The sequence below is a fragment of the Lysobacter sp. Root604 genome (genome assembly GCF_001427505.1).
Taxonomy (GTDB): domain Bacteria; phylum Pseudomonadota; class Gammaproteobacteria; order Xanthomonadales; family Xanthomonadaceae; genus Lysobacter.
Window position 1 is genome coordinate 61130 of sequence record NZ_LMGS01000001.1, and the last position, 115028, is coordinate 176157.

Here is a 115028-nt window from a genome sequence, read left to right on the forward strand (position 1 = left end):
GGCGTGAACAACTGCGACGACAAGTGCCCCGGTTCGCAGGCTGGCCAGACCATCGGTCCGGACGGCTGCCCGGTGCCGGTCTCGATCGACCTGAAGGGCGTGAACTTCGACTTCGACAAGGCCACGCTGCGTCCGGATTCGACCGCCATCCTCAACGAGGCCGTCGAGATCCTGAAGCGCAATCCGTCGCTGCGCGTCGAAGTCGCCGGTCACACCGACCAGTGCGGTAAGGACGCCTACAACCAGAAGCTGTCCGAGCGTCGCGCTCAGACCGTGTACGACTACCTGACCAGCAACGGCGTGGAAGCGTCGCGTCTGGGCGGTCCGAACGGCTACGGCGAAAGCCGTCCGCTGGAAGACAAGGGTCAGGCGTTCCCGGGCTGCAAGAGCGAGACCAACCGTCGCACCGAGCTGAACTCCCAGAACTAAGGGATGCCAGCCGGTTCTTCGGAACCCGCCGCAACACACGAAGCCCGGCCCAGTGCCGGGCTTCGTTTTTTCGCGCGCGGCGGCGGGGAATGTGATCGCAACGGCGAAACCGCGGCTTGCGCACGCATGCGCGGTTGTCCGATCCGCCCCCCGCGCCTACACTGCCCAGGTCGTGTCCGGACCCCGTCGGGACATCGCGACGGCCAGACCGGAGGAAGTTCGCCATGCATCGTGTCCTAGCTGCAGCGCCGCTGCTGTTCATCGCTACGATCGCCCAAGCCGAAGTCGGCAACTGCGGTTCGATCACCGCGCCCGCGCTGGCGGTGCAGCCGACCGTGATCGCGCCGATCGCGCCGGAACTGGTCGCCCCCAGCTATCAGCTCGGCTCGCCCACCGGCGTGCTCTCGCAGGCCCTGGACGAATCCCTGTCGGTGGACCGCGTGCTGCTGCGCATGCGCATCGAAGGCTGCAACCTGGCCAACGCCAAACCGGCCGCGGGCGGCATGCCGACCTCGAACGACCCGGCCGCGTACAAGCCCAAGACCCAGTTCGACAACACGCCCTGGCGCTTCGACATGAGCCAGGGCGGCAAGCGCATGACCGCCGACGAGTTCAGCGCCTGGATGAAGGCCAAGGGCGTGCGCGTGGCCAAGGGCGCCCCGGGCGCCGCCGCGCCCGCCCCGGCGCCGGCCCCCGTGGTCGAGGCGCCCAAGGACGAGAAGAAGGGCAAGAAGAAGTAAGCCCCGCGTCCGCGCGCGGTTCGCTCTCCCTCGCCGTCGAGGCCGCGCCACGCGCGCGGCCGTGCCCATGACCACCTCGCCCCGTCACGGCCTCGCCCGCGTGCTGTCCAAGCAAGGCCTGTGCTCGCGCAGCGAAGCCGCGCGCTGGATCGCCGCCGGCCGGGTCGCGGTCGACGGCCGCGTGGTGCGCGATCCCGAGTTCCCGATCGCCAGCGCCCCGCGCGCCCGCCCGCGCATCGCCGTGGACGGGCGCGATATCGATCAGGCCGCGCGCCTGTACCTGATGCTCAACAAACCGCGCGGCCTGGTCACCAGCGCCCGCGACGAGCGCGGCCGCGACACCGTCTACCGGTGTTTCGACGGCGCGCTATGGCAGGGCGCGCCCTTGCCCTGGCTGGCGCCGGTGGGGCGCCTGGATCAGGCCAGCGAAGGCCTGCTGCTGTTCTGCAACGACCCCGAATGGGCCGCGCGCATCACCGATCCCGAGCACGGGCCGGACAAGACCTATCACGTCCAGATCGACACGATTCCCGACGACGAGACGCTCGCGGCCCTGGTTGCCGGCGTGATCGAGGAGGGCGTGGCGCTGCGCGCCAAGTCCGCGCGTCTGCTGCGCAGCGGCGAGAAGAACGCCTGGTTGGAAATCGTGCTCGACGAAGGCCGCAACCGCCAGATCCGCCGTCTGCTGGCCGCGTTCGACATCGGCGTGTTGCGCCTGCTGCGGGTGGCGATCGGCGAGTTGGTGCTGGGCGAACTCGGCAAGGGCCAGTGGCGCATGCTCGGCGCATCCGAGATCGCGCAACTCTCGCGCTGATGCGCATTCGCGCCGGCCGAATCGCCGCGAAGACTTAACCGACGCGTCGCCTGCCCGAAAAAAACGTGCGCTGCTGCGGCATCGCTACGTGCGCGCGCGCCGCGATCGCGACATCGCCGAGCGCGCATGCGCGGGATTGTGGCGGAGCGCACCGTTTACCACCTTTGAGTTGCGATCAGCGCACCTAGACTCCCCCGGGACCGATACCTGGAATTGGGGAGTGAGCGACATGCGCAAGATCGTGATGGCTCTGCCGCTGCTGCTGTGCGCGAACTGGCTGGGCGCGCAGGAGCTGCCGTGCCGCGGCGCCGATGCTCCGGCCGCGCAGGCCGAAGTTGCGTTGCTGCTGGAAACGGCCGCGGCCTCGCCCAAGCTCGCGCGCCGCTCGAGCGCGCACGCCGACGGCCCGCTCGCGCAGGCTTTCGGCCGGGTCGAACCGCTGTCGCCCTCGCTCGCGCCTTCGCCGTTGGGCGCCTGCACGCAGCTGAGCGCGCGCCGCGACAAGCGCAAGCGCGGCGGCAGCGCCGCCGCCGCCGCACCGACGGCTTACAAGCCCAAGACCCGCTACGACAACACGCCCTGGCGCTTCAACATGGAGCAGAACGGCAAGCGCATGACCGCCGACGAGTTCGACGCCTGGATGAAGGCCAAGGGCGTGCGCGTGGCCACGGGCGCGCCGGCGCCGGTGCGCAAGGAAGACAAGCGCCGCCGCATCGCGCGCGAGCGCTGATGGCGGCGCTCGCGTCGAGGACGCGCAGAAGGCGCCGCGTGCTCGAACACCGAGTGGCCGCGTTCGCTCGCCGTAGGCCAGGGCGGATGTGTCTACGCGTCGCGGCGACGCGGGTGGCCGAAGCATGCCCTGCGCGATCGCTATCCCTCGACTGGCGCGACTAGATCCGCGCCGCATCGGCGTGAGCACGATCCATTCGCGCATTCGCGGCGTCAGACACTGGTCGCGCGCCACGCGCTTCGGCTAGGCTGCCGTCGCCGCCCCGGTCGCGCCTCCGCGCCGCCGCGCCGGCCGCGTCCATGACGGGCGCGCTATCCGCACAAGGAGGTGGCCGCCGGCCCGGATCGCCCGATCCGCAATCAGACCGGCATCGACGACTCATGCAGCACCCGGCCCGCCCGTTGCGGCGCCGGCGTCTTACCGCGCGCACGATTGCGCGCTTCCCCCAATCTCATGGAGAGCATTCATGCGTCATACCCCCAAGTCCGCCCTGCAAGCCCTGCTGATGCTGCTGATGTTGGCGTTGGCTCCGCTGGTCTCGGCCGATCCGGTCGTCGCCAACCAGAAGCTGCAATTGGCCAAGCTGAACTTCGCCCAGGTCCAACTGCAGCACCAGATCGGCCAGATGCATGCCAGCGCCGGCCGCATCAACGAGGCCCGCGCGGCCTTCGCCGCGGCCAACGTCAATGGCCAGATGCTGACCGTGTCGCTGCTGCAACTGAAGCAGGAAAACCAGCTGACCTACAACAACGGTCAGTACGTCAACGGCCCGGCCCAGCAGCGTGCGGTGATGCAGACCGAGCTGGCCAGCATCAACTCGCAGCAGTTGAGCATCGATTTCGCCGTGCTGCAGCAGCAGCCGACCTCGCAGGTCTATCTGTCGCGCGCGCAAATCGATCTGCTGATGCTCACCCAGAGCATGTTGCGGGTCGAGCAGGAAATGATCGCGGCGCAGCAGTAAGCGCCCGATGCGACGGGCCGCCCTGGCGGCGGCCCGTCGTTACGCGTTTATGGCGTCGCCATGGCCGCTTCAGGCCGCGATCACGCCCAGCTCGCGGCCGATCTTCACGAACGCCGCGATCGCGCGGTCCAGATGCTCGCGGGTGTGCGCGGCCGACATCTGGGTGCGGATGCGCGCCTGGCCCTGCGGCACGACGGGGAAGAAGAAGCCGATCGCGTAGATGCCCTCTTCGAGCAGGCGCGCGGCGAACTTCTGCGCCAGCGGTGCGTCGTACAGCATCACCGGGGCGATCGGGTGCACGCCGGGCTTGATGTCGAAGCCGGCCTGGGTCATTCGCTCGCGGAAGTAAGCGGTGTTCTCGGCCAGGCGCTCGCGCAGCTCGCCGGCGGCCGACAGCATCTCGAAGGCCTTGATCCCGGCCGCGACCACGTGCGGCGGCAGCGAATTGGAGAACAGGTAGGGGCGCGAGCGCTGGCGCAGCAGTTCGATCACTTCCTTGCGCGCGGTGGTGAAGCCGCCGAGCGCGCCGCCCATGGCCTTGCCCAGGGTGCCGGTGTAGATATCGATGCCGTCCATCGCGCCCTTGACCTCGGCCGAACCGCGGCCGCTGGCGCCGAGGAAGCCGGTGGCATGGCATTCGTCGATGTGAACCAGGGCGTTGTACTTGCGCGCCAGGGCGACGATCTCGTCCAGCGGCGCGATGAAGCCGTCCATCGAGAACACGCCGTCGCTGGTAATCAGCTTGGTCTTGCAGCCGGCCGCGTCGGCCGCCTGCAGCTGCTTCTCCAGGTCGGCCATGTCGCAATTGGCGTAGCGGAAGCGCTTGGCCTTGCACAGGCGCACGCCGTCGATGATCGAGGCGTGGTTGAGCGCGTCGGAGATGATCGCGTCGTGCTCGTCCAGCAGCGGCTCGAACAGGCCGCCGTTGGCGTCGAAGCAGGCCGCGTACAGGATCGTGTCTTCGGTGCCGAAGAAGTCCGCGATGGTCTTCTCGAGCTGCTTGTGCAGGTCCTGGGTGCCGCAGATGAAACGCACCGAAGCCATGCCGAAGCCGTGGGTATCCAGCGCGTCCTTGGCCGCCTGGATCACGTCGGGATGGTCGGCCAGGCCCAGGTAGTTGTTGGCGCAGAAGTTCAGCACCGTGCGGCCGTCGGCGAGTGTGATCTCGGCCGACTGCGGGCTGGTGATCACGCGCTCGGACTTGAACAGCCCGGCGGCGCGGATTTCGTCGAGGGTGTCGGCGTAACGCTGGGTCAGGGACATAGAGGCCGGGATTCGAGATTGGGGATTAGGGATGGGTAAAGCGAAGCGGGAGGGTTCGGCGAAGTTCGCTTTTGCGAATCTCCAATCCCGAATCCCAAATCCCGGCCTGCATCAGTTCCAGCTCAACACGACCTTGCCGGCCTTGCCGGCTTCCATCAGGTCGAAACCCTTTTGGAAATCGTCGATCGGCAACTGGTGGGTGAGCACCTTGCCGAGCGGGAAACCGCCCAGCACCAGCTGGGTCATCTTGTACCAGGTCTCGTACATCTTGCGGCCGTACATACCGTGCAAGGTCAAGCCCTTGAAGATGATCTTGTCCCAGTCCGCGCCCGCGCCCTTGGGCATGATGCCGAGCATGGCGATCTTGCCGCCGTGGTACATGCAGTCGAGCATGTCGTTGAAGGCGCGTGGGTTGCCGCTCATTTCCAGGCCGACGTCGAAGCCTTCCATGTGCAGGTCGGCCATCACGTCCTTCAGCGACTGATTGGCGACGTTGACCACGCGGGTGGCGCCCATGTCGGCGGCCAGCTTGAGGCGGAAATCGTTGACGTCGGTGACCACCACGTTGCGCGCGCCGATGTGCTTGCAGATGCCGGCGGCGATGATGCCGATCGGGCCCGCGCCGGTGATCAGCACGTCCTCGCCGACCACGTCGAATTCCAGCGCGCAGTGCGCGGCGTTGCCGTAGGGGTCGAAGAAGGCGGCCAGCTCGCTCGGGATCTGGTCCGGGATCGGCCACAGATTGCTGGCCGGCATCACGATGTACTCGGCGAACGCGCCGTTGCGGTTCACGCCGATGCCGACTGTGTTCGGGCACAGGTGCTGGCGTCCGCCGCGGCAGTTGCGGCAGTGGCCGCAGACGATGTGGCCTTCGGCCGAGACGCGCTGACCGATCGTGTAGCCGGACACGCCGGCGCCCAGCTCGACCACGCGGCCGACGAACTCGTGGCCGATCACCAGGCCGGGCTGGATGGTGCGCTGGCTCCACTCGTCCCACAGATAGATGTGCAGGTCGGTGCCGCAGATCGCGGTCTTCTCGAGCTTGATCAGGACCTCGTTCGGGCCCGGCGCGGGCACCGGCACCTGTTCCATCCAGATGCCCTTGCCGGCTTCGCGCTTGACCAATGCCTTCATCGTTTGCGTCATGGGGTGCTTGCCTTCGAGTGCCGCGCGGAGGCGCGGAAAGAGGCCGAAATTATACGCCCCGGACCCGCGCCGGGGCCCGCCCGGGTTTGCCCGGTCCGGTCCGCATCGCCTATCGTCGCCGCTTCCCTGCGATCCGGATCGACCATGCGCCCCCGTCTGTTAGCCCTGTCCCTGGCCCTGTGCGCCGCACCCGCCCACTCCGACGAAGGCATGTGGATGCCCTCGCAACTGCCGGAGATCGCCGGACAACTGCGCGCGGCCGGCTTCCAGGGCCAGCCGGGCGACCTGGCCGAACTGGCCAAGCCGCCGATGAACGCCGTGGTCAAGGTGGGCGGCGCCACCGGCGCCTTCGTCTCCGCCGACGGCCTGGTGCTGACTAACCACCACGTCGCCTTCGGCGTGATCCAGTACAACGCCAAGCCCGAGCGCGACCTGATCGGCCAGGGCTACATCGCCGCCGACCGCGCCGCCGAGTTGCCGGCCAATCCCGACTACCGCGTGCTGGTCACCACCGGCTTCGACAAGATCACCGACCGCATCCTCGCCGACGCGCGCGGCAAGCGCGGCCGCGCCTACTACGATGCGGTCGACGCCGCGACCAAGGCCGCGGTGGCCGACTGCGAACGCGAGCCGGGCGTGCGCTGCAGCGTCGCCAACATGTACTACGGCACCGACTTCTACCTGATCCGCCAGCTTGAGCTGCGCGACATCCGTCTGGTCTACGCGCCGCCCAACAGCATCGGCAACTATGGCGACGAGATCGACAACTTCGTGTGGCCGCGCCACAGCGGCGACTTCACCCTGCTGCGCGCCTACGTCGGCCGCGACGGCAAGCCGGCCGACTACTCGCCCGACAATGTGCCCTACCAGCCGCCGGGCCATCTGCAGGTGTCCACCGATCCGGTGCGCGAAGGCGATTACGCGATGCTGGCCGGCTATCCGGGCGTGACCTTCCGCCATCGCATGGCCTCCGAGTTCAAGCAACAGATCGAATGGCAGCTGCCCTCGCGGGTGGCGCTGTTCGATCGCTTGATCGGCGTGGTCGAGCGTGCGACCGCGAACGATCCCGCCGCCAAGGTGCTGTACGCGGCCCAGGTCGCCAGCGCCAAGAACACCCTCAAGCGCGCCCAGGGCGAACTCGACGGCCTGCGCCGCAGCGACGCGGTGCGCGTGCGCGCGCAGGACGAAGCCGCGATGCTGGCCTGGCTGGGCCAGCAGCGCGATGCCAAGGCGATCCGCGCCGACATCGACGCCGCGCAGAAGGTGCTGGATGCGGCCGCCAAGACCGCCGAGCGCGACCAGCTGCTGACCGCGATCCGCAGCCAGAGCCAGCTGCTGCGCGCCGCGATCACCTTGCAGCGACTGGCGGCCGAGCGCGCCAAGCCCGACGCGCAGCGCGAGTCCGGCTATCAGCAGCGCGACGAAACCCTGATCGCCGGCCAGCTCAAGCAGGTCCAGCGCCGTTACGCGCCGAGCGTCGAAAAGCAACTGCTGCGCGACCTGCTGATCCAGTACCAAGGCCTGCCCAAGGACCAGCGCGTCGCCGAGTTCGATGCGGTGTTCGCGGGTGGCGATGCGGACGGACTGCAAGCCGCGCTCGACACCTTGTACGCCGGCAGCAAACTCGGCGACGAAGCCGAACGCCTGCGCCTGATGAACGCACCGGCCGCCGAATTGCAGGCCTCAGACGACAGCCTGCTCAAGGCCGCCGCCGCGCTGATGCCGGCGCTGCTGCGCCTGGAACAGGACAGCAAGAGCCGCGAAGGCGAACTGCTGCGCCTGCGTCCCGCCTACATGCGCGCGCTGATCGGCTACCGCAAATCGCAGGGCCGCGCGGTCTATCCGGACGCCAACTCCACCTTGCGCGTGAGCTACGGCAAGGTCAGCGCGATGGACCCGCGCGACGGCGTGCGTTATCGCCCGCTGACCACCGTCCAAGGCATCCTCGAGAAGCACACCGGCGCGGAGCCGTTCGACGCACCGCAGACCTTGCGCGCAGCGATCGCCAAGGGCGATTTCGGCAGCACGGCCGACCCCGAACTCAAGACCCAGACCGTCGATTTCCTGACCAACCTGGACACCACCGGCGGCAATTCCGGCTCGCCGGTGTTGGATGCGCATGGCAAGTTGATCGGCCTGAACTTCGACAGCAACTGGGAAGCGGTGAGCGCCAGCTGGATGTTCGATCCGCGCTACAAGCGCGCGATCCACGTCGACATGCGCTACCTGCGCTGGCTGCTGGCCAAGGTCTATCCGGCCCCGCACCTGCTCAAGGAAATGCAGTTGCCGGCCGAATAAGCCGCATCGGCAAAACCTGAACAGCCCGGGCAGGACTTTCGTCATGCCCGGGCCCACCCCCGGCGGGCTAGACTCGCCGGTCGATTAGCGCAAGGAGTGTTGCATGCGATATACGGCGTTGGCTGCGGCCATGGCGATGACGGGAACGTTCGCGGTCGGGGCTGGCCTCGCGCACGCGGGCGAGGGCATGTGGGTGCCGCAGCAGCTGCCGGAGATCGCCGGCCCGCTGAAGAAGGCCGGGCTGAAGTTGAACGCCAAGCAGCTGGCCGACCTCACCGGCGACCCGATGGGCGCGGTGGTCTCGCTGGGCGGCTGCACCGCCAGCTTCGTGTCGCCGCAGGGCCTGGTGGTGACCAACCACCACTGCGCTTACGGCGCGATCCAGCTCAACTCCACGCCAGAGAAGAACCTGATGCGCGACGGCTTCAATGCCGCCACGCCGGGCCAGGAAGTCTCCGCCGGCCCGAACGCGCGCATCTACGCGCTGGACTCGATCCAGGACGTGACCAAGCAGGTCAAGGACGCGATCGCCGCCGCCCCGGACGCGATCGGCCGCACCCGCGCGCTGGAAAGCGTGGAGAAAAGCCTGGTCGCCGCCTGCGAGGCCGACGCCGGTTTCCGCTGCCGCCTCTACAGCTTCTCCGGCGGCAACGTCTATCGTTTGTTCCGCAATCTCGAGATCAAGGACGTGCGCCTGGTCTACGCGCCGCCCGGCAGCGTCGGCAACTACGGCGGCGAAGTCGACAACTGGATGTGGCCGCGCCACACCGGCGACTTCTCGTTCTACCGCGCCTACGTCGGCAAGGACGGCAAGCCCGCCGCCTATGCCGCCGACAACGTGCCCTACCAGCCCAAGCATTGGCTGAAGATCGCGACCCAGCCGCTGGGCGCGGGCGACTTCGTGATGGTCGCCGGCTACCCGGGTTCGACCAGCCGCTACGCCCTGGCCGAGGACTTCGACAACACCGCGCAGTGGACCTATCCCACCGTCGGCGGCCACTACAAGAAACTGGTCGCGATGGTCCAGGCCGAAGGCGCCAAGAACCCCGACATCGCGGTCAAGTACGCCAGCACCGTGCGCGGCTGGCAGAACGCGATGAAGAACTACGACGGCCAGCTCGACGGCTTCCAGCGCATCGGCGCCAGCGAGAAGAAGCACGCCGAGGACGCTGCGGTGCTGGAGTGGCTGCGCAAGCAGGGCGCCAAGGGCGAGCCGGCACTGGCCGCGCACGAAACCCTGGTGCAGATCGGCGACCAGGCCCGCGCCAATCGCGAACGCGACCTGGTGTTCAGCCAGTTCCGCAACACCGGCGCGATCGGCGCCGCGCTGCAGCTCTATCGTCTGTCGATCGAACGCGCCAAGCCCGATCCCGAGCGCGAGCAGGGCTATCAGCAGCGCGATCTGCCGTCGTTCGAAGGCGCGATGAAGCAGATGGAGCGCCGCTACGATCCCAAGATGGACCGCCAGCTGCAGGCCTACTGGCTGGCCGAGTACCTCAAGCTGCCCGCCGCGCAGCGCATTCCCGCGCTCGACAAGTGGCTGGGCGGCAACGACGACAAGGCGGTCAAGCGCGCGCTCGACAAGCTGGCCAAGACCAAGCTGGGCGGCACCGAGCAGCGCATGAGCCTGATGCAGGCCGACCGCGCCGCGTTCGACAAGAGCAAGGACCCGGCGATCCAGCTGGCGGTGGCGATCATGCCGACCGTGCTCAAGCTGGAGGAAGAGGGCAAGACCCGCGCCGGCGACACCCTGGTCGCGCGTCCGATCTACCTGCAGGCGGTCGCCGACTACAAGAAGAGCAAAGGCCAGTTCGTGTACCCGGACGCGAACTCCTCGCTGCGCATCACCTTCGGCAACGTGATGGGCTACACCAAGACCGACGGCAGCAAGCAGGTGCCGTTCACCAAGTTGGAGGAGGTTGCGGCCAAGGCCACCGGCACCGATCCCTTCGACGCGCCCAAGAGTTTGCTCGACGCGATCGCGGCCAAGCGTTACGGCGGCCTGACCGACAAGCGCCTGGGCACGGTGCCGGTGAACTTCCTGTCCAACCTCGACATCACCGGCGGCAACTCCGGTTCGCCGGTGCTGGACGGCAGCGGCAAGCTGGTCGGCCTGGCCTTCGACGGCAACTGGGAATCGGTGAGCTCGAACTGGGTGTTCGACCCGACCATGACCCGCATGATCGCGGTCGATCAGCGCTACATGCGCTGGATCATGCAAGAAGTTTATCCGGCGCCGCAGTTGCTGAAGGAACTCAACGTCGCGCCGAAGTAGTCGGCTGCAATTGATTCGCACCAGGGGCCGGGCATTGCCCGGCCTTTTTTATTGTCCTTCGCGAAACAGGTGAACGATGAATCGAGCGCTATCGGCGGCGTTCCTGGCCACGGCGATGACCGGATGCGCGAATATGCCGTCGGGCAACATCGATTTCGAGACGGCATAGGCGCGGCTGTACGTGGCCGGCGCGGACGGCAAACCGATTGCGCCATTCGCCGGCGAGCTCGTCGATGTCGACGGCATAGGCTTGGGACGCGAGGCGATCCGGCTGCTGCCTGGGAACCACCTCATCCGTCGCCAATGCCCGAACTTGCCGGAAGGCGTGGTGATCAGTCACCAGGTCTCGTACATCGAACATCGCTTCGAAGCCGGAAAACGCTATCTGCTGCTGTGCAACGATGACACCGGCTTGTCGATCGTGCCGTACCCGCATTGACAGCGGCCGATCGCGCATCGGGTGGCGGAGTCGCGAATGGGCCCGCCGCGGAGCGGAAACGAAAAGGCCGGGCATCGCCCGGCCTCCTTTCATCGCAACGGTTGGGCCTCAATCGCCCGGGCAGAACGCATGCCCCGAGCTATACCGCGAAGTCAGCACGCCGGACTGGTAGTAGGTGCCGTCGCAGTCCATCGAGGACTCGCCGACCACCTGGCCGTTGGCGTCGAAATAGACGTAGAACTCGCCGATCTCGTCGGCGATCGGCGGGCGGGCGAGGGCGGCGGTGGCGTAGACGGCCAGGGCGAGGCCCAGACCGATGACGAGGCGCTTACGCATGGGTGTTTCTCCTTGGATGCGGCGCGGACGACGCGGTTGCGCGACGGGGCGCCGGTAGGGCGGTGGTGGGCTGGGCGCAGGCGCGTCGTGGCGCGTGCGCGGTGGCGGGTCGGCGGATCGGCTTAGCGCGGATCCGGGTCGCAGATGAAGTAGCCGTCGGCGTAGTTCTTGGTGAACTTGCCCCAGGAGGCATGGCTGCCATCGCAGTTGATGGCCTGGTAGCCGACCACCGCGCCATTGGCGTCGTAGTAGTAATAGAACTGGCCGGGGCCGGTCGGCCCGACCGCGGCGATCGCCGCGCCCATGGTCGCCGCGGCCAGCAAGCCGAGGGTCCAGGCGGTCTTCTTTCGCATCTTCCACTCCCTGTCGTCGAATGCGCCGGCGTCGTTGCCGGCGCTGCGACCGTAGGCAGAAAATTGTTTGCGCGCAGTGAGGCCGAAACTAAGATTTCGTGACTTTGTGACCGCGGTCCGCATGAGTATCGCGAATTGATTAGCCAGGCACATCGGCAGGGTGACGCCGGTGCGGCGCTTGCAACCGCGCCCGGCTTTGCTACTCTGCGCCTTCAGTCGCGGATTCCCATGCCAGCCGGCCCCGTCTCCCGACCCGTGTCAGATGCCGCTTTACCGCGGCCGCGTCGCCCAAGGTCCGTGCCTCTCAGGACCCGCTGGTAGCCGCATCCTGTTCCCGCAGTGCCGGCTCATAGGCTTTCCGCGCTCCCATCCCACGAATGGAGCTTGCGATGAAAGTACTGGCCTGCGATGGCATCCACGAAGACGGTTTGGCCCTGTTCCGCGAGGCGGGCTGGGACGTCGTCGTCGCCCCCGCCCCGATCAAAGATCCCGACGTGCTGGCCCTGGCGCTGGCCGATGTCGACGCCGTGCTGGTGCGTTCGGCCACCGCGGTGCCGGCCCAGGCCCTGCGCGAGGCCAAGCAGCTGCGCGTGATCGGCCGCGCCGGCGCCGGCGTGGACACCATCGACGTCGACGCCGCCACCGCGCGCGGTATCGCGGTGATGAACGCGCCCGACGGCAACACCCTGGCCGCGGCCGAGCACGCGATCTCGCTGCTGTTCGCCCTGGCCCGCCACATTCCGCGCGCCGACGCCGGCATGAAGGCCGGCGAGTGGCCCAAGGCCGGCCTGACCGGCTTCGAGCTGGAAGGCAAGAAGCTGGGCGTGATCGGCCTGGGCCGGATCGGCGGCACGGTCGCGCGCAAGGCCCAGGGCATCGGCATGGAAGTGGCCGCCTACGATCCCTTCCTGCCCGCGTCCGCCGCCGGCAAGGGCAGCGTGCCGCTCAAGACCCTGGACGAGCTGCTGGCCTGGGCCGACGTGGTCACCCTGCATATCCCGCGCACCAAGGAAACCACCAACCTGCTGTCGGAAGCGCGCATGCGCGCGATGAAGAAGGGCGCCTACCTGATCAACGCCGCGCGCGGCGGGCTGGTCGACGAGGCCGCGCTGCTGACCCTGCTGGATGAGGGCCACATCGCCGGCGCCGCGCTCGACACCTTCGCCACCGAGCCGCTGCAGGCCGACTCGCCGCTGCGCGCGAACGCCAAGCTGATCCTGACCCCGCACCTGGGCGCGTCCACCAGCGAAGCGCAGCAAGCGGTGAGCACGATCCTGGCCCGCCAGATCATCGACTTCGTCGCCACCGGCGCGGTCGCCGGCTGCGTCAACCTGCCGCCGCTGACCGCCGAGGCCGCGCGCGAGGTCGGGCCGTGGATGCCGCTGATGTCCTCGCTAGGCCGCCTGGCCGCGCGCCTGGTGCCGGCGCCGACGCGTCTGGAGATCACCTACGCCGGCCGCACCGATGCGCTCGACACGCGGCCGCTGTCGCGCCTGCTGGTGGCGGCCTTGCTCGGCACCGCCTCCGGCCGCGTCACCCCGGTCAACGCCCTGCAGGAAGCCGCCGCGCGCGGCCTGACCGTGGCCGAAACCTTGGGCGGCGACGGCGACGGTTTCGACCGCCTGCTCAAGCTGCGCGTGGTCGGCGAAAACCGCACCCGCGAGATCGAGGCGACCCTGCACCGCGGCCCGCGCGTGGTGCGCCTGGACGGCGTCGAGATCGAGTTCGACCCGCAGGCGCACGTGCTGCTGCTGCGCAACGAGGACCGCCCCGGCATGATCGGCCTGGTCGGCAGCCAGCTCGGCGCCGCCGGCGTCAACATCGTGAACTTCGCGCTGGGCGCGGCCGGCGACGGCCAGGCGCGCGCCGCGATCACGGTCGACAAGCCGGTCACCGAGGAGCAGCTGGCCACGCTGCGCGCGACCCCCGGCATCCTCTCGCTGGCGCAGGTCTGACATGCGCATCCTGCTGGCACGTCACGGAGAAACCCCCTGGAACGCCGAAGGCCGTTACCAGGGCCAGGAAGACATTCCGCTGTCGCCGATCGGCGAGGCGCAGGCGATCGCCCTGGGCGAACGCCTGCGCGAGGTCGAGATCGCACGCGCGGTGGCCTCGCCGCTGGTGCGCGCGCGCCGCACCGCCGAGCTCGCGCTGGGCGAGGCACGCGCGGCCACGCTGCAGTTGGATCCCGGCCTGATGGAGATCGCCCACGGTACTTGGGAAGGCCTGCTCGCCAGCGAAATCCGCGAGCGCGACGGCGAACGCCTGCAAGCCTGGCGCGATGCCCCGCATGAGGTGTTGATGCCCGGCGGCGAATCGATCCAGCATGTGCTCGATCGCGCCTGGCCCGCGTTCGCGCGCGCGACCGAGGGCCTGGGCGAGCACGACACCCTGCTGGTGGTCGCCCACGATGCGGTCAATCGCGTGCTGCTGTGCAAGGTGCTCGGCATTCCCTTGGTCAAGCTGTGGACCTTCCGCCAGGCGCCGACCACGCTCAACCTGCTCGAAGGCAACGACGTCGATCATCTGGACGTGGTCCGGCTCAACGATTGCAGCCATCACACCCTGTTGTTCGGCGAAGCGGTGCACCGCGCGTTGTAAGCTCGGGCCCGATGCCGCGTCCGCTCGGGCGCGGCATCGTTCCGCATCCGGGCCGACATAGGGAGCGTCATGAAATCAGGATCGCTGTTGGTCGCCTTGTTGCCGCTGGCCATGACGGCCGCGGCGCAATCGCCGGCCGCATCATCGGTCTCGCAATCGCCAGGCGAGACCGGGACCATGCCGGACGATTGCCCGGCCTACGATCCGGCATCGGCGCCGTCGCGGCAGCCGCCGACCTATCCGCCGGCGATGGCGGAGCAGGGTCTGTCCGGCGTCGCGATGCTGGTGCTGGCGATCGATCGCTGCGGACGGATCGCGGAAGCCCGCGTGGAACGCAGTTCCGGCTATCCCGAGTTCGACCAGGCCGCGCTGGAGGCGGCGATGCGCTGGCGGATGACGCCCGCCTATCGCGACGGCGAGGCCGTGACCAGCCGCGTGCGCCGGCCGGTGCGCTTCGAACTGCTGGAAGACTTGCCCTAGTCGCGGGATGCTGCGATTCCCGGCGGGGTCGTCGGACCGGCCCGGCTACGGCGCCAGGCAACGCAGATTCGTCGGCGGGTTGCCGCATATCGCATGGTTCGGCTCAACCATGGCGGGCGCCACGCCCCGCAGTACGACCAAGCGGTGCGTCGTGTCTCGTAGGCACACCCGAGGCCGCATGCTTCAATTAGGCCTCGCCGCGAGCGTGCGGCCAGACTTCGTCCAGGGGGATTCATGCGGGCTTTGTTCGCGGCGCTGTGCATTGCAGGTTCGGCGCTCGCGCCGGGTTCGGTTTTGGCCGATGAGGGCGCGCCGGCGATACCGACGGACTGCCCGCCGCCATCGCAACGGCCGCGGCCGCCGGCTCAGCCCCGCCCCGATATCAAAGAGCCCAAGACCGTGGTGCTGGTGATCGCTCTGGACCGTTGCGGCCAGGCCGGCGAGATCGTGGTCGAGCAAGGTTCGGGCATCGCCGCCCTGGACGAGGCGGCCAGCGAGGCCGCCAGGAGTTGGCGATTCAATCCGTCCCCCGAGGGGCCGAGCCGGGTGCGGGTGCCGGTAGAGTTTTTGCCCAGACAGGAGTCGACCGTGCCCGGCGCTGCCGAGCCGTCGCTCGACAAGCTGCGTGCGCAATACCAGGCGATGCAGGTTGCGCGCGTGGCCGCGCGCGCCGATCGCACGGTCGAGGGATTCATCCCCGATCCGCAGCCGCTGGCGCACGAGACCATTGCCGCCAGCCTGGCGATGCTGGAGCGCGAAGCCAAACTGCAGCCCGATTCGCCGCCGGGCACGCGGGTGTACGTGCGCGCCGACGGGCTGGACATCACCCAGTGGACGCTGTTCGACGAGGGCTGGGCGTTCGTGCCGGCCTTGATCCGGCAGCGCTTGGTCAGCGATGGCGGCAACGCCTTCATGCTCAGCCGCGGCCTGTGCGAAGCCAAGCGCGCGGGCGAATGCGCGCGCTTCGAGGACTTCATGCGCAGCATGCCGCGTCAGGAAACCCGGCCGCCGCCGCCGCCGCTTCCGCCCGAGTCCTGAGCGTTCGGGGGCGGCGTTGCCGCGTGCGTCGCGGTGGGCCGCGGCCGCCGCCGCGATCCCCCCGAGGCGGGTTCTGGGCGACAATAGCGCCATGCAACGCACGCTCGCCGACTGGCTGTCCCATATCGAACGCATCCACCCCAAGTCCATCGACATGGGGCTGGAACGCATCCGCGCCGTGGCCGCGCGCCTGGGCTTGAAACGCCCGGCGCGCAAGGTGATCACGGTCGGCGGCACCAACGGCAAGGGCTCCACGGTGGCTTTCATCGAGGCGATCGCGCGCGCCGCCGGCAAGCGCGTCGGCGCCTACACCTCGCCGCACCTGCTGGCCTACAACGAGCGCGTGCGTATCGACGGCCGCGACGCCGACGACGCGGCGCTGATCGCGGCCTTCGAGGCGATCGAGGCCGCGCGCCTGGACGGCGACGAGATCGCGCTGACCTATTTCGAGTACGGCACCCTGGCCGCGTTGTGGCTGTTCGAGCGCGCCAAGCTCGACCTGGCCATCCTCGAGGTCGGCCTGGGCGGGCGCCTGGACGCGACCAACCTGGTCGATCCCGACGTGGCGGTGATCACCACCGTCGATCTGGACCACCAGGACTATCTGGGCGACGACCGCGAGAGCATCGGCTACGAGAAGGCCGGCATCGCGCGCGGTTGGAAGCCGCTGGTGCTGGGCGACGACGATCCGCCGTCCAGCGTGCTGCGCCACGCCTACGCGATCGGCGCCTCGGCCGTGCGCGCGAACTGCGATTTCTTCTTCGAACCGCTGCCGGCCCAGATCGACGCCGAGCCGCAATGGCGTTGGCGCGAAGTCGGCTACCGCGCCGATCTGCCGATGCCGCGGCTGTCGGCGCCGGCGCAGTTGCGCAACGCCGCGGTCGCGATCGCCGCGCTGCGCGCGCTGGGCGGCGCGCCGAGCAAGGCCCAGATCGCCGAGGGCGTAGCGCGTGCGCACGTGCCGGGCCGCCTGCAGCGGTTCGAGCGCGACGGCGTGGACGTGCTGGTGGATGTCGGCCACAACCCGCAGGCTGCGCGCGAGCTCGCGGCCTGGCTGGCGGCCGCACCCGCCGCGGGCCGCGTGCGCGCGGTGTTCGCCGCGCTCGCCGACAAGGACGCCGCCGGCGTGGTCGCGGCGCTGGCCGATCGCGTGGACGAATGGCATCTGGCCGGTCTGGCCGACAACGGCCCGCGCGGCCTCGACGTGGACGCGTTCGCGCAGCGTCTGCAAGGCGGCGCGGCGGGCGAGGGCGAGCGTCATCCGGACGTCGCCGCCGCATTGAGCGCCGCACTCGCGCGCGCCGAAAGCGGCGATCGCATCCTGGTGTTCGGCTCCTTCCACACCGCCGCCGCCGCGCTGGAATTTCTGAGCGCTCGCTGAGGTCGGCTGCGGCGGTGTAGCCGAGTCGGCTGGTGCGGTCTTCGCAGCCGCACATCGATGCTGTGCTGCGTCATGGCGGACGGTTCTTGCAGGCGAAATTCGCCGAAAATGGCTCAAATCACGTGCGAATTGCATAATTTCTGTGCCCTAAACAAGCGCCCAAACACCGCCGTCGCATTCGCTGGATTTCGCGACCGCACTGTGGGGTAATCGGGCCGTAGCGTGCGTCTGGCCCATCGGGAGTGCGGCCAGGGATCTGGAATCGATCCGTTATCGACGCGAAGGGGCTAGTGACCATCGGTCGTGTTCCGCACGGAAGCATCACGAGGGCAGGCGCCTAGTCGGCCCGCGATCGCACGCGACTGAGGGAACAGTTATGGCCTGCAGAATGTGGTTGGCGTTCGTGTCCACGGTCTTGTTGTTCGCCGTGTCGTCGCCGGCGATCGCGCAGCCGCGCACAGGCGGTCCCGTGGCGACCTCGCCGACCAAGCCCGGCGCGTCGACGCAGATCGGTTGCAGCGACAAGACCCTGACCGCGCACGTGGTCGCGATAGATCACCCCATGGTGTTCAACCGGATCGGCGCCCAGAACGTCAACTGGATGATGTACGCGCTGCGCCACGACGTGATCGAGCGCTCTTCGGCCTACCCCTTGGACTACACCAAGCAGGGCGAAACCCTGTTCGCGTCGGTGAAGGAGAAAAGCAACAGCCGCGGCATCGCCTTGCGTCCCGACCTGCGGCCGCGACCGCTGGTGCTGCGGGTGGCGGCCGGCGAGTACCTGCTAGTGCGGTTCACCAACCTGCTCGAGCTCAAGAATCTGCAGCCGGGCGGTTCGGGCTCGACCAACAGCGGGCCGTTCAATTCCGAGCCCGATCCCTTGCCCGGCGTGGATCATCCGCTCGAGCACGCGGCCAAGGACGCGCCCGGCGGCGACGTGATCTACAACATCGACGACCAGGTCGCCAGCCGCAGCGTCGGCTTCCATCCGCAGGGCCTGGAGCCCGCGCCGTTCATCGACAGCGACAGTTCCTACGTCGGCGGCAACGCCGATAGCCTGGTCAAGCCCGGCGAAAGCCGCGACTACTGTTTCCATGCCCCCGCCGAGGGCGCGTTTCTGGTGTCCAACCCCGGCGCGGCCTTCGGCGGCGAAGGCTCGGCCGGCAACAGCGGCGTCGGCCTGTTCGGCACGATCGCGGTGCAGCCGCGCGGCGCCAGCTTCTATCGCGCCCAGGTCACGGAAGAGGAAATGCGGCTGGCGACCAAGGGCACGACGCCGACCGGGCAGCCCATCATCGACTACGAGGCGCTTTACCCCAACGATTGCGCTCAAAACGGCATCTGGTGCCGCGAAGGCAAGGCCGGTCAGCCGATCCTCAACATGGTCGCGCAGGGCGACCGCATCGCCACGTTCGAGGAAATCTACTACCCGCGTCGCCTGGCTCACGCCGACACCAACGCCATCGTGATGGGCACCGGTAGCGACGGCCGTTTCAGCGCCGATACCTATCCCTTGGAAAAGGCCGGGCGCCGCAATCCTTCGCTGCCCAACCGGCTGGAGCCGTTCCGCGAGTTCGTTTCCGTCTACCACGACGAAAACGCCGCAACCCAGGCCTTTCCGTACTTCTTCGAGCACCCGGAGCTGGGGCATACCCTGCACGGCGTTCGCGACGCCTTCATGATCAACTACGGTTCGGGCGGCATCGGCGCGGAGATCATCGCCAACCGCCTGCAGGCCGGGCCGATGCAGGATTGCATCGACTGCGCCTACGAGGAGTTCTTCCTGTCCTCGTTCGCGGTGGGCGATCCGGCGATGCTGGTCGACAGGCCGGTCAATCTGGCGATCGGCCGTTGCCAGCCCGAGTTCGTCGAGGCGCGCAAGCGCAAGGAACTGGGCCAGTCCTACGACCAGAGCCATGAAGATGGCTTTCAGAAGCACTGCGACTGGAAGGGCATGGGCGCTGCGGCGATCGCGCAGAAGGCCTATTACCCGCACGATCCGGCCAATGTGCATCACAGCTACATCGGCGATTTCGTCAAGTTCCGCAACGTGCATGCGGGCAAGGAACAGCACGTGTTCCACCTGCACAACCACCAGTGGCTGTTCAACCCCAACGACGACAACTCCAACTACATCGACGCGCAGGGCGTGGGTCCGGGGTCGGGCTATACCTACGAAATCGCATTCGGCGGTTCCGGCAACCGCAACAAGACTGTCGGCGATGCGGTGTTCCACTGCCACTTCTATCCGCATTTCGCCCAGGGCATGTGGTACATGTGGCGCAACCACGACGTCATGGAAACCGGCACGCCGCTCGCGGTCAGTCAGACCGGCAGCCTGTACCACGACAAGCCCTATGCCTTGATGGACGGCGAGCCGGCGAGTAAGGCGCGCGCGCTGCCCGACGGCGAGATCGTCGCCGGCACGCCGATCCCGGCCGTGGTGCCGCTGCCGGGCAAGGCGCTGCCGCCGATGCCCGCCGCCGTCAGCGTGGCGCCCAAGCAGACCGGCCTGGGGTCCAAGGCGGTGCTCGACGGCGTGTTCGACAGCAAGACCACCAATCCCGGCTATCCGTTCTGGATCGCCGGCGTGACCGAGCACTCGCGCTGGTCGTCTTCGATCGGCCATCGCCCAACCACGCCGCCGCTGGACATGAGCGCCAGCGCCGGCGGTTTCGACGGCGGCCTGCCGCGGCATGCCCTGGCCGGCTACGCCGAGGGCGGCAAGGACGAGTCCAAGCTGACCCGGCTGACCGCGGAAAAGCATCTCAAGCAGACCAAGCCGATCTACTTCGACGAGACCGGCACCGATCTGGAAAAAGTGGCGATGAAGTTCCATGCCACTCGCGAGCACCCGAGCCATCGCTACGACCGCAACGGCGTGACCTCCGCCGCCGCGTTCGTGGTCAACGGCGCCCCGGCGGTGCCGGGCGCGCCCTACAACGAACCCTGCATCGACGATCGCGGCAAACTGCTGACCGCCGGCGACGCCAGCGGCGAGTTCTTCGGCGGCGCCACGTTCGACGCGATGATCAAAGTCGGCGACGCGCTGCCCGGCGGGATCCAGTACGGCGCCAAGAATCCGCGCGTGTACAAGGGCGCCAACATCCAGCTCGACGTGGTGTTCAACAAGGTCGGCTATCACTACCCGCAGCAGCGCATCCTGACCCTGTGGGACGACGTGGTGCCGACGCTGGACAACAAGCGGCCGCCGGAGCCGCTGGTGCTGCGAATGAACACGTTCGATTGCGCCATGTATCAGCACACCAACCTGGTGCCCAAGGATTTCTACGCCGACGACTATCAGATCACCACGCCCACCGATGTGATCGGGCAGCACATCCATTTGCCGAAATGGGACCTGACCTCGGCCGACGGCAGCGCGAACGGCTGGAACTACGAGGACGGTACTTTCTCGCCCGGCGCCGTGCGCGAGCGCGTCTACGCGATCAATCAATGGAACGCGGCCCAGGCCAAGGCCGGCAAGCCGGTGGTGCCGAAGCCGGACGGCAGTACCACGCCGCTGGTGCCGGAGCCTCATCCGTATTTCGGCGCGCTCAGCGGCCATCAATTGGCCGATTGCCGCGCCAAATGGCTCAGCGTGGGCGGCGACTTCGAATCCTTCGAAAAGAACTGGGGCGCCTACCCGAAGGCTTGCGACTGGTTGGGCGCGCGCACCACCTTGCAGCGCTGGTTCTCCGACCCGCTGATCAACGCCGCCGGCGTGCATCGCGGGCTGGGCATCACTTTCACCCACGATCACCTCGGCCCGTCCACGCACCAGCAATTGGGCCTGTACGCGACCATGCTGACCGAGCCGCCGGGGTCGGAGTGGCGCCACAACGAGACCGGCGTGCTGTTGGGTTCGCGTAAGGCCGGCGCCCTGTTCGGCGCCAACAGCGACGGCGGCCCGACCAGCTGGCAGGCGACGATCACCGGGCCCAAGAGCGGCCGCATCGACGTCGACAAGGACGGTCGCGACGACGCCCACCGCGAATTCTTCCTGCAATTCGGCGATTTCCAGCACGCCTACCAGAAGGGCGTCTACGTCGGCGTCACCGCCAAGGGGGTGCCGTACAAGTACGACGCCAGCGCCACGGTCGGCCCGCAGCACTATCGTCAGGCGATCCACCCGTCGGTGCGCAAACCGGCCAGTACCGTGCGCGACATCGTCAAATACGATTCGCATTGCCCGGGTGGCGAGGGCTCGCAGACCCTGCCCGGCGCGGTGTACTCGGCCCAGGGCAAGGTGCCGCGCCCGTGTCCGGAAGCCATCTCGGCCGACGACGTCGGCATGATGGTGGTCAACTACCGCAACGAGCCGGTCGGCGCGCGCGTGTACGACCCCAACAGCAAGAGTCAGGCCGCCGGCTACGCGGGCGATCTGTCCTATGCCTTCCAGACCCGCACCGATCGCAGATGGAGCGACCTCAACAGCCAACTGGGCAGCACGCCGTATCCGGCGCTGACCAACCACGTGCTCAAGGGCGACCCGTTCACGCCGATCATGCGCGCGTATTCGGGCGACCTGATCCGGGTCAAGGTCCAGGCCGGTTCGCACGAGCACGAACACAACGCGACCATCAACGGACTGACCTGGTTGCAGGGCGGCTCCGGTTTCGGTCAGGCGCCGCACTCGGGCTGGCGCGGTTCGCAAAACGCCGGATTGTCGGAGCAGTTCACCTTCGCGACGCGGATCACCGACTACGCGACGATCAACAACCTCACCGACCGCCTGTACGCCATCGACAGCAGTCAGGACGGCTTGTGGAGCGGCGTGTGGGGGGTGCTGCGCAGCGGCAACCGCCGCGACTCGCGCAGCGACGTCCTGCATACCCTGCCCAGCAATCCGCGCCCGACGCTGTTGCGGCCCGGGCTGGGGCTGGTGCGGTACAACGACTGTCCGTCCGACGCCCCGCTGCGCATCTACCGGGTCGCGGCGGTGTTGGCCAATCAGGCCCTGGACAAGCCCAGCGGCACCAGCTTCCCGTCCGGCGGCGCCAGTGGCCTGAACGGCAGCGGCGGCACCTTGGTCTACAACCCGCGCACCACCGCGATCACGATCGCGGCGGTCGACGAAAAGGGCAATCCGACCGGTCTCAGGCATAGCTACGGCACCGGTCCGCTGCACGATCCGACCGCGGTGATGTTCGTGCGCGAAGAGGATCTGGATGCGCGCGGCAAACTGCGCGCGGGCGTGCCGGTGGAGCCGTTGGTGTTGCGTGCGGGCGCGGGCGAATGCGTGCAGGTGGTGTTGAGCAACCGTCTGCCGCGCAACCGCTTGCTGCGTTCGACCAGCCCGATGCCGGACCTGGACGGTTACAGCTCGCTGTCGGGCATCGTGCCGCGGGACCCGGGCTCGGCGACGTCCGACATGACCACCTTCAACAACAACCATTTGCGCCCGTCGAACCGCATCGGCCTGCATCCGCAGATGGTCCATTACGACGTCCAGGCCTACGACGGCAGCGCGGTCGGTGTGAACAAGACTTCGCTGGCCGAGCCGGGCACGTCCTATGTCTACCAGTGGTACGCCGGCCAGCTCGAGACGGTGGCTTCGGCCGAGCAATGCCCGGCCGAAGCGCTGAGCGCGGACTATGCCGAGCTGAGCGTGTTCCCGGAAAATCCGACCTTGCGGCCGCTCAATCAGATCTACGACGCACCCGCCTTCGACCGTATCGCCAGCAGCCTGATCGCCGACACCGTCAGCAGCGAAAGCCGCAGCATTTCGCCCGAAGCGCCCGAGGTGAGCAAGGTCAGCGCCGAGCTGCGGGCCTTGCCGAGCGTCGCGGCCTGTCTCGAAACCGTGCCCAGCGCGGAGACGGCGGCCAAGATGGGCGCGTCCCGCGATGACGAGCAACTGGCGTCGATCGAGTCGCTGCGCGATCCCAGCGGCAGCGCCGCCGTCGCCGACGACCCGATCGACGAAGCGCCGTTGATCGTGGATCCGCAAGCCAAGGCGCAACTGGTCTACGACCGTTCCGCGCGCTTGCAGGCGCGTCAGACCTGCGTCGGCGCGCAGGTCGGGCGCGATATGCAGGCTTCGATCTACGACCATCTGGTCAAGGACTCCGACGCCGCCGAACTGCTGCAACCGCCGCCGGCCGAACGGCAGAGCCTCGGCACCGCGCAGGCCCAGGCGACGGCGCCGGAAACCCTGGAGTCGCGCGCGCAGGCGCTGTCGCAAAAATTGACCGCGAGTTTCCTATACCAATTGCCCGAAGCCGACGACGACGGCGATTTCGCCGCCGCCTTCGCCTGGCGCGACGAGGTCTACCCGGCGTTGAGCGCGGATACCACCCGCCTGGCGGCCTTGGGCGGGCGCTGCCGATTCGTTCCGGTCGAGTTCGGCGGCAGCAACCTCTCGCCGCCCGACCGCATCAAGCAGGGCCAGAAGGCCGCGGTCGGCGCTCTGATCGTCGAGCCGCAGGGTTCGCGCTGGTCCGAGTACCGGGACGACGCCGCGATCGACCGCCAGAACCCCGGCGCCACCCAGCAGAACCGGCGCGCCACGCGCGCGTCGGCGACGGTGACCTATCCGGTGACCGGCGGCCTTCGACCGATCTATCGCGGCATGCGCGACATGGCGATCGTGCATCAGAAGGGGCTCAACTTCCGCTATGCGAAGGGCGATGCGGTCGCCAACCTGGCGGCCGAGCGCGAGGACCTGCAATCGCCCAATCTGACCGCGCCGGAGGACGCGCACGATTCCGGTCACATGGCGATCAACTACGGCAGCGAGCCGCTGTGGTTCCGCTTCGGTCTGGCGCCGGATGCGCCATTCGGGCGCCTGGGCTTCGGCGGCGTGGACCATGCCTGGCAGGCATTCTCGAATCAGTGCTGCGACAACGGCGGCAGCGCGGCCACCGCGCAAACTTCCGTGGGCGAGCCCTACGTGCCGATCATGCTCACCAGTCCGGGCGCGGAGACGCGCTTGCGGGTGCTGATGCCGACCGGCGTCGGCCGCGCGACCACCTTCAGCCAGCACGGACATGCGTGGCCGCGCGACCCCTACCTGGCCGAGAACGTCGACGCCGCGCGACTGCCCGTGGGCGGTTCGGCCAATACCTGGGGAATCGCGGCGAAATGCATCGGCGACAATCCGCTGCAGATGGCGCTGGGCGGGCAGGAGAGCGTGAGTCCGATGGCGCATTTCGACGTCGTGCTGGCGTCGGCGGGCGGCAAGGATAGAACCACCGGCGATTTCCTGTGGCGCGACATGGGCGGGTTCGGCATCAGCAACGGCTTGTGGGGCGTGCTGCGAGTTTCAGAAAAATCCAAGCTGCAGTCCGCCTTGCCCCTGCGCGAAAGTTGCTTATGACGAGAGTCCGCGGAAGGGGCTGGCGGTGCGCGCTGGCCCTGTTGTTGTGCTCCTCGGCGCAGGCGGCCGAGCCTTACCTCGACCGCAGCCTGGAGAGCGAGGGCCTGTCGTTGCGGGTGCGGATCGAACCCGAGCCGACGGAGGGATCGCAGACCGGCGTGGGCCCGCGTCGCGGCATCGCGGCCGCGGCCGCGCCCAAGGCCGGCGACACCGTGCGCCTGAGCATCGACATCGAACGCCTCGCCGACGGCGAGGCGTTGTCCAATCTGGGCATCGGCGCCTGGCTGGACCGGGAGACCTCGGTGATGTCCGGCGCGGTACCCGCCTGCGGTCAGCGGGTCTCGGCGATTCTCGGCGGCGGCCTGATGCAGCGCCCGCTGGTGGATCTCACCGGTTACTACGTGCTCACGCTGGATGCCGAGGGCAGCGTCTCGGCGCTCGATCCGGCGGTCCAGTTCGCCGGCCGAACCAGCCTGTACGCCGCGGTACAACTGGGCGGGGTGCCGTTCGATTGGGTCAAGAGCGGCGACGACCGCTGGCTGTTCGTGGCGTTGCCCGAACGCCGGCAGGTGGCGGTGGTTGATCTGCAAACCTTCAAGATCCGCCAACGCATCGATCTGTCTGGTAAGCCCACGCGCCTGGCGCTGCAGCCCGACGGCCAGGTGCTGTGGGTAGCGCAGCGCGGCGAGGCCGGCGGCGAAGGCGAGCGCATCGATCTTATCGCGGTCGGCGACGGCCGCCGCGTCGGCGGCATGGCGCTCGCGCCCGGACATCACGAAATCGCCTTCAGCGACGAAGGGCGCTACGGCTATGTCAGCAGCCGCGATACAGGCGCCGTGGCAGTCATCGACAACGCGTCCGGCCAGCGCCTGCGCGAGGTCGAGCTGGGCGGCCAGTTGCTGTCGCTGGCGTATCTGCCCGGGCAGTCGAGCCTGTGGGCGATCGACGGCGAGCGCGGCGTGGTGCATCGCCTGAACGCGCAAGGCGCGCAGATCGACCGCATCGCGCTCGAGCCCGGCCTGGGGCCGGCGCGTGCGACGCCGGACGGCCGTTACGTGCTGATCGTCAATCCTTCGCAGCATCGTCTGCACGTACTCGACGCCGCCGATGGCGCGGTGCTGCATTCGCCGACGATCTCCGGGCGGCCCTACGATCTGTTCTTCAGCCGCAACTACGTCTATGTGCGCTCGCTCGACATCGAGCAGTTGGCGATGATCGGCTTGTCCAGCCTGGGCGATGCGCCGGTGCTGCAGTACATCCCGGTCGGCGCCAAGGGGATCGGCGCCACCCCCGCGTTGCCGGTCGCTTCCAGCATGAGCGAGAACATGGAAGGCGCGGGCGCCTTCATCGCCGCGCCCGGCGAGCGCACCGTCTACCACTACATGGAAGGCATGAACGCGCCCGACAGCGGTATCCGCACCTACGGCCATACGCCGTTGGCGGTGGCGATCAGTCGGCGCGGCCTGCGCGAAACCGGGCGCGGTCGTTACACCACGAGCTTCAAAGTGCCTTCGCAAGGGCGCATGGTGCTGGCGCTGGCGACCGAATCGCCGCGCGTGCGCGAATGCCTGGCCTGGACGGTCGCCGCTGGCGCGCCGGCGAAGGAGGCCGCGTGGTCGCTGCAATGGCTGGAGCAACCGGCAGGCGGGGTGCGCCGCGGCCAAGCGGTCGAATTCCTGGTGCGACTGAGCGCGGCGCGCGGCGCGCAGGTGCCGGATCCTGCCCGGTTCTCGGCCTGGGTCGTGTCCGGCGGCGGCGGTATCGCCCAGCAATGGCCCTTGTTGCCGACCGCGCGCGCCGGCGAGTACCGGATTTCCGGCCGGGTCGACGCGCCCGGCGGTTACTACGTGCACGTGCGCGACGCCGCGGGGTCGGCGACGCGTCTGTCGGCGTTGCCGGCATCGTTGATCGTGGAGTGAGCGATATGCGAGGAAACACCGAATGAACCCGACCACGAGAGCGCCGGCCCGTGCGCGGCGGCGCGGCGCGCGCGTGGCGCGATGGGCGCTGGCCTGCTGGATGGTGGTCTGCCTGCCGGTGCCCGCGCAGGACGATCCGCATGCCGCGCATCGCGCGGCGCTGGCTCGCGCGCAGGGGGCGTCGCCGACCCGCGTGGCCTTGCCCGGAACGCGACTGAGCATGCGCGACGGCAGCGCCGTGCGCCTGCAAGCGGACAGCTTCGACGACCGCATCGTCGTGATCGATTTCGTCTTCACCCAATGCACCACGATCTGCCCGGCGCTGACCGCGGTGATGGCGTCGGTGCAGCGCGGCCTGGAGCCCGGCGCCGACGATTGGCTGCTGGTGTCGGTCTCGGTCGACCCGGCGCACGACACGCCGGCGCGCATGGATGCCTACGCGCGCAATGTCGGCGCCGGGCGCAACTGGTGGTGGTTGACCGGCGCTGGCGGCGAGGTCGACCGCAGCCTGCGCGCATTCGGCTTGCCGCCCGGCAGGCCGCAGGACCATGCGCCGATGGTGCTGGTCGGGCACCCCGCGAGCGGCCAGTGGCTGCGCTGGGTCGGCATGCCGTCGCCGAAGCAATTGCTGGCCGCGGTCGCATCCTTGCGCGCCTCCGCAACTCGGCCCGGGCCGCAGAGGACCGCGCATGCGCAGCCTTGAGCGCTATCTGGCCTCGGCCGCCGTTTGCATCGCCTTGGCGTGGCCGCTGTACGCCCACAGCGCCGACACGGGCGCGGACGCGGCCAAGGCGGAACGCGCGCGCGCCTACTTCAGCGATGCCGTGCTGGTGGACCAGGACGGCAAACGGCAGCGCTTCTACAGCGACTTGCTCGGCGATCGCGTGGTGCTGATCAACGTAGTGTTCACGCGTTGTCCCAGCGCCTGCCCGCTCATGACCCAGCGCCTGAAGCAGGTGCGCGCCGAACTCGGCGACCGCTTCGGCAGGGACATACGGTTCCTGTCGCTGTCGGTCGATCCGGCCTACGACACTCCGGCGGCGATGAAGGCCTTCGCCGCCAAGCAGGGTGCGGACGAGCCGGGCTGGCGCTTTCTGGTCGCCGATCCGGACACCATGAAGCAGGTTCTGGGCAAGCTCGGTCAATGGTCCGACAACGCCGAAGACCATTCGACCCTGCTGATCGCCGGCAATGCCGCGCGCGCGCACTGGACCAAACTGCGTCCGGACGCGTCGCCGCAACGGATCGCGGCCGATCTGGAACGCCTGCGCGCGGGCCCCTGAAGCATGCGTCGATTCCTGCCGCTCGCAGTGTTGGCGGGCCTGAGCGCATGGTTCGGCATCGCCTGGTGCGTCGAGAGCGACCTGGGCCGTGCGATCTATTCGATCGGCGCGGGCCGCGACGGTCGCGAAATCGGCGGCCGTATCGGCGCGGACGGCGGCCTGCGCATGCAGGGCGGCGCGGTCGCGTGCGGCAACTGCCACGGCCAGGACGGCCGTGGCGGCGGCGAAGGCTGGCTGCAGGCGCCCGATCTGCGCTGGTTCGCGCTGAGCAAACCGCACGGCCGGCTGCGCAGCGACGGCAGCACCCGGCCCGCCTACGATCGCGCGTCGCTCGCGCGCGCGCTGCGCGGCGGGATCGCGCCGGACGACGTCGCCTTGGACAGCGCCATGCCGCGCTACGACCTGGCCGAGGACGAAATCGATGCGCTGATCGCGCACCTGCGCACGCTGGACGGCGCGGGATCGGCGCCGGTGCCGCCGGCGCTGGTCGTGTTGGCGCCGGAGCGCGGGCAGGGTGCGGCGACGCGCCTGCTGGACGGGTTGCGGCGTTGCACGGTCGCAGGCGAGCGGATGCCGGCCCTGACCGTGTTGCGCTACGCGAGCTTCGACGACGCGCTCGCGCAGCTGCAGGCGATGGAGCAGGCCGGTACCGTGGCGGCGGTGTTCGCACCGTACTTGCCGGCGGTGGAGTCCGCCTATGCGCGTGCGCCGTTCCAGCGCAGCTTGCCGACGTTGCTGCCGATCGCCCTGGACGGTCTGGAGGCGGCGCCCGACGCGTCCTTGTTGTTCCGTCTGCCGTCGTTGCGCGCGCAAGCGCACGCCTTGCTGCGCGCCTTGCCCGCGCGTAGCGGCGGAACGCTGATCATCCAGGCCGGCGCCGGCCAGGCCCTGGCCGAAGAGCTGGGCGATGCCGCGCAGGCGCGCGGTTGGCGGGTCGGCCTGACGACGGACGCGCAAGCCGCGTCGGCGGCCGATGCGGTGCTGGTCTTGATGCCGTTGACGGCGCCCGCACCCGTGCCGGTACCCGCTATCGACCGCGCGACGACCCTGTTGGTGCCGGCTTTGTTCATGGATCCATCCGCGGCGGAAGCCTGGCGGGCGCGCGGCGCGCGCGTACGCCTCGCGTTCCCGTATCCGCCGCGCAGCCAGGCCCTTGCGGGCCGCTGGATCGGTCCCGAACAGGCTTGGACGGCCTTGGCCTGCGAACTGCTGACCCGCCTGCCGCCGATGCCGCGCTCGCGCGAGGCCTTGCCCGCGTGGCGCGCGCAGCTCCCGGCGATGGCGCCGCTGCGGCTGGACGCCTGGTTCGAGCTGCCGGCACGTTCCGATTTCGACGACGAAGTCGGCCGCGTCGCGTTGATGGAGTGGCCCGAGCGCGCCGATCCTGAGGAACCGCGGTAGCGCTGCGGGGGTAGGCGAGGCCGCGGCCGTCGCTGCGTGGCGGCAGGCGTCTGCCGCGCCCAGTCGTTCGGTATGCGCCGAACCGGTCGGTTTCGGCTTGTCGCTACGCGCGCGCAGCGGCGACACTAGCGCCGAGGGCGTGGGGACGCCCGCTCATGGGGAATTCGAATGTGGAAGTGGATGCTGGTCGGCCTGATGGCCGTCGCGGCGGGCGCGCATGCCCAGGAAACGACGGACGCCGAGCGTAAGGCGGCCGAGCAGCAGATCGCGCAGGTCGTGCAATCGCTGCAGTATCACGACGGCCAGATCGCCGTGGCCAAGGCGCAGGCGCATCTGAACCTGGGCAAGGAGTTCCGCTATCTGGACTCGGCCGACGCGCGCAAGGTGCTGGAGCAGTTGTGGGGCAATCCGCCCGATGCCGATGTGCTGGGCATGGTCGTGCCGCGCGACGGCGATCTGCTCGGCGATCAGGGCTGGGCGGTGGTGGTGACCTATGCCGACGAGGGCTACGTGTCCGACGAGGACGCGGCCAAGATCGACTATGCGCAGATGCTGCAGGACATGAAGGACGAGGCCAAAGAAGGCAGCAAGGAGCGGCGCGAAGCCGGCTACGGCGGCATCGAGCTGGTCGGCTGGGCCGAACCGCCGCATTACGATGCCGGCGCCAAGAAGCTGTACTGGGCCAAGGAACTCGCGTTCGAAGGCAGCCAGAACCACACCCTCAATTACGACATCCGTGTGCTCGGCCGTCGCGGCTATCTCAGCCTCAACGCCGTGGCCGGCATGGGCGAGCTCGGTCAGGTCCGCACCGGCATGCAGCAGTTGCTGCCCGCGGTCGAATTCGACCAGGGCGCGCGCTACGCCGATTACGACGCCAGCACCGACAAGACCGCGGCCTACGGGCTGGCGGCGCTGGTCGGCGGCGGCATCGCCGCCAAGGCCGGCCTGTTCGGCAAGATCGGCGCCTTGCTGCTGGGCCTGAAGAAGCTGTTGATCCCGCTGGTGCTGGTGATCGGCGCCTTCTTCGGCAAGATCCTGAGCTTCTTCCGTCGCGGCAAGAAGGACGGCGACAGCGGCGTGGTCAGCTGACCCCACGCCTGCGCATGCGCGGGCCGACCGGTCCGCGCATGCGCATAGCCCGTCGCTACGGGCTTGGCGACGCAATCGGGCAGGTCGCGCGGGCCGCGCGCGGGCGCTACCTGAATGCCATGCGTGCCGTAAACGCCGGCTCGACTGCCAAGCGGCGCTATAATTCGCGCCGGCACCCGACTCAGCGAGCGATCGAGTAGCGATGGAACCTGCCCTGAAACAGCGACTGATCGGTGCGGCGGTATTGGTCGCGCTGGCGGTGATCTTCCTGCCCATGCTGATCAAGGGACCGGCGCCGGAAAGCAGCGCCTCCGACGTCCCGCTCAATTTGCCCGAACAGCCCGAAGGCCAGTTCGAGACCCGCGAACTGCCCTTGGTGACGCCGGGCGATGCGCCCAACGGCGGCGCCCTCGGCCTGTCGCCGGCCGCCTCCGGCGCCCAGGGCGAGACCCTGCCGACCGTGGACACCGCGGCCGAAGCCGCCAAGACCGCCGCTAGCGGCGCGATGCCGGCCGCCACCGCGGGCGGCGATTTCGCCGTCAGCTTCGGCAGCTACGCCAGCAGCGGCGACGCCGACCGGGTGGTCGCGGCCCTGCAAGGCGCGCAGCTGCCGGGCTATCAGGAAGCCGTGCCGGGCAACGGCCGCACCCTCTATCGCGTGCGCATCGGGCCCTACGGCTCGCGCGCGGACGCTGAAACCGCGCGCCTGGCCTCGACCAAGGTGCGCAACGACATCAGCGCCAAGGTGGTGACCCTGGACGCCGACGCGACGCCGGCCGCCAGCGCCTCGGCCTCGCAGCCGGTCGCGACCGCGGCGCCGACGGTGTCGGCCGCGGTACCGCTGAGCGACAGCCGCACCGCCGCCAAGCCGGCCGCGTTGCCGCCCGAGCCGGCCAAACCCGCCGCGAGCAAGCCCGAGCCGGCCAAGCCGGTCGTTGCGCCGGCCAAGCCGCCGGTCGCGGCCGCCAAACCCGCCGTAGAACCGACCAAGCCCGCGGTGGCCCCGCCGGCGCCGACCAAGCCGGCCGCCAGCAACACCGGCTTCGCGGTCCAGTTGGGCGCGTTCGGCAGCGCCGACGAGGCCAACAAGCTGCGCGATCGCGCGCGCGCGGCCGGGTTCAGCGCCTTCGTGGAACAGGTCCGTACCGACAAGGGCACGCTCAGCCGCGTGCGCCTGGGTCCGGTCGCCAACCGTGCCGACGCCGACAAGCTGAAAAGCCAGGCCGCGGCCAAGATCGGCGTCGACGGCATCGTCCGTCCGCATCCCTGAGCGAGGTCGCGATGGGCGCCGCCGACTTGATTCTGCTGGCGGTGGTCGCGATATCGGCGCTGTTGGGGCTGATGCGCGGTTTCATCGGCGTGGTCGCTTCGCTGGCGGCCTGGGTGCTGGCCGGCTGGGCCGCGTTCGGTTTCGGCGGCAGCGCCGCCTTGATGCTGTCGGACAACGGCGCGCCGGGACTGGGCGAGATGTTCGGCGGCTACGCGCTGTGTTTCCTCGGCGTGTTGGTCACGGTCTGGGTCGTCGGCTACGTGGCCAAGCGCATGGTCCACGAGTCCGGTTTGTCGGGCGTCGATCGGGCGATGGGCTTCGTGGTCGGCGTCGCGCGCGGCGCCCTGATCGCCAGCATGCTGGTGATGCTGGTCGGTTTCACCCCGCTCGCGCACCGGCGCGAGTGGCGCTCGGCAACGCTGGTGCCCTTGTTCGTGCCCGGCGCGCACATGGTGCGCAGCTGGATGCCCGACTGGGCCGGCCGGGCCATGGATTTCAGCGGCGGCGCGCCGGCCTGGATGCCGTCGTTGCCCAAGCTGGATTTGAACATGCAGGGCCTGCCGGGCCTGGGCAGCGGCAACGGCCAGTCTTATGGCCAGGACGTGCTGCCCATTCTCAACGCCGGCGTACTGCCCTTGCTCAAGGGCGCGGGCCTGAAGGACCCGCTGCCAGGAGGCACGCCATCGCAGGATGCGCCGCAGGGCGATCCGCTCGAAGTCGCGCCTCGCTCGAAGCGCGACGAAACCCTGCCCGTGCCGGTCGAGCAGGACGAAGCCTTCGTGATGTAACTCCACGCAACAGCCTTAGGACTCAGAATCATGTGCGGCATACTTGGCATCGTCGGCCATAACGACGTCGCGGCCCAGCTTTACGACGGCCTTACCGTGCTCCAGCATCGCGGCCAGGACGCGGCGGGCATCGCCACCGCCGACGGCGCCAAGCTGCGCGTGCACAAGGGCAACGGCCTGGTCAGCGACGTGTTCGACGAGAAGGCGATGCGCCTGCTCGATGGCCGGGTCGGCATCGGCCATTGCCGCTATCCCACCGCCGGCAGCGAGGGCTCCGACGAAGCCCAGCCGTTCTACGTGAATTCGCCGTTCGGCATCGCGCTGGCCCACAACGGCAACCTGATCAACACCGACGCGCTGCGCCGCGACGTGTTCGAACAGGACCGCCGCAACGTCAACACCGAATCCGATTCCGAAGTGCTGCTCAACGTGTTCGCGCACGAGCTGGACATGCAGCGCGGGCTGACCCCGGAAGCCGCGTTCAAGGCCATCGAGGGCGTGCACCGGCGTTGCGTCGGCGGTTACGCCGTGGTCGCGATCGTGCTCGGCCTGGGCCTGGTCGCGTTCCGCGATCCCAACGGCATCCGTCCGCTGGTGCTGGGCAAGCGCCACAGCGGCGGCCAGGACGAGTACGCGATCGCGTCGGAGTCGGTGGCGCTGGACCTGCTGGGCTTCGAGCGCGTGCGCGACGTGCGCCCGGGCGAGGGCATCGTGGTCACGCCGCGCGGCGAGCTGTACACCCAGATGTGCGCCGAGCCGCGCCAGCACGCGCCGTGCATCTTCGAGTTCGTCTACTTCGCGCGTCCGGATTCGATGATGGACGATGTCTCGGTGCACAAGGCGCGCATGCGTATGGGTCAGACCCTGGGCGAGAAGATCCTGCGCCTGCGTCCGGACCACGACATCGACGTGGTGATCCCGATCCCCGACACCTCGCGCGACGCCGCCCTGGAAATCTCCAACGTGCTGGGCGTGAAGTACCGCGAGGGCTTCATCAAGAACCGCTACGTCGGCCGTACCTTCATCATGCCGGGCCAGGGCGAGCGCGCGAAATCGGTGCGCCGCAAGCTCAATCCGATTCCGCTGGAGTTCCGCAACCGGGTGGTGCTGCTGGTCGACGACTCGATCGTGCGCGGTACCACCTCCAAGCAGATCGTGCAGATGGCGCGCGACGCCGGCGCGCGCAAGGTCTATCTGGCCTCGGCCGCGCCCGCGGTGCGCTACCCGAACATCTACGGCATCGATATGCCCTCGGCCGACGAATTGGTCGCGCACGATCGCACCGACGACGAAGTGCAGACCCTGCTCGGCTGCGACTGGTTGATCTACCAGGATCTGGACGCGCTGGAGCAGGCGGTGTCGGGCCCGAAGCACCGCATCGATCATTTCGACTCGTCCTGCTTCAACGGCGAGTACGTGACCGGTATCGAGCCGGGCTACTTCGAGCGTCTGCAGCAGCTGCGCTCCGACGACGCCAAGAAGACCCGCCGGGTCTCGTGAGCCCCCCGCTTTTCGCTCCGGCTTTTCCCCCCTTTGCAAAAGGGGGGCAGGGGGGATTTGCTGTTGCTCGTACCGCCGCCCCGGCCGGCTGACCCGTGCCCAGCCTGTACGACGCCGCGCGCGCCTGCCTGGACGCCGCCACGCCCGAGGACAAGGTCGCCGCGACCTTCGCCGCCGCCGACGCCTACGCGCGCGGCGAGCTGACCACGCCGGACGACGCGCCGGCGCCGGATCCGATCCGCATGCCCGGCCGCCCCGAGCGGCCCTGGCTGGTGCATCCGCGCGACCTGCCCAAGCGCGGTTTCGGTACCCAGGAGGGGCGCGCGGCGTTCGTGCACGCGATCGCGCATATCGAATTCAACGCCATCGACCTGGCCTGGGACGCGGTCTACCGTTTCCGCGGCCTGCCGGCGCGGTTCTACGCCGACTGGGTGAGCGTGGCCAGGGACGAGGCGCGCCACTTCGCGCTGTTGCGCGCGCGCCTGCGCGAGCTGGGCTACGACTACGGCGATTTCGACGCCCACAACGGCCTGTGGGAAATGGCCGAGAAGACCGCCCACGACGGACTGTCGCGCATGGCCCTGGTGCCGCGCGTGCTGGAGGCGCGCGGCCTGGACGTGACGCCGGGCATGATCGTCAAGCTGCGCTCGCTGGGCGATACCGCCACGGTCGCGATCCTGGAAACGATCCTGCGCGAGGAAGTCGCGCACGTCGCCGCCGGCTCGCATTGGTTCCGCTGGTACTGCGAACGCGAGGGCATCGAACCCGGCCCGCGCTTCCGCGAACTGCTGGCCGAGTACGCGCGCGCCGTGCTCTACGGCCCGTTCAATTTCGAAGCGCGCAGCGCGGCCGGCTTCGACGACGAGGAGCTGCGCATGCTCGAGGCCTTCGTCCAGCGTTGAGCATGCCCTGATCCGCGTCGCGGGCCCTCCAGGGGCTCGCTGCTGCAACAGGGGCGCGCGCGGGGCCGCCTGTCAGGACGGAGGCCACCCGGGCACGCCTCAACCCACCCGCACCAGCACCCAGCGTTGCGCGTAGGCGTTGTTGATCGAGAGGCTGTCGTAGTGGTGGTAGAGCTTGACCGGGCTGCCGTTCTCCTGGCGAGCGCCGAACACGTCCAGCACCGAGTGCGGCGCGTGCTTGGGACTGATCCGGAGCAGGCCGACGTCCAGGCGCCGGCTGTCCGGGTCCTCGCCCATGCGCTCGAACTTCCACAGCTGATCGTTGCGGCCGTTCACGGCTTCGATCGCGATCGCGCTGCCGTCGGCGGTGCCGCCGTCAACCACGGTCAGCGCCTTTTCCGGAGCGCTCAGCGCATGCAGGCGATAGTAGCCGCCGCCGACGTTGTGCACGCGCCAGCGCTGCCCGCTTTCGGTCGGCATCGGCGCCATGCCGGGCAGGGTGGGCATGCCGGGCCAAAGCGGGGGCAGGTCGGTCAGGGCTTGGCAGATGCCGACATCGCGCCCGCCGACCAGCACGGTCAGGCGGCTGTTCAGGGCCAGTCGCGGCCGCAGTTCGTAGATGGCATCGTCGCGCAGGCTTTCGCTGGGATTGGCGCTGACGATGGCGGCGATCAAGTCGTGGTACATGCCGCCGGTGAACTGCTCCGGATAGTCCATGGGCACGATGCCATAGCGTCCCGGCGCGGCGGCGCGAAAGAACCGGTAGAGCTTGGGGTTGGTGGTTTCGGCCAGGGTGATCGGCCAGACCGTGCCGGTGCCGCTGGCGAAGTTGATGAACAGCTTGCGTTTGTCTGGGTCGCGCACCGCGTCCGACAAGGCCCGCTCGATGTAGACGTCGAACTTGCTGGCGCGGTTGAAGTGCGAGTAGATCTTGTATTCGTCCTGCACGTCGAAGAGGACGCCGTCGGCGTTGAGGTGTCGGAACGGGCAGTTGTCCGGCCAGTAGGTGGCGTCGATGCCGATCGCGCCGGGTTGGTAGCGGCGCAGCAACACGATCTTGCGCCTGACCTCGCCCAGCTTGGGCACCGTCTTGCCGGTGTGCCAGAACTCGCGGCTGCCGGAATGGGCGATGCTGGCCGCGAACAGGTCGGCGAAGGCCTGGTCGTGATGGCCCGGCTGCTCGTTCTTGACCGACATCACGATGCATTCGAAGTTGTGCGCGGCCAGGAAGCGCTCGCAGACGCCCAGCACATAGTCGAACGTGCGCTCCATGTCGGACGAGCCGTGGCACAGCCGCAGCACCGGCGGCGACACCGCGTTGTCGTAGCGCAAGCGTATGTCGAGAAAGCGGATGCCTTGCCGCAGCTGGGTTTCGATATCCAGGTCCTGGCAGCGGGTCCAGCCCTCTTTCATGCCGATGTCGCTGCGGTACAGCGCGGTTACGCTGTCGTGGGTGCCGGGGATGCTGAGCTCGGACAGGTAGCGGCTGTCGTCGACGTATCGCATCCAATCGGTGACGACGGCGCGCGAGGCATTGGGCATGGCGGACTCCGGGGCTGTCGGATGCTGCGATGGTTCCGCGCGCGATCGGGCGCGGCAATCGCCGAAATCAGGTAGGCCGCAGGCGTATCGCCGCGCCGCGCGTGCGCCCGCTGTCTGTGGGAGCGGCGTAAGCCGCGATGGAACCCACTTGCGACGCGAGCCGGAAGCACGTCGGCATTCGATCGCGGCTTACGCCGCTCCCACAGACAGCGCGTGGACGATTCATGGTGCTGGCGCGCGAATCGGGCTGGGGAGCGTGCGCTGCGCAACGTTGTCGGGCGAACTGCCTTCTGACTGCAATCTCGCGTACACACGATATCGACAGACTTCCGCGGCTTCGCTCTGCATGCCGCCCGGAGTGATACGTGCCAACGCGCGGCGGCCTCCCCGATGGAAATCCCCGACATGACGACGAAGACGACGATCCTCGCCGCCTCGATCCTGCTGTGCCTGTACACCGCCGCCGCACGCGCCGAGACGCCCACCGCGCAGCCCGATGCCGACGCCGCGTCCGCCGCGGCCATGGACGACGCCACCACGCTGGATGCGGTCTCGGTGGTGGGTACCGGCCAGACCCGTCAGGTCCAGTCGCTGGGCCGCGCCGACCTGCAGCGCGAAGCCGCCGGCACCAGCCCGCTCAAGGTCATGGCCAAGCTGCCGGGCGTGCATTTCCAGAGCTCCGATCCCTGGGGCAACTACGAATGGTCGAGCAAGCTCAGCATCCGCGGCTTCTCGCAGCAGCAGTTGGGCTTCACCCTCGACGGGGTGCCGCTGGGCGACATGAGCTACGGCAACCACAACGGCCTGCACATCAGCCGCGCGATCATCAGCGAGAACCTGTCCGGCGCCGAGCTGTCGCAGGGCAGCGGCGCGATCGACACCGCGTCCAGCGGCAACCTCGGCGGCACCCTGCGTTTCTTCAGCAGCGACCCGTCCGCCGACTACGGCGTGCGCCTGGCCCAGACCTTCGGCAGCGACGCCACCCGCCGCAGCTACGCGCGCGTCGACACCGGCGACCACAACGGCTTCAGCGCCTACCTCAGCGGCGCCTTCCACACCACCGACAAGTGGAAAGGCGAGGGCCCGCAGCGCAACGCTCAGTTCAACGCCAAGCTGGTCTATGCGACCGAGGACCTCAAGCTCACCGGCTATGCCGCGACCTCGCGCCGGCGCGAGACCGACTACGCCGACCTGTCGCTGGATTCGGCGCGCCGCCTGGGCATGGATTGGGACAACTACGCAGGCGACTGGCAGCGCGCCATCGACGCCGCCGGCGGCATCTTCCGCGGCGGCGTGAACAGCCTCGACGATGCCTACTACATCGCCCGCGGCCTGCGCGACGACGACCTGCTGTACGTCTCGGCCGACTGGTCGGCCAGCGAAGACCTGAGCTTCGCCGCCACCGCCTATTACCACCGCAACGAAGGCCAGGGCCATTGGGCCACGCCGTACGCGTCCTCGCCGACCGTGCCGATCGCGATGCGCACCACCGAGTACGACATCGAGCGCACCGGCATCACCCCCAGCCTGACCTGGCAGATCGGCAACCATCGTCTGCAGGCCGGCCTGTGGCTGGAGCGCAACGCCCACGGCGTGCAGCGCAACTTCTACAACCTGCGCCGCGACACCGCGCCGGACGGGATCTACTTCCTGCGCGATCCCGACGCGCGCGTGTTCCGTCAGCGCTTCGACACCGACACCCGCCAGTTCTACGTCACCGACCACATGGAGTTCATCGACGGCCGCCTGGCGATCGATGCCGGCTTCAAGGGCACGCGCGTGGAGACCGACGGCAAGAACCTGATCGGCAGCCGCGCCGGCGGCAAGCTGGAGGCCGAGGACAACTTCCTGCCCCAGGTCGGCGCGCGCTGGCAGTTCAGCGAACACGAGGAGATCTTCGGCTCCTACAGCGAGAACATGGCCGCGTTCCGCACCGGCGTGAACGGCCCGCATTCGACCTCGCAGGCTGCGTTCAATGCAGCCGTGGCGACGCTGGAACCGGAAACCTCGCGCACCATCGAGGCCGGCCTGCGCACCAGCCGCGACGGCCTGGAAGCGTCGGTGGCGCTGTACCGCGTCGACTTCGAGAACCGCCTGCTCGCGATCGCGCGCTGCGCCGGCATCGTCGGCTGCGCGTCCAGCTTCGCCAACGTCGGCGACGTCGAGACCCGCGGCGCCGAACTGACCGTGCTGTGGACGCCGATCGAGGGCCTGAGCTGGTACAACTCGCTGGCCTTCAACAAGTCCGAATACGCCTCGGACTACTTGGACGGCACCACCTTGATTCCGGCCAAGGGCAAGGACGTGGTCGACGCGCCCAAGCGCCTGTACGCGACCGAGCTGCGCTGGAGCCGCGACGGTTTCTCGGCCCAGATCGGCGCCAAGTACACCGACAAGCGTTACCTGACCTATCTCAACGATTCCAAGGTCGGTTCGTTCTGGGTCGCCGACGCCGCCGTGTCCTACGAGTGGACCGAACTGAGCTGGGCGGATGCGTTCAAGCTGCAGTTCAACGTCACCAACCTGTTCGACGAAGACTACTTCGGCAGCATCGGCACCAACGGCTTCGTGACCTCCGACCCGAACGGTCTGAACTACACGCTGCAATCGGGCGCGCCGCGGCAGATGTTCCTGACCGTGGAAGTGAAGTTCTGATGAGGTGGCATCTCTCCTAGGGGGAGATGCTTGCTTCGACTTGCCGCAGCGACGAAATCGTAGGGTGCGGTGAGCCCTAGGCGAACCGCACCTTCGCGCCGAAGCGGGCGCCCGCGATGGTGCGGTTGCCACCGCACCCTAGGTCGCTCCGAGATGACGCTGCGAAGTTCAGCTCAGCGCCTGCAGTTGCAGACCATCGCGGTTCACCCGCAGCACCGAGCCCTGGTCGTACCAGTCGCCCAGCACCACGCGCTGGCGCGCGCTGCCCGCCACGTCCAGCTCGTGCACCGCGGGGCGGTGGGTGTGGCCGTGGATCATGCGGACCAGGCCGTAGCGCGCGAACACGCTGTCGACGGTGGCCGGAGAGACGTCGGTGATGGTTTCCATGGTGCCGGCGTCGCGCAGGCCGGACTGGTGGGCCTTGCTGGCCGCGCGCGCTTGCTGCGCGAACGCCAATCGCGCGGCCAACGGCTGGGCCAGGAACTGCGCCTGCCAGGCCGGGTCGCGGGTCTGGGCGCGGAACTGCTGATAGGCGACATCGTCGGTGCACAGCAGGTCGCCGTGCTGGATCAGGGTCGGCTGGCCGTACAGCACCACCACCGCCGGGTCGGGCAGGATGCGCATGCCGGCGCGGCGCGCATAGTCATCGCCGAGCAGGAAATCGCGATTGCCGCGGATGAACGACACCGGCACGCCGCTGTCGGCCAGCGCGCGCAGCTCGGCGGCCACGTAGGCGCCGGTCTCGGAGGGGTCGTCGTCGCCGACCCAGGCTTCGAACAGGTCGCCCAGGATGTACAGGGCGTCGGCGCCGCGGGCCTCCGAGCGCAGGAATTGGCCGAACAGGGCGGTGGTCTGCGGGCGTTCCGCGTCCAGGTGCAGGTCGGAAATGAAAAGGGTCGTCATCGGCCTAGTTTAGGGCACCGGCGCCGAGCGGCAGGCCGGGCGCGGCGCGCGGGGGCGGCCCAGGCCCGGATTCGCGCCGGTTCGCGCCTCGAAGCGCTGCGCTGGCGGCGCGGCCGGCAGCGCCACGGCCACTCCGTTAAAATGCCCGATTCCCCGATCCATCCGAGCCCCGCATGACCTGCCGCACCCGCTTCGCTCCCAGTCCCACCGGCTACCTGCACATCGGCGGCGCGCGCACCGCGCTGTACTGCTGGCTGGAAGCGCGCCGCGCGGGCGGCCAGTTCATCCTGCGCATCGAGGACACCGACCAGGAGCGCAGCACCCAGGCCGCGATCGACGCGATCCTGGAGGCGATGGACTGGCTGGGCCTGGGCTACGACGAGGGCCCGATCTATCAGACCCAGCGCCTGGCGCGCTATCGCGAGGTCGCCGAGCAGATGGTCGCGGCCGGCACCGCCTATTACGCCTACGAGACCCGCGAAGAGCTCGCGGCCGCGCGCGACGCCGCGATGGCGGCCAAGGAGAAGCCGCGCTACAACGGCGCCTACCGCGACCGCAACGCGCCCTACCGCGACGATCCGAACCGGGTGATCCGCTTCAAGAATCCGCTCGAGGGCACCGTCGCGTTCGACGACAAGGTCAAGGGCACCATCGAGATCGCCAACAGCGAGCTCGACGATCTGGTGATCTTCCGCGCCGACGGCTACCCGACCTACAACTTCGCGGTCGTGGTCGACGACCTGGACATGGGCATCACCGATGTCGTGCGCGGCGACGACCACGTCAACAACACCCCGCGCCAGATCAACATCTACCGCGCGCTAGGCGCGCCGGTGCCGCATTTCTCGCACCTGCCGATGATCCTGGACGAGGACGGCAACAAGCTGTCCAAGCGCACCGGCGCGGCCGACGTGATGCAGTACCGCGACGAGGGCTATCTGCCGCACGCGCTGCTGAACTACCTGGTGCGCCTGGGCTGGTCGCACGGCGATCAGGAAATCTTCTCGATCGAGGAGATGACCCGCCTGTTCAAGCTAGAGGACGTGAACTCCAAGGCCTCGCGCCTGGATTCGGCCAAGCTGGGCTGGCTGAACCAGCAATACCTCAAGAACGACGATCCGGTCGAGGTCGGCAAGCACCTGGAGTGGCACCTGCTGAACAACGGTTACGACCTCGCCGCCGGCCCGGCGCCGGCCGACGTGGTGATCGCGCTGCGCGACCGCGTGCAGACCCTCAAGGACATGGCCGAGCGCGCCGGAGTCTGGTATCGCCCGCTGCAGCAGTACGACGAGGCCGCGGTCGCCAAGCATCTCAACGCCGCCGCCCAGGCCCCGTTGGCCGAGGCGCGCACGCGCCTGGCCGGGCTGGAGGCCTGGACCGCCGAGGCCGTGGCCGCGGCCCTGCATGCCGCCGCCGAGGCCCTGGGCATCGGCATGGGCAAGGTCGCCCAGCCGCTGCGCGTGGCCATCACCGGCACCCAGGTCAGCCCGGACATCTCGCACACGGTCTATCTGGCCGGTCAGGCCCAGGCCTTGCAGCGCATCGACGCCGCCCTCATTAAGATCCCAGCCTAGGACGCGTCAGCGCCGCGCCACCGGAGCCCGCCATGAGCAGCCACACCGCCTGCACCGACCCCAAGCACCACGTCCACGACGGCGACGCCTTCGTGCACGAGGTGGAGCGGGCCTGCGAGCAGCGCGGGCTGCGGCTCACGCCGATCCGCGCCCACGCCCTGCGCCTGATCGCCGACGCCGGCAAGCCGATGAAGGCCTACGATCTGCTCGATCGCATGAAGGCCACCCACGACGCGGCCGCGCCGCCGACGGTGTATCGCGCGCTGGACTTCCTGCTCGAGCACGGCTTCATCCACAAGCTGGCCTCGATCAACGCCTTCGTGGGCTGCCATCACCCGGGCGGCGCCCAGCACGCGGTGCCGTTCCTGATCTGCGACAGCTGCCAGTCGGCGACCGAGCTGGAAGACGAGCGCATCGTCGATCTGCTGGAAGCGCGCGCCCGCGCGCTGGGTTTCGCGCCGCAGGCGCAGACCCTGGAAGTGCACGGCATGTGCGCGGACTGCGTGGCCAAGCAGGCGGCTTGAGCGCGTAATTCGCCTCCTGTCCTGTGGGAGCGGCGTAAGCCGCGATGGCCTTACCCGGTACGGTGGCGCTAATCGCGGCTTACGCCGCTCCCACAGAAAGCGCACGTCCCCCAGGGGCAAGTAGAACCGCGACGACTCAGGCCGTCGCCAGCGCGCGCTGCACGCGCGCCTCGCGGATCGGCAGGTTCGCGGCGGCGGCCAGCAGGGCCAGCACGATGTCGGCGTACCACATCCAGGTGTAGTCGCCGAACTTCGCCATCGCCAAACCGCCGAACCAGGCGCCGAAGAAACCGCCGATCTGGTGCGACAGCAGGGTCAGGCCGAACAAGGTGCCCAGGTAGCGCGGCCCGAACAGTTTGCCGACCAGGCCCGCGGTCGGCGGCACCGTGGCCAGCCAGGTCAGGCCCAGGCCCGCGGCGAAGATGAAGAAGGTGGTCGGCGTGGGCGGCGACACCAGATAGAGGCCGATCATCGCCGCGCGGCTCGCGTACATCGCCGCCAGCAGGTACTTCATGCGATAGCGCTGGCCCAGCGCGCCCGCGGCCAGGCTGCCGGCGACGTTGAACAGGCCGATCAAGGCCAGGGCCACCGCCGACACGCTGTCGGGCAGGCCGCACAGCGCGATCTCGCCGGGCAGGTGGGTGACCAGGAAGGCGATGTGGAAGCCGCAGGTGAAGAAGCCGATGTGCAGGCACCAGTAACTGCGGTCGCGTAGCGCGATGCGCACCTGCTCGCGCAGGCCGATGCCGGGTGCGGCCGTCGCGGCCGCCGCGCTGGCGGGCGCTGCGCGCCGGCGCAGCGGCCAGGCCAGGGGCAGCGTCGCCAGGGCCGCCACCGCCAATGCCCACATGCCCGCGGCCCAGCCCGCGGCGCTGATCACCGCCTGCGCAAACGGCGCGAACAGGAACTGCCCGAACGAGCCACCGGCGTTGATCACGCCCGCGGCCATGGAACGGTTCTGCGCCGGCACCCGCGCCGCGGTCGCGCCGATCAGGATCGAAAAACTGCCCGCGCCCGCGCCGGCCGCGGCCAACACGCCCAGGGTCAGCAGCAGGCCCCATTCGGACGCGAACATCGGCGTCAGCGCCATGCCCGCGACCAGCAGCACGCTGCCGAACACCAGCACCCGGCCGGGGCCGCGTTGATCGGCGATGGCGCCGAACACCGGCTGCACCGCGCCCCACACGAATTGGCCGATCGCCAGCGCGAAGCTGATCTGGGCGATGCCCAGGCCGGTGCTGGCGCCGAGCGGCTTCACGAACAGGCCCAGCGACTGGCGCACGCCCATGGTGATCATCAGCATCGCGGTGGCGGCCAGCACCAGCGGCCAATAGCGGATCGTAGGCGCGGCGGCGGACGGAACGGCGGCATCGGCGCTCATGCGCGGGGTCCTTGCAGTTGGGCGATCGCAAGATCGAGGTGCGCATGCAGCGCGAGCAGGGCTTCGCGACCGAGTTCGCGTTCGATGGCGTCCTGCGCGGCCTGCCACAGCGGGATCGCGCGCGCGATCGCGCGCTTGCCGGCGGCGGTGACCTGGACCCGGCGCTGGCGCGCATCCTCACCGGCCGCGCTGGCGAGCCAGCCGGCGGCGAGCAGCGGCTTGAGATCGCGGCTGAGCGTGCTGCGGTCCATGCCGAGCTCGCGCGCGAACTCGCCGATGCTGCGCGGCTCGCCACCGACGCGGCGCAAGATCGAATACTGATTGAGGTTGAGCGCGGCCGGCGCCAGCGCCTGGTCGTAGCGCTGGCTCATCAGCCGGGTCAGCTTGCGCACGCGGAAGCAGGTGCAGGGCGACATCGCGCTGTCGCGCGCGCGCGGATCATCGCCGGCGGCGGGCTTGCTGCGGACTTTCGAAGCGGGGGAGGCCGGCATTGAGTGCATATGCATGTGATTAACGTGCATATACCCATATTTCGGGCGTCGACGCAAGCGTCTGCCGCTGGATGGACGCCAAACGCGGTGCGCGGGCCCGGGAGGTCAGCGAGTGGGGCGCCCGCGCGCATCGGCATGGCTTGGCCGATCCGCAACGCGCGTTGCGTTCACCTTCGCACAGGGAGTTATGCGGCCATGAGGCCGCTGCACCGGCGACGCGCACAGCGCGCTTACAGTCGACACGACAAGGAGCAGTTCATGCCCGGCGATATCTTCATCCACGGCAATCCGTACATCGATATCCTCTACAAGTTCCCCTGTCCGCAACGCATCCTGATGGTCGCCGACAGCTCGCTCGACTTCGGCACTGCCGGTTTCGGGCTGTCCGAGTTCGTGCAGGTGGTGCGCAACGCCGGCCACACCGTGACCACCGCGCATCGCTCCGGCTCCGGTCCCGGCCTCAGCATCGCCGGCAGCTACGACTTCGCGACCGCCGCCACCGCGGTGACCGTCGCCAACTACGACCAGATCTGGCTGTTCGCCTTCAGCACCTCGGCCTTGCAGCCCGCCGAGCAGCAGCGTATCGCCCAGTTCATGCGCGACGGCGGCGGCATGTTCGCCACCGGCGACCACGACACTATCGGCGCGGGCATGGGCGCCAACCTGCCGCGGATCCGCTCGATGCGCGATTGGGCCAGCATTCCGATGGCGACCGTGGACCGCCACGACACCGTGCTGGAACCGGGCGCCGACGGCATCAAGCAGTTCAACGATCAGGCCGACGCGATTCCGCAGCGCATGTTCCCGGTGTTCTTCTCCAACGGCGGCGATCCCTTCGTGGCCTCGACCTGGGCGGTGCATCCGGTGCTGCGCCACAGTTCCGGCGCGGTGGACTATCTGCCCGACCATCCGCACGAAAGCCGCTGCCTGGCGCCGACGCCGGTCGCCGGCAACTTCGCGGGCATCGAGGAATGGCCCGCGCCCAGCGCCGGTGGCGCGCGGATCGCGCCGGTGGTGGTGGCGGTCTCGATGTCGGCCGGACGCTTCATCGTCAGCGGCGCGCCGACCTCCAGCGGCACCAAGCCGCCGGTCTATCCGCGCAGCTTCGGCGCGATCTCGGCCTACGACGGCGATCCGGCCGGCGCCGGCCGCATCGTGTGCGACGCGACCTGGCACCACTTCGTGAACATCAACCTCAACGGTTCCGGCGCGGGCAACGACCCGAGCACCGGGCTGCCACGGACCGGGCTGTACGCCGGCGGCATGCCGACGCCGGAATACCAGAAGATCCGTAGCTACTACCTCAACACCGTGCGTTGGTTGGCGCCGATCGGCCGCCGTTACTGCTGGCCGTTCCTGACCGCCGCGGCGATCCGCTACGACTACGAGATCGCCGAGCTGCGCCTGCCGCTGCCGCATCCCTGTCCCTGGGATCCGCTGTTGAAGCTGGGCCGGGTGGTGGAGGAAGTGTTGCTGGCGCGTGCGGGCCCGGGCGCGTTGGCGGACCTGGTGGACGGCATGTTGGCCACCGCCGGTCGCGGTTCTGGCCTGGCCGAGTTGCTCGACAGTGCGCGCGTGCGCGGCGAGGCCAAGGAGGGCGGCGCGCCCTCGCTGCTGCCCTTGCAGGACCTGCGTCGGGCGGTGGCGGGCACTCTGGTCAATCTGTTGGCCGCGAAGCTGCCCGAGGACGAGCAGAAGCTGGCATCGCTCATGCGCGATCACGACGGCCTGGCGATCGACGCCATCGCCGAGAGTCTGCAGGCGGTGGAGGGCGTTATCGTCGAGTACCTGGGCAAGGCATTGGAAGCCAGCGCGGCGCAGCTGCAGTCGCTGCGCGCTCAGTCGGTGAAGGCCGGCAAGCCGGTGCAGCGGCCCACGCGCCCCGGCGCCAAGCCCGGCAAGGCGCTCAAGCAGACCAAACCGGCGAAGCCCGCGGCCAAGGCTGGGAAGACCTCGCGCTAAGGACGTACATGTCCGCCAGCGTCGCCGTCCGCGGAGCGGGACGGCGACGCTGCGGGCACGCTGCCTAAACGTCCGAGTTCATGCGCGGGCCGCGATGCCGCGCGTCGATCCGTGCGGCGAAGGCCATCGCGAACTCGCGATCAGAAGAACATGCGCACGCCGAAGGCCACGCCGCGGCCCGGCAACACCACCGTGTCCTTGAGGAAGGAGGTGTGCACGCGCGCTTCCTGATCGGTCAGGTTGGTGCCGTCCAGGAACAGCTCCCAGCCCAGTTGATCGGTGTCCCAGTGGTAGGCGAGGTGGGCGTCGACCAGGGTATAGCCGTCGGTCGGGGTTTCGCCCACGGCCACGTCGTCCTGCTTCATGTAGCGCGTGGCGCCCAGCGAGGCGCGCCACGAGGACGCGTTCCAGCGCAGCTCGCCGCCGAAACGCGCCGGCGCGATGCGCGGCAGGTTGCCGCCTTCGTCCAGGGTCGCGCGCACGCGATCGCCGAACACGCGCACGTCGAACTTGCCGGCGTCGCCGTCGAACACGTGCGCGATCGCCTCGGCTTCGAAGCCGCGGAAGCGCGCATCGGCCTGGCTCCACTGGCGCACCGGCAGGTCGTCCTCGATCAGGCCGGTGTCGCTGAGGTAGATGAAGCCGTCGAAGTTGGTTTGGTAGGCCGAGAGCTTGGCCTCGAAACGCGCGCCGTGGTAATGCAGGCCGAGTTCGAACTGGTTGGCGCGCTCCTTGCGCAGATCGGCGTCGCCGATCTCGAACGAAGCGGTGGCCACGTGCGGGCCGTCGGCGAACAGCTCCTCTTCGGCCGGCGCGCGTTCGGCGCGGTCCAGGTTGAGGCTCAGGCGCCAGGCCTCGTTGAACTTCCAGATCGCGCCGGCCGACAGGCTGAGCGGGGTGAACGAGCGATCGAAACCGGTGGCCGGATTGCTCTCGATGCGGTCGACGCGCGCGCCCAATTCGACTTGCAGCGCATCCCATTCGTTCTGCTCGGTCACGAAGGCGCCGTAACCCTTGGTGCGGGTGCGCGGTACGAAGGCCTCTTCGCCGATCGCCTCGAAGGTGCGGTCGTAGCCCTGCAGGCCGAACGCGCCGATCCAGCCGCCGAACGGCTTGTGGGTCAGCTCCAGTCGGCCTTCGGTGGCTTCGTTGGTGAAGCGGGTGCCGACTTCCTCGCCCTCGAATTCGACGTGCTCGTAATCGGTGTGGGCGACGCTGGCGCGCAGGCCGCTGAAGATGCCGAACTCCTGGTTGATGCCGGCCTTGCTCTCGAAGCGGCTCTGCTTCATTTCCAGGTGTACGCCGGCTTCGCCCGCGGCGATATCGCCGGGCTCGCCCGGGTTGCCGTAGCTGTCCTCGTAGCGCGAGGCCGAGAAGCCGAGGAAGCCCAGGTCGCCGACCAGCGACGCGCCCAGCGCGCCGGTCTTGGTGTCGACGAAGCTGTTGCGCTGCCGGCCCAGCGGGGTCTGGTAATCCTTGTTGTTGCGGTACACGCCGTCGGCGTGCAGCACCAGCGCGCCGTCGGCGCCCATGGCGTCGACGCGGGCCATACCGGTGAAACCGTCGTTGACCGTATCGTGGCGCACCTCGGCGCGACCGGACACGGTTTCGTCCAGCGGTTTTTCGGCGATGCGGCCATCGACCACGTTGACCACGCCGCCGATCGCGCCGCTGCCGTAGAGCAGGGTGGCCGGGCCTTTCAGGACTTCGATCTGATCGGCCAGGAAGGGCTCGACGCTGACGTTGTGGTCCTGGCTGACGGTCGACACGTCCTGGGTGGCCATGCCGCCGGACAGCACGCCCACGCGCGGGCCTTCGAGGCCGCGGATGATCGGGCGGCCGACGCCGGCGCCGAAGTTGGAACTCTGTACGCCGGGCAGCTTGCCGATGGTTTCGCCCAGGGTCGCGCCGCGGGCTTCGTCCAGCTTCTCGCCGGACAGCACCTCGACCGGCTGGGCCAGATCCTCGGCGCTGGCGCGCAGCGGCGAGGCGGTCACCACCACCGAGTCCAGGTCGGTGGGCTGATCGTGGCGTTTGTCGCTGGCGGTGTCGCTGCCGGAGGCCTGGTCGGGCGCTTGCTGGGCGAGGGCGGGGCCGGCGAGCGGCAGGGCGAGGGTGAGGGCGATCGCAAGCAGGCTGCGGCGCGGGCGACGGGCTAGCATGGGGGGCATGATCCGGGCAGGTGACGGGAGGATGTGGAATGTTATATAGTAACGAAATGCGATTTGCACCCTCCCAGAAGTCACCCCGCCCTTGCTCGCGTTGCTGATGCCTCCCCTACGTCCCCGCAGTTTCCTCGACCGCCTTGGCGCCTTCGGCTCCTTGTTGTGCGCGGTCCATTGCGCCTTGCTGCCGCTGCTGATCGCGGTCCTGCCCACCCTGGGCGTGGCCGGCTGGTTCGACGACAGCTTCGAGCTGGCCTTCGTGGTATTCGCGACCCTGCTGGGTCTGTTCAGCGTGGTCTGGGGCTATCGCCGCCACCACGCCGTGCGCGCCCTGTCGTTGCTGGCGCCGGGCCTGCTGGTGCTGTGGCTGGGCGTGCTGTACGCGCCGCTGCACCATTCGGTGGTGCCGCACGCGATCGTGATGACCCTGGGCGGTACCCTGGTCGGGCTGGCCCATCTGGCTAATCTGCGGCTCAATCACGGCCACGTGCACGACGCCAGCTGCGCCCACTGAGGGCCGGCCGGGACCGCGAAAGCCGCTTGTGCTAGGCTTCGCAGCCTCGCGCGCGACGCGTGGGCCGGATCCTTACGTCGACCGCGCCCGTCCGGCGCGCGACCGCATACCGCACTAACGAATAATTCAGGAGCACGACCATGGGTAAAGGCGACCGCAAGACCGCCAAGGGCAAGCGCTACAACTCCAGCTACGGCAACGCCCGCAAGGCCGTGACCAAGGCCGCCGGCACGGCCGCCGCGCCGGCCGCGAAGAAGACCGCGAAGGCCCCGGCTGCGAAGGCGCCGGTAGCCAAGAAGGTCGTGGCCAAGAAGGCCGCTGCCAAGGAGTAAGCGTCGGTTCCGACGCTGCGCTGAAAACCCCGCTTCGGCGGGGTTTTTTGTTTTGTGGTGTGGGATGGGGTGATGGGGATGCCGGGCCTTCGTGGCTCTGCTCGCTTGTGACTACGCAGGAGGGCTTTCGCGCTTGTTCGTCATTAGCAAGCTCTTGCTCTTAGCTCCCTCCTTTGGAAAAGGGTGAAGCCGTGCGGCTTACGAACCGCAGGTTCGTGCACGGGTGAACGCCAGCGCGCTGTGCCTGCTGGCCGGGCGGGTTGGGGAGGATTTGCTGTTGCTTCGCTTTCGTCTTTTCTGACCGAAGGTCAACGGCTTCCGCCTGCTGCGCATGCGGGTCACTTTCTCTCGCTACTGGCTCCCTCCTTTGGAAAAGGGTGAAGCCGTGCGGCTTACGAACCGCAGGTTCGTGCACGGGTGAACGCCTGCAGGCTGTGCCTGCTGGCCGGGCGGGTTGGGGAGGATTTGCTGTTGCTTTGCTGTCGCCTCTTCTGACCGAAGGTCAACGGCTTCCGCCTGCTGCGCATGCGGGTCACTTTCTCTTGCTAGCCCAAGAGAAAGTAACCAAAGAGAAGGGCTCGAAGGTCAACGGCTTCCGCCTGCTGCGCATGCGGGTCACTTTCTCTTGCTAGCCCAAGAGAAAGTAACCAAAGAGAAGGGCTAGCGTGACCAACCCTACCCTGCGAGTTCGGGGCTTTCGCCGGGATTTTTCGAATGGACATCCCTGTCCATTCGAAAAACGGCGCGCGTCCTGCGCGCCGCCCTACGGGTCTACGAGTGGTCGTGTGAGTGCATTGCTTTTGGACTTCAATGCCGCGGCAACTGCAACTGCAACTGCAACTGCAACTGCAACTGCAACTGCAACTGCAACTGCAACTGCAACTGCAACTGCAACGGCAACGGCAACTGCAACGGCAACTGCAACTGCAACTGCAGTCGCAACCCTAGCCGCAGCCGCAGCCGCAACGGCGCGGCGCTATGGGTTCGTTATCGGCGGCGATGCAGCGTCGCTTCCGGCGTTACGTCGACTGTCGCGAATGTGCCCCCTCTCCCGCGCGGCGGGAGAGGGTTGGGGTGAGGGCCGCTAGCTACGGGATCGGAGCGCAGCGCGCTGACTGGCCTTACTTGCCCGCGGCCGCGACCTTCTCGACTTCGCGCCACACCCGCAGCAGGTTCTCGCCCAGGATCTTGCGGATGTCCTCGTCCTTGTGTCCGCGCGCCTGCAGACCGGCGATCAAGTTCGGGTAGTCGCCGACGCTGCGCAGGCCTTCTGGCAACGCGCCGCTGACGCCGTCGAAGTCGGAGCCGATGCCGACGTGGTCGGCACCCAGCAGCTTCACCGCATAGTCGATCTGGTCCAGCACCGCGTCGATCTTGACCTGCTGCGCCGGGTGCGTGCGCTCCCATTCCTTATCGAATTCCTCGGCGCTGGGCGGCGTTTCGCCGCGCGCGACCGCGTCGGTGCGGGCGCGGTCGAACTCGGGCCGCGCGCGGAAATAGGCGGTGGTGTCGGCGGCGGTCTTGGGGTCGACGAAGGCGTTGCCGAAGGTGATCTGGACCACGCCGCCTTGCTTGGCGATCGCCAGCGCGAGTTCGTCGCTGAGGTTGCGCTCGAAGTCGGGGGTGAAATGGCGCAGGCCGGAATGGCTGGCGATCACCGGCGCGCGGCTGGCGGCCAGCGCGGCGCGGGTGGCGTCGTCGGACAGGTGCGAGACGTCGACCATGATGCCCAGGCGGTTCATTTCTGCGATCACCTGCAGGCCGAACGGGCTCACGCCCTTCCACGGCCGCTCCAGGCTGTAGGAGCCGTCGGCGATGCGGTTGCTGTGGCTATGGGCCAGGGTGATGTAGCGCACGCCACGCGTGTGGAACTGCTTCAGGCGCGCCAGGTCGTCGCCGATCGGCGCGCCGTTCTCCATGCCCAGCGCCAGCAGTACCCGGCCGCCGTCGATCAGGCGCGTGTAATCCTGCGGCGAACGCAGGATCGCGAACTTGTCCGGATGCCGGCCGACCATGGCCTCGACCGCGTCGATCTGGGTGCTGGCGACCTGCCAGGCGCTGCCGTCCTTGTCCTGCTCGGGCGAGGTGTAGATCGACATGAAGGCCACGTCCAGGCCGCCCTGACGCGCGCGCGGATAGTCGAACTCGACCTTGGGCGAATCCAGGCCGAGATCGTTCCAATGCTTGAGCAGTTCGGTCGGCGCGTCGATATGGGTGTCGACGATGGTCGCGGCGCGCGCGAGTTTCTGCGCCGGGCTCAGGGCCTCGTCGGCGCGGGCGTGGCCGGCGAACAGGGCGAGGGTACAGGCGGCGACGAGCAGAGAGCGCATGCGGAAACCTCGGGGTTTGGGAAAGGAGACGCTTTACTCGGTCGTACTGCCGGCGATACGGCGCCCGTTGGCGTAGACCTCGCCCGCGAGCGCGCCGCCCAGCCAATAGCACAACTCGGAGGGGTGACCGATGCGCCAGCGCACGAAGTCGGCGCGCGCGCCCACGCGCAACGCGCCGCGGTCGTCGCAGCCCAGCGCGCGCGCGGCATGCACGGTGGCGCCACGCAGCGCCTCCAACGGGGTCAGGCGGAAATGCGTGCAGGCCAGCTGCATGGCCTGGCGCAGCGACTGCAGCGGCGAGGTGCCGGGGTTGCAGTCGGTGGCCACGGCCATGGCCACGCCGTGTTCGCGGAACGCGTCCAGCGGCGGCAGTCGGGTCTCGCGTAGCACATGGAACGCGCCCGGCAGCAGCACCGCGACCGTGCCGTGCTCGGCCATCGCGCGCACGCTGGCTTGCGAGGTGTACTCGACATGGTCGGCTGACAGGCCGGAGAACTCGGCCGCCAGCGCGGCGCCGCCGAGGTCGCTGAGCTGATCGGCGTGCAGCTTGACCGGCAGGCCCAGCGCGCGCGCGGTCTCGAACACGCGCCGGGTCTGGGCTGGGCTGAAGCCGATGCCTTCGCAGAAGGCGTCGACCGCGTCGACCAGGCCTTCCTCGTGCAGCGGGCGCATCCAGCCGCACGCCGCGGCCACGTAGTCGTCGGCGCGGCCGGCGAACTCGGGCGGCAGCGCGTGCGCGCCCAAATAGGTGGTGCGCACGCTCACGCCCAGCACCTCACCGATGCGGTGCGCGACGCGCAGCATCTTGCGTTCGTGTTCGTAGTCCAGGCCGTAGCCGGACTTGATCTCCAGGGTGGTCGCGCCGTCGGCGATCAGCGCCTGCGCGCGCGGCAGCGATTGCCGCAGCAGCTCGTCCTCGTCGGCGGCGCGGGTGGCGCGCACGGTGGACACGATGCCGCCGCCGTTGCGCGCGATCTCCTCGTAGCTGGCGCCCTGCAGGCGCAGTTCGAACTCGCGCGCACGGTCGCCGGCGAACACCAGGTGGGTGTGGCAGTCGACCAGGCCGGGGGTGATCCAGCCGTCGGCGACGATCACCTGCGCGGCCAGCGTGGCCGGGTCGCCGGGTAGGCCGGCGCGTGGGCCGGCGTAGCGCAGGATGCCGTCGCGCCAGCCCAGGGCGGCGTCGGCGATCTCGCCGTAGCCTTCATCCGCATCCAAGGTGGCCAGCGAGGCGCCGACGATCAGTCCATCCAGGGGCAGGTCCTGCGGCGGCAGGGCGTCGCCGGCGGAGGCGGCGTGGGGGCTGGGGCGGTTCATGGCTCGATTCTAACGGAGCGGGTGTCTGGCGGAGCGCGTGCGATCGGGCGCCTGCGGCGCGTCGCGACGCTGCGCGCAGCGCGTACGTAGGGCGGGTCTGTAGAATCCGGCGCATGGAAAATCTCGACGCGACCACGCTGTGGACCCCCGCCGGTTGGCGCCACGACACCGGGCTGCGCCTGGACGACGACGGCCGCATCCTCGCCGTGGACGGCGTCGCGCCGGTCGCCGACGCGGCGCGCCTGGTGCCCGGCATCGCCAACCTGCATTCGCACGCGTTCCAGCGCGCGATGGCCGGCATGGCCGAGCGCCAGACCGATCCGCGCGACAGCTTCTGGACCTGGCGCGAGACCATGTACCGCTTCGCCGCCGGCTTCTCGCCCGATACCTTGTATGCGGTGGCTTCGCAGCTCTATGTCGAGATGCTGGAGGCCGGCTACACCACGGTCTGCGAGTTCCATTACCTGCATCACGCGCCCGACGGCCGCCGTTACGACGATCCGGCCGCGATGTCGCGCGCCTTGATCGCGGCCGCGCGCGACACCGGCATCCGCCTGACCCTGTTGCCGGTGCTGTACATGACCGGCGGTTTCGACGAGCGCCCGCTGAGCGAACGCCAGCGCCGCTTCGGCCACCAGGTCGAGGACTATCTGGACCTGCTGCAGCGCCTGCGTGGCGATGTCGGTCACGGCCTGCGCGTGGGCTGTTCGCTGCACAGCCTGCGTGCGGTGCCGCCGCAGGCGATGGCCGAGACGCTGGCCGCGCTGCCGGCCGACAGCCGTGTGCACATCCACATCGCCGAACAGGTCGCCGAGGTCGAGGACTGCCTGGCCATCCGCAAGGCGCGGCCGGTGCGCTGGCTGTTCGATCACGCCCCGGTCGACGAGCGCTGGACCCTGGTCCACGCCACCCACCTGGACGAGGACGAGACGCAGGCGATCGCGCGCAGCGGCGCGACGGTGGCGATCTGCACCACCACCGAGGGCAATCTCGGCGACGGCCTGTTCCCCTTGCGCGACTATCTGGATGCGGGCGGGCGCTGGGGCGTGGGTTCGGACTCGCATATCTCGGTGTCGCCGATCGAGGAGCTGCGTTGGCTGGAATACGGCCAGCGCCTGATCACGCGCCGGCGCAATATCGCCGTGGACGCGGCGGTGCCCAGTGTCGGCGAGACCCTGATGCGCGGGGTCGCCGCGAGCGCAGCGGATTCGACCGGGCACGCGATCGGCAGCCTTGCGGTCGGCGAGTACGCCGATGCGCTGGTGCTGGATGCGCAGGCGCCGATCTTCGCCGGCGCGCAGGACGAGGATGCGCTGGACCGCTGGTTGTTCGCCGGCAACCGCCCGGCGGTGCGCGAGACCTGGGTCGGCGGCCGTCGCGTCGTCGCCGATGGGCGCCATCGCGATCGCGACGCGGTCGCGGCCGCGTACCAGCGCGCGATGCGGGTGTTGTTGGAAACCGCCTGATCGCGACCGCGACCCGCTTGCTGTGGGAGCGGCGTGAGCCGCGATCGTGCAACCGCAACGCGCGACGAAACCGACGATCCGCAACGCACTGCAAGCGAGAACGCCCCGTAAGGAGGCGTTCGTCACGTGGCGCGACATTCGTCGACAGTGCGGTCTCGCTATCGCGGCTTACGCCGCTCCCACAGGGGGCGGGAGCCGGAGACGCGCGGTGACTAGCCGAACAAATCGTTCGCCGGGGCGAGCGCGCCTTCCAGTTCCAGCAGGAAACGCTTGGTCGGCAGGCCGCCACCGAAGCCGGTGAGGCTGCCGTCGGCGCCGATCACGCGGTGGCAGGGCAGCACGATGGGCAGCGGGTTGCGGCCGTTGGCGGCGCCGACCGCGCGCATCGCGCTGGCCTGGCCCAGGTGCCGCGCCATCTGGCCGTAGCTCCAGGTCTGGCCCCAGGGAATTAGCGCCAGGGTACGCCAGCATTGCAGCTGGAACGCGGTGCCGTGCGGCGCCAACGGCAAGTCGAACGCGCGCCGCGTGCCGGCGAAGTATTCGTCGAGCTGCTTCTGCGTTTCGCTGAGCACAGCGTTGTCGCCTTGCTGCCAACGCGCGTCGATCGCGGCCGGATGCCAGGGCGCTTCGAACTCGATCAGGCGCAGGCCGTCGTCGCCGCTGGCGAGCAGCAGCGGGCCCACCGGGCTGTCGATGTGGCGATACGTGATGGGGCCGTCCTTGAGGCGGATCTGGCTCATGCGCGCGGCCTCGCGGTTGCGGCGAGGGCGCGGCGCGACGGGCGCTCGCGGCGTTGCGGGATCATTCGGCATCGCTCCTCGCTTCGACGGCGGCCTGCGCGCGGCTGCGCGTGCGCGGCGCTATCGGCTTGGCGACCGGCTTGGGCGCGCCCATGGAATCGCGCCACAGATGGATCACCGCATAGGCGCGCCACGGTCGCCAAGCCTCGGCGCGCGCGATCAGCGCCTTCGCGCTCATGCGGCTGCCGTCCTCGGGCACGGCTTTCTGCAGCACCAGGTCGTCGGCAGGGAAGGCGTCGGGGTGGCCTAGCGCGCGCATCGCGATGTAGTTGGCGGTCCAGGGACCGATGCCGGGCAGCGCGACCCAGCGCGCGGCGAAATCGTCCAGGGTGCGCTCGGCGCCGAAACCCACGCCGCTGTCGACGCGGCCGTCGAGCAGGGCGCGCGCGACCGTGCGCACGGTGTCGGCGCGCGCGCGGGTCAGGCCGATCTGGCTGAGGTCGGCGTCGACTAGCGCGTCCGGGGTCGGGAACAGATGCTCCAGGCCCGGCGCGAACGGATGCGGCAGGGCCTGGCCGAAACGCTGGGCCAGGCGCGCGGCGAGGGTGCGCGCGGCGGCCACGCTGACCTGCTGGCCGAGGATCGCGCGCACCGCGATTTCGAAACCGTCCCAGCCGCTGGGCAGGCGCAGCCCAGGGCGCTTCTTCAACAATGGGCGCAGGCGCGGGTCCACCGACAGCGCGTCGGCGATCGCGTTCGGATCGGCGTCCAGATCGAACATGCGACGCAGGCGGTTGATGATCTCCAACAACCGCGAGGGCGCCGGCCCGTGCAGTTCCAGTTTCAGCGCGTGTTCGCCGCCGGGCCAGGCGCTCACCCGCAGCCAGCCCGGCCGTTCGATCGGGCCGATCACGCGCGCGTAGCTGTACTCGTCGACGCTTTCCACGCCGGGCAGGGCGCGACCGCGCAGGAAATCCAGCATGGTCGCGAAGTCGTAGGGCGGGCGGTAACCCAGGCGCAGGGTCAGCACGTCGTCGCCGGCGCCGGCGTTCTCGTTCGGGCGCCGGCGCAGATCGCGCGGGGCCATGCGGTAGGCCTCGAGAAACGTGGCATTGAAGCGGCGCAGGCTGCCGAAGCCGGCGGCCATTGCGACTTCGGTGATCGGCAGCGCGGTCTCGGTCAACAACTGCTTGGCGAACAGCAGACGGCGCGTGCCGTGCACGCCGATCGGCGCCGCGCCCAGACGCTCCACGAACAAGCGCCGCAGTTGCCGCTCGCCCAGGCCGACGCGTTCGGCCAGCGCCGACAGCGGATGTTCGGCGAGCAGGCCCTGGTCGATCAGTTTGAGCGCGCGCGCGACCGCGGCGTCGCCGCGGCGCCAGGCGCCGTCGCTGGGCGACAGCTCGGGACGGCAGCGCAGGCAGGGGCGGAAACCGGCGGCTTCGGCGGCCGCGGCGTTGCCGTAATAGAGGACGTTCTCGCGCTTGGCCGCAGGCGCCGGGCACACCGGCCGGCAATAGATGCGGGTGCTGGTGACGGCGGTGAAGAACAGGCCGTCGAAGCGCGGGTCGCGGCTCAGACGCGCCTGTTCGCAGACGCGCCAGTGCGGCAGGCTGTCCTGGGCGACGGGGGCGGGGAAGGTCGGCATGGAACCCAGGCTAGCACCGTCGCGGGGCTAGGACTCGCCGGATTCGGACATGGACGTGGAGGCCGCGTCACGGCGGTTTCGGCGACCGCGATGCATACTCCGCGGCACCGTCCGAGCAGGGAGCTCCGCCATGAATTCTCGTCATCTGTTTGTCGGCTGCGCGCTCGCGCTGAGCCTGGCGGCCTGCGCCAGTGGTAACGGCGCCGGCTCCGCGCCGGCGTCCTCCGCCGAGCGCGTGCTCAGCGCCGCCGAGAGCGCCGCGCCGGTGGTGTTGAGCGTGGGCGAAACCGTCGTGGTCCAGGTCGAGGCGAATCCCAGCACCGGCTACGGCTGGATCGTCGATCAGGCCGCCGCGGCGGGCACGCTGGAACGGGTCGGCGAGCCCGCGATGGCCTTGTCGAATCCCGGCGCGGTCGGCGGTGGCGGCACCCAGACCTGGCGCTTCCGCGCCGTCGCCAAGGGCCAGGGCGAGCTGCGCATGGATTACCGCCGGGCCTGGGAAAAGGACGTGCCGCCCGTGCGCAACGTGGCCTGGACGATCGAGGTCCGTTAAGGCCGCTGCTGGTCGTCGCGCAGGGCCGGCAGCAGCGGCGCGATGTCGCCGTCGTTGCGCGCCGGACGAATGCCGACCAGGCGCGCCAGCAGCGGATAGACGTCGACGTTGTCGAACGCGGGCAGGGTCGCGCCACGCCGGAACGCGGGGCCGCGGGCGAGGAAGATCGCGCGCATCGACGGCAGCGCCGGGTCGTAGCCATGCGAGCCGCGGTTCGCGTTCGGACGTTTCGCCAGCGCCGAGCGCTGGATCGCGTCCCAGCCTTCGTGCATCTGGCATACGATCGCCGGCACGCGCGGATGGCGGCCGTAGTGCCAGCGCGCGGGCAGGTCCTGCTTGCGCCAGCAGTCGTATTGTTCGTGGCGGCCGACCAGCTTCGCCGCCACCGTCGCTTCCTGGCCGGGCTTGGGCACGATGCCGATCGACTGTCCGATCGACACCACGGTCGCCTCCTGCATCGACACCATGTCCTCGACCGCGATCGCGTGGCCCAGCGCGACCGTGGCCATGCCATGGTCCGAGACCACGATCAGGTTCACCCGTTCGAGCTGGTCGCGCGCAGCCAGGCCGTCGAGCAGGCGGCCGATCGCGGCATCGATCGTGCGGATGGCGTCGCGCGCCTCGTCCGAATCCGGACCGTGCTCGTGTCCGGCTTTGTCCAGGGCATCGAAGTACAGCGTGATCACGCGTGGCCGCGTCGCCGCCGGTTCGCCCAGCCAGCCCAGCACTTCGTCCACGCGCGCATCGGCCGAGACGGTTTCGTCGAACGGCCGCCAGCGCGTCGGCCTACGGCCCTGCACCGGCGCCTCGCTGCCGGGCCAGAACAAGGTCGCGCTGCGTAGGCCCGCTTTCTCGGCGCCGACCCAGATCGGCTCGCCGCCCCACCAGCGGGTGTCGCCCACGGCCTTGCGGTCGGCGACCCGGAAATCGCCCAGGCCGTCTTCCCACATGCTGTTGTGGACGATGCCGTGGTGGTCCGGGCGCAGGCCGGTGACGATGGTGTAGTGATTCGGGAAGGTCAGCGAGGGATAGGAGGGATTCATCCACGCCGCGCGCACGCCGTCGCGCGCGATGCGTTCGAGATTGGGCGAAATGCCGCGCTCGAAATAGTCGTTGCGGAAGCCGTCGATCGAGATCAACAGCACCGGTGCGGGTTCGGCCGCGGCCGGTTGCGGCGCGCGGGTGGCGCAGGCGGCGAGGAAAAGGGCGAGCAGGGCGGTCGCGGCCGCCGGCAGATAGGAGCGCATGGCCGGATCATAACGGGCGCAGATTGCGTCCAGACGTCGGCATGACTTCCGTCGCTGGCGGCGCCGGGCGCCTGTGCCGATAGTGGCCTGGCCCTTTGCCCGGAGAGTCGCCATGCGCCGTACCGCCGTTCGCTGCGCCGTCGCGGCGCTATTCCTGGCCGTGGGGGCGCCGGTTTGGGCGCAGACCGGGCCCGCGCCGGTGGTAATGGAGAACCCGCCGCCGCCGCCGAGCACGCTGCCCGAGCTCAGTGCCAAGGAATGCGAGGTTTGGGCGCGCGAGCTCAGCTTCGCCAAGTCGGTCGCCGACCACGATGCGGCCGCATTCGCGGAGCACCTGCAGTCCGGGGCCGCGTTCGGCGCCAGCCGCAGCGCACCGACACGCGGCCGCAAGGCCATCGCCGAGCGTTGGGCCGGCATCATCGAAGGCAAGGCGGTGCGGCTGGAGTGGTACCCCACGCGCGTGACCATCGGCGGGGCCGCGGACGTGGCCTGGTCCAGTGGGCCGTCCTTGTTCGAGGACCGCGCACCCGACGCCAAGCAGCGCTTTTCGATCGGCAGCTTCCACTCGGTCTGGCACCGCGATCGCGACGGCGTCTGGCGGGTCCTGTTCGACGACGGCATCGAAGGCCGGCCGGTGACCTCGGCCGAAGCGATGGCGTTCCGCGACGCCCGGCGTACGACCTGTCCGCGAGGCTGACGAACGCCTAAACGCGGGCGGGGATAGCACGCACCCAGCGTGCCCGGAGGCGTATGGTGGCTTTACGACGGCTACGGCCGTCGATCTCCCCAGCGCGTTCGAGGTGTCGTATGAAACGTGTATTGCTCGCCAGCCTGCTCGCGGCCTGCGCCTTCGCGGCCTCGGCGCAGACCACCGCTCCGACCCAGACCACGTCCGGCCACACGACGGCGGGCGTAACGACTTCGGCCCAGACGACCTCGGGCCAAACGACTTCGGCACGGACCGACGTGTCGACGCAGGTCCGTACCGACGGTACCTCCGGTACCCAGGCCGACACCCAGTCCAAGGCCGAAGTCGATCGCAACTGCCTGCGCCAGACCGGCACGCATATCCGCGACCGTTCGGCGAGCAACGGCAAGGGACGCAAGGGCTGCGTCGCCGCCAACGGCCGCGTCTACACCCGTGAGGACATCGATCGCACCGGTCAGACCGACATCGCCGAGGCACTGCGCCAGTTGGATCCGTCGATCCACTGATACGCGCCTGCCGCTTTCCGCGACGCCCGGCTCCGGCCGGGCGTTTTCGTATCTGGTTCACGCAGTATCGATCAGGCTTCGGACCGAACTTGGTTTTGGGGTAGGAGCGGCGTGAGCCGCGACCGTGATCTCACAGTGGCCGGCGCAATGCAGTTAGCTGATCCTCCCTGTCTCGATAAGTGGGCAGTTTCGCCGAAGGCGCAGCAGCGCGGTCGCGGCTTACGCCGCTCCTACCCCACGGCCGCGCAACGGCGTCTGCGTGGGCGAGGCCCGTAGGGACTTCTGCCAACGCTCAAGCCCTGAGCCCATCCAGCACTCGTCCCAGCGAAGCCTCGTAGAAGGTGCGGAACTGACGGTCGTCGTAGTTGAAACGGCCGCCGCGGTAGAGCGAGATCAGGCCGTGCGACTGCGCCCACAGCGTCATCGCGATGTCCCAGGGGTCGCCGGCTTTCAGCAGGCCGGCCTGCTGCGCCTCGATCACCACGTCGGCGGCCACGTTCAAGGTGGGCGAGCGGCGCGCGCGGAAATCGTCGGGGTAGCGGCGCGCGTCCTCGCGCCGGATCGAAAAGGCGTGGTCGAACAAATGCGGATGGGCGAGCGCGTAGTCGAGGTAGATGCGCTGGATCGCCATCAGGCGCGCGATCACGTCGCCGCCTTCCTTGCGCGCGCTCCAGTGGTGCGCGATCTCCTGGAAGCTGTCGTCGCTGATGCGCTTGAGCAGGGCTTCGCGATTGGGGAAGTGGCGGTAGATCGCCATCGGCGTGATTCCGACCGCCTCGGCGACCCGACGCATGCTGACCGCGGCGGCGCCGTCGCGCTCGAACAGGGCGCGGGCGGCGCGCAGGATCCGGTCGGCGGTGGCGGGCGCGCTCATGTATACAGCGTATACATTTTCCTTCTGGCGTGGCAAATCGGGGCGAAATCGGCGGGCGCGGGCGCGCATTCGCGTCGCCCGCGCTGGCGGGCGCTCGGAACGCGGCGCGATAATTTCCTACACCCTCGAATGCCGGAAACCGCCATGTCCGCAGCCAGCCGCAACGACCCCACCCGCGTCATCCGCGCCCCGCGTGGCAGCGACAAGACCTGCAAGTCGTGGTTGAGCGAGGCGGCCTACCGCATGATCCAGAACAACCTGGATCCGGAAGTGGCCGAGAACCCGGCCGAGCTGGTGGTCTACGGCGGCATCGGCCGCGCCGCGCGCGACTGGCCCTCGTTCGACGCGATCCTGAAATCGCTGCGCGAGCTGGAGGACAACGAAACCCTGCTGATCCAGTCGGGCAAGCCGGTCGGCGTGTTCCCCACCCACGCCGACGCGCCGCGCGTGCTGCTGGCCAACTCCAACCTGGTCCCGCACTGGGCGACCTGGGAGCACTTCAACGAGCTCGATAAGAAGGGCTTGATGATGTACGGCCAGATGACCGCCGGCAGCTGGATCTACATCGGCTCGCAGGGCATCGTCCAGGGCACCTACGAAACCTTCGTCGAAATGGGCCGCCAGCACTACGGCGGCGACCTGAAGGGCAAGTGGATCCTGACCGCGGGTCTGGGCGGCATGGGCGGCGCGCAGCCGCTGGCGGCATCGCTGGCCGGCACCTGTTCGCTGAACATCGAATGCAAGCAGAGCAGCATCGACATGCGCCTGCGCACCCGTTACGTCGACGAGCAGGCCAGCGACCTGGACGACGCGCTGGCGCGCATCGCCAAGTACACCGCCGCCGGCGAGGCGCGCTCGATCGCGCTGCTGGGCAATGCCGCCGAGGTGCTGCCCGAGCTGGTGCGCCGCGGCGTGCGGCCGGACGCGGTCACCGACCAGACCAGCGCCCACGATCCGGTCCACGGTTACCTGCCGATCGGCTGGACCGTCGAGCAGTGGCTGGCCGCGCAGAAGACCGATCCCGAGGGCGTGCGCGATGCGGCCAAGCAATCGATGCGCGTGCACGTGGAGGCGATGCTCGCGTTCCAACGCCAAGGCATCCCGACCTTCGACTACGGCAACAACATCCGCCAGATGGCCCAGGACGTGGGCTGCGAGAACGCGTTCGATTTCCCGGGCTTCGTGCCGGCCTATGTGCGCCCGCTGTTCTGCCGCGGCGTCGGCCCGTTCCGCTGGGTCGCGCTCAGCGGCGATCCCGAGGACATCTACAAGACCGACGCCAAGGTCAAGGAGATCATCGCCGACGACGCCCACCTGCACCGTTGGCTGGATATGGCCAAGGAGCGCATCAGCTTCCAGGGCCTGCCGGCGCGCATCTGCTGGGTCGGTCTGGGCCTGCGCCACAAGCTAGGCCTGGCCTTCAACGAGATGGTCCGCAACGGCGAGCTCAAGGCGCCGGTGGTGATCGGCCGCGATCACCTCGACAGCGGCAGCGTGGCCTCGCCCAACCGCGAGACCGAGGCGATGAAGGACGGCAGCGATGCGGTCAGCGATTGGCCGCTGCTCAACGCCATGCTCAACGTGGCCGGCGGCGCGACCTGGGTCTCGCTGCACCACGGCGGCGGCGTCGGCATGGGTTATTCGCAGCACTCCGGCGTGGTCATCGTCTGCGACGGCAGCGTCGAGGCCGATAAGCGCATCGCGCGCGTGCTGTGGAACGACCCCGGCACCGGCGTGATGCGCCATGCCGATGCGGGTTACGAGATCGCCCAGGCCTGCGCCAAGGAGCAGGGCCTGAAGCTGCCGATGCTGTGAGCCGACGGCGGTCGCGGATGCCGCGGTCGCCTCCTGTAAGAGCGGCGCCAGCCGCGCCGCGCCCCTGCAAGCGCGGCGAAACCGGCGGCCTGCGCGGCTACCCCGTGGTCGCGACTTGCACCGCTCCTTGGGGCTTCGGTGAGCATCGAGCGAATGGACGGCCCGGCGATCGGGCCGTCTTCGCTTGCGTGGTGCGGCCGCGATCAGCCCGGTATCGTCGGTTCCACCAGGCGTTCCAGCAGGGTCAGCGATTCCTGCCAGCCCAGATAGCACTGCTCCGGCGGGATCGCATCGGGGATGCCTTCCTGGACCACCTGCAGCTCGGTGCCGCAGGACACGGGGCGCAGGCTGATGGTGGTGACCATGGTGCCGGGCAGCTCGGGGGCGTCGAAACGATCGTCGTGGACGATGCGCTCGTTCGGCACCAACTCCAGATAGGTGCCGCCGAAGCTGTGGCCCTGATCGGTCGAGAAATTGCTGAAACTCATGCGGTACTTGCCGCCGACGCGCGCGTCCAGCTCGTGCACGGTGCAGGTGAAGCCGTCGGGCGGCAGCCACTTGGACAGGGCCGCGGCATCGAGGAAGGCGCGATAGACGCGCTCGGCCGGGGCGGTGAAAACGCGGTGCAAACGGACGGTGCCGGTCATGGGTAGTCTCCTAGGCGAGGTGTAGCCCTCACTGTGTCCGACGAACGAGCGGGGCCGGGATCGACATCGCGTCTATACCTTTTTCGGCGTGGGGCCGGTGTATGCGTTCTGGTTCCGGTAGCCGTGCGGATCGCGAGAGGGTGAGAACGGCGCGGTTGTCGTATCGGTGCTGCGTGCTCTCGTGACGCACCAGCCGCCGATGCGTGTGGTCGGACGACCTGGAGAGCACGATGAGCGGGCGTTGGGTGTGCTCCGATCGTCGGTGCGCGCATTGATCGACGCCTTGCGACGCAACTTTTCGAACTTTTCGACAGTTTCCGTATTCGTCGCGGCATGGCTGAATAGGGGCGCCGTCCCAGCCTTTGAGACGACCGCGCGCCAGGATGCGCGGGGCGATGGGTCGGCTGCGGGGGCGAGCGACGATGAATCGTTCGCCGCATGTCGAATTCGCCGCTCCTGGTTCGTCGTACCCGTAAGCAGGTACGACGGCCTCCGCCGTACTCCCGTCCCTCCAGCGCATGGATAGGTCCCGATGAGTCAGCAAACCCCAACCGTTCCAGAATCCGATCCGGCCGCCGCGCCGCACGTGCCCACCGGCTCGCTGTGGAGCGAGATCCGCGAGGCCGTGCGCGGCACCAACGCCGATTACACCAAGATCCCGCTGCGGCGCGCGGTGTTCCTGCTGGCGGTGCCGATGGTGCTGGAGCTGGTGCTGGAGTCGACCTTCGCGGTGGTCGACATCTTCTTCGTCGCCAAGCTCGGCCCGTCCGCGGTGGCGACGGTGGGCCTGACCGAAAGCTATCTGTTCCTGCTGTATGCGGTCGCGATGGGCCTGGCGATGGCGGTGACCGCGCTGGTCGCGCGCCGCATCGGCGAGGGCAAGCGCGAGGACGCGGCGGTAACCGCGGTGCAGGCGATCTTCGTCGCCGTGCTGGTGTCGGTGCTGCCGGCCGTACTCGGCATCGTCTATGCCCAGGATCTGCTGCGGCTGATGGGTGCCGACGCCTGGAGCATCGAGCACGGCTACCGCTACACCCAATGGATGCTGGGCGGCAACGCGGTGATCATGCTGTTGTTCGTCATCAACGCGATCTTCCGCGGCGCCGGCGACGCGGCCATCGCGATGCGCGTGCTGTGGCTGTCCAACGGCCTGAACATCCTGCTGTGCCCCTTGCTGATCTTCGGCCTGGGGCCGGTGCCGGCGCTGGGCATCGAGGGCGCGGCCATCGCCACCAACATCGGCCGCGGCGCGGGCGTGGCGTTCCAGTTGTGGGTGCTGTTCCACGGCGGCAAGCACATCCGCGTCGTGGCCGCGCAACTGGTCTGGCGGGGCGCGCTGCTGTGGCATGTGGTGCGCACCTCGCTGGGCGGCATCGGCCAGATGATCGTGGCGATGACCTCGTGGATCTTCCTGATGCGCATCCTGGCCAGCGTCGGCAGCGAGGCGGTGGCCGGCGCCACCATCGCGATCCGACTGATGATGTTCACGATGATGCCGGCCTGGGGCATGTCCAACGCGGCGGCGACGCTGGTGGGACAGAACCTGGGCGCCGAACAACCCGAGCGCGCCGAGGCCGCGGTGTGGCGCATCGGCTGGTACAACATGGCCTACCTGGTGATCGTGTCGGTGCTGTTCTTCGTGTTCCCGCAGCAGCTGATCGGCTTGTTCACCGAAGACGCCAAAGTGATCGCGGTCGGCGCCGAATGGCTGCGCATCCTGTCCTATTCGTTCTTCGTCTACGGCTGGTGGATGGTCACCGTGCAGGCCTTCAACGGCGCCGGCGACACCATGACCCCGACCAAGATCAATGTGGTGTTCTTCTGGCTGATCCAGATCCCGCTGTCGTATTTCCTGGCGATCAGCTTGAACTGGCAGCAGTCGGGCGTGTTCTGGGCGGTATTCGTATCGGAGACCTCGGTGGGTCTGTTCACGCTGTGGTTGTTCGCGCGCGGGCGTTGGAAGACGGTGCAGGTCTGATCCAAGCGCAAACGCGAACGGCCCGCGCTCGCGGGCCGTTCGCGCTTACGACGCCGGGCTTTCAGTCGCCGGATTTACTGCGCAACTGCTGCAGCACCTGCGTCTCAAACGCCTTACCCGCGCGCTCGGCCTCGGCCGGGTCGCCCGGCGTGAGCAGCTTCTGCCGCAGCGCCGCGTCGATCGCGGCGCGCGGTCCGCCGACCACGATCAGGGTGTGGTCGCCGGTATCCAGCGCCAGATAACGGTCCTGGGACTTGCGCGCCCGCAGCAGCGCGTCCAGCAGGCGCAGCACGGCGTCGACGTCGTACCAATCGCCCTGGTTCTCGGCGCGGGTGCGGTAGATCATGCCGTCGGCGTAGGCGACCAGCTGGTAGGGGCCCTCGTCGTCCTCGGGCGCGATCTCCTCGAACACGACGCCGCTCAGCGAAGGCCGCACCAGCGCGGCGAGTTCGCGCAGCAGGCTGTCGTGCGCGTTCGGGAACTGGCCGGTCTCGACATCGAACCAGTGCGCGTAGCCGGCCGCTTGCAGCACCGCCTCGGTGTCCGCGCCTTCGACCTGGGTCGGATCGACCTCGCCGACGCGCACGAAGCCCAGCGCCTGCAACTGGTCGATGCGCGCGCGCACCTGGGCCAGGGCGGCGGGCTTGGGCGTCGCGGCCTCCTTCGGAGTTGGCGGTTTGCCCAGCCCGGTGCAGATCGGATCGTCGACGCGGCGCGCACAGGCCGCCTGCAATTGTGGCTGGCCGCTGCCCTGGTCGGTGCGCGCGAACGCCATCGCGACCTCGTCGGCGCGTTGCGGGTCGCGGATCTGCGCGTGCAGGCGTTCCAGCGCGGCCGTGGCCTCAGGCTGGTGCAGTTCCGCGAGCACGAACGCGGCCTCGCGCGCGATCGTTTCGTCCTCGCCCATCATGGCCGCGCGCGCGGTGCGCTCCAGACGCGGGCTGAAGAGTGGCCGTGGGCCGATGCCGCCGTTGTGGCTGTCGTAGTAGGCCAGCACCGCCGCGTCCGGCGTGTCGGCGCGCAGCACCGCGGCGCTGTCGGCGGGGCCGGCGCAGCGCTCGGCGAAGCTCGGCATCAGCGCGCGCCGCAAGGTGGAATCGACTTCGCCAGCGATCGCGCGCGTGGCCGTACAGAACGCCGGCGTGGCTTCGCCATAGCGCAGCTGCTGCTGCCATTGCGCGGTCCAGGCGGCGACGTCCGCGGCCGGCACCTCGTCGGCGCTGCGGCGCAGGCGCGCGATCCAGCCCGCATCGCCGCTGGCGATGCCGTCGCTGGCATGCATGATCGGCGGGAAGCGGCCGCGGTCCTCCCACCAGCCTTGCAGGTCGGCGGCCGTGGACGGCAGCGCGGCGGCGTAGCGCGGCGGCAACGGTCCGCGCTCCACGCTGACGCGGCTGGCGGCGGGATCGGCGAACGCGACGCGTGCGCCCGTGCCGTCGGCCGCGGGCGCGCCCGCCGGAGGTTCGCCGCAAGAGGACAGGCCGGGCGTCGCCAACAACGCCAGCCACCAGCTGAGATTCGAGCGCATCCGTCCTCCCCGACGGTAGTGCGGATGCGCCCGATTGTTTCAGCACGGACGCGCAGGGTAAAGCCGCGGCCGCGCGCGCTCAGTCGCCGGCTTCGGTGCTGACGACGCGGCCGTTCAGCGGCTGCACCGGCCGGCGGTTGCCTTCCGGGAATTCGGGTCCGCTGAAGCGCGCCGAGAACGCGGCGAGCTGGCTCAGGCTGGCGGTGCGAACCCTGCCCATCACGTGCCAGGCGAGGTTCTCGCGACAGTCCGGCGTGGTCAGGGAGCCGCTGAACCGATAGCTGCGTCCGCTCGGGATCAGCGCGCGCAGGTTCAGGGCCTGGGCCGGTGCCGACTGGCCTTCGTGCGCGGGCATCGCCGCGATGATCTTGTCCAGCTGCGGATCGCGAGCGCCCTCGTCGAACAGCACGCCCACCACCGCGATCGCGCCTGAACCGTCGGTGGCGGTATGCACGAAATGCAGTTCCAGCGGGTACTGCTCGCCGTCGATGTAGTTCTCGCTGGGCGTGTGGACGTGGAACTGGACCAGCGTGTAGCTCTTGCCCGCGATGGTCAGCGTGTTGCCGGCTGGCGCCCCGGTGCGGATGGTGTGGCCGTCGTTGTGGACCGTGACGTTAGCGGAGGTCGAGTAGTTGAAGTTCAGGCTGGGCAGGCTCATGACGCGCGCATTGGAACGGATCACATCGATCGGCGATTGGCGCGTGCCCGACGAGCACAGGGCGTAGCTCGGATGCAGGCTGCCCCAGTCGACGGTGCCGTGCTCGTAGCCCCAAGGCGTGGACCCGGCAGCGCTAGCGCCCGCGGATGTGAGTAAAAAAGACGCACAAATGGTGGACAAGAACATCAGACGATGTGTCATTTCGGGCTCCGAATGGGTTGGATGGGCACCGCGACGCACACCAAATTCCCATCGCGGCCGCCGCAAACTAGCCGCCGCCCGCCGGGCCTACGCCCGCTGAACAGCGGAGCGCGGCTCTGCCGATCGGCGTATGCCGGGCCATGTCCTCGACCGTAGTGTGATTCGTGTGGCTGTTCTCGCCGATCGCGCGGCCGGAAGATCGGCTGCAGACGGGGTTTCGCGCGATGCTGGCGTGGATGGCCGCTGCGGACCGCCGCGACCCGGGGACGTCGGAGGCCGTGCGCTCGTCGCGGCGTAACGCCGGACGGGGCGCGCGTCCGCACGCCGAGGTTGCCGGAGGGAAGCCGCATGCCGATCGTTTTGAACCTGCCCTTGCGTGTGTTGATCGTGGACGATCACGAGATCGTGCGCGCCGGCCTGCGCACGCTGTTGGGCGGCTTGCGCTGGTTGCAGGTGATCGCCGAAGCCGGCGACGGCGGCGCCGCGATCGAACTGGCCGAGCGCCTGCGCCCGGATCTGATCCTGCTGGACGTGCGCATGGCCGGTATCGACGGCTGCCAGGTGCTGCGCCATCTGGCCTGGCAGCCGCTCACGCGCGATATCGTGGTGATCAGCCTGCACGACAGCCTCGAGCACGTACGCGAAGCGCGCAGCGCGGGGGCACAGGCCTATGTCTTCAAGGACACCACGCGCACCGAACTGCTGGGCGCGATCCAGCGCGCGTGGCGCGAGCGTCCGCAGCGCAAGGGACCGCGCGGCGATGTCGAGGCCGCGCATTTTCCGATCGACGAGCGCCTCACCGAGCGCGAGGGCCAGGTGCTGGCGTTGCTGGCGCAAGGGCTGACCAACCGCCAGATCGGCGACCGCCTGGGCATCGCCTGCGGCACCGCCAAGACCCATGTCGAGCACATCCTCGCCAAGCTGGGCGTGCGCCACCGCACCCAGGCCGCGGTGCGTTCGGCCGCGCTGGGACTGGCGCCTCCGCCGCGCAATCCCGACACGCCGGGTGCGGGGCTGCAGGCGCGCGCGTTCACAGCTCCAGGATCGGTTTGAACCCGCCCCAGAACATGCGCATGCCGTCGAAGGGCAGCTTCTTCGGGTCCATGGTGTCGCCCAGGCGCGGGTCCTTCATGACCTTTTCCACCACCTTGTCGCGCTGGGCGCGCGATTTGTAGACCACCCAGGAGAACACCACCACCTCGTCGGTCTTGAGCTTCACCGCCTGCGGGAAGGAGGTGACCTTGCCCGGCTTGACGTCGTCGGCGACGCATTCGACGTAGGCGAGCGCGCCGTGCTCGCGCCAGACCTTGCCGGATTTGCGCGCGAGGCGCTTGTAGGCGGTGAGATTCTTGCGCGGTACCGCCAGGACGAAACCGTCGACGTAGCTCATACATCCTCCGTGTCTGGGGACAGGTGCGCAGCCGTGGCGACTGGCCTGCCGATCATGCCTGCGACCCGCTCAAGGCTGGATGAAACATGCTCGAGCGGGCCGCGGTCGCAGGGCCTGAGATGCGGCCGGGCTCCAATGCGCGCGGCCTCCCGCCGATTCGATACCCTGCGCCCATGCTGAGCACGCTCGCGATCGCCCACTACCGTTCCCTGCACGACCTGGTCGTGCCGATGGGGCGACTGAACCTGGTCACCGGCGCCAACGGCAGCGGCAAGTCCAACCTGTACCGTGCATTGCGCCTGCTCGCCGAGACCGCGCAGGGCGGGGTGGTGCCGGCGCTGGCGCGCGAAGGCGGCCTGCGCTCCACGCTCTGGGCCGGGCCCGAAGAATTGTCGGCGCGCATGCAGCGCGGCGAAGTGCCGGTGCAGGGCGCGGCGCGCCAGAAAGCGGTGTCGCTGCGCCTGGGCTTCGCCGGCGACGAATTCGGTTACGCGATCGATCTGGGCTTGCCGCCGCCGTCGCTGTCGGCGTTTTCGCTGGATCCCGAAATCAAGCGCGAGGCGATCTGGAGCGGGCCGTTCCTGCGCGCATCCAATCTGCTGGTCGATCGTCGCGGCGCGACCGCGCGCGTGCGCGACGGCCGCGGCTGGCGGGTGGTCGCCGAACACCTCAATGCCTTCGAGAGCCTGTACGGCCAGATCGCCGACCCGGTCGGCGCGCCGGAGGTGCTGAGCCTGCGCGAGACCATCCGCGGCTGGCGCTTCTACGATCACTTCCGCGCCGACGGCGACTCGCCGGCGCGCCTGCCGCAGCTGGGCACGCGCACGCCGGTGCTCAGTCACGACGGCCGCGACCTCGCCGCGGCCTGGCAGACCATCGTCGAGATCGGCGATCCGCAGGCGCTGCACGCCGCGGTGGCCGACGCGTTCCCGGGCGCGCATGTGAACGTGGTCGGCGCCGACGGCCGCTTCAGTCTGGAGTTCAGCCAGCACGGCCTGCTGCGGCCGCTGTCGGCGGCCGAGCTGTCAGACGGCACCTTGCGCTATCTGTTGTGGATCGCGGCCCTGCATACGCCGCGGCCGCCGCCGCTGATGGTGCTCAACGAACCCGAGACCAGCCTGCATCCGGATCTGCTGCCGGCGCTGGCGCGTCTGATCGCGCACGCCGCGCGCCGCACTCAGGTCTGGGTGGTCTCGCACGCGACCCGTTTGATCGCGGCGCTGGAGCAGGAACCCGGCTGCAACACCCTGCGGCTGGAGAAGGCGATGAGCCGCACGACCCTGGCCGGGCAGGGCCTGCTGGACGCGCCGGCCTGGCATTGGCCGGAACGCTGAGCCGCAAAGCAAAGGGCCGCCTCGCGGCGGCCCCTGCTTCATCGCGACGGCGATGGACTTACTTGGACAGTTCGAGCGCCAGCGAGGTCACCCAACCCTTGTTGCCCATCTCGTCCTCGACTTCCCACATCGCGCCCTGCTTGTTGCCGGTGGGGTAGAGCATCATGCCGACGTCGAGCGAACGCACCACCTTGCCCTTGCCGCTGGCATCGGTGTACAGACGGCCGGGCTTGACCACGGTCACGGCCTGCTGGGCGTTGGACGCCGACGCATTGCCGGACACGCCGCCGAGTTCGCCGACCAGGTCGGTGTAGGCCTGCAGATACGCCAGGGTGATGACCTGGCCCAGCTCGGTGTTGGCGTAACCCGACACGCCCGCGCCACCCAGGCCGCTGCTGCCGAACAGCGCGCCGCTGGCGCCGAAGCCGATATCGGTCTTCTTGGCGTGGCCTTCGGCCATCGCGACCTGCTCGGAGGAACGCACGTCGGTCAGGGTCAGCACCACGTCCGCGGTCTTCTTGCGGAAGTTGAGGTTGCCCGCGACCGCGCCGGCCTTGCCGCCGATCAAGCCGCCGAGCAGGCCACCGATGGCATTGCCGCCGGCGTCGTTGTTCTGCGCGATCAGGTCGGGGACCAGCACGTAGTCGGCGGCCTTGATCTGGCCCTTGCCGACGTTGGAGCGGCCGCGCAGCTGGCCGCTGGCGGCGAGTTCGCGTTCGCGCATGGCCATGTCCATGCCGGCGCCGCGATCGACCAGGGTGAAGCAGCGCGACTTGTTCACGAACACCTTGATCAGCTTGCTCGGTGCGGGCAGCTGCTGGCCGGTCCACCAATTGACCGAGTCCTCCGGTTCGATGACCGAGATCGTGCCCAGGCTCTTGCTGCAGGTCGGAATCTGCGCGGTCTTCTCGGCGCGCTGTTCCTGTGCGCTCTTGCGCTGTGCCGAAGCGGGGGTGGCGGTCAGCGTCAGGCCCAGGCCCAGCGCGCATGCCAGCAGCGAGGCGCTGCCGAGCGAGATTCCCCTGTGTGCGGTCTTCATTGTGCGGTTATTCCTTCAACGACTACGAAAAAGCCGGCGTGTGCCGGCACCCAGTGGAGTCCGTTCGTCCTGTCCGGCCGTCGCCGCGATGGCGGGCCATCGGGCGGAGGGTCGATCCCCAAGCGAGCGTGCCGACGGCGGACCGTCGGGCGTGGCGACTCACTAGCCCATGATAACGTGACCGGCGTCGGATTCAGGACGCGTCCGTGGGGCGAATGCATCGATTCGGGGCGCAGCCCGGGCCTTGTGGCGTGTTCGTGCAAAGTCTGTGCCATCCGATGCAGGTTCGGGCGTGGCCACGGTGACCGCGCCCGTCGAGGCTAGAATCGGCGAACGAACCGGGGACCGCGAGTACGAATGATCGTTCCAGCCTATTGGGCGGAGGCGCGCCTGCAGCAGCGCACGCACCGCCGCCAGTTCACCGTGCGCCGCTTCGGCTGGTCGGACATCGGCCCGGCCGAGGCCCAGGCGCATGCCGATGCGCGCGTGCGCGAGGCCTTCGACCGCATCGTCGCCGGCGAACCCCTGCCGCGCCTGGAGCGCAAGGTCGGCTACGGCGGCGCCCAAGGCCTGCCGATCCGCGAAGAGATCGTCGACCGCCACGGCGACGCGGTGATCACCCGCAACAGCTACGGCGCCTTGTGCCTCAACACCCCGGACGTGCTGTTCGCGGACGTCGATTTCGACGAGCCGGCCAACGACGGACTGTCGAGGACGACGATGGCGGTGGTGGCCGCGGTCGCGCTGGCGCTGGGGCTGTGGACGCGGTCCATCGGCTACGGCATCGGCGCCTTGTTCGCCGGCTTCATCGTCGCCAGGGTCATCGTCGGGTGGTTGCGCAAGCGCGCTCACGCGGCCAACGGCGGGCCGGAGGCGCGCGCCCGTCATCGCATCGATGCCTTCGTCGCGGCGCGCCCGGACTGGCTGCTGCGCCTGTATCGGACTCCGGCGGGTTTTCGTCTGCTGGCCTTGCACCGCACGTTCGGACCGCGCGAGCCGGAAGTCGTCGAAAGTTTCCGCGCGCTCGGCGCCGACCCGGTGTACGCGACCATGTGCGCGGTGCAGAACTGTTTCCGCGCCCGCGTCAGCCCCAAGCCCTGGCGCGTGGGCCTGAAGCGCAAGATCGTGCCGCCCAAGGCGGTGTGGACGTCCGAGCACGCGCAACTGCGCGAACGCCAGGCGTGGTTGTCCGAGTACGCGCAGGCCGCCTTGAATTACGGCGCCTGCCGCTACGTGGCGACGTTCGGCTCCGGCGTCGCCGATCCCAAGGCCGACGACATACGCCAGCTGCACGATGCCCTGTGCCGCGCGGACGAAGATCTGCCGATCGCCTGAGCCCGCCACGCCTCAGGCGGCACCGGTCCACTCGCGGATGAAAGGCGCCAGCTGCGGGATCAGGTCGACCATGCCGTGCAGCGGCACGATCAGCCACAGCGAGCGCGTGCGCGCCCACAGCACGCCGAAGGCGATGCCGGCCGGCGCGATCATCACGATCGAATAGGCGATGGCCCAGCCCGGCGTCGGCGCGGCGACGCCTTCGAGCAGGCTGGCGCCGCGCAGGTACAAGCCGGGCGCATGGGCCAGGCCGAACAGCAACGAGGCCCAGGCGATCGCCGCGACCTGCGAGCCGGTCGCGAGCGCGAAATGCTCCTGCAGCACGCGCCGGAACAGCAGTTCCTCGCACAGTCCCGCTTCCACGGTCTGCCAGACGAAGCACAGCGGGATCGCCCACGCCAAGGTGGTCGCGGCCGGCGCGAGCTGCGACAGCGACATCAGGCCGCGCCCGAACACCGCCTGCATCGCCAGATAGGCCAGCGACATCAGCACGAACGCCAGCCACAGCCGGCGTGCGCCGAACGGCGCCTGGCCGCGCTCGCGCAGACGCAGGAACAGCCAGGCCGGCAGCACCACCATGGTCAGCAGCTTCAAGGCGAGCTTGGCGATCGACTGCGCCGGATCCTCGGGCACCGCCTCGTTGAGCGCGCTGAAACCCCAGCCCAGGATCAGCAGCGAGAACATCGCCAGATAGACCAGCACGCCCGGCAGGCGCGCGCGGCCCTGCGGACGCGGCGGGTGGCGCGGCTTGCGGGTCAAGGCCCAGGCCAGCGCGGGGAACGCGATTCCGATCACGGCGAACAGGAACAGCGGATCGGCCAGGCTCGCGCCCGGCAATCGCTGCAACACGTACAGCGAAGCCAGATAGGCGAGGGCGGCGACCGCGAGGGCGATCGTGGCGTGGCGGCGGCGGGCGCCGGGCGTGGGCGGGCTGTGCATCGGCGCATGGTGCGCGATGGCCGTCGCCGGGTCCGCTGCCGTTCGTCGCCCAACCAAAGTCAGGGGGCGATCGGCGTGCCGAATCGGCGCCTCAGCGCGGCGCGATCACCCGGATTTCCACGCCCTGCAGGCGTACGACCTGGCCGGCGTGGATCTTGCAGGTCTTGCGCAGCTCGACCTGGCCGTCGACGCTGACCGCGCCGCTGGCGACGATGGCCTTGCCGGTGCCGCCGCTGTGGGCCAGGCCGACCAGCTTCAGCAACTGGTTGAGTTCGACGTGATCGCGGTCGAGTTCGAATTCGATCGGGGACATGGCACCGGTGCTTGGAGAACGACGGGCAGGGTCGCAGCGCCGGCGTCCGCGCGCAAGCCGCACGAGCGCGGTAACGTGAGCGTTCCGGCCCTCGACGGGCGATCACTGGGAGAGGCGGCCATGAAACAGGCCAGGTATGCGACGCGCGGTCCGGTGCCGCAGGACGTGATCGAAGCGGTGGATAGCGAGCTGCCGGCGCTGGCGCCGGGGCAGGCCCTGGTCGAGGTGTTGGCCGCGCCGATCAATCCCTCCGATCTGCTCACCCTGACCGGCCAGTACGGGCTGCTGCCGCCCTTGCCGGCGGTCGGCGGCAACGAAGGCGTGGGCCGGGTGCTGGCCCTGGCCGACGACGTGAGCGCGCCCGCGGTCGGGCGCACCGTGTTGTTGCCGCCCAGCGGCGGCACCTGGGCCACCCACATGGTCGTCAATGCGCGCGCGCTGCTGCCCTTGCCGGACGATGCCGATCCGGTGCAGCTGTCGATGATCACGGTCAATCCGCCGACCGCGAGCCTGTTGCTGTCCGAGTTCGTCGATCTGGCGCCGGGCGAGTGGGTGATCCAGAACGCGGCCAATTCGGCGGTCGGCGGTTATCTGGTGCAGTTGGCGGCGCTGCGCGGTCTGAAGACGGTCAACGTGGTGCGGCGCGAGTCGGCGCGCGAGGACGTGCTGGCGCTGGGCGCCGACGCGGTGCTGGTCGACGGCGACGATCTGGCCAAGCGCGTGCGCGAGGTCACCGGCGGGGCGACGATCCGGCTGGGCGTGGACGCGGTGGGCGGCGTCGCGACCGAGCGTTTGGCGCAGTCGCTGGGCGAGGGTGGGGTGTTGGTCAACTACGGGGCCATGAGCGGGGAGGCCTGTGCGCTGTCGCCGGCTTCGCTGGTATTCCGCGATGTCGCGCTGCGCGGGTTCTGGTTGGCGCGTTGGTATCGCACCGCGCCGCCGGAGCGGCGTGCGGCGGTGTTCGCGGAGTTGGCGGGGCTGATCGCGCAGGGCAAGTTGCATGCGCGGGTGCAGGCGACCTACGGGATCGATCAGATCAAGCAGGCGGTTGCGGCGGCGGCCGCGGGGGAGCGGGCGGGGAAGATCGTGTTGATTCCTAATGCGTCCTACCGCGAGTAAGTTCGCTTTCGTCTTTGATCCGCTCGTTTGCTTTTGACTCCCTCCTTTGGAAAAGGAGGGTTGGGGAGGATTTGCTGTTGCTTTGCTTTGCGTGGGTTCGTCACGGAAGTCAAAGGCTTCCGCCTGCTGCGCATGCGGGTTACTTTCTCTTGCTAGCCCAAGAGAAAGTAACCAAAGAGAAGGGCTAGCGTGACCAACCCTCCCTTGCGAGTTCGAGGCTTTCGCCGGGATTTTTCGAATGGACGTCCCTGTCCATTGGAAAAACGGCGCGCGTCCTGCGCGCCGCCCTTCGGGTCTACGGTTGGTCGAGTGAGTGCGTGGCTTTTGGATTTGAATGCAACGGCAACGGCAACGGCAACCGCAACCGCAACTGCAACCGCAACGGCAGCAGGGGGCTTTTTGCTGTCATCTCGGTGTAGGCGGGGATCGACTTCAGGGCGTAGTGGAGCAGGGTGTCGGTGGTTTCGGTGGTAGAGCGTCGCCGCGTTGTCTGAGTGACCGACCCCGTTCGGTTCAGGTCCAGGTTCAGCCCGGCGGCGCCTGAGCGCCGGCGCCCAGGGCGCGTTTGCGCTCGGGGCTGAGCTGCTTGATCGCGTATTCCGCGCGCAAGGCGGTCGAGCGGTCGGGGTAGGCGAAGCTGTTCAGCAGTCGCAGGGGCGGGTGCGAGCGTGTGTAGCGGGCGCCTTTGCCGGCCGCGTGCTGGGCGTAACGGCGGTCCACGTCCACCGCGATCCCGGTGTAGACGCTGCCGTCGCGGCATTCGATGAGGTAGACGTGCCAGACGGCCATGCCGATAGGGTAGCGGCGATCGCGCCGGCGCCGCGAATCTGAATGGCCATCACAACCATACGCCAACGAACGTCATTGCTAGGACACGTAGCGACGCCGACAATGGGTCTTCCTCTGGAGAATCCGCTTGAGCGCCGCAGACGAATCGCACGCCGCCGTAACCAACCTGCGCCAACTGTGCGCGCGCTTCGCCAAACCGCACCTGGGACGGGCGGTCTGGCAACTGATCAACACCCTGATTCCGTTCGCCGCACTGTGGACCCTGATGGCCTGGAGCGTGGTGGCGCAATGGGGCTACGGCTGGACGCTGCTGCTGGCGCTGCCCTCCGCCGGCCTGTACGTGCGCATCTTCATCATCCAGCACGACTGCGGGCACGGCTCCTTCTTCGCCAGCAGCCGCGCCAACGACATCGTCGGCCGCTGCCTGGGTCTGGTGACCCTGTTCCCCTACGGCTACTGGAAGAAGACCCATGCCGTGCACCACGGCACCTCGGGCAACCTCGACCGCCGCGAGATGGGCGACATCGAGACCCTGACCGTCGCCGAGTACCGCGCGCGTTCCTGGCTGGGCCGCATGAGCTACCGCTTCTACCGCAGCACGCCGGTGCTGCTGGGCATCGGCCCGCTGTACCAGTTCGTGCTCAAGCACCGCTTCCCGTTCGATCTGCCCTTCACCTGGAAGAAGGAATGGGCGAGCGTGCTGCTCAACAACCTGATGCTGATCGTGGCCTTCGTCGCGATGGGCTTCACCATCGGCTGGCACACCGTGCTGCTGGTGCACCTGCCGATCGTGCTGCTGGCCGGCGCGATGGGCGTGTGGCTGTTCTATGTGCAGCACACCTTCGAGGATGCCTACTGGACCCGTAAGGACGACTGGAACTCGCACGAGGCCGCGATCGCCGGCAGCTCGTTCTACGACCTGCCGCGGGTGATGCATTGGTTCACCGGCAACATCGGTTACCACCACATCCACCACCTCGCCAGCCGCATCCCCAACTACCGTCTGCGCGAGGCCTACGAGTCCAGCCCGCTGCTGCAGGCCGCGCCCAAGCTGACCCTGTGGTCCAGCCTGAAGTGCGCGCGATTGAAGCTGTGGGACGAAGACCTCAAGCGCATGGTCGGTTTCCCCAAGCGCGCGCGGGCCTGATCCGCGTCTAGCAAGCACCGGGCAGGGCGTCCGCAGCGCGCGACGTCCTGCCCTCAGCGCCCCGCCGTGACCGATCCGGCGGGCGTCGCCGCCCGCAAGCGGGCGCCCCGGCGTCTCAGCGCCGCCCCTCACGTACCGCCCCACGCTCCCGGCCTCGTCCGGCGCTTCGCTTCCACGATGCCCGCGGCCCGGCCGCTCGGCCCGGCGCACGCCGACGAACGGCGCTTGACTTTGTCATCGATTGATTTAGCATTTTAGTTAAATAAGCAAATGACTAAACAATAGAGGTGTACCGCCATGATCGATGAAGCCCTAGTCACCCAAGTCGGCCTGCTCGCCTACCTGGCCATCTCCGTCGCCATGACGATCTGGGTGGCCCGCACCCTGTCGCGCAACGGCGAGGTGTTCCTGGTGATGTGCTTCGGCCAGAACGAAGTGCTGGCCAAGTCCACCAACCATCTGCTCGTGGTGGGCTTCTACCTGATCAACATCGGCGTGATCGCGATCCGCCTGGACGGCTGGAACGCCGACGCCCTGCTCAGCAACCCGATCGCCCATATCGGCAGCAAGATCGGCGTGTCGGTGCTGATGCTGGGCGCCATGCACTTCTTCAACATGATGATGATTTCGCGCTACGGCCGGGTGGTGTCGGGCTGGATGAACGAGCAGCGCTACGAAGAGCGCGTCGCCGAAGCCGCCGCGCGCGGCGCGCCGCCGCCGCTGCCGGGCCGCGGTTGAGGCCGGCTTGCGACGCGCGACCGCGCCGCAAGTCCAGGCCGCGACGGGTGCACGCACCCGCCGCGGCTTGCGCGCGTGCGGCGCCGCGCGGGGCCGGTTTCGCCCGCGCTCATACCCGCGCGGTGCGGAAGGCTATGATGTTCCCGCACCGCATCGACCGTGCGCGCCGGCCCTCGCGGGCCGACCATGAAAGCCCAGCCATGAGCGCTCAGTTATGAAACAGGACAAGATCTTCGAGGCGCTGGCGTCCACGCCGCGGCGGCAGATTCTGGCCTATCTGTCCGAGCAGGAACTGCCGGCCGGCGACATCGCCGCGCGTTTCAACATGAGCGCGCCGGCGGTCTCGCGCCACCTGTCGGTGCTGGTCAACGCCGGCCTGATTTCCAGCGAGCGGCGCGGGCAGTTCGTGGTCTACAAGCTGGTGCCCGACAACCTGGTCAATACCCTGACCCAGTTCGCGTTCGAGATCTGCCCGGTCGGCGGCCCGCTCAAGCGCGAGAGCCGGCGCGCGAAAAAAGCGGCCGGTTGAGCCGGCCGCTGGGGGAATGGCGCCGCCGTAGCGGCGCGGTATCGCATGCGATTGCGGCCGGCGCGTAGCGCGGGCCTGATGCGCGTCAGTCGCGCTCGAAGCGTGCGATCTCGTCGGCGATCGCTTGGGCACGGCGCAGGCTGCGGCCGGTGATGCTGTCTTCCATGGCCTTGGCCAGGCGCGGCCGGCTGGGGTGGCGCGACCAGCGGTGCAACCACCAGGTCGCGAGCAGGCCGACCACACCGATCGCCCCGCCGATCGCGAACACCGAGGGCGCATTGACGTATATGTCCACGCCGAACAGCGCCATGAAGACCACGGTCATGAACGGCATCCAGATCAGCCACCAGGCCAGGCCCACGACCATGCCGGTGCGCACGTAGAACTTGCGCAGCCGCGCCAGGCGTTTCTGGATGTCCAGCACCGGCGCCGAGTAGTCCACCGCCGCGATCATGGCCTGCACCATGCCGCCGCAGGCGATCAGCGCCACGCCGTAGACGTGCAGGATCAGGCCGCACACGAACAGGTGGGGGACCTCGCGGTGGCTGGTCCAGAAATCGACGCCCAGCAGCAGCACCGCCAGCCCCATCAGCATCTGCAGCCCCTGGCCCACGACCAGCGGCCACAGGCCGGATTTCAGGCGCTTGCCGCGTTCTTCGCGGAAGCGCAGCAGGTCCATGGCGTGTTGGCGCTCGAGCTTGCGGTCGAGGTCCTGCCAGGCTTGTTTGAGATCGTCCAGTTCCATCGTCGTTGCGCTCATCGTGTCGTGTATCGCGTGGTGGAAAGAAGTGCGCGCGTCGCCGTCAGTCCGGCATTTCGCTGCGTATGCGTTGTTTGAGACGGCTGATCTTGGTGGCCACGTTGGTCTCGCTGATGCCGAGCACCTCGGCGATCTCGCGGTAACTGCGGTCTTCCAGGTAGAGCAGCAGCAAGGCGCGGTTGAGCGGTTCCAGCTGGCCGATGAAGCGATGCAGGGCGCGCACGCGCTGCGCGCTCTCGTGGTCGCCGGCGGATTCGTCGGCGAGTTCGTGCAGGTCTTCGTCCAGCGGCACCGCATTGCGTTGGCGCGGGCCGTCGCTGCGCACGAACGAAATCGCCACGTTCAGCGCGATCCGGTACATCCAGGTCGAGAACGGCCGCGACGGGTCGTAGCCGGGATAGGCGCGCCACAGCTGGGTCGCGATCTCCTGGGCCAGGTCGGCGCGATCGTCGGGGTGCCGGCAATAGGTATTGCCGACCTTGAAGACGATCTTGCGATGCGCATCCAGCAGTTCGCCGAAGCGTTGCCGTGCGTTGTCCATGCCGACCGCCCCCTCCAAACCCTTCATGCCGATGCCGCCGTTTCCGCCCTAGTCGAACACATGATTCGCGGGGAGGGGCGAAACATCACAGCCGGGCGCGGCCGAGGGCAGGGCGGTCAGCCGGGCGGCGGCGCGCCCGGGCGGTGGCCGGCTTCGGCGCGGCGCCGATAGAACGACAGCAGGGTCTCGCTCTGGCCGCCCAGCAGCCAGCGCCCCAACGGCGCGGCATACCAATCGAAGGCGGTGCTGACGCGGTAGTCCAAGCTCATCGCCAGTTCGGTGCCGCCGTCGCGCGGGGTCAGGGTGTAGCGCGTGTCGAGCAGGTCGAAGTACTCGCCGCCGATGCGCACGTGATCGTCCAGCGCGCCGGCGGGCACGGAATCGGCGTCGAAATGGTATCGCCAGTTCACGTAGCGCTGCGGCTGCCAGTCGGTCGACATCTGCTGGAAGTGGATGCCTTTGCCCATGCGCACATCGCGAACCAGGCCGGTCGGCGTCTGGCGCACGATGCCTGCCAGGGGCTTGGGCACGCCGATGCGGTAGGTCCAGGCGGCATCGACTTCATCGGGTCGGATCGCGTCGGCGGTCATCAGCTGGCGCCAGACTTCCGCTGGCGGCGCGGCCACGAAAACCTCCCGCTCGATACGTTCGATGCGGCCTTGGGGATGCGGGTTCTCCACGGCGCCCAGCACCAGCGGCAGCAAGGCGGCCCCGTACAGCGAGGTGCCCGGCCATTTGGTCAGGCGGCAGATCAGGCCCATGCACAAGCCGCCGAGCGCGCCGATGATCGCGAAGATAGGGGCTGCGAGGACGACGCAGATCGCGCCTTCCAGGCCCACGGCCATGGTTCCGATCACGAAGAACACATTGGCGAGCGCGCCCATGCCCAAGTGGAAACCCAAGTCCTTGCGGGTTTGCCGCTCGACCACATAGACGGCCACCATGCCGACCACAAACGGCGCGAGCAGCAGGAACGAAATCAGCATGGTCGCGTAGGGCTCTCCGGCGTCCGCGCTGAAGATCAAGCGTAAGCCCAGACCGACCAGCACACCGCATAGCAGCGGCCATAACCAATTGCCGTACAGCCAACGAACTTTCCCGATCGGCGGCGCCGCGCTCATGACAGCCCCCGCGCGCGCAGACCCTGGCAGAACGCGCAGGGCGTGGCTGCGGGCTCGGGCAGCCGGTGCAGCTCCGGACGCGGCGGCAGGTCCGCGGGCTCGCGCAAACGACCGACCAGGCCGACACGCGCCAACGCGCGCAGCGTCCACCAGCCCGGATCCCATTCGCCCGGATACAGCCCCAAACGCGCCGAGCCCGGGAACGCATGATGGTTGTTGTGCCAGCTCTCGCCCATGGTCAGCAGCGAGGCGAAGCGCACGTTGTGGCCCTGTACCGCGGCGCCGCGCACTTCGTGGTGCATGCCGCCATGGTTGTGGGCGAAGTAGCCGATCAGCCAGTGCCCGAACACGCCCGCGCTCACGCGTGCGCACACGCCCCAGAACACCCAGCCCCAACCGCCCAGGGCGAAGAACAGCAGCGCCCAGGGCAGGTGCTGAGCCATCCAACTGCGCTGCAGGAAGCGATAGAACCGGTCGTCGGCGATGCGCGCTTCGATCGCGATCGGCGGCGGATCGGCCAGCCGCAGTTCGCAGTGCAGCTGCCACCAGGCGTCGATCAGGAACGGTTGCCGGTGGGCGAGGTAGTCGTGGCAGTGCGGCAGGCGTTGGGCGTAGTCGCGCAGGTCGTGGGTGCGCACCAGGCCTAAAGGCCCGGCCAGGCCGACCTGCACGCCGCAGTAGACCAGCAGGTACTCCAGCCACTTCGGGCAGTCGTAGCTGTCGTGGATCAGTTTGCGGTGCATGCCCAGCGAGTGGCCGAGCAGCAGCACGGTGGCGGTGCTGAGCACGAACAGGGCCAGGGCCGACCAGCTGAAGTACCAGGCACCGCCGACGGTCGCACCCAGCACCATGGTGCTGAACCACACCGAGCGCACCGGTTCCCAGACCACCGCCCCTACGCTGACCGCGCGCACCGCGGCTTCGGCATCGGGGTGAGCGCGCACGCGATGGGTACTCAGGCTGTCGGGCAGTGCGTTCATGGCGATCCCCTGGTCTGGGCGCGGACCGCTCCCAGGCTGGGGCGGCGCCGGCTGTATTCAGCATTTAACTAATTTGCTAAATGTTTATTTGCGGGCGCCGCGCTTGTCAAGCGGCCGCCGACAGGCGGCGATGCGGCGCTCGCGGGCCCGCGGGCGTCAGGCCCGCGGCGGCGCGCCGCGCTCGGAGGCGAGGTCCGGCGCGACCCAGGCGTCCACGCCCCAGGAGCGGGCCAGAGAGGCGCGGCAGGCGGCCGCCAGTTCCAGCGCGCGATGGCGCAGCTCCGAGCGGTTCTCGGGCATGTACTGCAACGCTTGGCCGAACAGCACCATGCCGGCCTCGACCTCGCGGTTCTCGACCAGCGCCAGCTCGCCCCAATAGAGCTCCCAGAAGCGCGCGACCGCGTCGCCGTGGTCGTGCGCGGACGCGATGCGCGCGCACACCCGCGCCGCTTCCGCGTACAGCTCGAGCTGTTTCTCCAGGAACGGCCGGGTCGCCTCGATGCGCCGGGCCTCGGCTTTGCGCTCGCCTTCTTCGCGCATGGCCTGCAGCTGATCGCGCCGAGCGGTGCGCCAGGTCCACACGCCCCAGCAGAACGAGGCGCTGGCGCCGACCACCGCGATCAGCACCTTGAGGGTTTCTGCATCCATGCCTTGCGCTCCGATGCTTCAGTCGACGAAGTCGTACAGACGGTAGATCCAGGACAGCTCGTAGAGAATGCCCGCGACCACGAACGCACGGTGGAACCACTCCGAACGCGTGCGCATCGCGATCAGGCACATCAGCACGAAGCCCAGATTGCGCAGCGGGTATTCGGGGCCGCGGCTTTCGAAGTAGATGCTGCCCTTGATCGCGGTGTCGATGAAATCGATCAGATAGCTCAGCGCCATGATCCCGAAGAACCACTTGCGCCGCGACTGGAAGTAATCCTGCCAGCCGCCGTAGTCGCCGATGTCGTCGGGAAACAGCAGGGTGCACAGCAGGAACAGCACGACCACGTAGACGATCAGGAACGCGTAGGCGGTGATGGTCCAGGCATGCACGTGGATCAGGCGGAACTCCCACCACCAGAAATGGGTGAGCAGGATGAACATCGACACCGCCCAGCCCAGGTGCACCCAGTAGATGCGATCGCGGCCGGGGTGCTGGACGAAGCGCGCCAGGCCCTTGAGCAGGGTAGTGATCGCCAGGCCCAGGATGATGCCCAGCAGGACCCGGATATGGAGGAATTGCGGTTCCATGCGCGCGCTCCGTGTGGCGGCAGATCTTGCGGCCGGTCTCCCGGCGGCGGCCTTCCCTGGGCCGTGCCGGCGCCGGCAGCATACGGCGCACCGGGGCCGCGCGGCGAGGTTGGAGCGCAGGCTCGGGCCAATGCTGCGATCATGGCGCATGAGCCAGAACGACGATTTCGCCTCCCTCCCGCTGTCGCCCGCCTTATTGCAGGGCGTGGCCGCGCTCGGTTACGAGCGCATGACCCCCATCCAGGCTCAGGGCCTGCCGGCCCTGTTGGAGGGCCGCGACCTGATCGCGCAGGCCCCGACCGGCAGCGGCAAGACCGCCGCCTTCGGCCTGGGCCTGCTGCACCGACTGGACCCCGCCGACGGCCGCACCCAGGCATTGGTGCTGTGCCCCACGCGCGAGCTGGCCGACCAGGTCGGTCGCCAGCTGCGCAAGCTCGCCTTCGCGATTCCCAACCTCAAGGTCTCGGTGCTCTGCGGCGGCATGCCGCTGGGCCCGCAGTTGGCCTCGCTGGAGCACGCACCGCACGTGGTGGTCGGTACGCCGGGCCGCCTGCAGGAGCTGGTGCGCAAGCAGGCCCTGCGCCTGGATGCGGTGTCGGTGCTGGTGCTGGACGAAGCCGACCGCATGCTCGACATGGGCTTCGAGGAGCCGATCCGCGAGCTGGTCGGCAAGACCCCGCGCAAGCGCCAGACCCTGCTGTTCTCGGCCACCTTCCCTGACGCGATCCGCACCCTGGCCGCGAAGATGATGCGCGAGCCGGTCGAGGTCACGGTCGAAGGCGCCGCCGGGCAGCCGGTGGTCGAACAGCATTTCTACGAAGTCGAGCCGGCCAGGAAGACCCCGCTGCTGGCCGCGCTGCTGCTGGAGTTCCGCCCGGATTCCTGCGTGGTGTTCTGCAACATGCGCCGCGACACCGAGGAAGTGGTCGGCTCGCTGAGCCACTACGGCTTCACCGCGCTGGCCCTGCACGGCGATATGGAGCAGCGCGACCGCGACGAAGTGCTGGTGCGCTTCGCCAACCGCAGCTGCAACGTGCTGGTCGCCAGCGACGTGGCCGCGCGCGGCCTGGACGTGCAGGACTTGGCCGCGGTGGTGAACTACGAACTGCCGACCGATCCGGACGTCTACATCCATCGCATCGGCCGCACCGGTCGCGCCGGCCGCGGCGGCGTGGCCCTGAGCCTGTGCAGTCCGCGCGAGATCGCGCGCGCGCAGCCGATCGAAGAACGCCAGGGCCGGCCGTTGCGTTGGGAACGCGCCGCACCGCTGGCCGGCCGCGCCAGCAACGTGCCGGTGGCGCCGATGGCGACCCTGCGCATCGACGCCGGCCGCACCGACAAGCTGCGCCCCGGCGACGTGCTCGGCGCGCTCACTGGCGATGCCGGGCTCAAGGCCGACCAGGTCGGCAAGATCGACGTGTTCCCGACCCGATCCTATGTCGCCGTCGCGCGCGCGCAGGCCGCGCAGGCGCTGGCGCGTCTGCGTGAAGGCAAGATCAAGGGGCGCAAGTTCCGCGTGCATAAACTGTAGGAAACCGATACGGGAAACGGCGGAGACTGGCGGGGCACGCGCGTTTGCGCGAAGCTGCGGCGGTCGCCGCGTCACGGCCGCGACGCCGCCACTGGCTACGAGAGTGACGATGATCAAGCCGCAAAAGCCCGCCAACGAAGCCGAGCGCCTGGCCGCGCTGCAGCGTTACGCGATCCTGGACACGCCGCCGGACTCGGCCTTCGACGACCTGACCGCGATCGCCGGCGCGATCTGCGCCACGCCGATGAGCACGGTGTCGCTGATCGACGCCGACCGCCAATGGTTCAAGGGCCGGCGTGGCCTGGAGACCGAGGAGACCTCGCGCGATTACGCCTTCTGCGCGCACGCGATCCTGGAGCCGTCGAACGTGATGGTGGTGCCCGACGCGCGCGACGACGCGCGCTTCCAGGGCAACCCGCTGGTTACCGGCGACCCCAATATCCGTTTTTACGCCGGCGCGCCGCTGGTCAGTTCCGACGGTTACGCGCTGGGCACCCTGTGCGTGCTCGACGACCAGCCGCGCCAGTTGGCGCCGTTCCAGATCGCCGCGCTGCAGGCGCTGTCGCGCCAGGTCACCCACCTGATGGAACTGCGCCGGGTCAGTCGCGAACTCAGCCATCAGCTCAATGAGCGCGCCTGGTACGAGGAGCAATTACAGCACTACCAGCAGGAACTGGAAGCGCAGAACGCCGACCTCACCGAGCAGACCCGCACCGACGCCCTGACCGGGCTGGCCAACCGGCGTGCGTTCGGCGTCGCCTTGGAGCAGGCCCTGCTGGCGGGACGCCAGGTCGCGGTGGCGGTGCTGGACATCGACCACTTCAAGATCGTCAACGACGTCCACGGCCACGCGGTCGGCGACGAGGTGCTCAGCGACGTCGCACGCGTGCTGCGTTCGGCCAGTGGCGGCAGCGGCCTGGTCGCGCGCTACGGCGGCGAGGAGTTCGTGTGGCTGATCCACGACCGCGGCCTGAGCGACGCGGCTCTGCAATGCGAATACCTGCGCGAGTCGGTGGAACACACCACCCAGACCCTGGCGGTGACCACCAGCATCGGCGTCGCTGTGGCGCGCGCCGGCGAAACCGCCGAGCAGTTGTTCTCCCGCGCCGACCAGGCCCTGTACGCGGCCAAGCGCGGCGGACGCAACCGAGTGGTCGCGTCCGAGGAATGAGCGCCGCGCTTACTTGCCGTTGGCGCTGAAGCTGCCCGGGCCGAGCAGGGCGATCGCCAGGCCGGAGACCAGGAACATCACTTGCAGCTCCAGGGCCCAGCCGCCCTGGTCGTTGAGCTGGTTCAACTGGCCCAGGTGGACCAGGAAGATCGCGAACAGCATGTTGACCGCGATCAGCGCGCCGCCGACACGCGCGTGCCAGCCCACGATCAACAGGATCGGCGCCAGCACCTCGCCCAGCAGCACGCCGTAGCCGAGGAAGCCGGGCAGCCCGTGCGACTCGACCAGGCCGACGATGCCGCCCATGCCGCCTTTGAGCTTAGCGATGCCGTGCAGCAGGATCAGCGCGCCCAGGACGATGCGCATGAACAGTCGGGCGAGATCCTGTTGGGTATTCGGGTTCATCGGGCTTCCTCGGTGCGATCGGTTCGCGTGGACGAACGGCAGGATAATCGGCGCGGGCGGCCGTGTCTGCGGGGAGAGCCATCGAGGCAGGGCCGAGCCGAAAGGGGAGTCGCTGGCCCTGCGGTCGGCCGGCTTCGATTGACCGGCTCGCGCGGCTGTACCCACAATCGGTCAACACCCCGATGCAGCCGACCCGCATGCGATTGCTCCTGCCCTTGTTGTTGTTGGCGCCGGCGTGCCCGGCCGTGGCTTCCGAAACGCTGAGCGCGGTCATCGCAGTGACCAAGGATGAGGCCTATCGCTCTTCGCGCGTCGACTGGCCGCGCGTGGAGGCCGAGGCCGCGGCGGTCGAGCGAGCCGAGGGCGAAGACGCCGCCGTCCAGTTCGTGGTCCGTGCCTTGGGCGACCGCCATACCTGGTACGAGTCGCCCACCGCGAGCCGACCGCCGGCTCCCGCTCCAACTCCATCCGCCGCACCCACCGCACCCGCCGCACCGCAGCCGATCGCGGTCGCGCTACCGGCAGCGCAGGGCGTACCGGTACTGCAGATCAACGCCTGGAGCGGCAAGGATTCGACCGCAGCTGCGTCCAGCGTGCGCAATGCCCTGATCGCTTCGCTGGAACAACCCGCCTGCGGCCTGGTGCTGGATTTTTCCTCGAACGAGGGCGGCAACATGTGGCCGATGCTGGTCGGCCTGGCGCCGCTGTTGAGCGAAGGCAGGCTGGGCGGCTTCCGGAGCGCGAAAGGCGACGACACCGAGATCGCGTACCGCGGCGGCAAGATCACGCTTGGCGGCGGCGAGCATTTCCTCAATGCATCGATGACTCTCACGCCGCAACGACTCCCGCGCTACGTGGCATTCGTGATCGGCAAGGAAACGGCGAGTTCCGGCGAGATCACCTCCATCATGTTTCGCGGTCAGGCCAATGTCCGCTATTTCGGCACGCCTACGGCGGGATACTCGACGGCGAACGCGACCATTCCACTGCCCAACGGCGGGAGGCTGATGCTTACCACCGCCGCGACCCTGGACCGCAACGGGAATGCCTACGAAACCGTGCTGGCCCCGGACGTGCAAACGGACCACCCGATACAGGACGCGGCGACGTGGGTCAATTCGCAGTGTAAGAAGCGATAGACTTCGGAGTCTCGATCGAGCCGCGTGCGGCCGCGACGGTCGAATTCAGGAGCCAGCTTCCATGTCGGCAGACACCGTGACCATCACATTGCCGGAGCCGGTCTACACGCTGTTCGACACGACTAGACAGGATTTACCCGCAGTTGTGGTCGTCAACGATGCACTGTTGTCGTTCCAGCATACGGATGTTTTCGCTTGGCACCTCGAGGTGACGGTGCATGCCGTTGATCTGGCCGAGCAGGGTATGCCTTCCAACGAAGAGAGCCGAATCCTGCGCGAGTTGTATCCGTTGGCATCGGGCAACAACGCTTAAGGAGAGGAACGTGCAGGTCTACTATCTGGAAATCGTGAGCAAGGATGTCGAATCCGTATGCACCGCCTACGAGGCGGCCAACGGCGTGCGCTTCGGCGCGCCCGATCCCGGGTTAGGCCATGCGCGTACCGCGCCTTTGGCCGGCGGCGGCCTGGTCGGCGTGCGCGCACCCTTGCGGACCACCGAGGAGCCGGTGGTGCGGCCTTACTGGCTGGTAGCGGATATCGAGGCGGCAGTCGCCGCCGTGGTGCAAGCGGGTGGCTTCGTCGCGGTCGAGCCCACGCCGATACCCGGCCACGGCACCTTCGCCATCTATCTGCAGGGCGGCAACGACCATGGCTTGTGGCAGCTGTGAGCCCGGCGCCGGCGGCGTAAATTCGGTCAAGCGTGGATAAGGGCAGGGGCGTCATCGGTGGGCTATTCGATTCCAAAGCAGAACGCGATTTCCTACGGCCCCGAAGCTTTGCGTTCCTTCCATGGCTACATCTTCGAGTGGATCGACAATCTGCACTTCACGCAGGCGCCCTCCGCTTTCGTCGGGTCGCAGGCCGCGGCCTACATAGCGGCGGTCAAGGACCGTTTTCTGGCCATGGGCTGGGAGGGCGACGGGGATATCGAGTTGCTCTGGCTTCCGCCCTTCGTATTCCGGTTCGATGCCGGCATCAAGCCCGAGGGACTGGTGCTATGGCATGTCAAACAAGAAGAGGATGGGGTTTCCTTCCTTCTTTCGCCGGTACAGCTGCCGTTTGAGGCCTTCCGGCATGACGGCGGCGGGGCGTTTGGCGATCAGTCGTCCGATGGGACGGACTGACTCGGTGCTCGTACCGCTATGAAGCCAGAGATTCAAGCGAATAAAGTGGTGGTTCTGTCGGGCTCCGGCCTGAGCGCGGAGAGCGGTCTGCCCACGTTCCGCGATTCGAAGGGCCTGTGGAACAACTACTCCTGGCAGGAGGTCGCAAGCCTCGAAGGCTGGAGGAAGCGCCCCGAGGCGGTGCTGGCTTTTTACAACGAGCGCCGCGCCAAGGCCTGGGCAGCCGAGCCGAATCCGGCCCATCTCGCCATCGCCGCTCTGGAGTCGGCTTATGAAGTCGTCGTAGTCACCCAGAACGTCGATGAACTTCATGAGCGCGCAGGATCCAGCAAGGTCATCCACCTGCACGGGGAGCTCGCGTACGCGCGCAGCACCTCGGACACGCCCAAGCGGTATCGCATCAAGGACGCTCCTATCCTGCTTGGTCAGGTGTGCGAGGAGGGCAGTCAGCTCAGGCCGGATATCGTGTGGTTTGGGGAACAGACCCAACACATGGAGCTAGCCTGGCAACACATCGCCACCGCCGCCAAGGTGATGGTGGTGGGCACTTCGCTCACGGTCTATCCGGCCGCCACGCTAGTCGACGCGGCTGCGGACTCGGCAGAGAAAGTGCTGATCTCGCTGGAGATGGACGAGATACCTTATGGATTCGAGTTCATTCGCGGCAATGCGGCCCAAGCCGTTCCGCGCTTGGCGAAGGCGTGGCTTGAGCGCGAGTGAGCGGGCGAGCCCAGTACGGACCGTGGTTTCCTACTCGGACAGGTTCTTGGCCTCGGCTGTCCCCAGCAACTCCGGCTGCGACACCGCGCGCGGGCGGCTGATCAGCGGGTGCACGAACACCGCCGACAGGATGATCGCCACGCCCACATAGAACAGGCCGCTGAGCTCGCGCTGTTCGCCCAGCAGGGCGATGGCGAGCACGATCGCGTACACCGGTTCCAGGTTGATCGCGAGTTGGGCCGCGAACGCGGTCATGTGGCGCAGCGCCACCAGCGACAGCGCGAACGGCAGCAGCGTGCACACCAGCGCCAGGATCACCAGCAGCACCGCGTCGCGCAGGCCCGGCAGCACCAGCAGATCGCCGGCGAAGGCCGGGAACAGCAGCGGCATCACCGGCGCCAGCACGGTCAGGGCGAGGGTGCCGGCGCCGAGTTCCAGTGCGGTCACGGTCAGCGGATCGCCGTGCTCGACCAGGCGCTTGTTGAGCGAGGAGAACAACGCCACCAGCAATGCGGACACCGCGCCGACCGCGATCCCCGCGCGCATCTCGTGCGGCACGCCGCCCACCACCAGGGCCACGCCCGGCAGCACCGCCACACCCAGCGCCAGTTCGCGCTTGGAGAACGGCCGTTTGGCCAGCTTGGGTTCGATCAAGGCGGTGAACACTGTCGCCAGCGCGATGCAGGTCGCGGCGACCGAGGCGTTGGCCAACTTGATCGCGCCGTAGAAGGTCAGCCAATGCAGCGCCACCAGCACACCGATGCCTGCGTAGGACCACAGCAGCCGCGCCGGCATCGCGCGCAGGCCGCGCCAGACCTTGGGCAGCAGGGCCAGCGCGACCACCACGATCAGCATGCGCGACCACACCAGCGGCAGCGCCGGCAGCGAGATCAGCTTGCCCAGGATCGCGGTGAAGCCCCACAGCAGCACGCAGAAGTGGATCTGGACTTGCGCCTTGGCGGTTGGGGTCATCGGTTTCGCGGTCGTGGGGTGAGCCGTATTATCGCCCTTTGGCGCGGATGCGCCGCGGGCGCGCGCATGCGACGCTGCGCCGCACACCTGGGGAGAGCGCACGGCCATGCCAGTCAGCGATACCCGTTCCGCGTCCGGCGCCGGCGCCGCCCCTCCGATCGGCGCGGCGGGTCGCGCCTTCGCCGCGCTGGTCGGCGCGGTCTCGCTGGCCTCCCTGGTCGGCCAGTACTGGCTGCTCATCGCCAACACCTGGGACACGGTGGGGCCGGCGTTCGCGACGGTGCGCTACCTGAGCTACTTCACCATCCTCAGCAACCTGCTGGTCAGCGCGACCTGCGCGGTGGCGGTGTTCGGCGGCGGCTCGGGCCTGGCGCGCTGGTTGGCCAGCGCGCGCGTGCGCGGCGGGATCGCGCTGGCGATCGGGGTGACCGGTACGGTCTACGTCACCATCCTGCGCCACCTCTGGCAGCCGCAGGGCGCGCAGTGGTGGGTCGACAGCGGGCTGCACTACGCGACGCCGGCGCTGTATCTGGCCTGGTGGCTGGCGGCGCTGCCGCACGGTGGCTTGGGCTGGCGCGATCTCGGGCGCTGGCTGTGGTTCCCGGCCTTGTACGTGGTCTGGGCCTTCCTGCGCGGGCAGGTCGTGCACGAGTACCCGTATCCGTTCCTGGACGTGGGCGCGCTGGGCTGGCCGGTGGTGCTGCGCAACTCGGTCGGAGTGCTGATCCTGTTCCTGGTCTTCGGTGCCGGTCTGCTCGGCGTCGACCGGCTGCTGGGGCGCCGGCGCGGGTCGGACTGAGTCGGGCGGCCGCGTATACCGGAACTGCTTTGCAGATTCTTAGCGGAATCTTTACGAATCTTGGCCATTCGGGGGCGAGTCGGCTTAGGCTAGGTGCCAATTCCGGTACCTGGGGTCAGGCCAATGACGCAACACCGCACTCGTTTGTTCCGTGCCGTCCATTACGCGATCTGCCTGGCCGGCGGCCTCGCCGTCGCCGCGCCGGCCCTGGCCCAGGACGCGCAAGCGCCGGCCGAGCCGGCCAGTGAGGCCAAAACCCTGGACACCGTGTCCGTGCTGGGCTCGCGCCGCAGCCAGCGCTCGTCCGACACCGCCTCGATCTCGCCGGTGGACGTGCTGCCGATGGCGCAGGCCACCGAGGAAGGCGCCCAGTTCGACCTGGCGCAGTCGCTGCAGTACGCGGCGCCCTCGTTCAATTCCACCCGTCAGACCGGCGCCGACGGCGCCGACCTGATCGACTCGGCCGCGCTGCGCGGCCTGGGTTCGGACCAGACCCTGGTGCTGGTCAACGGCAAGCGCCACCACACCACCGCCCTGGTCAACCTGTTCGGCGCGCGCAATCGCGGCAACACCGGCACCGACCTCAACACCATCCCGCTGATGGCGATCGACAGCGTCGAGATCCTGCGCGACGGCGCCGCCGCCCAGTACGGCTCGGACGCGATCGCGGGCGTGATGAACATCGCCCTGAAGAAGCGCAAGGGCTGCGAAGCGGTGGCCGGCTGGGGCCAGTACTCGCGCGGCGACGGCGAGAACTGGCTGGCGTCGGGCTACTGCGGCGTCGGCCTGGGCACGGACGGCGTGCTCGGCATCACCTTGGAGTATCAGGACCGCGGCCGTTCCGACCGCTCCGAGCCCAAGGGCAGCCCGCGCATCATCGGCGACTCTAAGATCCGCAATCAGACCTTGTTCCTCAACGGCGAAAAGCCGCTGACCGACAACGCGACCCTGTACTTCACCGCCGGCCTGCAGAACCGCGATGCCTCCTCGGCCGCGTTCGCGCGCGAGGGCATCGGTTCGGAAGACATCCCCTCGCGCAACTCCGAGGCGATGTATCCGAACGGTTTCGTGCCCTTCATCGATGGCGATCTGGAAGACCGCTTCGGCACCGTCGGCCTGCGTTGGGGCATGGGCGAGTGGCAGGCCGATCTGTCGGCCACCTACGGCTACAACGAGCTGCGCTACGACATCAACCACACCCTCAACGCCTCGATCGCCAACCTCGACCTGCTCAACGGCGGCCGCGGCGTCAGCGCCAGCAGCTTCGACGCGGGCGGTTTCTCGTTCCGCCAGAACACCTACAACTTCGACGTCAGCCGCTACTACGACACGGTCTTCCACGGCTTCAACGCCGCCTTCGGCCTGGAACGTCGCGACGAGCGCTACAGCATCTTCGCCGGCGAGCCGGGCTCCTACATCGACGCCGACGGCGTCGGCGTGGGCGGCAACGCGGGCAGCCAGGGCTTCCCGGGCTTCCAGCCCAGCGACGCGGGCAGCCACGAGCGCGACAGCTGGGCCGCCTATGTCGACCTGGAAGCCGATTTCAGCGATCGCCTGACCACCGGCTTCGCCTTGCGCTACGAGGACTACAGCGACTTCGGCGACACCCTGACCGGCAAGCTCGCCGCCGGCTTCCGCGCCACCGACACGCTGATGCTGCGCGCCTCGGCCAGCACCGGCTTCCGCGCGCCGTCGCTGCAGCAGAAGTACTTCTCCTCGACCATCACCGACTTCATCAACGGCGAACCGGTCGACGTGGTGATCGCGCCCAACGGCGGCACCATCGCCAACGCCGCGGGCCTGCCGCTGCTGAAGGACGAGACCTCGAAGAACTACACCCTCGGCTTGACCTGGTCGCCGACCGCGAACACCTCGTTCACGCTCGATGCCTATCGCATCAACATCGACGACCGCATCGTGCTCAGCGGCCGCTTCGACACCAGCGATCCGACCATCGGCGCGATCCTGGATTCGCTGGGCGTGGGCCAGGCCCAGTTCTTCGTCAATTCGGTCGATACCAAGACCGAGGGCGTGGACCTGACCTTCAATCACGAGGCCGAATGGGGCGGCGGCAAGTTGGGCACCTTCGTCGCCCTCAACGTCAACCGCACCAAGGTCACCGGCATCCACGCGCCGCCGGCCCTGGTCGGGCGCGAGGACGTGCTGCTGTCCGAGCGCGAGCGCTTGTTCATCGAGCAGGGCGCGCCCAAGTCCAAGGCCGTGGTCGGCTTCGATTATTCGCGCGGCGCCTGGGAGGGCGACCTGAAGGTGATCTACTTCGGCGCGCAGACCCTGGGCACCTTCACCGGCACCGCCGGCGGCGTGCCCAACGCGCGTTACGAAGCCAAGACCTCGGCCGACGTCAGCGTGACCTACGCCTTCAGCGAGAACACCAAGCTCACCGTCGGCGGCGCCAACGTGTTCGACGTCAAGCCGACCCGTCAGGACCCGAACGAGACCGACAACGGCCATGTGTTCGACAGCGTGCAGTTCGGCCTCAACGGCGCGGCCTACTTCGTGAGGCTGTGGCACCGGTTTTAATAGGCATGGTCTGATCGGCAGGGTCCGGTCGGCATGCGCCGATCGGTCCCGATCGGCGCAATTCGGCGGCGCCGACCGGCGTATCCTTCCGGCGTTCGCGTCGGAAGGAGCGCAGCAGGCATGAGCAACGACTATCTCGATTATCTGCGCGACTTGATGGCCGGCTTCGGCACGGTCACGTCGCGGCGCATGTTCGGCGGGCATGGCTTGTACCGCGACGGCGTGATCTTCGCCTTGGTCGACGACGACGCGTTGTACGTCAAGGTCGACGACGTCAGCCGCGCGCAGTTCGAAGCCGCGGGCTGCGCGGCGTTCGTTTATCACAAGCAGAAGGAACTCGTCGCGCTGAGCTATTGGTCGGTGCCGGAGTCGGCGCTGGATTCGGCCGAGGAACTGCGGCCGTGGCTGGACCTGGCTTACGCCGCCGCCTTGCGCAAGGCGAATGCGCCGACGAAGAAGAAGCCGCGCGCGAAGCGTCCGGCTAGGTAGCGTCAAGGATCGTTCGCGCCTGCCTTGGGGTAGGGGCGGCGTGAGCCGCGACCGCGTATTCGCGCCTGCGACGAGACCAACGACGGCGAGTGGGTTCCGGGTCGCGGCTCACGCCGCTCCTACAGGGAGTTAGGCGTGGCGATCTCGCGAGCTTGGGGCGTTGCTTTGGGGTAGGAGCGGCGTAAGCCGCGACCGCGCATCGCGCCTGCGACGAAACCGGCGATGGCACGTGGGGTCCGATCGCGGCTCACGCCGCTCCCACAGGAAACTGGGCGTGGCGAGCTCGCGAGTTTAGCCACGGCCTTGGGGTAGGAGCGGCGTGAGCCGCGACCGCGCCTGCGTGGCTTGCGACGAGACCGGCGATGGCGCGTGAGGTCCCAATCGCGGCTCACGCCGCTCCCACAGAAGGCGAGATGCGGCGACGCGGCCTCAGTCCTTCTCCACCGCCAGCAGCCACTCCAGAAACAAGCGCGCTGACGCGCGCAGGCGGCGGTGCGCGGGGTAGACCGCGTAATAACCCCAGCGCGCCTTGATCGCCGGGCCCGGCAGGCGCACCAACTGGCCCGAGGCCAGGTACGGCACTGCCACTTGCTGGCGCGCCAGCGCGGCGCCCAGGCCGTGGACCGCGGCGGCCAGCGCGTCGGTGGTGTCGCTGAAGCTGTAGCGTTCGTCCAACTTGACGCCGTGCACTTCCGCGCCGCGGAACCAGTCGTGCCAGCCCTGGCGTGCGTGGTCGGAGATCAGCGGCAGGCGCGCGACATGCGCGGCCTCGTCGAGTTCGGACACGCCGGGCAGGTGGGGCGAGGCGACCGGGAACAGGTAGTCGTCCATCAGGTGATGCGCGGTCAGGCCGGGCCAGTGGCCGGGGCCGTGGCGGATGCCCAGGTCGGGGCCGCCTTCGTCGAACCGGGTCAGCGCGATCTCGGTGTCCACGCTCAAGCGCAGTTGCGGATGCGCGGCGACGAACGAAGGCAGGCGCGGCAGCAGCCAGGTGTAGGCCAGCGAGTGCAGGGTGGTGATGCGCACTTTGTCGTGCTCGGCGCGCGCGACCCGCAGGCTGCGCAGCACGCCTTCCATGTCGGCCATGGCCGAACCCGCGGCGTCGGCGAGCTGGCGGCCTTCGGCGGTCAGCGACACGCCGCGCGCGTGGCGTTGGAACAGGCTGACTTCCAGCCGCGCTTCGAGCTTGCGCACATGGTGGCTGACCGCGCTGGCGGTCAGGTGCAGCTCTTCGGCGGCATGGGCGAAATTCTGGTGACGGGCGGCGGCTTCGAACGCCGCCAGCGCCGGCAGCAAGTCGGAACGCAGGGCCATGGGTAGCCTCAAATCCTGTTTGTGCCTGACCTCCAAAGTATGCGCTTGTGATGGCGATACGGGTGAGGACAATGGTCTCAGCCAGCAATTTGGCTGTTGCCCGGGCCGGCCGCGGTGGCACGGTGCGGCCGGACCGCCTGGCGGCTCCGCAGGCTTCCCCATACCGGCCTTACCCGGCCTGCATCGATCAGTTTCGGCATTCGAACCACGCGCACCTCCCTCCGCCCCCACGCGAGCCCCGTCATGCCTTCCATCGACACCGCCGTCTCCTTGCCGACCCCCGCGACGCGGGCCTGGCTGACCCCGTTGGAACTGGGACTGCTGGGCGCGATCTGGGGCGCCTCGTTCCTGTTCATGCGCATCGCCGTCCACGATTTCGGCGCGATGCCGCTGGTCGAGGTGCGACTGGCCCTGGGTTCGCTGGTGCTGCTGCCGTTCCTGTGGCGCGCGCGCGCGCAATTCCCCGCCAGGATCTGGCCGAAGATCGTGCTGATCGGCGCGATCAATTCGGCGGTGCCCTTCATGCTGTTCGCCTGGGCCGCGCAGCGCGCGCCGGCCGGCATCGGCGCTATCGCCAATGCGATGACGGTGCTGTTCACCGCGTTGGTCGGGTTTTTGTTCTTCGGCGAGAAGATCGGCGCGCGCCGCAGCGTGGCCTTGCTGGTCGGCTTCGCCGGCGTGGTGGTGCTGGCCAGCGGCAAGACCGCGGGCGCCAGCATCAGCTGGGCGGTGGCGGCCGGTGCGGGTGCGGCCTTCCTGTACGGCATCGGCATCAACCTGGTGCGTCGCCATCTCAGCGGCCTGCCGCCGGCAGCGGTCGCTTCGGCCACGCTCGGTTCCGCGGCGCTGCTGACCCTGCCGTTCGCGCTCAGCAGCTGGCCCACGCACGACATCCCGATGAAGTCCTGGTTCTCGGCGGCGATGTTGGGCGTGCTCTGCACCGGCGCAGCCTTCGTCATGTACTACCGCTTGATCGCGCGCATCGGCGCCAACCGCGCGTCCACCGTGACGTACCTGATTCCGGTGTTCGGCGTGGCCTGGGCCTGGATGTTGCTGGACGAGCCGCTGACCCTGACCATGGGCATCGCCGGCGCGATGATTCTGGGCAGCGTCGCGATCAGCCAGCGCAGCGCGCGCTGAGGGAGCCTGATACATGAACGACAGCTACCGCGATCCCGTGCAGCACCGCGTCCGCTTCGATTTCGAAATCGAGTTCACCAACGGCGGCGGCATCCAGGGCCAGGATTTCCGCCTCGACATCGATGGCGACGACATCGCCGACGCCGCCCTGGTCGACTACATCGTGCAGGACCTGCGCCTGCTGATGGTCGGCCAGGCGCGCATCCTCAACAAGGCGATCATCGTCGAGGCGCACAAGCGCAAGACCGACGCGGCCGATCCGGGGCGGCGCATCTACGTCGACCTCAGCCATACCATCGAGGACGGCCTGGTCACGTATCCGGGCATGCCTGCCGCGCGCGTGTGCGACTACCTCAGCCGCGAGGCCTCGCGCGCGATTTACGAGGAAGGCACCGAGTTCCAGATCGCGCGCATCGAGATGGTCGCCAACACCGGCACCTACATCGACTGCCCTTCGCACCGTTATGCGCACGGCCACGATCTGTCCGAGCTCAAGCCCGAGGCCTGCGCGGATCTGGAGGGCATCGTGGTGCGCGCCGACCACCGCCAGGTCAACGCGATCGACGCGTCCTGGTTCCGCGACAAGGAATTGCGCGGACGCGCCGTACTCGTGCACACCGGCTGGGACGCGCATTGGGCCGATCCCGCCTACGCGGTCGGGCATCCGTTCCTGACCGAGGACGCGGCGGTGTATCTGCGCGAGTGCGGGGTCAAGCTGGTCGGCATCGATTCGATGAACATCGACGACACCCGCGGGCGCGCGCGACCGGTGCACAGCACCTTGCTGGGCGCCGACATCCTGATCGTCGAGCACCTGCGCAATCTGGCCGCGCTGCCGGACGAGGGCTTCCGTTTCAGCGCGGTGCCGCCCAAGGTGCGCGGCGCGGGTACCTTCCCGGTGCGCGCGCTGGCGCGGTTGGACTAGTCACTCGGCCAGATAGGCCTGCAAGGCGGCGATCGCCAGTCGCACCTTGGCCGGTTGCGAATCGCGCTGGGCGGTCACCGCGTACACGCCCAGCGGCGCCATCGACCATTCGGGCAGCACCCGCAGCGCGCGGCCGTCGGCTAACAGTGGCGCCGCGTCGGGGCCGGGCAGGCGCATGATGCCCAGGCCTTGCAGCATCATCTGTTTCAGGGCCTCGGCGCTGTTGCCGACGATGCGTCCGCCCACGCGCACCCGCCGCATCGGCTCGCCGGGGCGGTGCAGTTCCACGTATTCGGGCTGGTTGATCACGCTCAGGATCAGCATCGGGTGCTGGCCCAGCTCCTCCGGCGTGCGCGGCAGCCCGTGCGCCTGTGCGTAGGCGGGCGTGGTCGCGAGCAGATAGTTCCACTCGGCCAGGCGGCGGGCGACCAGGTTGGAATCGACCAGGCGGCCCACGCGCACCGCCAGATCGATGCGCTCGCCGATCAGATCGATCTGGCGGTCCTCGGCGAACAGGCGTAGCGACAAGGCCGGATGCGCGCGCAACAAGGGCGCCAGCGCGCCGGCGAGATGGCTGGCGAAACCCGCCGGCACCGCCACCCGCAACTCGCCGCGCGGTTCGTCGCGCAGATCGCCGAGCCGGCGCTCAGCCGCGCGCGCCGCGTGCAGCATGCCCGCGCAATCCTCGTAGTAGGCCTGCCCGGCCTCGGTGGTGGTGAGCTTGCGGGTGGAGCGGTGCAGCAGGACCACGCCGATCTCTTCTTCCAGGCGCCGCAACTGCTGGCTCACCGCCGACGGGGTCATGTCCAGTTCGCGCGCGGCCGCGCTCATCGAGCCCAGCTCGACCACGCGGGCGTACAGGGCCATGCGCTTGAGGCGGTCTATCGTGAAGTCCAGCTTCATAGTTCTAGTCCAGGTACGCATCTTATCGAGCGATCTTGCAGTGGGAATACTAGCGCCACCTAACCCCAACGGAGCATTCCCATGCACATCGCCCTGATCGGCGCCAGCGGCTTCATCGGCTCGGCGCTGCGTAACGAAGCCCTGTCGCGCGGCCACCGGGTCACCGCCCTGGTCGGCCATCCGGAAAAGCTGAGCGCGCAAGCTGGCCTGAGCGTGTTCGCCACCGACGTGCTCGACCAGGACCGCCTGGCCCAGCAACTGGCCGGCCACGAGGCCGTGATCAGCGCCTTCAGCGGCCACGCCCAGGACGACGTGCGCGACTACTTCAACCGCGGCACGGCGGCCATCGTCGCCGCGACCAAGCAGGCCGGCGTGCCGCGCCTGCTGGTGGTCGGCGGCGCCGGCAGCCTGGAGGTCGCGCCCGGCGTGCAGCTGGTCGATACCCCGGACTTTCCCGCGCAGTGGAAGGGCGCCGCGCTGGGCGGCCGCGACGTGCTCGAGTCGCTGCGCACCGAGTCGACCCTGGATTGGACCTTCCTCAGCCCGGCGGCCCTGATCTCGCCCGGCGAGCGCACCGGCCGCTTCCGCCTGGGCGGCGAGCAGCTGTTGGTCGACGAGGCCGGCAATTCCGCGATTTCGGTCGAGGACTACGCGCTGGCCTTGATCGACGAACTGGAGCAGCCGGCGCATAGCCGACGTCGTTTCAGCATCGCGTATTGAGCCTGACGGCGCGCGGTGGATCGCCCACCGCGCGTCGGCGTTGGAAGGCAGCGCGCAAGCAGGGCCCTGGCCACGGCCGTGCGCGCCGGATCGAATATGAGCGGCTAGGGGAAGATGGTCCAGGCCAGTGTGCGGTTGCATCGCGCAGGTCCTGATCGAGCAGTTGCGGTCGCTCACGGACCGCATCGACATGCTGGTAATGCTGCAGGACTTCGAGGTGCCTGCGTCGCAGCCTTCCGAGCGCGCCTGGTGCGGGCAGGGTCTGGAGATCGGGGGCACGCAAAGATGTGCAGGAAGCGGTGTCGAAAGTGGGGCGTATCGAGCGCCAGCCGATGTATCGCTGAGCGCGCCGGCGCCGTGCCAACGCGTGTATACGTCCTGCGCGGTCCGCCAACGGCGGTACTACTTCGGCTAACCTGCCCGTATCTTGGAGAGCCGTCGGCGCAGCGCGCCGGTAGGGGAACGACATGCGCGGCACACTTCGCAGGACTGGTGTCGCACTGACTCTGATCTTGTGCTTCGGTCCGACGGCGTTCGCGCAAAGCGAATGCGAGCATCTTGGCGCACAGGCCGTCATCGCGGAGAAAGCACGCAAGCCGTTCTTCTTCCGGACTTACGAGAAGCGCCGTATTGCCGCCTTGACCCTGGCCGAATGCGCATACCGCAAGGAAGCCGACCGTGCCTTGAGCGCGGCCATCGGCGATAGGCGGTTCGCCCGCCTGTCCGCCGAAGAGCAACGCCGCACCTTGTCGATCGCCGGCCTGAACGCTTGGCGCCTGGAGCAGTACCAGCATTCGCTGGAACTGCACCGGCGCGCCGTCGCCACCGATCCTGGCGACGCCGACGATTGGTTTCGCCTGTCGATCCTGGAGCGCATGCAGGGCGACAACACGGCGGCGGCCGAATCGCTGATCCATTTGATCGAGCATTGGCCGGACTTACTGGACAACCTCGACGACCAGCATATCTTCCCGCTGATCTTCCGGCTGGAGCCGCGTTCGCAGGTGCGCCTGGATTTGTTGCAGGCCTTGTACGACGCCAACTGGCGCCGCAAAGGGCAGGGTGCAAGTCTGGCCTGGTACGAGCTGGCGGTGATGCGCATCGACCGTGGGCAGGCCGATGCCGCAACTGCGGCGATCCGGCGCGTGTCCACGCCGATCGAACTGGTCAAGCTGCGCGCCGACAAGCGCTTCGACGCGATCGTGGATCGCGATGCCGGGGCGTTCGACGTCGAAAACGCGGCCGCGCAGGAAGTGGAGCTCTACCGCTCGCTATCCGAGGTACAGCCCGATTCGCTGGAACTGAGCAGGCAGCTTAGCTACGCCCTGCTGACCGCGGGCCGGACCGAGGCGGCGCTGACCCATTCCAGTCAAGTGTTGGCGAGCATCGCCGAAGCGCCGGCCGGCCAGGCGCCGTATAAGAATCTGGGTGACGAAGTCTGGCTGATGAACAACCGCGCCATCGCCCTGCGCCGTCTCGGCCATCTAGACGAGGCGCTGCTGGAATTGCGCCGCGCCTCGCTTCACACCGAAGACGGCGGCGCCAACGTCAGCCAGACCTTGAACCTGGGCGACTTCTACGCCTCCCTGGGCCGCTCCGATGAAGCCTTGGCCGCGGCGGCGCGCGCGGGCGACGACATCAGCGGTTACGGGAGGATGGTCCAGGTCTCGGTGCAACTGCGCGGAGCGCTGCAAAAGCATGATGCCGATGGCGTACAGCGCGCGCTTAACTATCTGCGCGAGCATCGCAAGGATTCGCAGGAGACCTATCTGGATGCGCTGCTTATTGCCGCGCGCCTGGACGAGGCCGAGTTGGCGCTGCTGGAACTGCTGGCCTCGCCGGAAGAGCGCGGCGACATTCTGGAGTGGCTGCAGGCCTACCGCCAAGCCGAACCTCTGCCGGGCGATCGCACCTGGTGCGCAGGTAAGGCCGAACTCATCGCGCGCAGGCGCGTGCAGGAAGCGATCGCGCGCGTGGGCCGTATCGAACGCTACGACGTCTACGGTATGAACGAAATGCGGTGAATCCGGTGTCGACAGGTGGCTGGCATACTTCCGCCTCGTCACGCACGCAGGAGCCCGCATGCACGGTCCCGATCCCAACGACCCGCATCCGATGCGCGGTTTTCCGCAGATCTGCTACATCCGAAACACCGTCGACAACCCGCAGATCCAGGTCGGCGAGTACAGCTACTACGACGATCCCGAGGATTCGGAAGGGTTCGCCCGCAACGTGCTGTACCTGTTCCCCTTCATCGGCGACCGCCTGATCATCGGCCGTTACTGCGCGATCGCGCGCGGGGCGACTTTCGTCATGAACGGCGCCAACCACCGTATGTCGGGGTTCTCGACCTATCCCTTCAACATCTTCGGCAACGGCTGGGAACGCAGCACGCCCTTGCCCGATGAACTGCCCTACAAGGGCGATACCGTGGTCGGAAACGACGTCTGGATCGGCTACCAGGCCATGCTGATGCCCGGCGTGCGCGTCGGCGACGGCGCCATCATCGCCGCGCGCTCGGTGGTGAGCGCGGACGTGCCGGCGTACGCGATCGTCGGCGGCAATCCGGCGCGGGTGCTGCGCATGCGCTACGAGCCGGCGCAGATCGAACGCTTGCTGCGCATCGCCTGGTGGGATTGGGACGCGGACCAGGTCAGCCGCAATCTGGAGTTGATCGTGGGCGCCGACCTGGACGCGCTGGAAGCGGCGCAGTGAGTGCGCTCAGCGCGTAGCCGAGGCGTCCTGGGGCAGGAGTGCCTCGGCGGCGGTCTGGCGCGCTTGCGCGCGCGCCAGGCCGTAGCCGGTGCAGGCCCAGGCCAGCGCGATCGCCGCGCCGATCAGGGCGGCCAGGGCCGGTTGCTGGGCGACCGCGTCGACCAGGGCCTTGGCCCAGCCGCTGACCGCATCGGCACCGCGATAGACCACCGAGTCGATGAAGTTCTTGGCCTTGTACTTGGCCTGGGTCGGCACCGAGGTGAACAGCATCTCGCGGCCCGGCCGCACGAAGGCGTATTCGCCGGCGCGGCGCACCACCATCACCACCGCCAGCACCGCGAAGGTCGGTGCCAGCGCCAGCCACAGGAAGCCGAACACCGTCACCACCGGCACCGCCACCAGCAGCACGCCTATCCCCAGCCGCTGCGCCAGGCGACCGGTCAGGAACAACTGCGACAGGATCGCCAGGCTCTGCACCAGCACGTCGATGGTGCCGAATACGCGGGTCTGGTCGGCGCGGTCGGGATAGGTGAGTTCGACCAGCCGCGCCTGCTCGAAATAGAGAAAGGTGCTGACGCTGGCCAGCAACAACACAAAGGCGGCGATGCCGAGCAGGTAGGGCGAGCGCAGTACGTCGGTGAAGCCGGCGAAGGGGCTGCCGCCGAGCGGACGCGCGCGCGCCGCGGCGCTGGCTTCGGCATGCAGGGGGTGGGCGTCGCGCCAGCGCTGCAAGCGCCGTGCGACGTAGATCGCCGCGACCAGCAGCGCCGCCGACAGCCACAACAATCCGGCATGGCCGATGCGGCCGACCAGGACCACGCCCAGCAAGGGGCCGAGCAGGCCGCCGAAGCTCGCGCCGGATGCCATCAGCGCGAACACGCGCTTGGCCTGCGCGGTCGGGAACAGATCGGCCAACACGCTCCAGGCCACCGAGATCGCGATCAGATTGAACACCGACAGCCAGATGTAGAAGCTGCGCGCGAACCACAGATTGTCCGGCGCCCAGTGGAAGCCCAGCGCGAACCCGGCCAGGTTCAGGGCGAAGAAGCCGAAGGTCCAGGGCAGTACGTGGCGGCGCTGCACGCGTCCGGCCACCCAGCCGAACAGCGGCATCACCGCCAGCGTGGCGACGAAGGTGCCGGTGAACAGCCACTGCAGGTTGTCCACGCCGCCGGCGATGCCCATGGTCTCGCGCACCGGGCGCAGCATGAAATAGCCGGCGAACAGCAGGAAGAACAACAGCGCGCCGGCCGCCGCGGGCTCGGCCTCGCGTTGGTCGATACCGAACAGGCGGGCCAGCTGACGCGTCGGCGCGGCCGCGCTCATGCACGCTTCAACCGATCGCCGCGATCAGGGCCGCACGCTGCTTGGCGTCCAGCATGGCGCCGACGCCGGCCTGAAGATTGTCGGTCTGGTTCTTGGGTTTGGAGGTGGCCGGAATCACCACCGTCACCGCAGGTTCGCTGAGTACGAACTTCAGGAACAGTTGCGCCCAGGAACCGGCGCCGACCTCCGCCGCCCACTCCGGCAGCGGCTTGTCGCGTACCTGCGCGAACAAGCGGCCGTCCTCGAAGGCGCGGTTGACGATCACCGCGATGCCCAGCTCGCGCGCGAGCGGGAAGATCGTGCGTTCGGCGGCGCGCGCGACCGGCGAATAGTTGATCTGCACGAACTCGGGCTTGAGCGAGCGCATGTCCTGGGCGAGTTGCGCGTGGGCATCGTCGCGGTAGTGGGTCAGGCCGACGTAACGCACCTTGCCTTGCTGCTTGAGCTCGCGCGCGAGCGCGAGCTGAGTGCGGGTATCGCGCAGGTTATGCACCTGCAGCAGGTCGATCTTGTCGGTCTTCAGGCGGCGCAAGGATTCGCCGAACTGGGCCAGGCCTTCGTCGCGGCCGCTCACGCCGGACAGCTTGGTGGCCAGGAACAGTTTGGGCCGCGTCCGCGTTTCGGCCAGCAGGTCGCCGAGCACGTCCTCGGCGCTGGAATAGGTCGGCGCGGTGTCGATCACGGTCGCGCCGGCATCGATGAATCGCTTGAGGACCTCGCGCAGGGGCTCGCGCGCGTCCGCGCCGGCGCCGACCTCGAAGCTGCCCGAGGTGCCCATGCCGATCACGGGCAGTGGCTCGCCGCTGGAGGGAATGGCGCGTTTCAGCAGCGGGCCGCGGAACGGTTGCTCGGCGGTGAGCGCGCCGGCCGGTTTGTTCGGGCCGTTGCCCAGGGGGCGCGGCGTATCCTGGCTGCACGCAGCCAGAGGCGCCAGCGCCAATCCGGTGGCAGTGAGGGTGGCGGTGGCGAGGAAATCCCGACGGCTGGCCATGGCGCGTACTCGCGTTGCGGGGAAGACGTGGACAGACCGCAGCCTCGCCTGTGGCGCGGGCTGCGGACAGTGCCGTTAGCCATGTGCCCGCGGCGGCGTCGCCGTCGCGGGACTCAGCGCGCGCCGAGACGCTGCAACAGGGCCATCGCCGCGGCCGGATTGCGCGCCTTGGCGGCGCTGATGAAATACAGATAGACCTCGCGCGGGCGCGCGCCGGCCTCGCCGATGGCGCCGACATGCGCCAGGTCGGCCGGATCGCCGCCTTCGGCCCATTCGCGCGCGCGTCGCGCCCAATCGTCGAGCTCGGATTCGGGATAGCCGGTCGCGACTTCGGCGCGCGAACGCATCAGCCGCGCGTACACGAAGTCGCCGGTGATGTCGGCCAGCGAGGGGTAGTCGCTGGAGTCGGTGTAGACGGTGGCGACCCGACGCTCGCGCGCGAGGCGCAGGTAGGCGGGATCGCGGAAGCTGTCGTGGCGCACTTCCAGCACGTGGCGCAGGGCGCGGCCGTCGAGCTCGCGCGGCAGGCCGTCGAGGAAGGCGGCGACGTCGTCGGCGTCGAAACTGCGGCTGGGCGCCAGCTGCCACAGGATCGGGCCCAGGCGCTGGCCGAACTCGGCCAGGCCGCCGTCGATGAAGGCCTGCGCGGCCTTGATGTTGCGCGCCAGTGCGCCGGACTGGGTGATCCGCCCGGGGGCCTTGAGCGAGAACGCGAAGACGTTCGGCGTTTCCGCCGCCCACTTGGCGTAAGTGGCCGGTTTCTGCGCGCTGTAGAAGGTGCCGTTGATCTCGATGCTGCTCAACTCGCGGCTCGCGTATTCCAGCTCGCGCCGCTGCACCAAGCCCTTGGGATAGAAGTTGTCGCGCCAGGGCGCGTAGGTCCAGCCGCCGATGCCGACGCGGATGCCGTCCACCGGCGGGACATGACGCGTGTCGCCGCCGCTGCCGCCGTCGACGGGAGGCGCGGAGAACAGATCGCCGGCGGGGGCGGGCTTCTTGCTGCGCGAGGGGCTCATCGGTGTTTCGCCGTCCGAGAGTGATAGGTGCGGAACGCAGGCGAGCATAGCGCCGAAACGTTAAGCTCACGTCGCGCCGACGGTGGCGCGACAGGCACAGGGAGCATCAGGATGACCACCCATACCGGCAGTTGCCATTGCGGCAAGGTCGCTTACGAAGTCGACGGCGATATCGATCAGGCCTTGGACTGCAATTGCTCGATGTGCCGCCGTCGCGGCGGTCTGCTCTGGTTCGTGCCGCGCGCGGCGCTGCGCCTGACCACCGACGAAGCCGACCTGGGTACCTACCGCTTCAACACCGGTGTGATCGCGCACCACTTCTGCCCGAACTGCGGGATCTCGCCCTTCAGCGAAGGCAAGGGGCCGGACGGTTCGGCGATGGGCTGCATCAATGTGCGCTGCCTGGACGGCGTCGACCTGGCGACGCTGAAGATCGTGCCGTGGAACGGGCGCGATCATTGAGCCGCGATGGGGGGGCGGGGGCGGTCATCGCCCCGTCACCGTCGCGCTTTGGGAATCGCCGACCGACCCTGCCGTCGATCGAACGAGCAAAAAAAGACCGGCGCATGAATACGCCGGTCTTCGGTGTCGCTAGCGATGCGCTGCTGGCCTCTAAAGCCGATGGATCCGCGCTTTCGCGGGGATGACGCGATGGCAAAGCCGTGCGCGTTGCGCACGGGCCGTCGCGTCACTTGATCGGTTCGTTCAACATCATCTGCCGCACGAACCGCACCGGTGGCGCGCCGTAGGACAGCACCTGGTCGTGGTAGGTCTTGGCGTTGAACTGCGCGCCCAGCTTGGTCTCCACCGCCTTGCGCATGTCGAAGTGCTCCTGCGCGCCGACGAAATAGGTCGGCAGCTGCGCCGAGGTCAGCTGCGCGCGCACCCACTTGCCTTCGGCCTCGCTGGCCTGCTGGAAGGCCTGCTGGGTCATCAGCTCCATCGCCTGTTCCTTGGTCCAGTTGTCGACCTGGACGCCCTGGTCGAGGATGGCGTTGGCGATGGTGCGCAGGTAGAACTTGAGCTGGACCAGACGGAACAGCGGGTCGTTATCCAGATAGCCGGCGTCGGCCATCATGTCCTCGGTGTAGACCGCCCAGCCCTCGGCGAACAGGCCCGAGCGCAGCACCGCGCGCAACGTCGACGGCGACTTGGCCGAGTGCGCGCCTTCCAGGTAATGGCCGGGCATCGCCTCGTGGATCGACAGCAGGTGGATCATGCGGTTGTTGTATTCGCGCAGGAACGAATCGACCTGCTTGTCGCTCCAGTCGTCCGGAATCGGTGAGATCGCATAGTAGGTGTCCAGGCCGCGATCCAGCGGGCCCGGCGAATCGCAGTACGCCACCGCCACGCCGCGCTGGAACTCCGGCATCAGGATGATCTTGACCGGATCGTTGGGCACCGTGACCAGGTCCTTGGCGCGAGTGAACGCGGTGGCGTCGGCCAGGGTCTGCTTGGCGAAATCGACCACCTTGTCGCGTGCGGGCTTCTCGGCGTAGGCCAGCTCCAGCGCGGCTTCGATCGCCTTCTGCTGCTCCGGCGCACTGGGCTTGTCCGGCAGCGCCGGCGCGCCCGGCTTGTCCTTGAGCACCTGCTGCGCGATCGCGTACATGTCGCCGCGCACGCGCACCAGCTCGGCCTCGGCGCGTTGCTTGATTTCGGCGCGCGACAGCGACGAGTTCAACGAGTACTGCAGCTTTTCGTCGTACAGGGTCTGGCCGATGCGGAAGTTGCCCTTGGCGTTCGGCACCAGGGTTTCGTCCAGCCACTTCTGCTGCTCGGCCACGGCCTTGCGCAGGCCGGCGACGGCCGCGTCCAGGCGCTTGCGGTCCGCGCCCTGCAGCTGGCCCGCATTGGGCACGATGAAGGTATCGACCAGACTGAGCACGCCGGCGTTCTGCTTGGCGACGGTCTCGGCGTGGATCTTCGGCACCCGCGTCGGGTCGAGGTTGGCGCGCGCCTGGGCGAAGATCTGCGGGATCTTCTCCATGCGCACCGTCGCCGACTTCAGACGCTGCGGCATCGGCGCGAACTCGCGCGCCATCAGGTTGTAGATCGCGCCGCCGGCCAGACCGCTATAGACCTGCGGGTCCCAGGCCCAGCCCTGCAGGGTTTCGATGCCCCACACGTCCGAGCGCAGCTGGTTGCGCAGGATCGCCGCGTCGATCTGGTTCTCGCGCGAGAGTTTGCTCAGATCCACCGTGTCCAACTCGCCCAGCAGCTTCTTGGCGAAATCGACCTGGGCCTTGCGGCCGGCCTCGCTGAGGTCGTCGACCTCGCTGTCGTAGCGGTGCTCGCCGATCTGGGTCGCGGACACCGGGTTCAGCTTCAGCCAGCCGTCCAGCCACTGCTTGGACAGTTCGGCGAAGCGGGCGTCGACGGCGGCGTCGGAGGTGGTCGCCGCGGTGCTGGCGGCGGCCGCGGGCGCCTGCGGCGCGTCGGCCGTCTTCGGCTGGCAGGCGGCCAGGGTGACGGCCAGCAGGGCCAGGGCTAGCGGCGACTTACGCAACAGGCGCATACGGGGTCTCGAGGGGGCGGCGGACGCCGCGATCCGCGCAGGATATCGCGCGCCTGGGGCGCTCCGCATAGGCCGTTGGTCGCCCCCGGGCTTTGCCGATGCGGCTGCGTTATCGTGCGCGGCGACGGCCGCGCTACCTGCGGCCACGGGGACATCGATGCGCCTACTACTCTTGGCCGCGTCCTGCGCGCTGCCGCTGGCCGCGGGCGTGGCCGGGGCCGCGCCCGCGCCCGCCGTGCCAGCCCCCAGTGCCGATCGCCTGGGCGAGTTCCTGCGCCGGCCGCAGTACGAGTCGCTGACCCTGTCGCCACGCGGAGACTATCTGGCCGCGCGCGTGCCTCTGGACGACCGCACCGTGCTGGTGGTGGTGCGTCGCAGCGACATGCAGATCGCCGCTCAGCTGGATCCGGGCAAGGACGGTTTCGTCGACAGCGAAACCTGGGTGTCGGATACGCGTTTGTTCGCCTCCACCTCGGTGCGCTGGGGCACGCGCGATCAGCCCTACAGCCTGGGCGTGCTGCGCTCGCTGGACGTGGACAACAGCAAGGGGCGCGCCTTCGCCGGCAACGTGATCGACGCGTTGGTCGACGATCCCGAGCGCATGCTGATTTCGGATTGCCGCAAGGTCACGATCAAGGAATGCTGGACGCGCGTGGTCCGGGTCAGCAAGGACGGCGCCGGCAAGCGCGAGGAGATCGTCGACGCACCGATCCCGAACGCCGACTTCCTTGCCGACCGCAAGGGGACGGTGCGCTTCAGCTGGGCCTGGGAAACCGACGATCGCCAGCAGGTCTACCTGCTGCGCGGCGAGGACTGGACCCAGATCAACGACGAGACCGTCAGCGGCGTCGAAGTCCTGCCGGTGGGCACCAGCTACGACGGCCGCTACGGCTACCTGTGGAGCGAGCGGAAACAAGGGCCGGATGTGATCGAACGCATCGATCTGGCCAGCGGCGAACGCAGCGTCGTCGCCAGCGACCCCGACAGCGACCCGCAGCGCTTGGTCTGGTCGTTCGATGGTCACGAGCCGATCGGCGCGGTCTACGGTGGCCTGCAACCCAAGACCCGCTTCTTCGACGCCTCGCATCCGCATGCGGCACTCACCGCCGACATGGAAACCGCGTTTCCTGGCGAATTCGCACGTGTGACCAGCGCCACCCGCGACGGCCGGTCGGCGGTGGTCACCGTCAGTAGCCCGCGCGAACCCGATCGCTATTACTTGCTGGACACCGCCAGCGGCGACCTGAAGTTGCTCGCCAAGCGCCGGCCCTGGCTGACGGCGGCGCAGATGGCGCCCACGCGCGCGATCGAGCTCAAGGCCCGCGACGGTGTGGTCTTGCGCGGTTGGTTGACCGCCCCCACCAAGTCGCCCGCGGCGCCGCTGCCGTTGGTGGTGATGCCGCACGGTGGCCCCTTCGATATCCAGGACGACTGGGGCTACGACGACGAGGTACAGATGCTGGCGACGCGCGGCTACGCGGTGTTGCGAGTGAATTTCCGCGGTTCGGGCGGACGGGGGCGCGACTTCGTCGAGTCGGGCCATCGCCAATGGGGCGCGAAGATGATCGATGATCTCAACGACGCCACGCGCTGGGCCATCGCGGACGCCGGCGTCGACGCCGAGCGCATCTGTCTCTGGGGCGCCAGCTATGGCGGCTATGCGGCGCTGATGGCGGCCGCGCGCGAGCCCGACCTTTACCGCTGCGCGATCGGTTTCGCCGGCCCCTACGATCTGCCCACCATGCATCGTTGGGGCGACGTGCAGCGTTCGCGCTGGGGCCGTGCCTACCTGGATCGGACCCTGGGCGACGACATGGCCGAATTGCGCCGTCAGTCGCCGACCGCGCATGCGGCCAAGATCAAGGCCGATCTGATGTTGGTGCAGGGCATGCGCGACGAGCGCGTGTCGCCCGAGCATCTGCGGATGATGAAGCGTGCGCTCGAGGAGGCAGGGAAGCCCTACGAGGGCTACTTCCCCTCCCAGGAAACCCATGGCTTCTACGGCGAGAAATCCAAGCGTCAGTACTACGAGCGCGTGCTGGGGTTCCTCGACAAGCATCTGCGCTGAGCCCGTGCCCGCTCCTCAGTCCGAGACGATGCGCTCGGGCCGCGTGTAGACGTTCAAGGAGTCCCCACGCGCGAACGCGGCCAAGGTGATGCCGGCGTCATCGGCGGTGCGGATGGCCAGGTCGGTGGGGGCCGAGATCGCCACGACCAGGCCGATGCCGGCGGTGGCGGCCTTGTGCAGCAGTTCGTAGGACGCGCGTGAGGTCATGACCAGGAAGCCCGTGCGCGGGTCCAGCGCGGGCGCCGAGCTCGCCATCGCGCCGATCAGTTTGTCGAGGGCGTTGTGGCGGCCGACGTCCTCGCGCACCAGCAGGCCGCCGGGGTGGGCGAAGCCGGCGGCGTGGACGCCGCCGCTGCGCGCGTTCAAGGGTTGCTGTGCGGCCAGCGCGTCGAGGGCGGCGCGGATCTCGGCGCGACCGACGCGAAGGGGGTTGTCCACGCGCGCGACCGGGCGCACCGCTTCGCGCAGCGATTCGACCCCGCACAGGCCGCAACCGCTGCGGCCCTCCAGGTTGCGGCGGCGGTCGGCGATGGCGTCGTAGCGCGATTGCGGGATCGCCCCATGCAGGGCGACGCCGGCCTCGCTGCGCACCACGTCGACCAGGCGGTACTCCTGCGGCGCGGCGACGATGCCTTCGCTGAGCGCGAAGCCGAGCGCGAAGTCCTCCAGCGATTCCGGCGTGGCCATCATCACCGCGAATGCGAGGCCGTTGTAGAGCAGCGCGACCGGCGCTTCGACCACGACCGCGTCCTCATGTTCGCCGCGCGCGTCGCCGTGCAAGCGCAGGGTGCGCACCGAATGCAGGGCGTCGTTCATGCCTGGCCGCACAGGCGGCGGCCCTTGTCGGTGAGCGCCAGCAGCACGCGCTCACCCTCGCGCTGCTGCACGATCAGGTCGAGTCCGTCGTAGCGCGGGTCGTCGCCCAGCGCGGCCAGCAGGCGCTGCAGCTCGCTCAGTCCCAGGCCCAGGCGCTTGGCGACGCGATGGATGGATTGGCGGTCCTCCTCGGCCAACAGGCGCAGCAAGTCCAGGGCGGGGTCCTCGCTCATCGCGCGACGGCGACGGCGCTGCGGCTCAGTCGCACCGGGATCGATTTCGACGCCGGCGTGCGCGCGCGTTCGGCATGGCTGCCCAGCGGCACCAGCGGATTGGTCTCGGGGAAGTAGGCGGCCAGGCAGCCGCGCGGAATGTCGTATTCGACCAGGCGGAAACCTTCGACCCGGCGCTCCTCGATGCCGCCGCGGCCGTCGTCCCAGACCGAGGTGATGTCGATCAGATCGCCGTCGGCATACCCCAGCGCTTCCAGGTCCTCGCGGCCGATGAAGCAGACCCGGCGCAGGCCGTGCACGCCGCGGTAGCGGTCGTCCAGGCCGTAGACGGTGGTGTTGTACTGATCGTGCGAGCGCACCGTCATCAGCTGCAACAGGGCCGGCGCGCTCGCGTCGGCGTCGGCGTCGGCCAGCGCATGCACGAAGAACTGCGCCTTGCCGGTCGCGGTCGGGAATTCGCGTTCGCGGCCCGGATGGCGCAGATGGAAGCCGCCGGGCGTGCGCACGCGGCGGTTGAAATCCTCGAAGCCGTCGACGACCTGGGCGATGCGCTCGCGGATGCGGTCGTAGTCCTCGACCAGGGCCAGCCAGGGCGTCGCGCTGTCGGGCAGAGTGGCGGCTGCGAGGCGGGCGACGATCGCGGGCTCGGACAGCAGCTGCGGCGAGGCCGGCGGGTTCATGCCAGAGGACAGGTGCACCATGCTCATCGAATCCTCGACCGTGACCGCCTGCGGGCCGGTGGCTTGCAGGTCGATCTCGGTGCGGCCCAGGCAGGGCAGGATCAAGGCCTCGCGGCCGTGGACCAGATGCGAGCGATTGAGCTTGGTGCTCACGTGCACGGTCAGCGCGCAGTTGCGCAGCGCTTCGTAGACCAGGCCGGTGTCGGGCGTGGCGGCGGCGAAATTGCCGCCCATGGCGAAGAACACTTTGCCGCGGCCGTCGCGCATGGCCTCGATCGCGGCCAGGGTGTCGTAGCCGTGTTCGCGCGGCGGCGCGAAGCCGAACGCCGCGCCCAGTTTGTCCAGGAAGCGCGCCGAGGGCTGTTCGTAGATGCCCATCGTGCGGTCGCCCTGCACGTTGGAATGGCCGCGCACCGGGCAGGGGCCGGCGCCGGGCTTGCCGATGTTGCCGCGCAGCAGCAACAAGTTGGCCAGCATCTGGATGGTGGCCACGCTGCGCCGGTGCTGGGTGATGCCCATGCCCCAGCACAGGATGGTCGCGCGGCTGTCGATGTAGATGCGACCGGCCTGCTCCAGCTGTTCGCGGCTCAGGCCCGACTCGCGCTCCAGCGCCGGCCACGGGGTCGCACGCAGGGCGTCGGCGAAGGCGTCGTAGCCGCGGGTATAGGTGTGGACGAAGGCCTGGTCGACCGCGCCGGCCTCGACCACCTGCTTGGCCAGCGCGGTGGCGACGGCGAGGTCGCCGCCGATGCGCGGCTGGTAGTACTCGCTGGCGATGCGGGTGCTGCCGCCGCTGAGCATTTCGGTGGGCGACTGCGGGTCGGCGAAGCGTTCCAGGCCGCGCTCGCGCAGCGGATTGAAGGCGACGATGCGGCAGCCGCGCTTGGCCGCGCTGCGCAGCTCGCCGAGCATGCGCGGGTGGTTGGTGCCGGGGTTCTGGCCGAACACGAAGATCGCCTCGGCGCGCTCGAAGTCGTCCAGGGTGACCGAGCCCTTGCCGCTGCCCAGTTGTTCGGTCAGGGCTACGCCCGAGGGCTCGTGGCACATGTTGGAGCAGTCGGGCAGGTTGTTGGTGCCGTACTCGCGTACGAACAACTGGTACAGGAACGCGGCCTCGTTGGAGGTGCGTCCGGAGGTGTAGAAGATCGCTTCGTTCGCGCTGTCCAGGCCTTGCAGGGCCCCGGCGATGCGTGCGAACGCCTGTTCCCAGGCGATCGGCACATAACGATCGCTTATGGGGTCATAGGACATCGGCTCGGTCAGCCGGCCCTGCGCCTCGAGCGCACGGTCGTCCATGTCGGCCAGCTCGGCGACGCTGTGGGCGGCGAAGAACTCGCGCGTCACCCGCTTGGACGTGGCCTCGTTGGCGACCGCCTTGACCCCGTTCTCGCAGAACTCGAAGGTCGAGTGCGCGTTGCGGTCCGGCCAGGCGCAGCCCGGGCAATCGAAACCCTTGGGCTGATTGGCTTTGAGCAGGGTGCCGGCGCCCTTGATCACGACCTGCTGGTCGCGCAGCGCCTGCCAGGAACTGCGCAGGGCATCCCAGCCGCCGGCGGGTTTGTCGTAGTGGTCGATGGGCTTGTCGTCGGACATCGTGGTTCGCTGATCGGGCCGTGGCCTCGCGTGCAGCATAGCCGACCGGCTCGCGCGCGCCGCACGTTCAGGCTTCGTTTGGAAATCCCGGCATGGCGTGTCGCGAGCCGCGGCATGCGTCGAAAACCCCGCTTGACGCTCGCATGCGGCGATGCAACAAATTCTCCACCGCCGCCGCTCGCGGCACCGAGCAAGACCTGCGAACCGTGATCGTCATCGGACCTGTGAACCCGCGTTTCCGCCGCCTGCCGGCGGGCGCCCTGCGCTGTACGGAGTCGTGTCGTCGCTGATCGCGACACCTGCCTTCCGTAACGCCGCCGTCCCCGCACGAGTTCCGCATGACCCCGCACTTCGATCTCCGCGCGCTGCCTGCGCGCCGCCTCCTCATCGCTCCGCCGCGCGACCGCGTCGCCCGGTGTAGATCGCAGGCGATGCCCGTCACGGGCTGAGCCTGCCACCGCTCACCGTCCGGAGCGGCACGCGAGCGCATTCGACTCGCGGCCATCTCTCCCTCTCCCAGGTCGTGCCGCACGCGTGGTGGCGCGGGTGCGCTGCGGCGTGCCGCTACGGACGGACCTTTCGTCTTTCTTGCCTTTCCTTGTCCGTCTATTGGAGTGCTTGCATGTCGTTTTACGTTTCCCTTCCGCCGCGCCGCCGACCTTTGATTCTGGCCTTGGCGCTGGCCCTGGCCGCGCCGCTGGCGCAGGCCGACGAAGCCGCCGCCGACGCCGGCGTCACCCTGGACGCGGTCCAGGTCACCGGCACCAACCTGCGCCGCAGCGACGAGGCCGGCGTCAATCCAGTGTTGGTGCTGGACCGCGCCCAGATCGAGCGCAGCGGCAAGGTCACCGTGTCGGACCTGTTGCGCAGCCTCACCGCCAACAGCGGCAACAGCTTCAACGAGCAGTACACCGGCAGCTTCGCCAACGGTTCGGCGGGCGTGTCGCTGCGCGGCCTGAGCCAGAAGAACACTCTGGTGCTGGTCAACGGCTATCGCGTTGCGGCCTATGGTTTCGCCCAGAACACCCAGGACAACTTCGTCGATCTCAACGCCCTGCCGCTGGGCGCGGTCGAGCGCATCGAAGTGCTCAAGGACGGCGCCTCTGCGCTGTACGGTTCGGATGCGATCGCCGGCGTGGTCAACATCATCCTGCGCCGCAAGATCGAAGGCGTGGAGCTGGACGCGGCCTACGGCGCCGCCACCGAGGGCGGCATCGACCAGCGCAGCCTGGGCCTGCGCGCCGGCGTCGGCGATCCCGACAAGGACGGTTACAGCCTGCGTTTCAGTCTGGACGTGCTGGACCGCGGCCGCCTGGATGCCGACGAACGCGATCTGACCCGCGATGGCGACTACCGCGATCAGCCGGGCGGCCGGCTCGCCGGCTGGTCCACCCAGGGCGGCGCTTACTTGAGCAACCCGCGCGCGCCGCAGCGTTTCCCGAACTGCCAGCCTGGCACCGTGGCGCGGCCCTACGCCGACTTCGGCAGCCCGCTACCCGGCGACGCCTGCGCCTTCAACACCCAGCCCTATCGCACCCTGCTGCCCGACGCGGAGCGCTATCAGGCCTCGCTGGCCGGCGACTATTGGTTCAACGATTCGGTGCAGGGTTTCGCCGAGCTGCTCTATAGCACCAGCCACAACGGCACCTACTTCGGCGCGCCCTTGTCGGTGGGCGCGGGCCTGCGCGCCTACGATCGCAACACCGGGCGCCTGGTCGATATCCCGGTGGTGCTGCCGGTGGGGCATCCGAACAATCCCTACGGCGTGCCGACGCCGTTCGAAACCACCTTTCTCGACCTGGGCCCGCGCTACAAGATCAACCAATCGCAGTTCCAGCGCACCCTGGTCGGCCTGCGCGGACGCGGCGAGGTCTGGGATTGGGAGCTGGCGGCCAACTATTCCGAGAGCCGCCAGCGCGAGTACGTGCGCAACTTCGTCGACCGCTACGCGTTCGAGCGCGTGCTGGCCGACGGCAGTTACGACTTCTTGAATCCGGGCCGCACGCCCGGCGCGCTGGAGACCCTGCGCCTGTCCACGCGTCGCCCCGGCACCTATCGCCTGGCCACGGTCAACGCCAAGGTGTCGGGCTTCCCCTGGCAGTGGCGCGCCGGCGACGTGGGCGTGGCCGCGGGCGTGGAGTTCCGCGACGAGGCCCAGGACGCGCGCACCAGCCCGCAGGTGCTGTCGGGCACCGAGCTGCGCCCGGCGATCAATCTGATCGACGGCCAGCGCCGGGTCTCGGCGGCGTTCGTCGAGTTCAGCCTCAAGCCCTTCGACACGGTCGAGGTGCAACTGGCCGGGCGCGGCGATCACTACAGCGACTTCGGCAGCGCCTTCTCGCCCAAGCTGGGCGTGCGCTGGCAGCCCAACGAGGACTGGCTGCTGCGCCTCAACGCCTCGCGCGGCTTCCGCGCGCCGTCGCTACCGGAGATCGCGCAGAGCACCACCATCAGCTACGGCAGCGTGATCGATCCCTACGATCCGGTGCAGCCCGGCGGTTCGCGCGGCGTGACCATCCTGCGCGCGGGCAATCCCGATCTCGACGCCGAGCGCTCCAGCAACGTCAATCTCGGCGTGCTGTGGTCGCCCAGCGCCGACACCAGCCTGGGCGTGGACCTGTATCGCATCCGCCAACGCGATCTGATCGGGCCCGACAGCCTGCAGGCGATCGTGTCGAACCCGACCGCCTATCCCGGCCGCGTCACCCGCGATGCGCAGGGCCGCCTGCAGCTGATCGAGAACCGCTACGCCAACCAGGGCACGTTGACCACCACCGGTTTCGATATCGAGGGCCGCCAGGTCTGGCACGCGGGCGCGACCGACTGGACCCTGGACGGCAGCTGGACCC

General features: G+C 68.9%; 100 protein-coding genes and 1 pseudogene (1 of these 101 cut by a window edge). 61 read left to right on the forward strand and 40 right to left on the reverse strand.

Translation table 11 applies throughout. The features are described from left to right. The 5 genes from ASD69_RS22555 to ASD69_RS00340 all read left to right on the forward strand — a co-directional run. Positions 1-429, forward strand: a 429-nt coding sequence (locus tag ASD69_RS22555) for an OmpA family protein (protein WP_235567120.1), incomplete at its 5' end; no start/stop codon positions are given. Between the two features lie 224 nt (positions 430-653). Continuing rightward, positions 654-1169 carry a hypothetical protein gene (locus ASD69_RS00325; protein ID WP_056172443.1) on the forward strand — a complete coding sequence of 172 codons (516 nt, stop codon included), beginning with the start codon at positions 654-656 and terminating at the stop codon, positions 1167-1169. A 67-nt stretch (positions 1170-1236) separates the two neighbouring features. Continuing rightward, entirely contained in the window at positions 1237-1983 is a 747-nt protein-coding gene (locus ASD69_RS00330) for a pseudouridine synthase (protein WP_056172446.1), read from the forward strand. A gap of 220 nt (positions 1984-2203) precedes the next feature. Then, entirely contained in the window at positions 2204-2713 is a 510-nt protein-coding gene (locus ASD69_RS22560) for a hypothetical protein (protein WP_235567121.1), read from the forward strand. Between the two features lie 466 nt (positions 2714-3179). Beyond that, entirely contained in the window at positions 3180-3674 is a 495-nt protein-coding gene (locus tag ASD69_RS00340; RefSeq protein ID WP_056172455.1) for a hypothetical protein, read from the forward strand. 69 nt (positions 3675-3743) lie between these two features. On the opposite strand, the gene kbl is transcribed toward ASD69_RS00340, so the two are convergent. Both kbl and tdh read right to left on the reverse strand, forming a co-directional pair. Beyond that, positions 3744-4937, reverse strand: coding sequence for a glycine C-acetyltransferase (kbl, locus tag ASD69_RS00345; RefSeq protein ID WP_056172458.1), 1194 nt, complete (start codon positions 4935-4937; stop codon positions 3744-3746). A gap of 111 nt (positions 4938-5048) precedes the next feature. Next, on the reverse strand, positions 5049-6083 hold the full coding sequence (tdh, locus tag ASD69_RS00350; protein ID WP_200943915.1) for an L-threonine 3-dehydrogenase: 1035 nt from the start codon (positions 6081-6083) through the stop codon (positions 5049-5051). Between the two features lie 144 nt (positions 6084-6227). Here tdh and ASD69_RS00355 point away from each other — a divergent pair, with 144 nt between their 5' ends. The 3 genes from ASD69_RS00355 to ASD69_RS00365 all read left to right on the forward strand — a co-directional run bounded on the left by ASD69_RS00355 (position 6228) and on the right by ASD69_RS00365 (position 11095). Further along, positions 6228-8381 carry a S46 family peptidase gene (locus tag ASD69_RS00355; RefSeq protein WP_056172461.1) on the forward strand — a complete coding sequence of 718 codons (2154 nt, stop codon included), beginning with the start codon at positions 6228-6230 and terminating at the stop codon, positions 8379-8381. A 103-nt stretch (positions 8382-8484) separates the two neighbouring features. Further along, positions 8485-10656 carry a S46 family peptidase gene (locus ASD69_RS00360; protein WP_056172463.1) on the forward strand — a complete coding sequence of 724 codons (2172 nt, stop codon included), beginning with the start codon at positions 8485-8487 and terminating at the stop codon, positions 10654-10656. Between the two features lie 181 nt (positions 10657-10837). Beyond that, entirely contained in the window at positions 10838-11095 is a 258-nt protein-coding gene (locus ASD69_RS00365; RefSeq protein WP_056172466.1) for a hypothetical protein, read from the forward strand. Between the two features lie 108 nt (positions 11096-11203). On the opposite strand, the gene ASD69_RS00370 is transcribed toward ASD69_RS00365, so the two are convergent. Both ASD69_RS00370 and ASD69_RS00375 read right to left on the reverse strand, forming a co-directional pair. Further along, positions 11204-11431, reverse strand: a complete 228-nt coding sequence (locus tag ASD69_RS00370) for a DUF6289 family protein (RefSeq protein ID WP_056172470.1) — start codon at positions 11429-11431, stop codon at positions 11204-11206. Between the two features lie 122 nt (positions 11432-11553). After that, complete coding sequence (locus ASD69_RS00375; RefSeq protein ID WP_056172473.1) at positions 11554-11784, reverse strand: DUF6289 family protein; 231 nt, start codon at positions 11782-11784, stop codon at positions 11554-11556. A 389-nt stretch (positions 11785-12173) separates the two neighbouring features. On the opposite strand from ASD69_RS00375, the gene serA reads away from it, so the two are divergent. The 15 genes and pseudogenes from serA to ASD69_RS00450 all read left to right on the forward strand — a co-directional run bounded on the left by serA (position 12174) and on the right by ASD69_RS00450 (position 34757). Then, positions 12174-13739 (forward strand): phosphoglycerate dehydrogenase, encoded by a 1566-nt coding sequence (serA, locus tag ASD69_RS00380; protein ID WP_056172477.1) that lies wholly within the window; start codon positions 12174-12176, stop codon positions 13737-13739. 1 nt (position 13740) lies between these two features. Continuing rightward, positions 13741-14385 (forward strand): histidine phosphatase family protein, encoded by a 645-nt coding sequence (locus tag ASD69_RS00385; protein ID WP_056172479.1) that lies wholly within the window; start codon positions 13741-13743, stop codon positions 14383-14385. 177 nt (positions 14386-14562) lie between these two features. Continuing rightward, positions 14563-14847: pseudogene (locus tag ASD69_RS22860) on the forward strand (energy transducer TonB); the annotation flags it as partial. Between the two features lie 252 nt (positions 14848-15099). Further along, positions 15100-15903: a TonB family protein gene (locus ASD69_RS00395; protein ID WP_082576186.1), complete on the forward strand. Its 804-nt coding sequence runs from the start codon at positions 15100-15102 to the stop codon at positions 15901-15903. A gap of 91 nt (positions 15904-15994) precedes the next feature. Further along, positions 15995-17284, forward strand: coding sequence for a bifunctional tetrahydrofolate synthase/dihydrofolate synthase (gene folC / locus ASD69_RS00400; RefSeq protein WP_056172488.1), 1290 nt, complete (start codon positions 15995-15997; stop codon positions 17282-17284). Positions 17285-17660: 376 nt separating this feature from the next. Continuing rightward, positions 17661-24605, forward strand: a complete 6945-nt coding sequence (locus tag ASD69_RS00405; protein ID WP_157498856.1) for a hypothetical protein — start codon at positions 17661-17663, stop codon at positions 24603-24605. Beyond that, positions 24602-26524 (forward strand): PQQ-binding-like beta-propeller repeat protein, encoded by a 1923-nt coding sequence (locus ASD69_RS00410; protein ID WP_157498858.1) that lies wholly within the window; start codon positions 24602-24604, stop codon positions 26522-26524. Before ASD69_RS00405 ends, ASD69_RS00410 begins: the two co-directional genes overlap by 4 nt. 22 nt (positions 26525-26546) lie before the next feature. Further along, positions 26547-27227, forward strand: coding sequence for an SCO family protein (locus tag ASD69_RS00415; RefSeq protein ID WP_056172495.1), 681 nt, complete (start codon positions 26547-26549; stop codon positions 27225-27227). Further along, positions 27214-27807 (forward strand): SCO family protein, encoded by a 594-nt coding sequence (locus ASD69_RS00420; protein WP_056172498.1) that lies wholly within the window; start codon positions 27214-27216, stop codon positions 27805-27807. Before ASD69_RS00415 ends, ASD69_RS00420 begins: the two co-directional genes overlap by 14 nt. A 3-nt stretch (positions 27808-27810) precedes the next feature. Continuing rightward, a complete protein-coding gene (locus ASD69_RS00425; protein ID WP_056172501.1) occupies positions 27811-29208 on the forward strand; it encodes a c-type cytochrome in 1398 nt (465 codons plus the stop codon). 168 nt (positions 29209-29376) lie between these two features. Next, positions 29377-30297 carry a DUF2167 domain-containing protein gene (locus ASD69_RS00430; RefSeq protein WP_056172503.1) on the forward strand — a complete coding sequence of 307 codons (921 nt, stop codon included), beginning with the start codon at positions 29377-29379 and terminating at the stop codon, positions 30295-30297. Between the two features lie 202 nt (positions 30298-30499). Next, complete coding sequence (locus ASD69_RS00435) at positions 30500-31567, forward strand: SPOR domain-containing protein (RefSeq protein ID WP_056172507.1); 1068 nt, start codon at positions 30500-30502, stop codon at positions 31565-31567. An 11-nt stretch (positions 31568-31578) separates the two neighbouring features. Further along, positions 31579-32355, forward strand: a complete 777-nt coding sequence (locus ASD69_RS00440; protein WP_056172511.1) for a CvpA family protein — start codon at positions 31579-31581, stop codon at positions 32353-32355. Between the two features lie 30 nt (positions 32356-32385). Then, a complete protein-coding gene (gene purF, locus ASD69_RS00445; RefSeq protein ID WP_056172513.1) occupies positions 32386-33855 on the forward strand; it encodes an amidophosphoribosyltransferase in 1470 nt (489 codons plus the stop codon). A 95-nt stretch (positions 33856-33950) separates the two neighbouring features. Beyond that, positions 33951-34757 (forward strand): ferritin-like domain-containing protein, encoded by an 807-nt coding sequence (locus tag ASD69_RS00450; RefSeq protein ID WP_056172516.1) that lies wholly within the window; start codon positions 33951-33953, stop codon positions 34755-34757. A 99-nt stretch (positions 34758-34856) separates the two neighbouring features. Here the strand turns inward: ASD69_RS00450 and ASD69_RS00455 are convergent, their stop codons facing one another. Next, entirely contained in the window at positions 34857-36299 is a 1443-nt protein-coding gene (locus tag ASD69_RS00455) for a phosphatidylinositol-specific phospholipase C domain-containing protein (RefSeq protein ID WP_056172519.1), read from the reverse strand. 405 nt (positions 36300-36704) lie between these two features. On the opposite strand from ASD69_RS00455, the gene ASD69_RS00460 reads away from it, so the two are divergent. After that, positions 36705-38954, forward strand: coding sequence for a TonB-dependent receptor (locus tag ASD69_RS00460; protein WP_157498860.1), 2250 nt, complete (start codon positions 36705-36707; stop codon positions 38952-38954). Positions 38955-39122: 168 nt separating this feature from the next. Here the strand turns inward: ASD69_RS00460 and lpxH are convergent, their stop codons facing one another. Next, on the reverse strand, positions 39123-39857 hold the full coding sequence (gene lpxH, locus ASD69_RS00465; protein ID WP_056172526.1) for a UDP-2,3-diacylglucosamine diphosphatase: 735 nt from the start codon (positions 39855-39857) through the stop codon (positions 39123-39125). A gap of 173 nt (positions 39858-40030) precedes the next feature. Here lpxH and gltX point away from each other — a divergent pair, with 173 nt between their 5' ends. Both gltX and ASD69_RS00475 read left to right on the forward strand, forming a co-directional pair. Beyond that, the gene (gene gltX / locus ASD69_RS00470) at positions 40031-41431 is read left to right on the forward strand and encodes a glutamate--tRNA ligase (protein WP_056172529.1); all 1401 of its coding nucleotides are present in this window, start codon (positions 40031-40033) and stop codon (positions 41429-41431) included. Between the two features lie 32 nt (positions 41432-41463). Continuing rightward, entirely contained in the window at positions 41464-41955 is a 492-nt protein-coding gene (locus ASD69_RS00475; protein ID WP_056172532.1) for a transcriptional repressor, read from the forward strand. Positions 41956-42091: 136 nt separating this feature from the next. Here the strand turns inward: ASD69_RS00475 and ASD69_RS00480 are convergent, their stop codons facing one another. Then, the gene (locus tag ASD69_RS00480) at positions 42092-43336 is read right to left on the reverse strand and encodes an MFS transporter (protein WP_056172535.1); all 1245 of its coding nucleotides are present in this window, start codon (positions 43334-43336) and stop codon (positions 42092-42094) included. Further along, positions 43333-43827: a MarR family winged helix-turn-helix transcriptional regulator gene (locus tag ASD69_RS00485; protein WP_082576188.1), complete on the reverse strand. Its 495-nt coding sequence runs from the start codon at positions 43825-43827 to the stop codon at positions 43333-43335. Before ASD69_RS00485 ends, ASD69_RS00480 begins: the two co-directional genes overlap by 4 nt. A 258-nt stretch (positions 43828-44085) precedes the next feature. Between ASD69_RS00485 and ASD69_RS00490 the strand changes: the two genes are divergently transcribed. Next, positions 44086-45789, forward strand: coding sequence for a hypothetical protein (locus ASD69_RS00490; protein WP_157498862.1), 1704 nt, complete (start codon positions 44086-44088; stop codon positions 45787-45789). Positions 45790-45929: 140 nt separating this feature from the next. Here ASD69_RS00490 and ASD69_RS00495 read toward each other — a convergent pair whose 3' ends face one another. Next, a complete protein-coding gene (locus tag ASD69_RS00495; protein WP_056172540.1) occupies positions 45930-47960 on the reverse strand; it encodes a TonB-dependent receptor in 2031 nt (676 codons plus the stop codon). A gap of 97 nt (positions 47961-48057) precedes the next feature. On the opposite strand from ASD69_RS00495, the gene ASD69_RS00500 reads away from it, so the two are divergent. From ASD69_RS00500 to ASD69_RS22315, 3 genes are all read left to right on the forward strand, one after another. Then, positions 48058-48468, forward strand: coding sequence for a MerC domain-containing protein (locus tag ASD69_RS00500; RefSeq protein ID WP_056176324.1), 411 nt, complete (start codon positions 48058-48060; stop codon positions 48466-48468). Positions 48469-48608: 140 nt separating this feature from the next. Next, a complete protein-coding gene (locus ASD69_RS00505) occupies positions 48609-48800 on the forward strand; it encodes a 30S ribosomal protein THX (RefSeq protein ID WP_056172544.1) in 192 nt (63 codons plus the stop codon). Between the two features lie 810 nt (positions 48801-49610). After that, positions 49611-49748 (forward strand): hypothetical protein, encoded by a 138-nt coding sequence (locus ASD69_RS22315; RefSeq protein WP_200943916.1) that lies wholly within the window; start codon positions 49611-49613, stop codon positions 49746-49748. Between the two features lie 173 nt (positions 49749-49921). Here the strand turns inward: ASD69_RS22315 and ASD69_RS00510 are convergent, their stop codons facing one another. Both ASD69_RS00510 and hutI read right to left on the reverse strand, forming a co-directional pair. Continuing rightward, positions 49922-51130: a dipeptidase gene (locus ASD69_RS00510; protein ID WP_056172545.1), complete on the reverse strand. Its 1209-nt coding sequence runs from the start codon at positions 51128-51130 to the stop codon at positions 49922-49924. Positions 51131-51163: 33 nt separating this feature from the next. After that, complete coding sequence (hutI, locus tag ASD69_RS00515) at positions 51164-52447, reverse strand: imidazolonepropionase (protein WP_082576189.1); 1284 nt, start codon at positions 52445-52447, stop codon at positions 51164-51166. 113 nt (positions 52448-52560) lie between these two features. Here hutI and ASD69_RS00520 point away from each other — a divergent pair, with 113 nt between their 5' ends. Continuing rightward, positions 52561-53913: a formimidoylglutamate deiminase gene (locus ASD69_RS00520; RefSeq protein ID WP_056172548.1), complete on the forward strand. Its 1353-nt coding sequence runs from the start codon at positions 52561-52563 to the stop codon at positions 53911-53913. A 212-nt stretch (positions 53914-54125) separates the two neighbouring features. Here ASD69_RS00520 and ASD69_RS00525 read toward each other — a convergent pair whose 3' ends face one another. Together ASD69_RS00525 and ASD69_RS00530 are read right to left on the reverse strand one after the other, a co-directional pair. Next, on the reverse strand, positions 54126-54653 hold the full coding sequence (locus ASD69_RS00525) for a methylated-DNA--[protein]-cysteine S-methyltransferase (RefSeq protein WP_056172551.1): 528 nt from the start codon (positions 54651-54653) through the stop codon (positions 54126-54128). 61 nt (positions 54654-54714) lie between these two features. Continuing rightward, entirely contained in the window at positions 54715-56301 is a 1587-nt protein-coding gene (locus ASD69_RS00530) for a DNA-3-methyladenine glycosylase 2 (protein WP_056172553.1), read from the reverse strand. Between the two features lie 130 nt (positions 56302-56431). Here ASD69_RS00530 and ASD69_RS00535 point away from each other — a divergent pair, with 130 nt between their 5' ends. Continuing rightward, positions 56432-56854, forward strand: a complete 423-nt coding sequence (locus ASD69_RS00535; protein WP_056172556.1) for a protease inhibitor I42 family protein — start codon at positions 56432-56434, stop codon at positions 56852-56854. On the opposite strand, the gene ASD69_RS00540 is transcribed toward ASD69_RS00535, so the two are convergent. After that, a complete protein-coding gene (locus ASD69_RS00540; protein WP_056172559.1) occupies positions 56851-58101 on the reverse strand; it encodes an ectonucleotide pyrophosphatase/phosphodiesterase in 1251 nt (416 codons plus the stop codon). The genes ASD69_RS00535 and ASD69_RS00540 overlap by 4 nt on opposite strands. Positions 58102-58213: 112 nt before the next feature. Between ASD69_RS00540 and ASD69_RS00545 the strand changes: the two genes are divergently transcribed. Together ASD69_RS00545 and ASD69_RS00550 are read left to right on the forward strand one after the other, a co-directional pair. Continuing rightward, the gene (locus ASD69_RS00545; RefSeq protein WP_235567123.1) at positions 58214-58798 is read left to right on the forward strand and encodes a DUF4440 domain-containing protein; all 585 of its coding nucleotides are present in this window, start codon (positions 58214-58216) and stop codon (positions 58796-58798) included. 110 nt (positions 58799-58908) lie between these two features. Then, positions 58909-59316 carry a hypothetical protein gene (locus ASD69_RS00550; protein ID WP_157489191.1) on the forward strand — a complete coding sequence of 136 codons (408 nt, stop codon included), beginning with the start codon at positions 58909-58911 and terminating at the stop codon, positions 59314-59316. A gap of 292 nt (positions 59317-59608) precedes the next feature. Here the strand turns inward: ASD69_RS00550 and ASD69_RS00555 are convergent, their stop codons facing one another. Beyond that, positions 59609-60190 carry a TetR/AcrR family transcriptional regulator gene (locus ASD69_RS00555; protein WP_056172568.1) on the reverse strand — a complete coding sequence of 194 codons (582 nt, stop codon included), beginning with the start codon at positions 60188-60190 and terminating at the stop codon, positions 59609-59611. 144 nt (positions 60191-60334) lie between these two features. Between ASD69_RS00555 and hutU the strand changes: the two genes are divergently transcribed. Continuing rightward, positions 60335-62005: a urocanate hydratase gene (hutU, locus tag ASD69_RS00560; protein WP_056176329.1), complete on the forward strand. Its 1671-nt coding sequence runs from the start codon at positions 60335-60337 to the stop codon at positions 62003-62005. A gap of 203 nt (positions 62006-62208) precedes the next feature. Here the strand turns inward: hutU and ASD69_RS00565 are convergent, their stop codons facing one another. Next, positions 62209-62652 (reverse strand): SRPBCC family protein, encoded by a 444-nt coding sequence (locus ASD69_RS00565; protein WP_056172571.1) that lies wholly within the window; start codon positions 62650-62652, stop codon positions 62209-62211. Positions 62653-63184: 532 nt separating this feature from the next. Here ASD69_RS00565 and ASD69_RS00570 point away from each other — a divergent pair. Further along, positions 63185-64630 (forward strand): MATE family efflux transporter, encoded by a 1446-nt coding sequence (locus tag ASD69_RS00570; RefSeq protein ID WP_082576191.1) that lies wholly within the window; start codon positions 63185-63187, stop codon positions 64628-64630. A 61-nt stretch (positions 64631-64691) separates the two neighbouring features. On the opposite strand, the gene ASD69_RS00575 is transcribed toward ASD69_RS00570, so the two are convergent. Together ASD69_RS00575 and ASD69_RS00580 are read right to left on the reverse strand one after the other, a co-directional pair. Further along, positions 64692-66158 carry a hypothetical protein gene (locus ASD69_RS00575; RefSeq protein ID WP_056172578.1) on the reverse strand — a complete coding sequence of 489 codons (1467 nt, stop codon included), beginning with the start codon at positions 66156-66158 and terminating at the stop codon, positions 64692-64694. Positions 66159-66237: 79 nt separating this feature from the next. After that, positions 66238-67017 carry a carbonic anhydrase family protein gene (locus ASD69_RS00580; protein WP_082576192.1) on the reverse strand — a complete coding sequence of 260 codons (780 nt, stop codon included), beginning with the start codon at positions 67015-67017 and terminating at the stop codon, positions 66238-66240. Positions 67018-67365: 348 nt separating this feature from the next. Here ASD69_RS00580 and ASD69_RS00585 point away from each other — a divergent pair, with 348 nt between their 5' ends. After that, positions 67366-68070 (forward strand): response regulator transcription factor, encoded by a 705-nt coding sequence (locus tag ASD69_RS00585; protein WP_057161464.1) that lies wholly within the window; start codon positions 67366-67368, stop codon positions 68068-68070. Here the strand turns inward: ASD69_RS00585 and ASD69_RS00590 are convergent. Next, positions 68048-68407 (reverse strand): DUF1428 domain-containing protein, encoded by a 360-nt coding sequence (locus tag ASD69_RS00590; RefSeq protein ID WP_056172590.1) that lies wholly within the window; start codon positions 68405-68407, stop codon positions 68048-68050. The genes ASD69_RS00585 and ASD69_RS00590 overlap by 23 nt on opposite strands. Positions 68408-68580: 173 nt before the next feature. Here ASD69_RS00590 and ASD69_RS00595 point away from each other — a divergent pair, with 173 nt between their 5' ends. Next, positions 68581-69741, forward strand: a complete 1161-nt coding sequence (locus ASD69_RS00595; protein WP_056172593.1) for an AAA family ATPase — start codon at positions 68581-68583, stop codon at positions 69739-69741. A 58-nt stretch (positions 69742-69799) separates the two neighbouring features. Here the strand turns inward: ASD69_RS00595 and ASD69_RS00600 are convergent, their stop codons facing one another. Beyond that, positions 69800-70780, reverse strand: a complete 981-nt coding sequence (locus ASD69_RS00600; RefSeq protein ID WP_056172595.1) for a CsgG/HfaB family protein — start codon at positions 70778-70780, stop codon at positions 69800-69802. 357 nt (positions 70781-71137) lie between these two features. Between ASD69_RS00600 and ASD69_RS00605 the strand changes: the two genes are divergently transcribed. Then, positions 71138-72115, forward strand: coding sequence for a hypothetical protein (locus ASD69_RS00605; RefSeq protein WP_056172600.1), 978 nt, complete (start codon positions 71138-71140; stop codon positions 72113-72115). A 12-nt stretch (positions 72116-72127) separates the two neighbouring features. Here the strand turns inward: ASD69_RS00605 and ASD69_RS00610 are convergent, their stop codons facing one another. After that, positions 72128-73054 carry a CPBP family intramembrane glutamic endopeptidase gene (locus ASD69_RS00610; protein ID WP_056172603.1) on the reverse strand — a complete coding sequence of 309 codons (927 nt, stop codon included), beginning with the start codon at positions 73052-73054 and terminating at the stop codon, positions 72128-72130. A 91-nt stretch (positions 73055-73145) separates the two neighbouring features. Continuing rightward, positions 73146-73367, reverse strand: coding sequence for an RNA-binding S4 domain-containing protein (locus ASD69_RS00615; RefSeq protein WP_056172605.1), 222 nt, complete (start codon positions 73365-73367; stop codon positions 73146-73148). 120 nt (positions 73368-73487) lie between these two features. On the opposite strand from ASD69_RS00615, the gene ASD69_RS00620 reads away from it, so the two are divergent. After that, positions 73488-74486: a zinc-dependent alcohol dehydrogenase family protein gene (locus ASD69_RS00620; protein WP_056172608.1), complete on the forward strand. Its 999-nt coding sequence runs from the start codon at positions 73488-73490 to the stop codon at positions 74484-74486. 525 nt (positions 74487-75011) lie between these two features. Here ASD69_RS00620 and ASD69_RS00625 read toward each other — a convergent pair. Continuing rightward, on the reverse strand, positions 75012-75275 hold the full coding sequence (locus ASD69_RS00625) for a GIY-YIG nuclease family protein (protein ID WP_056172611.1): 264 nt from the start codon (positions 75273-75275) through the stop codon (positions 75012-75014). A 127-nt stretch (positions 75276-75402) separates the two neighbouring features. Here ASD69_RS00625 and ASD69_RS00630 point away from each other — a divergent pair, with 127 nt between their 5' ends. From ASD69_RS00630 to ASD69_RS00640, 3 genes are all read left to right on the forward strand, one after another. Continuing rightward, entirely contained in the window at positions 75403-76422 is a 1020-nt protein-coding gene (locus ASD69_RS00630; protein ID WP_200943917.1) for a fatty acid desaturase, read from the forward strand. A gap of 297 nt (positions 76423-76719) precedes the next feature. Continuing rightward, on the forward strand, positions 76720-77160 hold the full coding sequence (locus tag ASD69_RS00635; protein WP_175489039.1) for a hypothetical protein: 441 nt from the start codon (positions 76720-76722) through the stop codon (positions 77158-77160). A gap of 214 nt (positions 77161-77374) precedes the next feature. Then, positions 77375-77689: a metalloregulator ArsR/SmtB family transcription factor gene (locus tag ASD69_RS00640; protein ID WP_056172614.1), complete on the forward strand. Its 315-nt coding sequence runs from the start codon at positions 77375-77377 to the stop codon at positions 77687-77689. Positions 77690-77774: 85 nt separating this feature from the next. Here ASD69_RS00640 and ASD69_RS00645 read toward each other — a convergent pair whose 3' ends face one another. From ASD69_RS00645 to ASD69_RS00670, 6 genes are all read right to left on the reverse strand, one after another. Further along, a complete protein-coding gene (locus ASD69_RS00645) occupies positions 77775-78449 on the reverse strand; it encodes a hypothetical protein (RefSeq protein WP_157498864.1) in 675 nt (224 codons plus the stop codon). Between the two features lie 43 nt (positions 78450-78492). After that, positions 78493-78990 (reverse strand): sigma-70 family RNA polymerase sigma factor, encoded by a 498-nt coding sequence (locus ASD69_RS00650; protein ID WP_056176333.1) that lies wholly within the window; start codon positions 78988-78990, stop codon positions 78493-78495. A gap of 116 nt (positions 78991-79106) precedes the next feature. Further along, entirely contained in the window at positions 79107-80111 is a 1005-nt protein-coding gene (locus ASD69_RS00655) for a hypothetical protein (RefSeq protein WP_056172619.1), read from the reverse strand. Then, entirely contained in the window at positions 80108-81091 is a 984-nt protein-coding gene (locus tag ASD69_RS00660; protein WP_200943918.1) for an acyl-CoA desaturase, read from the reverse strand. The genes ASD69_RS00655 and ASD69_RS00660 overlap by 4 nt, the downstream gene beginning before the upstream one ends. A 156-nt stretch (positions 81092-81247) precedes the next feature. Further along, positions 81248-81739 (reverse strand): hypothetical protein, encoded by a 492-nt coding sequence (locus ASD69_RS00665; protein ID WP_056172622.1) that lies wholly within the window; start codon positions 81737-81739, stop codon positions 81248-81250. An 18-nt stretch (positions 81740-81757) separates the two neighbouring features. After that, complete coding sequence (locus tag ASD69_RS00670; protein ID WP_056172625.1) at positions 81758-82330, reverse strand: hypothetical protein; 573 nt, start codon at positions 82328-82330, stop codon at positions 81758-81760. Between the two features lie 148 nt (positions 82331-82478). On the opposite strand from ASD69_RS00670, the gene dbpA reads away from it, so the two are divergent. Both dbpA and ASD69_RS00680 read left to right on the forward strand, forming a co-directional pair. Continuing rightward, complete coding sequence (gene dbpA / locus ASD69_RS00675; protein ID WP_056172627.1) at positions 82479-83861, forward strand: ATP-dependent RNA helicase DbpA; 1383 nt, start codon at positions 82479-82481, stop codon at positions 83859-83861. A 109-nt stretch (positions 83862-83970) separates the two neighbouring features. Continuing rightward, the gene (locus tag ASD69_RS00680) at positions 83971-85032 is read left to right on the forward strand and encodes a sensor domain-containing diguanylate cyclase (RefSeq protein ID WP_056172631.1); all 1062 of its coding nucleotides are present in this window, start codon (positions 83971-83973) and stop codon (positions 85030-85032) included. A gap of 9 nt (positions 85033-85041) precedes the next feature. Here the strand turns inward: ASD69_RS00680 and ASD69_RS00685 are convergent, their stop codons facing one another. After that, positions 85042-85437, reverse strand: coding sequence for a DoxX family protein (locus ASD69_RS00685; RefSeq protein ID WP_056172634.1), 396 nt, complete (start codon positions 85435-85437; stop codon positions 85042-85044). 197 nt (positions 85438-85634) lie between these two features. On the opposite strand from ASD69_RS00685, the gene ASD69_RS00690 reads away from it, so the two are divergent. The 5 genes from ASD69_RS00690 to ASD69_RS00710 all read left to right on the forward strand — a co-directional run bounded on the left by ASD69_RS00690 (position 85635) and on the right by ASD69_RS00710 (position 88420). Beyond that, on the forward strand, positions 85635-86576 hold the full coding sequence (locus ASD69_RS00690) for a S41 family peptidase (protein ID WP_157498866.1): 942 nt from the start codon (positions 85635-85637) through the stop codon (positions 86574-86576). A gap of 61 nt (positions 86577-86637) precedes the next feature. Further along, positions 86638-86889 (forward strand): DUF695 domain-containing protein, encoded by a 252-nt coding sequence (locus ASD69_RS22170; protein ID WP_056172641.1) that lies wholly within the window; start codon positions 86638-86640, stop codon positions 86887-86889. 10 nt (positions 86890-86899) lie between these two features. After that, positions 86900-87244, forward strand: coding sequence for a hypothetical protein (locus ASD69_RS00700; protein ID WP_056172644.1), 345 nt, complete (start codon positions 86900-86902; stop codon positions 87242-87244). Positions 87245-87301: 57 nt separating this feature from the next. Further along, on the forward strand, positions 87302-87700 hold the full coding sequence (locus tag ASD69_RS00705) for a hypothetical protein (RefSeq protein WP_200943919.1): 399 nt from the start codon (positions 87302-87304) through the stop codon (positions 87698-87700). Positions 87701-87718: 18 nt separating this feature from the next. Then, positions 87719-88420, forward strand: coding sequence for a Sir2 family NAD-dependent protein deacetylase (locus tag ASD69_RS00710; protein WP_056172647.1), 702 nt, complete (start codon positions 87719-87721; stop codon positions 88418-88420). A 30-nt stretch (positions 88421-88450) separates the two neighbouring features. Here the strand turns inward: ASD69_RS00710 and ASD69_RS00715 are convergent, their stop codons facing one another. Further along, positions 88451-89392: a DMT family transporter gene (locus ASD69_RS00715; protein ID WP_056172650.1), complete on the reverse strand. Its 942-nt coding sequence runs from the start codon at positions 89390-89392 to the stop codon at positions 88451-88453. A 106-nt stretch (positions 89393-89498) separates the two neighbouring features. Between ASD69_RS00715 and ASD69_RS00720 the strand changes: the two genes are divergently transcribed. From ASD69_RS00720 to ASD69_RS00730, 3 genes are all read left to right on the forward strand, one after another. Continuing rightward, a complete protein-coding gene (locus ASD69_RS00720) occupies positions 89499-90191 on the forward strand; it encodes a Pr6Pr family membrane protein (protein ID WP_056172653.1) in 693 nt (230 codons plus the stop codon). A 123-nt stretch (positions 90192-90314) separates the two neighbouring features. Further along, positions 90315-92732 (forward strand): TonB-dependent receptor, encoded by a 2418-nt coding sequence (locus ASD69_RS00725; RefSeq protein ID WP_056172655.1) that lies wholly within the window; start codon positions 90315-90317, stop codon positions 92730-92732. A gap of 120 nt (positions 92733-92852) precedes the next feature. Next, positions 92853-93221 carry a TfoX/Sxy family protein gene (locus ASD69_RS00730; protein ID WP_056172659.1) on the forward strand — a complete coding sequence of 123 codons (369 nt, stop codon included), beginning with the start codon at positions 92853-92855 and terminating at the stop codon, positions 93219-93221. 429 nt (positions 93222-93650) lie between these two features. Here the strand turns inward: ASD69_RS00730 and ASD69_RS00735 are convergent, their stop codons facing one another. Further along, positions 93651-94535 (reverse strand): LysR substrate-binding domain-containing protein, encoded by an 885-nt coding sequence (locus tag ASD69_RS00735; protein WP_056172664.1) that lies wholly within the window; start codon positions 94533-94535, stop codon positions 93651-93653. A gap of 243 nt (positions 94536-94778) precedes the next feature. Here ASD69_RS00735 and ASD69_RS00740 point away from each other — a divergent pair, with 243 nt between their 5' ends. Next, positions 94779-95675: a DMT family transporter gene (locus tag ASD69_RS00740; RefSeq protein WP_056172667.1), complete on the forward strand. Its 897-nt coding sequence runs from the start codon at positions 94779-94781 to the stop codon at positions 95673-95675. Between the two features lie 13 nt (positions 95676-95688). Further along, positions 95689-96600, forward strand: coding sequence for a cyclase family protein (locus ASD69_RS00745; RefSeq protein ID WP_056172670.1), 912 nt, complete (start codon positions 95689-95691; stop codon positions 96598-96600). Here ASD69_RS00745 and ASD69_RS00750 read toward each other — a convergent pair whose 3' ends face one another. Then, positions 96601-97524: a LysR family transcriptional regulator gene (locus ASD69_RS00750; protein WP_200943920.1), complete on the reverse strand. Its 924-nt coding sequence runs from the start codon at positions 97522-97524 to the stop codon at positions 96601-96603. It abuts the gene before it with no gap. Between the two features lie 60 nt (positions 97525-97584). Between ASD69_RS00750 and ASD69_RS00755 the strand changes: the two genes are divergently transcribed. The 3 genes from ASD69_RS00755 (at position 97585) to ASD69_RS00770 (ending at position 100938) form a co-directional block, all read left to right on the forward strand. Next, positions 97585-98223: an NAD(P)-dependent oxidoreductase gene (locus tag ASD69_RS00755; protein WP_056172675.1), complete on the forward strand. Its 639-nt coding sequence runs from the start codon at positions 97585-97587 to the stop codon at positions 98221-98223. Between the two features lie 638 nt (positions 98224-98861). Next, positions 98862-100247, forward strand: coding sequence for a hypothetical protein (locus tag ASD69_RS00765; RefSeq protein WP_157498868.1), 1386 nt, complete (start codon positions 98862-98864; stop codon positions 100245-100247). A 58-nt stretch (positions 100248-100305) separates the two neighbouring features. Beyond that, on the forward strand, positions 100306-100938 hold the full coding sequence (locus ASD69_RS00770; protein WP_056172683.1) for a Vat family streptogramin A O-acetyltransferase: 633 nt from the start codon (positions 100306-100308) through the stop codon (positions 100936-100938). A gap of 6 nt (positions 100939-100944) precedes the next feature. Here the strand turns inward: ASD69_RS00770 and ASD69_RS00775 are convergent, their stop codons facing one another. From ASD69_RS00775 to ASD69_RS00785, 3 genes are all read right to left on the reverse strand, one after another. Then, positions 100945-102264 (reverse strand): MFS transporter, encoded by a 1320-nt coding sequence (locus ASD69_RS00775; RefSeq protein WP_082576195.1) that lies wholly within the window; start codon positions 102262-102264, stop codon positions 100945-100947. Between the two features lie 7 nt (positions 102265-102271). Then, a complete protein-coding gene (locus ASD69_RS00780; RefSeq protein ID WP_056172686.1) occupies positions 102272-103255 on the reverse strand; it encodes an aldo/keto reductase in 984 nt (327 codons plus the stop codon). Positions 103256-103368: 113 nt separating this feature from the next. Further along, positions 103369-104271, reverse strand: a complete 903-nt coding sequence (locus ASD69_RS00785; RefSeq protein WP_082576196.1) for a DUF72 domain-containing protein — start codon at positions 104269-104271, stop codon at positions 103369-103371. A gap of 111 nt (positions 104272-104382) precedes the next feature. On the opposite strand from ASD69_RS00785, the gene ASD69_RS00790 reads away from it, so the two are divergent. Continuing rightward, a complete protein-coding gene (locus ASD69_RS00790; protein ID WP_056172689.1) occupies positions 104383-104733 on the forward strand; it encodes a GFA family protein in 351 nt (116 codons plus the stop codon). A gap of 226 nt (positions 104734-104959) precedes the next feature. Here ASD69_RS00790 and ASD69_RS00795 read toward each other — a convergent pair whose 3' ends face one another. Further along, on the reverse strand, positions 104960-106780 hold the full coding sequence (locus ASD69_RS00795) for a DUF885 domain-containing protein (protein ID WP_056176347.1): 1821 nt from the start codon (positions 106778-106780) through the stop codon (positions 104960-104962). A 166-nt stretch (positions 106781-106946) separates the two neighbouring features. Between ASD69_RS00795 and ASD69_RS00800 the strand changes: the two genes are divergently transcribed. Next, positions 106947-108857 (forward strand): S9 family peptidase, encoded by a 1911-nt coding sequence (locus tag ASD69_RS00800; protein ID WP_082576197.1) that lies wholly within the window; start codon positions 106947-106949, stop codon positions 108855-108857. Between the two features lie 15 nt (positions 108858-108872). Here the strand turns inward: ASD69_RS00800 and fdhD are convergent, their stop codons facing one another. From fdhD to ASD69_RS00815, 3 genes are read right to left on the reverse strand one after another with little or no spacing between them, the layout of a single operon-like run. Then, on the reverse strand, positions 108873-109673 hold the full coding sequence (gene fdhD / locus ASD69_RS00805; RefSeq protein WP_056172691.1) for a formate dehydrogenase accessory sulfurtransferase FdhD: 801 nt from the start codon (positions 109671-109673) through the stop codon (positions 108873-108875). Further along, positions 109670-109906, reverse strand: a complete 237-nt coding sequence (locus tag ASD69_RS00810; RefSeq protein ID WP_056172693.1) for a helix-turn-helix domain-containing protein — start codon at positions 109904-109906, stop codon at positions 109670-109672. Before ASD69_RS00810 ends, fdhD begins: the two co-directional genes overlap by 4 nt. Continuing rightward, on the reverse strand, positions 109903-112179 hold the full coding sequence (locus ASD69_RS00815; RefSeq protein ID WP_056172697.1) for an FdhF/YdeP family oxidoreductase: 2277 nt from the start codon (positions 112177-112179) through the stop codon (positions 109903-109905). The genes ASD69_RS00810 and ASD69_RS00815 overlap by 4 nt, the downstream gene beginning before the upstream one ends. 622 nt (positions 112180-112801) lie before the next feature. Here ASD69_RS00815 and ASD69_RS00820 point away from each other — a divergent pair. Next, positions 112802-115028, forward strand: partial view of a TonB-dependent receptor gene (locus ASD69_RS00820; RefSeq protein ID WP_056172700.1) — the 5' portion only. The gene runs 407 nt beyond the window's last position; only the first 2227 of its 2634 coding nucleotides appear in the window; its start codon is at positions 112802-112804; the stop codon falls past the right edge of the window.

Coding starts and splice junctions, on each gene's coding strand:
- ASD69_RS00325 (WP_056172443.1), top strand. CDS start 654: ATGCATCGTGTCCTAGCTGCAGCGCCGCTGCTGTTCATCGCTACGATC.
- ASD69_RS00330 (WP_056172446.1), top strand. CDS start 1,237: ATGACCACCTCGCCCCGTCACGGCCTCGCCCGCGTGCTGTCCAAGCAA.
- ASD69_RS00340 (WP_056172455.1), top strand. CDS start 3,180: ATGCGTCATACCCCCAAGTCCGCCCTGCAAGCCCTGCTGATGCTGCTG.
- kbl (WP_056172458.1), bottom strand. CDS start 4,937: ATGTCCCTGACCCAGCGTTACGCCGACACCCTCGACGAAATCCGCGCC.
- tdh (WP_200943915.1), bottom strand. CDS start 6,083: ATGACGCAAACGATGAAGGCATTGGTCAAGCGCGAAGCCGGCAAGGGC.
- ASD69_RS00355 (WP_056172461.1), top strand. CDS start 6,228: ATGCGCCCCCGTCTGTTAGCCCTGTCCCTGGCCCTGTGCGCCGCACCC.
- ASD69_RS00360 (WP_056172463.1), top strand. CDS start 8,485: ATGCGATATACGGCGTTGGCTGCGGCCATGGCGATGACGGGAACGTTC.
- ASD69_RS00370 (WP_056172470.1), bottom strand. CDS start 11,431: ATGCGTAAGCGCCTCGTCATCGGTCTGGGCCTCGCCCTGGCCGTCTAC.
- ASD69_RS00375 (WP_056172473.1), bottom strand. CDS start 11,784: ATGCGAAAGAAGACCGCCTGGACCCTCGGCTTGCTGGCCGCGGCGACC.
- serA (WP_056172477.1), top strand. CDS start 12,174: ATGAAAGTACTGGCCTGCGATGGCATCCACGAAGACGGTTTGGCCCTG.
- ASD69_RS00385 (WP_056172479.1), top strand. CDS start 13,741: ATGCGCATCCTGCTGGCACGTCACGGAGAAACCCCCTGGAACGCCGAA.
- ASD69_RS00395 (WP_082576186.1), top strand. CDS start 15,100: ATGCGGGCTTTGTTCGCGGCGCTGTGCATTGCAGGTTCGGCGCTCGCG.
- folC (WP_056172488.1), top strand. CDS start 15,995: ATGCAACGCACGCTCGCCGACTGGCTGTCCCATATCGAACGCATCCAC.
- ASD69_RS00405 (WP_157498856.1), top strand. CDS start 17,661: ATGGCCTGCAGAATGTGGTTGGCGTTCGTGTCCACGGTCTTGTTGTTC.
- ASD69_RS00410 (WP_157498858.1), top strand. CDS start 24,602: ATGACGAGAGTCCGCGGAAGGGGCTGGCGGTGCGCGCTGGCCCTGTTG.
- ASD69_RS00415 (WP_056172495.1), top strand. CDS start 26,547: ATGAACCCGACCACGAGAGCGCCGGCCCGTGCGCGGCGGCGCGGCGCG.
- ASD69_RS00420 (WP_056172498.1), top strand. CDS start 27,214: ATGCGCAGCCTTGAGCGCTATCTGGCCTCGGCCGCCGTTTGCATCGCC.
- ASD69_RS00425 (WP_056172501.1), top strand. CDS start 27,811: ATGCGTCGATTCCTGCCGCTCGCAGTGTTGGCGGGCCTGAGCGCATGG.
- ASD69_RS00430 (WP_056172503.1), top strand. CDS start 29,377: ATGTGGAAGTGGATGCTGGTCGGCCTGATGGCCGTCGCGGCGGGCGCG.
- ASD69_RS00435 (WP_056172507.1), top strand. CDS start 30,500: ATGGAACCTGCCCTGAAACAGCGACTGATCGGTGCGGCGGTATTGGTC.
- ASD69_RS00440 (WP_056172511.1), top strand. CDS start 31,579: ATGGGCGCCGCCGACTTGATTCTGCTGGCGGTGGTCGCGATATCGGCG.
- purF (WP_056172513.1), top strand. CDS start 32,386: ATGTGCGGCATACTTGGCATCGTCGGCCATAACGACGTCGCGGCCCAG.
- ASD69_RS00455 (WP_056172519.1), bottom strand. CDS start 36,299: ATGCCCAATGCCTCGCGCGCCGTCGTCACCGATTGGATGCGATACGTC.
- ASD69_RS00460 (WP_157498860.1), top strand. CDS start 36,705: ATGACGACGAAGACGACGATCCTCGCCGCCTCGATCCTGCTGTGCCTG.
- lpxH (WP_056172526.1), bottom strand. CDS start 39,857: ATGACGACCCTTTTCATTTCCGACCTGCACCTGGACGCGGAACGCCCG.
- gltX (WP_056172529.1), top strand. CDS start 40,031: ATGACCTGCCGCACCCGCTTCGCTCCCAGTCCCACCGGCTACCTGCAC.
- ASD69_RS00475 (WP_056172532.1), top strand. CDS start 41,464: ATGAGCAGCCACACCGCCTGCACCGACCCCAAGCACCACGTCCACGAC.
- ASD69_RS00480 (WP_056172535.1), bottom strand. CDS start 43,336: ATGAGCGCCGATGCCGCCGTTCCGTCCGCCGCCGCGCCTACGATCCGC.
- ASD69_RS00485 (WP_082576188.1), bottom strand. CDS start 43,827: ATGCCGGCCTCCCCCGCTTCGAAAGTCCGCAGCAAGCCCGCCGCCGGC.
- ASD69_RS00490 (WP_157498862.1), top strand. CDS start 44,086: ATGCCCGGCGATATCTTCATCCACGGCAATCCGTACATCGATATCCTC.
- ASD69_RS00495 (WP_056172540.1), bottom strand. CDS start 47,960: ATGCCCCCCATGCTAGCCCGTCGCCCGCGCCGCAGCCTGCTTGCGATC.
- ASD69_RS00500 (WP_056176324.1), top strand. CDS start 48,058: ATGCCTCCCCTACGTCCCCGCAGTTTCCTCGACCGCCTTGGCGCCTTC.
- ASD69_RS00505 (WP_056172544.1), top strand. CDS start 48,609: ATGGGTAAAGGCGACCGCAAGACCGCCAAGGGCAAGCGCTACAACTCC.
- ASD69_RS22315 (WP_200943916.1), top strand. CDS start 49,611: ATGCCGCGGCAACTGCAACTGCAACTGCAACTGCAACTGCAACTGCAA.
- ASD69_RS00510 (WP_056172545.1), bottom strand. CDS start 51,130: ATGCGCTCTCTGCTCGTCGCCGCCTGTACCCTCGCCCTGTTCGCCGGC.
- hutI (WP_082576189.1), bottom strand. CDS start 52,447: ATGAACCGCCCCAGCCCCCACGCCGCCTCCGCCGGCGACGCCCTGCCG.
- ASD69_RS00520 (WP_056172548.1), top strand. CDS start 52,561: ATGGAAAATCTCGACGCGACCACGCTGTGGACCCCCGCCGGTTGGCGC.
- ASD69_RS00525 (WP_056172551.1), bottom strand. CDS start 54,653: ATGAGCCAGATCCGCCTCAAGGACGGCCCCATCACGTATCGCCACATC.
- ASD69_RS00530 (WP_056172553.1), bottom strand. CDS start 56,301: ATGCCGACCTTCCCCGCCCCCGTCGCCCAGGACAGCCTGCCGCACTGG.
- ASD69_RS00535 (WP_056172556.1), top strand. CDS start 56,432: ATGAATTCTCGTCATCTGTTTGTCGGCTGCGCGCTCGCGCTGAGCCTG.
- ASD69_RS00540 (WP_056172559.1), bottom strand. CDS start 58,101: ATGCGCTCCTATCTGCCGGCGGCCGCGACCGCCCTGCTCGCCCTTTTC.
- ASD69_RS00545 (WP_235567123.1), top strand. CDS start 58,214: ATGCGCCGTACCGCCGTTCGCTGCGCCGTCGCGGCGCTATTCCTGGCC.
- ASD69_RS00550 (WP_157489191.1), top strand. CDS start 58,909: ATGAAACGTGTATTGCTCGCCAGCCTGCTCGCGGCCTGCGCCTTCGCG.
- ASD69_RS00555 (WP_056172568.1), bottom strand. CDS start 60,190: ATGAGCGCGCCCGCCACCGCCGACCGGATCCTGCGCGCCGCCCGCGCC.
- hutU (WP_056176329.1), top strand. CDS start 60,335: ATGTCCGCAGCCAGCCGCAACGACCCCACCCGCGTCATCCGCGCCCCG.
- ASD69_RS00565 (WP_056172571.1), bottom strand. CDS start 62,652: ATGACCGGCACCGTCCGTTTGCACCGCGTTTTCACCGCCCCGGCCGAG.
- ASD69_RS00570 (WP_082576191.1), top strand. CDS start 63,185: ATGAGTCAGCAAACCCCAACCGTTCCAGAATCCGATCCGGCCGCCGCG.
- ASD69_RS00575 (WP_056172578.1), bottom strand. CDS start 66,158: ATGCGCTCGAATCTCAGCTGGTGGCTGGCGTTGTTGGCGACGCCCGGC.
- ASD69_RS00580 (WP_082576192.1), bottom strand. CDS start 67,017: ATGACACATCGTCTGATGTTCTTGTCCACCATTTGTGCGTCTTTTTTA.
- ASD69_RS00585 (WP_057161464.1), top strand. CDS start 67,366: ATGCCGATCGTTTTGAACCTGCCCTTGCGTGTGTTGATCGTGGACGAT.
- ASD69_RS00590 (WP_056172590.1), bottom strand. CDS start 68,407: ATGAGCTACGTCGACGGTTTCGTCCTGGCGGTACCGCGCAAGAATCTC.
- ASD69_RS00595 (WP_056172593.1), top strand. CDS start 68,581: ATGCTGAGCACGCTCGCGATCGCCCACTACCGTTCCCTGCACGACCTG.
- ASD69_RS00600 (WP_056172595.1), bottom strand. CDS start 70,780: ATGAAGACCGCACACAGGGGAATCTCGCTCGGCAGCGCCTCGCTGCTG.
- ASD69_RS00605 (WP_056172600.1), top strand. CDS start 71,138: ATGATCGTTCCAGCCTATTGGGCGGAGGCGCGCCTGCAGCAGCGCACG.
- ASD69_RS00610 (WP_056172603.1), bottom strand. CDS start 73,054: ATGCACAGCCCGCCCACGCCCGGCGCCCGCCGCCGCCACGCCACGATC.
- ASD69_RS00615 (WP_056172605.1), bottom strand. CDS start 73,367: ATGTCCCCGATCGAATTCGAACTCGACCGCGATCACGTCGAACTCAAC.
- ASD69_RS00620 (WP_056172608.1), top strand. CDS start 73,488: ATGAAACAGGCCAGGTATGCGACGCGCGGTCCGGTGCCGCAGGACGTG.
- ASD69_RS00625 (WP_056172611.1), bottom strand. CDS start 75,275: ATGGCCGTCTGGCACGTCTACCTCATCGAATGCCGCGACGGCAGCGTC.
- ASD69_RS00635 (WP_175489039.1), top strand. CDS start 76,720: ATGATCGATGAAGCCCTAGTCACCCAAGTCGGCCTGCTCGCCTACCTG.
- ASD69_RS00640 (WP_056172614.1), top strand. CDS start 77,375: ATGAAACAGGACAAGATCTTCGAGGCGCTGGCGTCCACGCCGCGGCGG.
- ASD69_RS00645 (WP_157498864.1), bottom strand. CDS start 78,449: ATGAGCGCAACGACGATGGAACTGGACGATCTCAAACAAGCCTGGCAG.
- ASD69_RS00650 (WP_056176333.1), bottom strand. CDS start 78,990: ATGGACAACGCACGGCAACGCTTCGGCGAACTGCTGGATGCGCATCGC.
- ASD69_RS00655 (WP_056172619.1), bottom strand. CDS start 80,111: ATGAGCGCGGCGCCGCCGATCGGGAAAGTTCGTTGGCTGTACGGCAAT.
- ASD69_RS00660 (WP_200943918.1), bottom strand. CDS start 81,091: ATGAACGCACTGCCCGACAGCCTGAGTACCCATCGCGTGCGCGCTCAC.
- ASD69_RS00665 (WP_056172622.1), bottom strand. CDS start 81,739: ATGGATGCAGAAACCCTCAAGGTGCTGATCGCGGTGGTCGGCGCCAGC.
- ASD69_RS00670 (WP_056172625.1), bottom strand. CDS start 82,330: ATGGAACCGCAATTCCTCCATATCCGGGTCCTGCTGGGCATCATCCTG.
- dbpA (WP_056172627.1), top strand. CDS start 82,479: ATGAGCCAGAACGACGATTTCGCCTCCCTCCCGCTGTCGCCCGCCTTA.
- ASD69_RS00680 (WP_056172631.1), top strand. CDS start 83,971: ATGATCAAGCCGCAAAAGCCCGCCAACGAAGCCGAGCGCCTGGCCGCG.
- ASD69_RS00685 (WP_056172634.1), bottom strand. CDS start 85,437: ATGAACCCGAATACCCAACAGGATCTCGCCCGACTGTTCATGCGCATC.
- ASD69_RS00690 (WP_157498866.1), top strand. CDS start 85,635: ATGCGATTGCTCCTGCCCTTGTTGTTGTTGGCGCCGGCGTGCCCGGCC.
- ASD69_RS22170 (WP_056172641.1), top strand. CDS start 86,638: ATGTCGGCAGACACCGTGACCATCACATTGCCGGAGCCGGTCTACACG.
- ASD69_RS00710 (WP_056172647.1), top strand. CDS start 87,719: ATGAAGCCAGAGATTCAAGCGAATAAAGTGGTGGTTCTGTCGGGCTCC.
- ASD69_RS00715 (WP_056172650.1), bottom strand. CDS start 89,392: ATGACCCCAACCGCCAAGGCGCAAGTCCAGATCCACTTCTGCGTGCTG.
- ASD69_RS00720 (WP_056172653.1), top strand. CDS start 89,499: ATGCCAGTCAGCGATACCCGTTCCGCGTCCGGCGCCGGCGCCGCCCCT.
- ASD69_RS00725 (WP_056172655.1), top strand. CDS start 90,315: ATGACGCAACACCGCACTCGTTTGTTCCGTGCCGTCCATTACGCGATC.
- ASD69_RS00730 (WP_056172659.1), top strand. CDS start 92,853: ATGAGCAACGACTATCTCGATTATCTGCGCGACTTGATGGCCGGCTTC.
- ASD69_RS00735 (WP_056172664.1), bottom strand. CDS start 94,535: ATGGCCCTGCGTTCCGACTTGCTGCCGGCGCTGGCGGCGTTCGAAGCC.
- ASD69_RS00740 (WP_056172667.1), top strand. CDS start 94,779: ATGCCTTCCATCGACACCGCCGTCTCCTTGCCGACCCCCGCGACGCGG.
- ASD69_RS00745 (WP_056172670.1), top strand. CDS start 95,689: ATGAACGACAGCTACCGCGATCCCGTGCAGCACCGCGTCCGCTTCGAT.
- ASD69_RS00750 (WP_200943920.1), bottom strand. CDS start 97,524: ATGCGTACCTGGACTAGAACTATGAAGCTGGACTTCACGATAGACCGC.
- ASD69_RS00755 (WP_056172675.1), top strand. CDS start 97,585: ATGCACATCGCCCTGATCGGCGCCAGCGGCTTCATCGGCTCGGCGCTG.
- ASD69_RS00770 (WP_056172683.1), top strand. CDS start 100,306: ATGCACGGTCCCGATCCCAACGACCCGCATCCGATGCGCGGTTTTCCG.
- ASD69_RS00775 (WP_082576195.1), bottom strand. CDS start 102,264: ATGAGCGCGGCCGCGCCGACGCGTCAGCTGGCCCGCCTGTTCGGTATC.
- ASD69_RS00780 (WP_056172686.1), bottom strand. CDS start 103,255: ATGGCCAGCCGTCGGGATTTCCTCGCCACCGCCACCCTCACTGCCACC.
- ASD69_RS00785 (WP_082576196.1), bottom strand. CDS start 104,271: ATGAGCCCCTCGCGCAGCAAGAAGCCCGCCCCCGCCGGCGATCTGTTC.
- ASD69_RS00790 (WP_056172689.1), top strand. CDS start 104,383: ATGACCACCCATACCGGCAGTTGCCATTGCGGCAAGGTCGCTTACGAA.
- ASD69_RS00800 (WP_082576197.1), top strand. CDS start 106,947: ATGCGCCTACTACTCTTGGCCGCGTCCTGCGCGCTGCCGCTGGCCGCG.
- fdhD (WP_056172691.1), bottom strand. CDS start 109,673: ATGAACGACGCCCTGCATTCGGTGCGCACCCTGCGCTTGCACGGCGAC.
- ASD69_RS00810 (WP_056172693.1), bottom strand. CDS start 109,906: ATGAGCGAGGACCCCGCCCTGGACTTGCTGCGCCTGTTGGCCGAGGAG.
- ASD69_RS00815 (WP_056172697.1), bottom strand. CDS start 112,179: ATGTCCGACGACAAGCCCATCGACCACTACGACAAACCCGCCGGCGGC.